The following is a 96,093-nucleotide window of genomic DNA, read 5'->3' as shown; positions in this document are numbered from 1 at the left end:
CCGAGTTGCTAAAGACTTAATCCATAAAATTCTAAACAGCACTATCGATTGAAATATTTGACTCAAATCCAAATTCTATGGTTTTTAATTGATTTTTTCGTTTGCTGTGGAATGTTAATCCTGTGCCAGCCGGCACTAATCTGCCAACTATTACGTTCTCTTTCAATCCACGTAACTCATCTTTTTTGCCCATGATAGCAGCTTCAGTCAACACACGAGTTGTTTCCTGGAATGATGCCGCAGAAATAAACGAATCTGTAGATAGCGATGCTTTCGTAATACCAAGCAACATAAATTCATAGGTCGCTGGCAATTTCTTCTCGGCGATCAACCGTTCGTTTTCAATGAGTAAATCAGCACGTTCGACTTGCTCACCCGGAATGAAAGATGAATCACCGGCACTCACTACCTGAACACGTCTGAGCATTTGGCGCACAATAACTTCAATATGCTTGTCATTAATCCTGACACCTTGCAGTCTATATACATCCTGCACCTCATCCGTGATATACCGTGCCAATGCTTCCACCCCTTGTAACCTTAAGATATCACGCGGATCTGCAGGGCCATCAACAATGATTTCTCCTTTATTAACAACTTGTCCATCATGAGCCATCACGTGTTTATCTTTCGGAATCAAGTATTCATGCGTAACGCCCTCAAGATCCGTAATAATTAAACGCTGTTTTCCTTTTGTATCTTTTCCAAAAGAAACTATTCCAGTTACTTCTGCCAGCATTCCCGCATCTTTTGGTGATCTTGCTTCAAACAGTTCTGCAACACGAGGCAAGCCACCTGTAATATCCCTTGTTTTAGAAGTCTCTTGCGGTATTCGAGCCAATACCTCCCCGACAGTTACTTGTTGACCATCTCTCACGGTAATAATACAGCCGATTTGGAAAGTAATGCTTACGGGTTGATTGCTACCAACCATTTTGATTTCATTGCCATCATCGTCAAGAAACTTAACTAGTGGTCGCAACCCTTTCGATTGAATAACGCCTCGACGTTTCGGGTCAATAACCACCAATGTAGATAAGCCAGTTACTTCATCAATTTGTTTAGCAACCGTGACACCTTCTTCTACATTCTCAAACCGCACTTTGCCGGCATATTCCGTGATAATTGGACGAGTATGCGGATCCCATGTTGTTAATACTTGACCTGCTTTAACAGCTTCGCCATTGCGAACTAACAGTGTCGCACCATAAGAAGCCTTATGTCTTTCACGCTCACGGCCATTCTCATCTTGTATAATGATCTCACCGCTTCGCGAAATGGCAATCAATTCATTCTGCGCATTAGTTACATAGCGCATCGTCGATGAGTAATGCACTGTTCCACTCGATTTACTTTCCACTTGACTTACCACTGCAGTCCTTGACGCAGCACCGCCAATATGGAAGGTACGCATTGTTAATTGTGTACCGGGTTCACCAATTGATTGTGCTGCTATTACTCCAACTGCTTCTCCGACATTGACAGGCGTGCCACGCCCCAAATCCCTACCATAGCATTTTGCACATAACCCATAGCGGGTTTCACATGTCAATGGTGTGCGCACTTTCACTTCATCAATGCCAAGTGTTTCTATTAATTCAACAGCATCCTCGTCAAGTAATACACCTGCAGAAAAAACTATTTCTTGATTTTCTGGATTTATCACATCACTTGCTACAACTCGGCCCAGTATTCTTTCTCTTAAAGCTTCAATAATCTCGCCGCCTTCAACCAGCGCCTTCATGACCACCCCATTACCCGTGTCACAGTCTTCCTCTGTTACAACCAGATCTTGGGTAACATCGACCAACCGTCTTGTCAAATAACCAGAATTTGCGGTCTTAAGCGCAGTATCCGCCAGACCCTTACGTGCACCATGGGTCGAAATAAAATACTGCAAAACATTTAAACCTTCCCGGAAATTAGCAGTGATCGGTGTTTCGATGATGGAACCATCTGGTTTGGCCATCAATCCACGCATACCTGATAATTGACGTATCTGCGCCGCAGAACCACGCGCTCCGGAATCCGCCATCATGTAAATCGAATTAAATGATTCTTGCGTCAGTTGTTTTTGATCTTCTCCGAGTTGTACCTTACCACTCGCCTGATCAATTACCGGCTCTACACCCAGTTGATTCATCATGGCCTTGGCAACCTGGTCACCCGCACGACCCCAAATATCAACAACTTTATTATAGCGTTCGCCCTGCGTCACCAGTCCCGAAGTGTATTGCCCTTCAATTTCTTTAACTTCTTTCTCTGCGGCTGCAATTATCTCTCCCTTCTGGGTCGGAACTAACATATCATCCGCGCAAATAGAAATACCAGCCCTTGTTGCATAGCTAAAACCTGCATACATCAATTTATCCGCAAAAATGACTGTTTCGCGTAATCCGCAACGCCTAAAACTGGCATTAATAAGTTTTGAAATTTCTTTCTTTTTAAGCGTTTTATTGAGCAGCAAGAATGGCAATCCCGGAGGAAAAATCTCAAACAATAATGTCCGGCCTACGGTTGTTTCATAGCGAGTAATTTTTTCATAGCGCTCACCATCGGCTTTCGTATCATATTCTTTGATCCTGACCGTAATCTTAGCATTCAATTCTACGTTCCTACTTTCATAGGCTCTTGATACTTCACTGAAATTCTGAAAAAGCATGCCCTCACCGCGCGCACCCACTTTCTCACGTGTCAAGTAATACAGCCCCAATACAATATCTTGCGACGGCACAATAATCGGTTCGCCATTCGCTGGAGATAACACGTTATTTGTCGACATCATTAACGTGCGACATTCCATTTGCGCTTCCAACGAAAGCGGCACATGCACAGCCATCTGATCACCATCGAAATCCGCATTAAAAGCAGCGCACACTAATGGATGCAATTGAATTGCTTTGCCTTCAACCAGAACGGGCTCAAAAGCTTGAATACCCAACCGGTGTAGAGTTGGCGCTCTATTCAGCATGACCGGATGTTCACGGATAACATCCTCAAGTATATCCCATACCACCGGACTCTCATTTTCAACCTCACGTTTCGCCGCTTTTATGGTGCTTGCGATTCCCATTATCTCGAGTTTATTGAAGATAAATGGCTTGAATAACTCCAGCGCCATTTTCTTGGGTAATCCACATTGGTGAAGTTTTAACTGAGGTCCTACCACGATAACTGAACGCCCAGAATAATCGACACGCTTACCAAGCAGGTTTTGACGAAAACGACCGCCTTTTCCTTTGATCATATCCGCCAAAGACTTAAGCGCGCGTTTATTGGCTCCGGTCATCGCTTTACCGCGACGGCCGTTATCCAGTAACGAATCAACAGCTTCTTGCAGCATACGTTTTTCGTTGCGAACAATAATTTCTGGAGCTTTTAATTCAAGTAGCCGTTTCAATCGATTATTCCGATTAATTACACGTCTATATAAATCGTTCAGGTCCGAAGTTGCAAATCGCCCACCATCCAAAGGAACTAAAGGACGAAGATCTGGCGGTAATACAGGCAAAACCGTCAATATCATCCATTGCGGTTTAATTCCGGACTTATTAAAAGCTTCAAGTAATTTCAAGCGTTTTGAGATTTTCTTTATCTTTGTTTCAGAGCCTGTTGATTCCATTTCACGTCGAAGATTCTCTATCTCGACTGTTATATCGAGATTACCTAGTAAATCACGAATCCCTTCCGCACCCATGCTGGCGCTGAAATCATCACCGTATTCTTCGGTTTTAATCAAGTAATCTTCTTCAGTAAGCAACTGACATCGTGTCAAAGGTGTCAGACCAGGATCTGTAACTACATACGCTTCAAAATAGAGAACTCTCTCGATGTCGCGGAGCGTCATATCCAATACCATCCCCAAACGAGATGGCAATGATTTCAAAAACCAGATATGCGATACGGGCGACGCCAATTCGATATGCCCCATTCGCTCACGCCGCACCTTCGATAAAGTCACTTCAACACCGCACTTCTCGCAAATCACCCCACGATGCTTCAGACGTTTATATTTCCCACACAAGCATTCATAGTCCTTAACCGGCCCAAAAATCTTGGCGCAAAACAATCCATCTCTTTCCGGTTTAAAAGTACGATAATTGATCGTTTCCGGTTTCTTTACTTCTCCATATGACCAGGAACGAATTTTCTCTGGAGAGGCAAGCCCGATTTTGATGGCATCAAACTCTTCTTTATAGGTAACTTGTTTAAATAAATCTAGCAGTGCTTTCATTCGTCACTCCTGTAAAAATCAGGGGGCTATCAACTCATAATCAAAAAACATGAACAACTGATTAACGCTTTAATTATTTTTTATTAATTTTCAAATAATCAATGTTGCTCAAGATCGATATCCATTCCCAGCGAACGTATTTCTTTTACCAATACATTAAATGATTCTGGCATTCCGGCATCAATTTTATGATCACCTTTCACAATACTTTCATAAACTTTAGTACGACCTGTGACATCATCCGATTTCACTGTCAGCATTTCCTGTAGCGTATAAGCGGCGCCATACGCCTCCAGTGCCCAAACCTCCATCTCACCAAAGCGCTGACCGCCAAATTGAGCTTTACCACCCAGCGGTTGTTGAGTCACCAGACTATAAGGACCCGTCGATCGCGCATGCATCTTATCATCCACCAGATGATGTAATTTCAAGACATGCATATACCCAACCGTCACCGGTCGGTCAAAAGCTTCTCCTGTCCGACCATCATATAGCGTAACTTGCCCCGACTTGGGTAGTCCCGCGAGTTCCAGCATATTTTTGATCTCATCCTCAGTTGCTCCATCAAATACAGGTGTAGCAAATGGAACGCCGTCAATTAAATTGCTTGCTAATGACAGAACTTCGCCATTTGACAATGTTGATAATTCTTCTTTTTTACCGCTTGTATTATAAATTTTATCCAAAAATCCCTTTATTTCATCTGCATTTTGTTGCGATTTAAGCATTCCGTCGATTTTCTTCCCTAATCCTTTGGCTGCCCATCCCAGGTGCACTTCAAGAATTTGACCGACATTCATCCTAGAAGGAACACCCAATGGATTTAATACCACATCAACGGGAGTTCCATCAGCCATATAAGGCATATCTTCCAATGGTACAATTTTGGATATCACCCCTTTATTTCCATGCCGTCCGGCCATTTTGTCGCCCGGCTGTAATCGCCGTTTGACAGCAATGTAAATCTTGACCATTTTTTGCACACCAGGGGCAAGCTCATCGCCTTGAGTAAGCTTTTTCTTCTTTTCTTCAAAAGCAGCATCAAATGCTTTTCGTTTTTGCGCCATGCTCTCACGCACTTGTTCAAGCTGTATGCTCGCATCTTCATCAGCCAATCGGATATCAAACCAATAATGGGGATCCAAACTCTTTAAGTATTCGGTTGAGATTTCTTTTCCTTTGCCCAGCTTATTCGGTCCGCCTGTTGCAATCTTTCCGATTAACAAACGTTCAAGCCGCGCAAACGCATCCTCTTCTACAATACGCATCTGATCGGCCAAGTCTTTTTTGTAGCGAACCAACTCATCGTCGATAATCTTTTGAGCACGTTTATCACGTTCGATACCTTCTCTGGTAAATACCTGCACATCGATCACGGTTCCCGAAATCCCGGATGGAACTCGCAATGAAGTATCTTTCACATCAGATGCTTTCTCACCAAAAATTGCGCGTAATAATTTTTCCTCGGGGGTTAGTTGTGTCTCCCCTTTCGGTGTCACTTTACCGACTAAGACATCGCCCGCTTCCACCTCTGCTCCGATATATACAATACCCGACTCGTCAAGTCGACCCAGTTGATGCTCAGATAAGTTTGGTATGTCAGCGGTTATCTCTTCTGTTCCCAGTTTAGTATCTCGACTTACAACCGATAATTCTTCGATATGTATCGAAGTAAAACGATCTTCCGCAACAACTCTTTCCGAGATCAGGATTGAATCTTCGAAGTTATACCCATTCCATGGCATGAACGCCACGAGCATGTTTTGCCCTAAAGCCAGCTCACCCATGTCGGTAGAAGCTCCATCAGCAATTACATCGTCCTTGCTGATGTTGTCCCCTACTTTAACCAATGGACGCTGATTAATATTGGTATTTTGATTGGAACGTGTGTATTTAATCAGGTTATAAATATCCACGCCAACTTCGCCAACCCGAGTTTCCGCATCATGTACACGCACTACAATCCGGCTAGCATCGACATAATCGACAACCCCACCCCGCTTAGCCCTTACGGTAGTACCAGAATGAACCGCCACTACTCGCTCAATACCGGTGCCGACAAGCGGTTTCTCAGGACGTAAACATGGCACGGCTTGGCGTTGCATGTTGGATCCCATTAAAGCGCGGTTTGCATCATCATGCTCCAGGAAAGGTATCAATGAGGCGGCAACAGAAACAATTTGCGCCGGTGCTACGTCGACATATTCAATTCGATCTGGAGAGGAAAGCGTAAACTCATTCTTCTGTCGGCAAGAAACCATTTCGCTAATCAGTTTATTGTCATGATCCAGCTCAGCATTAGCCTGTGCAATCATATAATTACCTTCCTCAATTGCAGAAAGATAATCAATCTCTTGGGTTACCCTGCCATTTTTCACCTTGCTGTACGGAGTCTCTATAAATCCATACTCATTCGTACGCGCGTATAGAGCCAGTGAATTTATTAAACCGATATTCGGACCTTCCGGTGTTTCAATAGGACACACACGGCCATAATGCGTCGGATGCACATCTCGCACTTCAAAACCGGCTCTCTCTCTTGTCAGACCTCCCGGTCCGAGTGCCGAAATACGTCGCTTATGAGTCACTTCCGATAGCGGATTCGTTTGATCCATAAACTGCGATAATTGACTCGATCCAAAAAATTCTCGTGCGGCAGCAGATACCGGTTTAGCATTAATCAGATCGTGTGGCATCAGATTCTCCGATTCCGCCTGGCTCAAGCGCTCTTTTACGGCACGTTCCACCCTTACCAAGCCTGCTCTAAATTGATTTTCTGCCAACTCTCCCACCGAACGCACCCGTCGATTGCCGAGATGATCTATATCGTCAATTTCCCCTCGCCCATTCCGAAGCTCAACTAGAATTTTTATAACCGCAATAATATCTGCATTAGAGAGCGTCTGCTCTCCTGTAAGCTCAGCCCTGCCAACTCTACGATTAAATTTCATCCTACCCACAACGGATAAATCGTATCGCTCCGGAGAATAGAACAATCCAAAAAATAATGCTTTTACCGCTTCCTCAGTAGGAGGCTCCCCTGGCCGCATCATGCGATAGATAGCAACCTGAGCGTTCATTTCATCGGTTGTTTCATCTATTTTTAACGTTTGGGAAATATATGCGCCGTGATTCAAGTCATTCACATACAATGTGTTGATTTTTTTAATACCGGCACTCCTGAACTTAACCAAAGTTTCTTCAGTAATTTCATCATTGGCTAAAGCAATAATTTCTCCGGTTTCCTTATCGATAATATTCTGCGCGAGAATTCTTCCCAACAAAAATTCTTCAGGAACATCCAACTGGTCAATCTTAGCTTCCTGCATTTCACGAATATGTTTTGCAGTAATGCGTTTATCCTTCTGAGCTATTAATTTTTTACTCTTGGTGAAGATATCAAAACTTGCCACTTCTCCGCGTAAACGTTCCGGAACTAGTTCAAACTGTATATTTTTATCGGTAAAATGAAAAACATCAAAAATAAAAAATTCTTGCAGTATCTGTTCCGCAGAACAGCCGATAGCCTTTAATAAGGTTGTTACCGGCATTTTCCGACGGCGATCTATTCTAAAATATAGACAATCCTTGGGATCAAATTCGAAATCAAGCCAGGACCCTCGGTAAGGGATAATTCTCGCAGAAAATAAAAGCTTTCCAGAAGAGTGAGTTTTACCACGGTCATGTTCAAAAAATACACCTGGTGAACGATGTAACTGTGAGACTATCACCCGCTCGGTACCATTAATGACAAACGAGCCCGTTTCAGTCATCAGCGGAATCTCGCCCATATAAACTTCTTGTTCCTTGACTTCCTTGACAGTCGGCTTGGATATTTCCTTATCCATAATTGTCAGCCTTACCCGGGCACGTAACGGAGATGCATAAGTCAATCCGCGTTGTTGACACTCCTTAACATCAAAAACCGGTGTTCCCAGCTCATAGCTAATAAAATCCAGACGCGCATTCTTGGTGTGACTTTCAATTGGAAAAATAGAATTAAATGCCGCTTGCAGTCCATGATTCAGGCGTTTATTAGGTTGCACATACTCTTGTAAAAATGCAGCATAAGATTCGAGCTGGGTAGCGAGAAGAAATGGAATCGGTAAGACGCTTGCTCGTTTGGCAAAACTTTTACGAATACGTTTTTTCTCTGTGAACGAATAGCTCATGAATTATCTCCGGGAAAAGAAGATAGTGGTTCGAGGGGTTAAGGCTAAATAATTTTCAATTATTTAAAGGCCCACATCTACATATCAACTCAATTTATAAAAATACCAAAGGCTGGTGGCTTGAATTGCGCACCAGCCCGATCAAACGATATTTTTTTATTTAATTTCGCAGGTTGCTCCAGCTTCTACCAATTGCTTCTGAATACTGGTCGCTTCATCCTTAGATACGCCTTCTTTGAGAGGTTTTGGCGCACCATCAACCAAATCCTTAGCTTCTTTTAGGCCTAATCCGGTTACAGCTCTCACGACCTTGATCACATTCACTTTACTTTCACCTGCAGCCGATAGAATTACTGTAAACTCGGTTTGTTCGGCAGCAGCGGGGGCGCCACTCGCTCCAGCAGCCGGTGCAGCAACAGCAACAGCCGCCGCTGCCGCTGATACTCCAAACTTCTCTTCCATCTCTTTAATCAATTGCGACAGTTCCAGTACTGACATATTTGCAATTGCATCTAAAATTTCATCTTTTGTTACTGCCATTATTTCTCTCCTGGTTATTTTTTAAACTATGTTTGATCCGATCAAATGAAATTCGTACACTACTTGCTATCACGTACCATAGCCAAACCACGTACAAATCTTGCAGGTACCTCATTAAGCGTTTGAACAAATTTGGCGACAGGTGCTTGCATTGTTCCCAATAACTTAGAAAGCAACTCCTCACGACTAGGCAACGAAGCGAGTGCAGCAATCTCACCAATCGACATGACATGCTCACCAAGCGCACCTATCTTAATCACAAATTTTTCGTTATTTCTCGAAAATTCATGCAGCACTTTTGCAGCAGCTACTGGATCAGCACTAATGCCATACACCAAAGGACCTACCATATGCTTCGCCAATCCTGCATAAGGTGTTTCAGCAACAGCGCGACGCACCAGTGAATTTTTGACAACTCGGAAATAAACTCCAGATTCACGAGTCTTCGCTCTCAACTGCGTCATTTGACCAACTTCTATCCCTCGATACTCAGCAATAATAATCGCTTTAGCATTTGCAACTTGCGCACTTACTTCCGCTACTATTGCCTTTTTCTCTTCAAGATTAAGACTCAAGGTTCACTCTCCATCAGTAAAAATAGCACTAAAAAGATAAAAGAAATATATCTTCAAAGCACTACAAACTGGCGACCTTAAACCAGGAAAAAATCCTGTTCTGGGTACACCATCTGCGCTGGGTACTCACCGATTAGAAAAATACAGCAATTCATACTCATTACTTCTAATCGCTAAGTTTTTAAGTAATTACATTGTGCAAGTAAGAAGCATCTAACCGCTTATTTACTCGAAAATTACCCCAGTGGTCTTTGATAATCCACATACATACCAACTGTTATGCTGTGGCCCAAAGTTCTATTGCTACACAATATTTGTTTGATCTACTCGCACACCAATACCCATAGTGCTTGATATAGATACTTTCCTTAGATAAATACCTTTTGACGAAGCCGGCTTAGCCTTGTTCAGTGCATCAATCAGAGCCAATAAGTTTTGCTTTAACGCATCAATTTCAAACGAAGCGCGACCGATCGTACAATGGATAATGCCTGTTTTATCAGCTCTAAACTGTACCTGACCGGCCTTTGCATTTTTTACGGCGCCAGCGATATCCGTCGTCACTGTACCAACTTTCGGATTTGGCATTAGGCTGCGCGGTCCCAAAATTTGCCCCAGTTGACCTACTACTCTCATGGCATCTGGACTCGCGATTGCGACATCAAAATTTATTACTCCCGATTTTATCTCAGCAGCTAGATCTTCAAATCCAACTATATCCGCGCCAGCCTCCTGCGCTTCCTTAGCCTTGTCACCCTGCGCAAATACTGCGACTCGCACGGTCTTTCCTGTGCCAGCAGGCAAAACAACCGATCCACGCACTGCTTGGTCAGATTTTTTAGCATCAATACCTAAATTAACCGCCACATCAATCGATTCATTAAACTTAGCAGTTGCCGACTCCTTTACAAGCCTCAATGCTTCTTCGATCAGATAGGCTTTATTACGATCAACTTTCCCGATAAGGGTTCTATAGCGTTTTGATGAACGTGCCATTTTATATGCCCTCTACTTCAATGCCCATGCTTCTCGCACTGCCGGCAATAGTACGAACTGCCGCATCCATATTAGCTGCTGTCAAATCAGGCATCTTCGTTTTTGCTATTTCTTCCGCCTGACTGCGAGTCAACTTTCCAACTTTATCCAAGTGAGGTTTTGAACTGCCTTTTCCCACCCCCGCCGCCTTCTTGATTAAGACTGTAGCAGGTGTCGTTTTCATTACAAATGTAAAACTCTTATCAGCGTAGGCTGTAATTATCACTGGCACTGGTAGCCCCGGCTCCATCTTCTGCGTAGCTGCGTTAAAAGCTTTGCAGAATTCCATAATATTCAATTGCCGTTGACCTAATGCGGGGCCAATCGGTGGGCTCGGGTTTGCCTTACCTGCCGGAACTTGTAATTTAATATAACCAATTATTTTTTTTGCCACAGAAATCTCCTTGCTGGGTCCAAACGAATGGCTATCCATTCTCCCCGTTTATAAATTTAAAACTTAAGAAAGTTTGAAAACCCTCAAAGTCCTAAAAAAAATTAAGTCTTTTCTACTTGATTAAAATCTAACTCTACTGGAGTCGGCCGACCAAAAATTGAAACAGATACTCGTAGTTTACTCTTATCGTAATTGACATCTTCCACATTACCGTGAAAATCTGTGAACGGCCCATCCTTTACACGCACCGCCTCACCAATTTCAAACAGAATCTTCGGTTTGGGCTTTTCCACCCCTTCTTGGATTTGATGCAGGATACTATCAACTTCCTTTTGACTGATCGGCGTCGGCTTCATCGCTGAGCCACCAACAAATCCTGTCACTTTTTCTGTGTTCTTCACCAGATGCCACGTATCATCTGACATTTCCATTTCAACCAACACATAACCGGGAAAAAATTTTCGTTCAGTAATATTCTTCTGACCGCTTTTCATCTCGATGACCTCTTCCACCGGTACCAAAATTTGACCAAATTTATCCTGCATCCCTGCTCGGTCAATTCGATCTTTTAATGCGCGTTGTACACTTTTCTCATACCCCGAATAAGCGTGAACCACATACCATTTCTTACTCATTCTTTCCTCTGAGAGAACACATCAAGTGTCTTGATTCATCATAAGTTTCACGAGAGACATTAATGCAGCGTCTATAAGCCATAAAAATAAAGCCATTGCAATAACAAACGCAAAAACCACACCAGATGTTTGAAGTGTCTCTTTCCGGTTTGGCCAAACTACCTTCTTTGTTTCTTCAATTGATTCTTTACAAAACACGAAAAAATCTTGCCCCTGAGTTGTAAACCGTGCTGTGATTGCAGCGAGAATCAACCCTATTAGAATGGACAAAACACGGATAACCATGGCGCTTTCATTCAGGTAAATGAAACCTGCAATGCCCATCACGATAAAAGTGACTACAAGCACGAGCTTTAACTTATTCATCACAACAATTTAACCCTCTGGATTTATTTTTATTGATCTCATGCATCACCAGCAAAAGCTTCGTGATTTTGCTTGTAAAAATGCTCCATGACAAATGTGGCAGGCCAGGAGGGCATCGAACCCCCAACCTTCGGTTTTGGAGACCGACGCTCTGCCAATTGAGCTACTGGCCTATACCTCTGAACTCTTTTTCTATCACTAACGAAGAATTAACAAAACAATTATTGTTCCAAACAAAATATTTTCACAGAATCATTCAATAATTTTTGCGACGACGCCGGCCCCAACAGTCCTGCCGCCTTCTCGTATTGCAAACCGCAACCCTTCTTCCATCGCAATTGGTGCTATTAAATTCACTGTCACCGATACATTATCTCCAGGCATCACCATCTCTGTGCCCGCCGGTAATTCAATCGCCCCCGTCACGTCTGTTGTTCTAAAATAAAACTGTGGACGGTAACCTGGAAAAAATGGCGTATGTCTTCCGCCTTCTTCCTTACTCAATACATAAATCTCGGCCGTGAATTTTGTGTGAGGGGATATGCTACCCGGCTTTGCCAGCACCTGCCCACGCTCAACTTCTTCCCGCTTCGTTCCACGCAGCAATACCCCAACATTGTCTCCGGCTTGGCCTTGATCCAACAACTTGCGAAACATTTCCACGCCCGTACATACTGTCTTCAGCGTCGGTTTTAATCCAACGATCTCTATCTCTTCGCCTACTTTGATAATCCCTCTCTCCACCCTACCGGTCACAACGGTTCCGCGACCCGATATCGAGAAAACATCTTCCACCGGCATAATGAACGCACCATCAATTGCTCGCTCAGGTTGTGGTATATAACTATCCAACGCTTCCGCTAACTTCAGGATGGATGGTTCGCCAATTTCACTTTGGTCACCTTCCAATGCTTTTAAAGCCGACCCTATAATGATCGGCGTGTCATCACCAGGAAATTCGTATTTAGATAGCAATTCGCGGATTTCCATTTCCACCAACTCGATCAATTCCTTATCATCAACCATATCCGCTTTGTTCATATACACAATGATGTAAGGTACGCCTACTTGGCGGGCCAACAGAATATGCTCACGCGTTTGGGGCATCGGTCCGTCCGCTGCAGAAACGACCAGAATCGCTCCATCCATCTGCGCTGCTCCCGTTATCATATTCTTCACATAATCCGCATGACCAGGACAGTCAACATGCGCATAATGGCGATTGGCGGTTTCATATTCCACGTGCGCTGTATTGATAGTAATGCCTCGAGCCCTTTCCTCCGGCGCCGAATCAATTTGATCATAACTCTTCGCCTCGCCGCCAAACTTCTTCGTCAATATCGTCGTTATCGCCGCCGTCAGCGTCGTCTTCCCGTGATCCACATGCCCTATCGTTCCCACATTCACGTGTAGCTTCGACCGCTCAAATTTACTCTTTGCCATTATGTTTCCCCTTTGCGCGCTTAAACCATATCAATCCATCATACAACCTATGGAGCCCATGGCCAGAATTGAACTGGCGACCTCTCCCTTACCAAGGGAGTGCTCTACCACTGAGCTACATGGGCAAGCATTTACAATCACAACCATTTGATATACAACATCAACTGGAGCGGGTGAAGGGAATCGAACCCTCGTCGTAAGCTTGGAAGGCTTCTGCTCTACCATTGAGCTACACCCGCACTTATAACTTATACACAACATGCGAGAATAATTAGACTCCCCAACAAAAAAACCGAGCCGCAATCATTCTTAGCACTTTCATAACCTGGTGGAGGGGGAAGGATTCGAACCTTCGAAGGCAGAGCCGTCAGATTTACAGTCTGATCCCTTTGACCGCTCGGGAACCCCTCCAAAAGAAATCGGCAATTATGAATAGATTGTAGCCATAAGTCAATTAAGTTCTACTCAGATTCACAAAAATCGGTCCGCTAAAAAAGCATTCATTTTATTATATAGCCTTTAGGAAAACATAATAACAATTGGATGATTACATCGATTTACAACATTTCTTAGGCTAAACGAATTCTAGGATCAACAAATGTATATGAAATATCAGTCAATATTAAACCGACAATATAAAGAATCGATCCTAAAAAAACCATCGATCGAACTACCGCGAAATCTTGCGAATTAATCGCATCAATTGTATAACTCCCAAGACCGGGAATACCAAAGAACGATTCAACCAGCAAGCTACCTAAAAACAATAAAGGAATTACCACTACAGCGCCCGTTAGAATCGGAATTAACGCGTTTCTTAATACATGCCTGAATAAAACAAAGCGCTCAGATAATCCTTTAGCTCTGGCTGTACGAACATATTCCTTATTCATTTCTTCCAGAAAAATTGTTCGATACCAGCGAATGTGCGAGCCTGCACTACTGATGATTCCAATTACTACCGGTAGAAGTAAAAATTTAATTGCATCCAGCCCGTCTCCAAATCCTGATATCGGCACCCAATGCCATACTTTGCTGACTATAAACTGCCCAACGATGATATAAAACAGACTGGAAATTGACATCAATGCCACACACAAAACCACTCCCCAGAAATCGATATTCGTTGCACGAAAAAAAACCATCAATAACGCAAAAGAAATATAAACAAATAATCCAAGAATGAATACCGGCAGAGCGATGGCCAGACTTGGCATCATTCGCGACTTGATCTCATTTGCAATGTCTCTTCCATCGTCCGCTCTTCCAAAATCCAGAACAAACATTGCCAGTGATTTTTCAAAAAAAATTGTCTGGGTTAGTCTCCCCATCCCTGCTTCATCACGATTAAACAATAACGGCTTATCATAGCCTCGCTCGCTTTTCCATTTTTCGATTGCTTCGGGAGTCACATATTTAATTCCCAATTGCATCCGTGCCATATCATCAGGCGTATTGACAACAAAAAAAAGAGCAAATGTAAGCAGATTGACACCAATCAGAATCGGAATAGCGTATACAATGCGGCGAATGATGTATATAAACACTGTTAAAGCAAGTTAATTAACAATTATGATGGAAACGTACGAACACCAATACTGTGCTCACGACGCCGAAGCGCTACCATCGCTGGAACAAGCCCCACAACGATTATCGCGACAACAAGGATAATTGGCCACAATACTGGATCATTCCATTCGCGTTGTTTCTGCGCTCTTTGAACTGCGTCAATTTTAAAATACTTATAATTATTATTCGAAAGCCTGTTGGGCTTAACATTCTGATACCATGAATGATATAAGCCATAATCTTTGGGGTGATATCCCCATAACCAAGGAGAATCATAGCGTAATATCTCAATCATCCGATCTATTATTTGCTGCCGATGGGTCCCATTCTCCAAATTTTTCATTTGCTCAAACAAAAGATCATATTCCGGATTACTGTAGTTGGCTGCGTTTTCACCGCTATTCACCACTTTACTCTGAGGTCCATACAATAAAAACAAGAAATTCTCGGGATCCGGATAGTCGGCATTCCATCCCCATTCAAAAATCTGTGCATTTCCTTTGCGGATCTTATCTTGAAAGCGATTGTAATCAGTGCTTCGAATAATCAATTGAATATTCAATTTCTGGAATTGCTTACGCATCCAATCGAGCTTTGATCGGTCTTCAGAGCTTCTGGCAGTTACATCAAAATACAAAATTAGCGGTGCACCGGTTTTTTGGTCGATACCATTTGGGTAACCGGCTTCTGCAAGCAATTTTTTCGCAACTTCGATTGATTTACGCCGCGGTTGATCCTTTATCCAGTTATAAACTATCGTATTTATTCCTTCTTTTCCCTCACGATACCCGGCAATTCCGGGTGATATGGGACTATGCGCGGGTATACCGCGCCCATTCGCAAAAATCGAAATAAATTCCTCATAATCAACCGCAAGAGAAATCGCTTGTCGAAGCTTCCTCGCACTCTCACGTCCCTCTTTATTTCTACCTCCAACTACCGGATCCAGCATATTGAAACCCACATAGTATGTCGATACCGCAACAGCCGTTTCAAGTCTAATTCCTTGTTCCGCCATTGCATCGGTAACCGTCGCTTCCCCCTGACTAACCAATTGCACAGCTTGATCAAAACTATCAGAACCGATACCGCTCACATCATAATACCCTTGTAAGAATTTATTCCATCTAGGAATGCTTTCCCTCTCCCGAGTAAAAACAATTTTTTCGATAAATGGCAACTTCTCACCAGCATCCACTAATAAACCATTCTCTTCGTCTTCTGGCATACCTTCCGCCGGGAAATATTCATCACGAAAATTTGGATTTTTTTCTAACATCATCCTTAGGTTGGGATTATTCTCAGTGAGCATATAAGGCCCGGTTCCGATTGGATACCAATCCAGCGTTATATTTCTTTGAATCAAACCACTCTGCGAAAAAAATTGATCGGCTTCCCAAGGAATTGGTGCAAAAAATGGCATCGCCAGCCAATAGATGAATTGTGGGTATTTGCCTTTTATTTTTACGCGATAGGTATACTTATCAACCACCAGCACACCCTCCAATTGATGATTTCTTAGATCAAGAAATGTATCTTTCAAGGGATAATTCTGAATTACTTGCTTTAACTCAGTCGCATATTCCCTCAGTCCCACAATATAATCCGCCATCAATTCATAGATAGGCGAATGCAATTTCGGGTGAGCCAGTCGCTTAATCTGATAGATATAATCTTCAGCGATCAACTCCCGCGTACTGGTTTGAGAAAAATCAGATAGCGTAAATATCGATGCCAATGCTTCCTGACTTAAACTGTGATAAAGAAAATCCCCATTCAGACTCCTCACAAAGGCGGGATGTGGTTGATAATAAATCCCCGGCTTAATAGAAATTTCATAAATACTGTAAGCAATATTGGCCACGGGTGTATCCGCTGATAGTAGATTACCCGCTTCATCATAGAATGATACGGTCGGCATCTCGACCGCTGTTGCAGGAATCAGCTCAAAGGGCCTTTTTAGATAATGATACTGTAAGGGTGGCTCATAAATCTGCGCAGTAAACTGAATTTCATTGGAACTATACGATTGCACTGGATCGAGATGTTTGGGTCGTTCCGTAAAAACGGTATAAAGAATGTTTTTTCCGGCATCATCCGCTGTATAAGGGTTATTCCAATTTTGCTCGCTACAAGCGATCAAAAAAAATAATACAATCACTATGCAGATTGAAATTAACGACTTTGTCATTGTTAAACGCTTAAAATTGAAAATTTTTTTCAGTGGTTTTGAATTTAAGATCCATAGCGTATCTATTTGACGGAATTCCCCCATACCCACCCTTACGCTATAATTTATCAACTTAATCCATTTTACAAGGAAAACTCATGGGATTTCTCGCTAATAAACGTGTTCTCATCACCGGATTGCTTAGCAACCGTTCTATCGCTTACGGCATTGCTAAAGCCATGAAACGTGAAGGCGCATCGCTCGCTTTCACATACCAGGGTGAAGAAGTTCGTGACAGAGTCGGGAAATTAGCGGCTGAATTTGACAGTGACTTATTATTTCCATGTAACGTCGCGAGCGATTCAGAAATTTCTCTCTGTTTTGAAAACCTTGGGAAACATTGGGATAGTCTTGATTGTATTATCCACTCGATCGCATTTGCACCACGGGAAGCTCTAACCGGGGATTTTCTCGAAAGCATCAATCGAGAGGCTTTTAAAATCGCTCATGACATCAGCGCTTACAGCTTCTCCGCACTTGCCAAAGCTGCTTTGCCTTTGATGCAAGGCCGGAATGGTTCGTTATTAACATTGAGTTACTTAGGTGCCGTCCGTGTTATGCCGAACTATAACGTCATGGGTTTGGCCAAAGCGAGTCTGGAAGCAAACGTACGTTTCATGGCTTCCAGCTTGGGATCCAAGGGAATACGGGTCAATGCGATTTCCGCAGGTCCCATAAAAACCCTTGCGGCAGCCGGTATTGGAAACTTCGGTAAATTGTTGGGTTACACGGAAAGGGTTTCGCCTTTACGCCGCAATGTAACCATCGATGAAGTTGGAAATGTCGCTGCTTTCTTGTGCAGTGATTTAGCGAGCGGCATTACGGGTGAAATCACTTACGTTGATGCAGGTTTTAATACGGTTGCCTTCAACCTTCTTGACGAATAATCCATACAATACAAAGCAAAGCAAGAAACTAAAAGTTATCTTGCTTGATTTTCACGTCGTGCCGCCTCCTGATTGCTGTTAGATAAGATGCCATCTCTTCTTGCGCAATCATCTGCTGAAGCTGTTTAGTGAAGTTCTCGAATTTATCTTTTTCCACCGAATCGGGGGCAACGATTTTGCTAATCCGTATCAAATTAAATCCACCTTTTGGATCAGTCGCCCCTGTATAAACAGGAAAATCTTTTGTTTCCGTTCTGGAAATCACTCGCATCGTTTCAACATCTAATCCGCGCGATTGCATGTATGAGACTAGCTGCGGCTCGCTCCACACAACATCATTCAGATCTTCTCCGTGCTGTAAACGCGCAAGCGTGGCTTGACCTTCATCAATCGCTTTTTTCTCTGCCATTTGTTTTTTGAGTTTCTCAACGATCAGATCTTTAACTACCGAGAGCGATTGCTTCGCCGCAGGTTTATATTCAACTATCCGAGCAGACACAAAAGTATCCGGCTGAACTTCAATCGCTTCGGTATTGCGATGATTTGAAATACTATCTTCTGAAAATACGGCTGACAATAATTTCTCATTCGAAAGAATTGCCGGTTGCGCTGAATTTCTTGTAATCCAATCGCTTTGCTGGACAGTCAACTCAAATCTCTCCGCCGCTGTTTGCAGATTCTCACCTTGCTCATACACCACATTACTGAAATCTTCTGCGATCTCTCCAAAATTGTTACTCACTATTTCCAGCTTCAATTTCTTTTCTATCTGTTCTCTAACATCATCAAGACTAGAGCGAACTTCTGGCTTGATATCAGTCAATTTAATCACGTGAAAGCCAAAATCGGTTTCCACAAGATCGCTGATTTCGTTCAATTGCATTGAAAAGATTTTGTCTTCAAACGACTTAACCATTACGCCGCGGCCAAAATATCCAAGATCTCCGCCTTGAGCCGCAGAACCGGGATCATCCGAATATTCTTTCGCTATTTCTCCGAATTGATCAGCATCCTGCTTGACCCGTTCTAAAATTTTTTCGGCTTTTGCTCTTGCTACTTGCTTTTCATCTTCAGATGCGTCTGCGGCCACATTGATCAAGATATGACTGGCCTTCCGTTCTTCTGGCTGAATATAGTCATCCTTATGCTCCTGAAAGTAATTATTAACTGCATCATCGCTAACAGTTTCATTTTTGGCGACTGCTTCCAGCGACAAAACCAAATATTCGATTTTTGCACGCTCCGGTAAGACGAAATCAGCCTGGTGCTGCTCATAGTAATTATCAACATCCGAATCTTCCGGGGTCATTTCCGATAAAAACTGTTCAGGTGAAATTGCTGATTGACTTATTTCACGTTGCACTTCGCTTAAGTAGCGTACTTTTTCGACAACCGCTTTGGGTATAAATACATTTTCGCTATAACCGTCCAATAGATGCTGCAACAACAATTCTTGGCGGACACGCGATTCAAAGATTGCCGGCGTTAACCCTTGAGCACGCAGCAAGTCTTCATATTGTTGCTTAGAAAATTTATTATCTCTCTGGAAAGCCGGGATTTCCCGGATTGTTTTGACAAGTTGGGAATCAAGCACCGTAAATCCGTTATCCATCGCTTCACGATGTAATAACCGTTGCTGGATCAGCCTTTCCAATACTGAATTTCTAACTTCAAAAGTATCGAGCATCGCGCTATCAAAATTTGCGCCAAGCATCGCTCTCATCCTTTCATGGTGATCACGTAATGCTTGTTCATACTCACGACGAGAAATTTCCTCACCTTCTACAATTGCTACAAAACCTTCACTTCCGTCTCGGTAAGACTCCACTCCCCAAAACAAAAAAGGCAATACAGCCAAACCTAATATAACTTGCACCACCCGCTTTTTACGGTTAACTAAGTCAAACACAATTAAAACCTGTGAGTGTGAGAAAGACGAAACAAGAAATTAACAACCCGGAAAAAAAGATTTGGCGGAGTGGACGGGACTCGAACCCGCGACCCCCGGCGTGACAGGCCGGTATTCTAACCAACTGAACTACCACTCCTCAAACCAGCAATTTGGCTGGTGGGTGCTGACGGGATCGAACCGCCGACATTCGCCTTGTAAGGGCGACGCTCTACCAGCTGAGCTAAGCACCCGGTCAGAAAGTCCGCTAGTTTACTGCATCTTTAAGCGCTTTGCCAGCACTGAATTTAGGAACTTTTGCAGCTTTAATTTTTATAGCAGCACCAGTGCGTGGATTACGACCTGTACGAGCGGCCCTAGTACCTACTTTAAAGGTCCCAAATCCGACCAGTGTGACGCTCTCATTTTTTTTGAGTGCCCCCTTTATTGCAGTTAATGCTCCATCCAATGCACTGCCTGCAGAGGCTTTGGAAATTTTAGCCGATTTCGCGATAGCTTCAATGAGTTCGGATTTGTTCATATAATTCCCCTTCTAAGTTAATGGTAATTAAATCACAAGCAAGTACTGCAGTCGCTCTTATATCAAGCCGTTCACGCCCGGTCAAGCAAATTGAGGTTTTCCGTATATGTTTTACCGGTTCAGGCAACAATAAAAAAAACAACCATTTATTCACAAAAACATTAAAAACCAATTAGAACATATAATTATCAAAGAAACTCAGAGAAACGCCTTAAATAAGCGGAATTTTCCTCAATTAATAAACTTCCGATTTTTGTTCTCGATTGAGCAACACTTCCACAGCAGTACGAGCCGAAAAACGGCCTTGCAAAATACCACATACTGCATCGGTGATCGGCATTTCAATATTCAATTGATTACCAAGTTCCAATACTGACTTTGCTGTATGCACTCCCTCAGCAACATGCCCCAATTCATTCAGAATATCATGCAGCGTTCTCCCTGACGCAAGCAACAACCCTACTTGTCGGTTTCGAGACAAATCGCCTGTGCTTGTAAGTATCAAGTCACCAACGCCCGCAAGTCCCATGAAGGTTTCCGTCTTCCCTCCAAGGCCCAGTCCTAACCGGGTCATTTCCATCAACCCTCGTGTAATTAATGCCGCTCGCGCATTATGCCCAAATCCAATACCATCAGAAATCCCAACAGCTATTGTAATAACATTCTTAACTGCACCACCGGTTTCAACACCAACAACATCTGGACTCGTGTAAATACGTAATCTTGAGCTGTGCAATTCGGTCGCCACTCTGTTGGAAAAACTGCTATCGCTCGAGGCCAGAGTCAACGCGGTAGGAAGCCCCCGCGCCACTTCTTCAGCAAAACTTGGACCGGACAATACACCGCAATTAAGCCCTAGCGCGGTTTCTTCACCCACTATCTGATGCGGTAAATAGCAAGTCTCCGACTCAAAACCTTTGCATCCCCAAATAATCGGTATATTGACATTATTCGCTGCAACAGCCCGCAAAGTCTCGCGCAAACCTGCAACTGGCACAACGATTATTGCAAGATCCGCACAATCCAATGCCTCGCTAAGCTCTGATGTTATTTTTAGAGTTTCAGGTAATGGATATCCGGGAAAAAATCTTAGATTAATTCGCTGTGCATTCATTTCGAATGCATGATCAGGATCTTTAGTCCACATACAAATGGAATGACGGTCGGACAAACTGATTGCGAGTGCAGATCCCCACGCACCCGCACCCAATACCGCTATCCTCATGAACCCCAAACCTGAGTGACTTTTACGTAACCTACTTGACCATCTTTATGACGCACCTTCACCCACCCCGGCACATCGGATTCCAACCACTCCATAACGATGTTTTCTTCCGCCTGAAATAGTAATTCAGAATTTGCATCCGCCGATCGATGAACATCCGCCAGTGGAACTGTAACAATGACATAACGCTGCTCATTCAAAAATTTTTTTTCAATCCAAGCAAGACTTCCGCTACTGTCACGAACTTTGACCCAGCCCTCGACATCAACAATCACTTCAACTGGAAGGTAGCGGTCCGCCACATAGAGCTTATCGGCCTTCAGAGAAGGCGCATCATACATTACGACAGATTTATCCGAGATCGAAAAAAACGCCATTTCAGCTTCCGCTGCAACCGGCAAGAATAGCAAACTACTAAACAACCATAGTGTTATGTTATTTCTCATTTGAAACAAACTTTACTGACTTTTTTGTTAGAGAATTTAAAAATACCGCACTAATTGGCGCTTGCTTTTGCTTCCGCTCTCTTCTGCTGATAGATTGCTTCAAAATTGACAGGATTTAAGATAACGGGCGGGAAACCGGCACGCGTCACAATATCCGACACCACCTCACGTAGATAAGGAAAAAGTATGTTCGGACATCCAATCCCCAACACGGGATCTATTTCGTCATTCGGAATATTGCGAATCCTAAAAATCCCCGATTGCTGCGCTTCAACCAAGAACATGATCTTATCTTTTATTTTAGCGGTCACCGTCACCGTCAATAGGACTTCATAGAGCCCTACATCAATTCCTTGATTCTTGGTGCCCAGCTGCAAATTAATTTCCGGAGTCTCTCTTTCCAAAAAAATATTCGGTGCATTGGGGATCTCTAAAGACAGATCCTTTACATAGATTTTTTCTATAACAAAAACTGGTTGCTGTTGTTCACTCATCTCTAAAATATCCCCAATTCAGAAAAATTAATACAATGATACACCTAGTTTATCAATACGGACCTATTTTCAGATTGCCAGCAACTCCGCCAACTCACCTTCCCGGTCAAGTTGCGCCAGATCGTCATAGCCGCCAACATGAATATCACCGATATAGATCTGCGGCACTGTCCGGCGACCGGTTTTATTCATCATCTCTTCACGTTGAGCCGGTTCAAGATCGATACGAATTTTCTCAATAACTTGCACTCCTCTTGAATGCAACAAGCTTTCCGCCATCTTGCAATAAGGGCAAAACCCTGTTGTATACATAATTACCTTGGGCATCGGCTTCCTACCTTTTAACCATTGGAAGCCCTGCACGCTTCCAAGCATCAATACCACCCATCAAATTGACAATCTGGGTAAAGCCATTCTTCTTTAGAACAAGACTCGGGTTATTAGACCTAACTCCACCAGGATAAACAACAACAATAGGTTTATCTTTATACTTTTCCAATTCGATCCAGCGATCAGCCATCTTTTGCGAAGGCACATGTTTTGCATTCGGTATATGACCTGCCACGTACTCACTATCATCCCTCACATCCAACACCAAGGCATCTTTATAATTGATCAGCCGCACAGCTTCACGCGTATCAATTTCTTTGATTCCACCTTGTGTAAACATCGGTATAATCAATAATATGGCACTAACAACCGCAGCAATTACAAAAAATAAATTTTCCAACCTTAACAGGAAATGGTCTTGAAATATTGATAATTCCATATCGTTCGATTTAATTCATTAAATTGATGATTTTAACAGAAACATGACCAATTCGTAGCTCCCTCTTTATCCACTACTTGTAAGGCATCACTGTTAATATCATTTTTCTGATAACCCGGTACTAAAATTGGCACTGGTTTTTTAATTACTTACAATTGAGAATGCAATTAATCAATAGTGACCGTTAAAAATCTTTGTTCCTGCAAAAGAATCTGTCGGATACTGTGTTTACGATCGAAAATATAATAAAATAACGCCGTTTATTAATCTCCTGATAGTCACATACCCCCTATTATCAATATGAAAAAAATTGTTCTCCTGAGGCATGGAGAAAGCACCTGGAATAAAGAAAACCGTTTCACTGGTTGGACAGATGTCGATTTAACATCAAAAGGTATAAAAGAAGCTCAAGAAGCCGGACGGCTTTTGCGTGAGCAGGGTTTTATTTTCGATATTGCTTATACATCCGTTCTTAAACGCGCCATTCGTACTCTATGGATTGTGTTGGATGAGATGGATCAAATGTGGACTCCGATACAACACACTTGGCGATTGAATGAACGCCATTATGGAGCCCTGCAAGGCCTGAATAAAGCCGAGACTGCAGCAAAATATGGTGATGAGCAGGTCTTGATTTGGCGAAGAAGTTATGATGTAAGACCACCTGCTTTAAGTGTCGATGATGAACGTTACGCCGGCAATGATCCAAGATATAAAGATTTAGCTCAAAATGACATTCCATTAACAGAGTGTCTCAGCGATACGGTGGCACGATTTTTACCTTACTGGAATTCTATTATCGCGCCACAAGTTCAGTCTGGAAAAAGTATTATTATTGCAGCTCATGGAAATTCTTTAAGAGCATTGGTGAAATATCTAGATAATATATCCGACGAAGAAATTCTTAATTGCAATATTCCAACGGGGATTCCGTTGGTTTATGAACTGGATGACGATCTGAAACCGATTCAAAACTATTACCTTGGAAACTTGGCAGCTGTTAACGAAGCAATGCAAATTGTTGCTAATCAGGGTAGATCAGCTTCCCAATGACGAATGGAAATTTTGTACCCGCTTTTAATAATAATTTCTCTTCGATAATAAATTCGGATCGTTTATTTAGCGTTCAGCCCCAACAATTCCTACCATTTCTTTTAGTATTCGCATTATTTTATCCAGCACCAATTTTTCCGGATAATCATGAAAACCTGAAGCTGCTGCGAGAACGCATTCAAGCATTACAAAAAGAATTAAACAATAAAGAAGCAATTAGGCAAGGAACATCCGGTGCATTGCAGGAAACTGAACGCGCTATCGGCAACATTACTCATAAATTAAACAAGTTACTCGAAGAAGATCGGCAAGCTACAGAAAACTACAAACAACTACAATCGCAATATAAGCTTATCAAAAATGATATTGACTCCGAACACCATCAATTGGAGAAGCTGCTCTATCAGCAATATATTAGCGGACATCAAGCTTATCTTAAACTAGCTCTTTATCAGCAAAACCCTCATCAACTTGCACGAAATTTATATTATTACAGCCGAATCTCACAGGCACGCTCAGAAATCATAAATAATCTTCAAATCAATCAAGAAAAAATTGAAACTCTAATACAGATTAGCCGTCAAAAGAAAGACGAAATTACAGCCATCCAAACAGAATATTTCAATCAACGAAAAAAACTTGAGCAAGAAAAAAACAAACATCAAGTCTTACTTGCGCAATTATCGAATCAAATTTCAAAGCAACAGCAGGAAATCAATAAACTTAGTGATGATGAGAAACGTCTCAGCCGTTTAGTTAAAGAAATTAATAAACTAATTACTCAGGAACAATCTGGAAAAACATTAACAAATAGTAAATTGCCTGATGCCTCAACCACTAACAATGTACTTTTCGCAACACTTAAAGGTAAATTAAATTTACCGGTACGAGGAACGATTGTGAATACATTCGGCAGTCAACGCACAAACAAGCATTTAACGTGGAAAGGATTATTTATCCGATCACCCGATGGAAGTGAAGTTAAAGCTATCTCTAAAGGTAAAGTTGTTTTCGCTGACTGGTTGAGAGGGTTCGGTCATTTGATTATTCTGGACCACGAGAATGGGTACATGAGTCTTTATGGCAATAATGCAACACTCCAAAAAAGAATCGGTGATACGATTCGCGGCGGAGATACAATCGCAACCGTTGGAAATAGCGGTGGTAATTCGGATTCAGGCCTATACTTTGAACTTCGTCACAAAGGCAAACCGTTTGACCCCTTGACGTGGATAAAAATAGAATAAGCATAATGTTTTTTTACATAATTTTGATCAGTGCGGAGATAGCATAATGAGTAACATAATCAAAAAAACTGGTTTAATTCTGATCGGCGTAATCGCTGGAATGATGCTAAGTTTGAATTTTTCCGCTATCGCCAAGAAAGACAATATCGACGCGATTCATCCGCTGCCAATCGAAGAACTGCGAACATTCGCTCAAGTATTCGGACGCATTAAGAGCGACTACGTGGAAACTGTCGAAGATAAAAAACTGATCACCGAGGCCATTAACGGCATGCTAGTCGGACTTGATCCTCACTCATCTTATCTCGATAAAGATGAGTACAAAGAACTGCAAATCGGTACACAAGGTGAATTTGGTGGTTTGGGTATCCAAGTCACAATGGAAGATGGGATAGTCAAGGTGATCTCACCTATTGAAGATACCCCGGCTTTTCGTGCCGGTATTAAAACAGGAGATCTAATCGTAAAGCTGGACGATACTGTCGTGAAAGGCATGTCGCTCAATGAAGCAATAAAACTGATGCGAGGCAAACCCAATACATCCATCAAAATCACGATTGTTCGTGAGGGCGAACCAGACCCGTTGGTTTTTAATCTGGTTAGAGACATTATCAAGATACAGAGCGTCAAATCAAAAATGATTGAACCCGGATATGCATATATCCGCATTACACAGTTTCAGGAACAAACCGGTGAAAATCTGGCTTCGACCATTAAAACACTTTTTGCTGAAAACAATGGCACTATGAAAGGATTGATACTCGATCTTCGTAATGATCCGGGTGGATTATTGAATGGTGCCGTGGCCGTCTCGGCAGCTTTCCTTCCGGAAAATGCGCTCGTTGTTTATACTGAAGGACGAAGTGCTGATGCAAAAATGAAATTACACGCAAATCCGGAGTACTACTTGCGAGGCCCTGATGAAGATTACTTAAAAGGGCTGCCCGAGGAAGTAAAAACAGTGCCAATGATTACGCTGGTAAATGGCGGATCCGCTTCGGCCTCGGAAATCGTCGCTGGTGCCCTGCAAGATCACAAAAGATCCATTGTTATGGGTTCGCAAACATTTGGCAAAGGATCTGTTCAAACCATACTACCACTTGGAAACAACACCGCAATCAAACTGACAACAGCAAGATACTTTACGCCTAACGGTCAGTCCATTCAGGCTCAAGGCATTACTCCCGATATTCTTGATGAAACGGGAAATAACGATGATCAGCGCCTTCGTGAAGCGGATTTAAATCGCCATCTCTCCAATGGCAAGAAAACAGAGAAAAAATCAATCTCCAAAACTGAAAAAACAGAACTGAAACCGGTTGATGAGAAAAAAGAGAAAAAGAAAAAAGAAAAGAAAAATAAAGCACCTATCGAATTTGGTTCTGAGGATGATCTCTTGCTGAAACAAGCCATGAATTATTTTAAAGGCATTGTTACTCTTCCAGAAAAAAAGAGTGATGACAAAACAAATAGCCAATCTAATGGATCGTGAATGATCATCAGCTTCTTCGTTATAGTCGCCATATCCTGCTTCCTCAAATTGATATCGAGGGGCAGGAAAAACTTTGTCAATCACGTGTCTTAATCATTGGTGCTGGTGGCTTAGGCTCACCGGCACTCATGTATCTCGCTGCCAGTGGTGTCGGTAATTTAATTATTTGTGATGGTGATCAGGTAGATTTAACCAACCTGCAGCGGCAGATCATTCATGAAAGTCACTCGATTGGTTTAGCAAAAGCGCTATCGGCAAAACAAACACTCCTAAAAATCAATCCGGAAATTAACGTCACTGCTATTCAGGAAAAAGTCGATGCAACAAAATTATTGCAATTAACCGCAAACGCCGATGTGGTTCTTGATGCATCCGATAACTTCATCACACGTTATTTCATCAATCAAGCATGCATAATCCATAAAAAACCTTTGGTTTCTGGAGCCGTTATACGTTTTGAGGGCCAAGTAAGCGTTTTTGATTTAAACCGATCCAGTAGTCCTTGCTATCACTGCTTATACCCAATAGATGGCGCGCAAGAAGACATGCCTTGTGCGATTTTGGGAGTATTTTCTCCAATTGCAGGAATCATCGGTTGCGTTCAAGCTGCAGAAACACTGAAAATTTTATTAAATATTGGAGAGAGCCTTAACGGGCGATTGCTGTTACTGGACGGTCTGACAATGAATTGGCGCTCCGTGAAAGTATACAAAGACCCGGGTTGCCCGGTATGTCATACGTCACCGCCCACAACTGCTTCACTATAAAGTATCCGTCCGAATCATTTCAGCCTCTGCTCGGCGGCAGCAAAATCGAGCGTTGAGTTTCCCAATTCGCTAAAGGATTGTGACTAAATTCGCTTTTAACAAATTGGTACCAGCGACCAATAACGAAACACATGAGCAAATTAGCATAAGCCGCCGCATCAATATGCGTACTTATTTTCTGCTCACTGATAGCAAATCGCAACGCTTGCTTTAGAGTTGCTTCCAAGCGATCATGCAACTGGTTAATTCGTATTTGCAAATGCTCATTTTCATTGACCAATACATCATTAATCAAGATGCGTGTCATCCCAGGATTCTTCTGAGAAAAACCCAATAGCAACAATAATAAATTTTCTATTTGCTTAACACCGGAACTATCTTCATGCTGTATTTTGTTAATCAAAATAAATAATGTTTTTTCTATAAATTCGATTAACGCCTCATACATTTTCGACTTACTCGGAAAACAGCGGCAAACTGAAGATTCCGATATCTCTAATCGCATCGCCAATGCGGCAATTGTAATCTTCATTCTTTGGGGGTGCTCCAGCATGGCTGCCAGAGCCTGCAAAATCTGATCTTTTCGTTCAGATGACTTTTCTGAATGATTGGGACGCTTCAAATGATTAACCATATAAATAAAGAACGTCAGTAAATTATAAAGCTAATGTAGCACACAATAACCCTGTGTAAATCTGGACCTTTGCGCACTAATCAAGATAAAATTAACATTTTTTGGATCAATGTTCATGCATATATGGCGAAAGACATCGTCGCGTGTTAAGACGCCGATCGCGCTGACAATTGGTAATTTCGATGGTGTTCACAGGGGACATCAAGCAATGCTCAAGCGTTTACATGAAGCTGCCAAGAAGCTTGGACTACCAGCCTGCGTAATGACCTTTGAACCCCACCCCCGCGAGTTTTTTTCTCCCGATCAAGCACCAACCCGATTAACGAGCATTCGGGAAAAATTAGAATATCTGATCCAAGCAAACGTCGACCGTGTATACATCTGTAGCTTCGATTACGAGTTCGCTAAAATTGCCCCGGAACATTTTGTATCACGAATTCTCAACGAAGAACTTAGCGTACGCTGGTTACTTGTTGGTGATGATTTTCGCTTTGGCGCACGCCGGGCCGGCGATATAACCATGCTGCAAACTCTTTCAGCAGCAAACGGTTATTCAGTCGAGATAATGCCAAGCATATCCGTTAATGATAAACGCGTTTCAAGCACTGTAATCCGTCAGGCATTGATTAATGGCGATTTGACAACAGCTCATAATTTTTTGGGCAGACCTTTCAGCATGAGCGGGCGGGTTATTGATGGCGATAAATTAGGTAAGAAAATCGGTTTCCCAACTGCCAATATCCAATTAAAACATAACCGCCCCGTACTTTCTGGTATCTTCGTTGTTTCAGTCCGAGGCGCCATTTCATCGTCACCCATGACACCACTGCCCGGCGTTGCCAGTCTCGGTGTACGGCCAACCACTCATCAAAATGGCAACTATGTTTTGGAAGTGCATTTGTTCGACTTTAATCAGGAAATATACGGACAACGACTGCAGGTTGATTTCTTGCACAAGTTGCGTGACGAGGAAAAATTCTCCGATATCAATGCGCTTGTTCGGCAAATCGAAAAAGACATCGCGCAAACAAAAAATTATTTTATGACGATACCGAACGCTCACAATTCAAGTAGCATCTACATTGCTCACTAACCCTTTCAACCGAATTTCATGACCGATTACAAGAACACACTGAATTTACTCGATACCCCATTTCCGATGCGAGGCAATCTCGCCAGTCGAGAACCCATGATGCTGAAAGCTTGGCAAGAAAAAAATCTATACCAAAAAATCCGTATCGCATGCAAAGGACGTCCAAAATTCATTTTACATGACGGCCCTCCTTATGCGAACGGTGACATTCATATCGGCCATGCTGTTAATAAAATTCTAAAAGACATCATTATCAAAAGTAAAACACTGGCGGGATACGATGCACCCTATATCCCCGGATGGGATTGTCACGGATTACCGATAGAGCATCAGATTGAAAAGAAACATGGTAAGAATCTACCGGCCGATAAAGTCCGGGAACTATGCCGCGCCTTCGCCATACAACAAGTTGAGCGTCAGAAAGCTGACTTTATACGATTGGGCGTATTAGGAGATTGGGAGAATCCCTATCTTACGATGAACTTCAAAACAGAAGCCGGTATTATCCGTGCCCTTGGAAAAATTTATCAGAACGGCTTTCTGTATCAAGGACAAAAACCGGTCAATTGGTGTATTGATTGCGGCTCGGCACTGGCAGAGGCGGAAGTCGAATATGAAAATAAAACTTCACCGGCCATAGATGTTGGTTTTACCGTACAACCCGAATTCCACGAATTGCTCAATAATGCATTTGGAATCAGCATCCCGGCAGAAACTCAAACCTTTGTCGTCATTTGGACCACTACGCCCTGGACTCTTCCTGCGAACCAAGCAGTCTGTGTTCATCCAGAGTTCGATTATGCATTAGTACAAACATCGCGTGGCTTGCTGATACTCGCCAGCGAACTACTCCAAGCTTGCCTGGAACGTTACGAACTGACCGGTGTAACATTGGCGGCTTGCAAAGGCCAAGCCTTAGAACATTTACCCCTGCAACACCCATTTGAAGCGCGCACTGTAAAAATAATCTGCGGCAAACATGTTACATTGGATGCCGGTACCGGACTTGTGCATACAGCACCTGCGCATGGCTTAGACGATTATTTTGCCGGTCAACAGTATGGCTTACCGAGTGAAAGCCCGGTCGATGGCAGCGGCAAATTTATTGCCAGCACGCCTTTAGTTGGTGGTCTCCCCGTATGGAAAGCAAACGATATCGTCATAGATGCTATCAATTCCAACGACCATTTATTTTGTAATAAAAAAATTGAGCATAGCTATCCCCATTGCTGGCGCCACAAAACCCCCATTATTTTTCGTGCAACGCCGCAATGGTTTATTGGTATGAACCTTCACAATCGATCTGATTTGTCGGAACGCAAAAAAAGCTTGCGCGAGTTGGCAATGCAAGCAGTCGACAACACCGATTTCTATCCCGGTTGGGGAAGATCCCGTTTGGAAGCGATGATCAAGAACCGCCCGGATTGGTGTATTTCGCGGCAGCGGAATTGGGGGGTTCCAATGACGTTCTTTATTCATAAAGAAACCCACGCACCCCACCCACGCTCCCATGAATTGTTGGAACAAGTTGCACAAAGGGTCGAACAGCAAGGTATAGAAGCTTGGTTCTCATTGGATGCTGCGGAGCTGCTCGGTGCAGAAGCCAAGGATTTCATGAAATCAACCGATACCCTGGATGTCTGGTTCGACTCCGGCACTACGCACGATACGGTCGTTAAGACAAGCGAACAGCTTAATTTTCCTGCCGATCTCTATCTGGAAGGCTCCGATCAGCATCGCGGCTGGTTCCAATCTTCATTGTTAACCAGTTGTTCGATTAATAGTTGTGCTCCCTACCATGCATTGCTCACGCACGGATTCGTAGTGGACGGACAAGGCCATAAAATGAGTAAGTCAAAGGGAAATGTCATTGCGCCTCAAAAAGTAATGGATACTTCCGGTGCTGATATTCTGCGATTATGGGTTGCCTCAACGGACTACTCCGGTGAGCTCTCGATTTCAGAAGAGATTTTGAAACGAGTGGTTGAGAGCTACCGGCGTATACGCAATACGCTTCGCTTCTTACTCGCCAACTTGGCGGATTTCGACCCGAAAACCGACCAAGTCGACATCGCCGATTGCCTGGAAATCGACCGCTATATGGTATCGTTTACCGAAACGTTCCAGAAAGAACTGATCCAGGCTTATGAGCGTTATGAGTTTCATCAGGTTGTTTATCAACTACATAACTTCTGCTCGGAAGATTTGGGCGGTTTTTATTTGGATATTCTTAAAGACCGTCTTTACACATCAGCAACCAAAGGTCTCCCACGCCGTTCTGCACAAACCGCGCTGCACCATATCGCACACAGTTTGGTGCGACTATTTGCACCGATCTTGAGCTTCACATCCGAGGAAGTTTGGGAATATCTGTCTAAAGATAACAGCGATAGCGTTTTACTGCATCAGTGGCATAATTTTCCGGAACAATCGTCCACGGAAATATTGCAACAACGCTGGGCAAAAATACGGGCATTACGTTCGCAAGTTTTAAAAAAACTGGAAGAATCTCGTACGCACGGAGCAATCGGCTCATCGCTAGCCGCGACAGTGGAAATTCGCACCAATAGCGAAGATTTTCTCCTGCTTAATGCCTTGGAGGATGATTTACGTTTCGTATTGATCGTCTCGGAAGTCAATCTGATCCAAGTCAATGATCCACTACAGGAGGGTATTGAGATAACATCCAGCATTCATAAAAAATGCGAGCGCTGCTGGCACTATCGCCAGGATGTGGGACAACATGTAGAGCATCCCACTTTGTGTTCACGATGTATCACCAATCTATATAGTACCGGTGAGAAACGCCATTTTGCGTAATACCAGTTACTAACTCTTAGAATTATTTCCTATGAAGCTATATATCAGTTTAAGTATCGCAGCACTTGTTTTAATTCTGGATCTCGCCAGTAAATATTGGGTTGAATCCACATTAGAATTTGGACAAACAATCCCGATCACCAGTTTTTTCAATTTGATATTGACCTACAATCCAGGTGCCGCCTTCAGCTTCCTGAGCGACCAATCAGGATGGCAGCGCTGGTTCCTAAGCGGTATCGCCGGAATCGCTATTCTTCTGATCATACTTTTTCTCAACAAATACAAACACGAACAGTTATTCTGCCTATCATTAAGCTTAGTGCTTGGAGGAGCCTCAGGAAACTTATACGATCGCATCACACTGGGGCATGTTGTCGATTTTCTGGATTTCTACATTGGCAGTTATCACTGGCCAGCTTTTAATATTGCCGACTCCGCTATTTTTGTCGGTGCCGCCCTTATGATTTATGAAAGCTTTCGTAATAAAAAAGAACAGGAAAGTCCTACAGAAAAACCTGAATAACGTTGATCAATCCGAACACAGCATTCGAAACTTCACTTCTTCGATTTCTTTTCCTTGGCAATCGGGCTTTGTAAAGTGTAACCATGTTCTTTCATTTTATACCCGCCATAAGCCCCCGCACCGGCAACCGCTAAGGTCCAGCAGCCTGATAACAGCGGCAGTATCATCACAAAAACAATTACGCTTACTATCCGTTTTCTTTTCATCCCGGTTCCCATTAAAAAATTAAGAAAGTGCTGAATAATGTACCGAGTAAGAAGCGATACAACACAAGCAATACACAAAAAATTAGACGTATCAAAGTGATAAGCTAATTCTTAAACCTAGTTAACACAGCAGATCGCAAAAACAATAAGAATGACAAGGCCGCTTTCACCCGCCCTTGCGCCGATGCAATTACATTCCACCCGGCTAAAATACGTTGAAACCTTTGTACGGTTACTACGCGGCACGGTAATTGCGTTAAAAATTTGCGAAAAATGCTCATTTACCCCGTGTAAACTCCGCTTTTTCGCAAATTTTTGCCTTATTCTCGTACCGCTCATGACACCGTGCAAAGGTCTTACGTTATAAATATTTTCAGTGACAGCGTGGCATACTCAGATTCTGAGTGACGTTTGAAAAGATGCACACACTCATGATCCATGTGTTTTCCGCTCAGATGATTTCAACGTTCACCATTGCCGCCATCAACCGCAAAGGAATCAAGCGTCGACACAGTTGCGTTTCGCTTTAATTCTCTGGCGCAACTCTTGGAGCAAATACAGGCTCTGCTCAAGCAACACCCCATTATCCGGCCCTTCGCAAAATCATCAAGGAGGAGAAGCGATAAAACCGCGATATCGAAACACGCTCCTTCCTCGTTCCGCTGTTATTTAGTTGATTTCTTATTCTCTTCTTTAGTAACCGGGTTCTGCAAGGTATAACCTTCTTCTTTCATTTTATAGCCGCCGTAGGCACCTGCGCCTGCTGCCGCTACCGTCCAGCACCCTGATAATAATGGCACTACCACAGCAAAAATACCTGCGATTAACAATCGTTTGATTTTCATGATTATCTCCTTACAGTAATATTAATAATCTTACCCGTTTTTTTATGACTGTAAATCATCACATAAAATTACGAACAATCAAAATATCAAGAAGGTCTAGGCGGTACCCTTATCCATTCTCCCGAACATTTTTTAACATACGGGTAATAGCCTTCCGGATTTCGGCAGTAATACCAATAGGCTTGCTTCTGAACCGGTGCCGGAGCAGGCCTGAAATTATCATTGCGCTGTATGAAAGTCGGTGTCCTTGGTGCTGTAACCAGTGGACCTGAAATTACCGGGGAGGCGACAAGTAATGCAGGATAACCGCCCAACGGGTAGTAAGGCTCAAAATATCGATACGGACCAAAACCCGCGTAGTTGCTATACCCCCCTACACCGCGCCAACCACTATAAAAACCGAAACCAGGAAAAGGCACACCAAATCCGTAATAACCAAATGGCGCAAATGGACTATAGTAACTAAATGGTCCAAATCCCAAACCCAATCCTAATCCCAAACCGAGTCCCAAGCCAAACCCATCATGATGGTGATGATGGTGACCGTGCCCATCATGGCCATGATGCCCAACAGTTTGATCAACATGCCCATTATTAACAGCTATTCCATCAGAAGATGAGTTTTGATCAACACTGCTATCTTGAGCAGATTGCTCAGTGATAGATGCAACATCCCCTGATTCAGGGGCTTCAGAAGTTGATGTCACTTCACCAGTTTCAACTGATTCATTCGCTGCTGCAGCATCTGTTACCGGATCAGCCATCTCTTTCCCAAGCGGCTCTTGAGAGATCTCATCGTGAACCGATGTCGAACCGTCATTCTGAACTGAATCACTTTCTAGAGAAAAATCACTCTGTTGATCAATTACATCAGCCTGTTCTAATCCATCCGATTGACCCGGATCATCGGCCACTCCGAAGTCATCCGGCTGGCCCAAATCATTATCCTGGTAAAAAACATCGCCTTGATCATAACCACCTTGATCAGGATAGTCAGAACTCCCTCCGTCATCGTAACTATCAGCACCGTTAAAGTCGGATTCATAGCCACCATAATCGCTTCCGAAGTCCCCACCATAATCGCCCCCGAAGTCTCCACCATCGAATCCGCCGCCATCAAAGCCCCCATCGTCACCTTCTGCAATTGCTGTATCTGTCAAAAATAACCCACAGAGCGCAATGGCCAGACATGCCAACCTGAACTTTTTCATGTCAACCTCAGTAATAGTAATCACAACTCACAATAACCTAAGTTTAGATTGAGTAACATTATTGCCACACATTTAACTATCAATAAAAAACCACTTCGCCTTCAAATTATCTTAGAAAAAAAACTCTGAACAAATACTGAATAAAATATCGCGATTGATTTGATAGAATAGAGCGGAACATTTGTTTTGCAGTTTTAAATCTGCATTTTTCCAACATTCATCGCGTTAGCATTTAATGCCAAGCACGTTTCTGAATCATTCAAAATCTCATAATATTTTGTTCTCATACTTGAATTTTGACTGGTTAACTGACTGATCAATTTAGCAAACTGTTTCTTTATATTCATTTCTGAACAGCATCTCTTTTGTGCGCATTGAAATCAAGTAGCCTAACAAGATAGCCCATTGATTTCCTGATATTATCCCAAATTTATTATTAAAAAAGCAGATGAGATTTCCTTCAATTAAATAATTTGCCTCAGCTTTTCTAACTAAGGCCTTAGAACAAAAACAATGCTGAACTGATGATTAAGCAGTACATGGAAATATAATAGTTATTATGATTCTTAATTGAATTAAGGAGAGAAATCCTAAATGTGTGGAATTATTGGCGCAATTGCAAAAGCAAATGTGGTGCCGGTCCTATTGGAAGGATTGCAGCGTCTCGAATATCGCGGCTACGATTCCGCAGGTCTTGTATTCACTGATTACGGACTAAAAAGATTACGCACCGCAGGCCGCGTACATCAGCTTTGTAAGCTAGTGGAACAAGAAAATGCTCAAGGATTTGCTGGTATCGCTCATACGCGATGGGCCACGCACGGAAAACCTTCCGAGCAGAATGCGCACCCTCATTTTTCGGGAGGCGAATCGCGCATAGCGGTTGTGCACAATGGAATCATAGAAAATCATGAAAGCATTCGCACGTTCCTTAAAAATCATGGCTACCAGTTTTCGTCGGAAACTGATTCCGAAGTCATTGCACACCTCATTGCTTTTAAACTGAAGGAAATCCCTGATTTTTTCAAAGCTGTCTGTTTAGCCGTTGCGGAACTACAAGGAGCGTACGCCATTGCAGTTATGGAAGAAGCGCATCCCGAGCGAATCATCGTCGCCCGTCATGGCGCACCGTTAATTTTGGGGATAGGTAAAGACGGTAACTACGTCGCATCGGATGTCTCTGCATTACTGCAAGTGACACGCGATGTAATCTACCTTGAAGAAGGTGATATCGCGGAGCTTAGCAATCATAGTTTCCATATTGTCAATTGTCTGCATGATCAATTAGGCGAACCGGTCAATCGCATCATCCATGAATCGCATCTGTCCAACGAAGAGATCGGATTAGGGTCATACGCACACTACATGCAAAAGGAAATATTCGAGCAACCAAGCGCAGTCGCCAACACGTTGGAAATGATATCGAATACCCAATCCATCACACCCAATTTATTTGGCAGCGAAGCAGGAAAAATTTTTCTCAATACCAAACAAATTCTGATATTAGCGTGTGGAACCAGCTATCACGCCGGCTTAGTCGCTCGATACTGGCTCGAAAAGGTCGCCGGCATACCATGCAATGTCGAAATCGCCAGTGAGTACCGTTACCGGAATCCCGTATCCGATCCAGCAACTTTAGTGGTTGCCATTTCACAATCCGGTGAAACAGCTGACACATTGGCGGCAATGAATTACGCCAAGAAACTTGGTCATACTTATAGTCTCGCGATTTGTAATGTTCCGGAGAGCGCATTGATACGGCAAGCCGATTTGCGTTTTCTCACCCGCGCCGGCCCGGAAATCGGCGTTGCTTCAACAAAAGCATTCACTACGCAGCTAGCCTCGCTACTGCTGCTGACCATCACATTGGCCAAAATGCGTCATAGACTTCCAGCACATGATGAGCGCCAATTGATATTGACGTTGCGTCATTTACCCAATGCTTTAAAGCAGGCATTAAAAGTCGAACCGCTCGTCAAGAACTGGGCGCAAAATTTTGCACAAAAACGCCATGCATTATTTCTTGGCCGCGGCGTGCACTATCCGATCGCGATGGAAGGTGCGCTCAAACTAAAAGAGATTTCCTATATTCATGCAGAAGCTTACGCAGCCGGTGAGCTCAAACATGGACCGTTAGCGCTGATTGACGATGAAATGCCGGTTGTCGCAATTGCCCCAAGTAACCAGCTATTGGATAAACTTAAATCCAATTTGCAAGAAGTACAAGCTCGCGGCGGTGAGCTTTACGTATTCGCGGATGCAGATTCGCAAATTACACCTAGCGAGCATCTCCACGTGATTCGTTTAACCGAGTATGCCGGGCTACTAAGCCCGATTCTGCATACTATCCCGCTGCAATTATTGGCATATCACGTCGCCCTCGTAAAAGGCACGGATGTCGACAAACCCAGGAATTTGGCCAAAGCGGTGACAGTTGAGTAAGAAATTGCTTTAAACATTCGAGTCACTGTTCAAATGTTCAATCACCAGTACTCACAATTACAAAATCTGCCCCCTTGGTTTCAGATAGTTCAGGCCATATCCTTTCCCGGAAACGAGAAAATCGTTAATTGCCAGTTCAATCGATAGTTTCTATTTGAATATTAAGTGTTAATAAATTATCCGACTACTATTGAGCTATTCAAAATTTTATCTCAGCAAACAATCATGAATCATCGCGTTCTTGAGTGACAACGGATCTATTTCATGGCGCGTGCGAGTTTTACTGTCATCCACAGCAATTTCTGAATATAATCCAAAGCTGATGCAGCTTACGGCAGACACTATATTCCATAAAAATTAGGAGTAACAGAAGGGTCTCGTGTAAAGATAATCCAAAATCAAGTAATGCTGAGAACTGGGAAATAGTCTTAGGCAAATGTTATCGCTGCCATAGCTCTAATTTCTTGTTCTTGTCATACCACCTCAACAAATTCTAGTTAAAAGGGGAATCAACGTGAAACAATCATTTGTGTCGTCAGATCAACGGTTTCTATCTTTTATTTCAGCTTTGTTTCTCTTCTTCGGCGTATCTTCATGCACACTCATTCCGGAAACAGACCCTGATCGTGGCGCAACCACTGTTCAACAAGATCCGTTTGGAGACAGCTATACGACCATCAAATATCTCGATCAAGGCTGGGATATTTCAGACAGTTTATGGTTTTATACCACGACACAGGGATCCAATCTAATGCCGTATGATTTCTTCATGGTATTGGAAAAACCGGGAGAATCAACGCTGTTCCGCTCCAACGAGAACATGAATGCCTTCCGCTATTTGCCGCAAAAAGCCACATCCTACAATCCTGACGCATTACCGGTTGGCTGGGTCAAAGACGACTATAAGGGCCGGGAATACATTGGTCTCACGTGCGCAGCGTGCCATACCGGTCAGGTAAACTATAACGGTGTCGGTATCCGTATCGATGGCGGACCGGCCAGCGCGGATATGGAAGAAATTATGATCAGTCTCTCCAAAGCGCTCCAATACGTTCGCAAAAATGAGGAGGCCAAAAACCACTTTGTCAAGAATGTCCTCGCACGCGGTAATTATAAATCCGAAACAGAAGTTCTCGGTGATCTCGCAAAATACGAACAACGCTTAACCGACTACACCATTATTAACCGCAGTCCGACACCTTACGGCTATGCCCGACTGGATGCATTCGGACGTATCTACAATCGGGTTCTTGAACATCTCATCAACGAAAGAGAACTCAGAGACTTGTTGCACGACCGCAGAATCATGCGCGACAAAGGCATGAGTGATGAAGAGCTCGACCAAATCATGGCCGATATGGATAGAATTCCTACCGGTGATCAACGCGACCGAATGGTGGAACGTTTAACTCAGAGCTTGACAAAATGGCAATTGGGAAGACTGCGGAAAGCCATCTATAACCCTGCCAATGCACCCGTCAGCTATCCATTTCTATGGGATATTCCGCAACACGACTATGTCCAATGGAACGGTTTGGCGGCCAATGCCGGACTAGGCCCGGTAGGACGAAATACCGGTGAAGTAATCGGTGTATTCGGTACATTGGATTGGAACGAAGAAAAGGGAATGTCGATCTCCACCCTGATCGGCGGACAAAACACCAGTACCAAAATCAGTTTCGATTCTTCCGTAAATGTCCACAACCTGCACAGGATTGAATCGCATCTGTGGAAGCTGCAATCACCCCAATGGCCGGAAGATATTCTTGGCTCCATTGATCAGCAGCGCGCACTGCGTGGTCAATCTTTGTTCATTGAATATTGCGCGGGCTGCCATGCCAAAATCGTCCGCGACGACCCGGATCGCCGAGTCATCGCCAGCATGTCCAAAGTCAGTGATGTCGGCACGGATCCTATCATGGCCGAAAACAGTTTCAGCCGTACCGGTTATTCCGGCATACTGCGTAATCAGTATGTCAATGTAGGGGTCGGCAGTATTCTATTGGATCAAAAAGCGCCGGCTGCTGCTTTGCTGACCAAAGCAACACTGAATGTAGTCGCTACCCCGGACCCTGATAAACTTTTCTTCCAACGCTGGGGAGACTGGATCACTGATATCGCCCGGGCATTCTTCCACAATGAAATAAAACCATCGATCAAGCACGGTAATTACGATCCGGACACCACCGTAAAACCGTTGGCGTCATTGAATGCCTATAAGGCACGATCGTTAAACGGCATTTGGGCAACAGCCCCATATCTTCATAACGGCTCCGTGCCAACTTTGTATGATCTGCTGTTACCGAAAAAAAGTGAAGGTGATCCGGAAGATGGAGAATATCGGCCCGATCAATTTGAAGTAGGTTCAAGAGAATTCGATCCGGTCAAAGTAGGTCTCAAAAGTAGCGGATACGAAGGTTTTACTTTTGATACCAGTTTAAAAGGCAATAGTAATGCAGGACATGAATATACCACTGGTAAAACAGCGCAGTTAAACGGAAAAATTCTAAAACCGCTCACCAAGGAAGAACGGTTGGATTTGCTGGAATATCTGAAGACTCTATAATTGGAATTTAAACAATTACATTAAATAACAAGGGGTTATTAAATGAATACAAATTATCTTGAACGGTATGACGCAACCTCCGATACAGAAAAATTTCCGTTGGTGCGCCGATGGATAGATACCGAACCCTTACCTTTCTTCAAAGAATTGCGCGAAAAACGCCCCATTCTGGTAACGCCTGATTGCACGCTGGTAACCCGATTTGACGATGTCCGGGAGATTTTGAAAATGTACAAGGTCTTTACCGTTAAACCCTATGTTCCAAAAATGGATAATTATTTGATGGCGCATGATGACGATGCGTTGCATACGCGGGAAAAATCATTGATGCAATTTATGCTCAACCGCGATGATTTACCGAAAGTACGCAACATGGTGGCGGATATCGCTCGAGGAATTCTTACCAAAGCCAATGGCCAGATCGAAGTCGTAAACAGCTTTTGCCGCATGGTTCCAGCCACACTGGTACAAGACTACTTCGGCCTAACGGGCGCTGACCGGAAAGATCTGATCGAATGGTCCTACTGGAATCAATACGATACATTTCACAATCATCCGTTTGACTTGGTACCTCCGGAATTGTCACAGCGGATCATTGATCGCCATAACGAAACTTCCAAGAAACTAGGCGAGTACATCACCATGTTGATTGCAAAGCGCTTGCTTGCAGTTAAAGCGGAGAAATTGACTTTCTCGACCATCATCAGATTACGGGATGATATTGTAACCAGAATGTTACGAACCAGTTTTGCCAAGGAATTGGATTTTGACATCAAGCGTCTGGGTGTCAATGCGGGTGGTTTATTAATCGGCGCGATTGAAACCACTTCACAAGCGGTTGCTCAAGTATTGCAATATTTATTCCAACACCCGCAATGGCTGGAAGCCGCAAAAACAGCCGCGAAAAAAGAAGATCCTTCAGAGTTTGACGGAATCGTTTGGGAAGCTCTACGATTCTCGCCGATAACCCCATATTTATTCCGTACGACTGCAAGCGACTATACTGCGGCTAAAGGAACAAATCATGAAACAGTTCTGCGTACCGGAACTTATGTATTGCCCGTAACATTATCAGCAATGTTCGATGAGCGGGCATTTGAATCTCCGGATGAATTTATCCCTCAACGCAATTGGTATAACTATTTCCACTTTGGATTCGGAAACCACGAATGTCTGGGACGTTATGTCGGAATGGTGATGATTCCGGAAATGGCACGCCAAGTATTGTTACAAAATAATATCGAAGCGAAAGGGAATATTGATTATAAAGCCGGACCGTTCCCTGAAGCGTATCAATTAGCCTGGACTACACAATAGCATCGTTTCAGGAGCAGGGATTTCAATAATAAGAATGATTGGAACTGCTACTTTTTGGGATCAAATTAACAACGAAGAGGACAAAAAATTTCAGTGTTCTATAGAAAAAATTGCATGCAATTTAAACTATCGAACACTGATTGCTTTTTCTAACAATTAATAATTGGATTTTTCTTCGGTCGAACGAGCTTTCCCACCACCTTCTTGATCGCCTGCAGGGATTTGATGAAATGGCTGGATAGTTTTGCCATATGCATCCGGATCAGGAGACTCGGGAGCTGTTGGTTTACCACCACACGCAACCAAAACCAAAGCTGCTGATACTACCAATAAATGTATAATTTTCATTTAAAACCTTCTGTTTGTACGTTAATGATTAATTTTTTGTTACGACGATAAGAAGAGTACCGGGTAAGACAATTGGAAACTTTGATCTTAATCAACTTAACTCAACCTCCACTTTGCATACCGCCGTCACCCCTCGCACCTTCTCATGAAGAGTGTATTCAGTGGCTCAGATCAAAATACATTTTCATCAATCGTTAAACGATTTCATTGATCCGGCACTCCGTGACAAGGAAATCAGTCATTGCTTTTTTCGTAGCGCTTCGATCAAGGATATGATCGAGTCATTTAATGTGCCGCATACCGAAGTTGAACGGATTCTGGTCAATGGGCATGCTGTTAATTTTGATTATCTTGTGCAAGACTCCGATCACATTCAAGTTTATCCAACGCTTGAGACGAACTCGCCAGCTTCGCAGTTACGACTTCGTGCGGAAATACCCTGTCCGCTCCTTTTTGTGGTCGATACCAATCTCGGCAGATTGGCGCGGTATCTACGATTATTAGGTTTTGATTGCCTCTATCGTAATGATTATGAAGACAATACCATCGCTGAAATATCTCACGACCAACAACGGATGCTGTTGACCCGGGATCGCGCACTCTTGCAACGTAAGATTATTACATTCGGTTATTTTGTAAGAGCAGACATCCCCAAAATACAAATCCACGAAGTTCTAAAACGATTTGATTTATATTCCATGGTTATGCCTCTGACGCGCTGCGTCCATTGCAACGGTCATTTAGAGAAAATTGCCAAACAACAAATTGAGCACCGCTTGCAACCGCTCACGAAAAAATACCATGACGAATTCTTGGTTTGCCGGAACTGCAAACAGATTTATTGGCAAGGAAGCCACCATTCCCGAATAGAAACTCTAATCAATGAATTAACTAACCCGAATACAATGTATAGAAAAATCTAATCATCAATACAAATTATTTGCTCGATATGCTGGAACATCGAGTTGGCTGAAAAACCAAACCAATGATCGGAATCATTGTGACGCGCACCGATCACCACACCCATGGCATTCTGATCGGGGTAAAGTAACATCGTGATCGAACGGGCCTGATGGTGTTGGCAATCAAACTCGTACCGCGTTTTTATTGCACGAAAACCACCCTCTTGCTTTTCTTCATAACTGGATAATACCCAGATTTTCCGGAAAACACCGTCTCTGAGTATCGTTTCCGGATCAAAATAATGCGTTTCATTGTATTTTGTCGCAATATCCACTTTGATCCACTTGGCTTGCACCGGAATGGCCATCCATAATAGTACTAACATCAATAAGCATTTTTTCATCTTTAACGACTATAATCCGGTTGTTTTAACTGATTCATCGACCTGGCTCCCCCCGTGTGAGAAGTAATTCGGATGCGCTTCGCATCTTTCTGCAACAATGCCAGAATAGTTATTCATTTTGCCATTAAATAATTTTAACTGCAGGCGTTTTTCCACTATTCTTAACATTCATTCGAATTGATCAAGCCAGAGATTCGATGTGGAATATTCTTACGAATTATCAGGGCAGTAGATTTGTTATGAATTTGAAAATTTCTGAAATAAAAATTTTTTTATGGAAAATGTCGCACTGATTTAGCTTGCGATACCATTCTCGTTAATTCATTAATTCTCAAAATTACTGGTAACTAAAAATCATGAATAGTCTTAATCTGGAGTTGAATATGATGGAGGAATTTAATCAGGCCTGGATAATGTTGAAACTTGGCGGAATTATTATCATCCCGCTGGTTTTATTGGGAGTGATCGCAGTCGCGATCATGCTTGAGAAAGCATTTATTTATTGGCGCTATGCCCGACTTTCTGGCGATTTGCTCAATCTGGTGGAAACATATGGCTTCAAATGGAACGATCTGGAAAAAATTCTTTCCGGATTGGATAGCCGCCACTATTACAAACGGTTCTTTGAAGTCGTCATTTCCAATCGCCATCAACCCGCTTGGTGGACGGAATCACGCGCCGCCGATGAAGCGCAAATTATTGAAGAATCACTTGCGCGTCGGCTCTGGGCTCTGGAAACCATCGTCACAGCCGCACCGCTGCTGGGTCTGGTAGGAACCGTGATCGGTATGATGCGCGCATTCCAGGTGATCGGCAATGAAGGTCTGGTCAATCCGACCGCGGTTACCGGCGGCGTTGCGGAAGCACTGATTGCAACCGTCGTCGGACTGGCCATTGCACTGGTAGCATTGTTCGGCTTCAATTATTTTTCCCGCTTGCAGTCGCTGACAATGGACGAAATGGAGCGATTAGGCACTCGGCTGATCGACAATATCCGTCTGGATCAACAGGACAATCTCGATGAAACTACGTAAAAACCGGTCGGTCCAGAAAGGCAAAATCGAGATCATCCCGATGATCGACGTAATGTTTTTCTTGCTGGCAACCTTCATGCTGGCTTCCTTATCGATGCAAAAATTGGATTCATTGCAAGTCGACCTGCCCGAAGGGCAAGCAGAAAAATTAAGCGCGGAAAAACCCGTCACGTTGACATTAACCAAAGACAGCAAAATCTACATTAATCAGACGGTTGTCACGCTTGATACGCTGGCTAATACACTTAAACCACTGCTTGAGGACTCCAAGCAAAAGTTAATCGTGTCTGCGGATAATGAGGCCCCGCAAGGAATGGTGGTACAAGCCATGCTACGTGCCCGTGCAGCTGGAGCTCAGCATTTTTTAATCGCAGTCAAACATAAATAGTATAAATAGATGGCAAGCTCACGAACGAGAGAAGTTCGCCTATGGTGGCCTTTGCCGCTGGCTGCGCTCATCTGGCTGTTGATCGTTTGGGCTTTGGGATTTTTTCTATCGATGCCGGAAGTGGAAATCGAAACACCGCCTCCTATCGAGGCAAGCTTCATCGATTTACACGAAGATGAAAATGCCGTCAGCTCGATACCTTCTTCCGCACCTACCCCACCGCCGTCGCAACCGGAAAAACCGAAAATTGCAGAGGAACCTAAACCAACAACGAAAACGTCACCGCGCCCCGCGCCAGCACCTACATCGCGACCGCAAACCAAGCCCAAGGCAGTGGCGCAACCCAGCAAACCCAAGACTCCCACACCCGTAAAAGAAGTTGCAAAAACCAAGGCTCCAACCCAACCGCCTGCCGATGCACCGACCGATTTATCCGAATATATTAAATCCCGCCAGCAAGCATCAGGGATTTTCGACAACCCGGAAACAGCCGCCGCAAGTAGCTCCGCAAAACAGCCATCCGCCGACGAAGTCCGCATGGCCAATATCCGGCGCAACTTGCAAAACCCCGGCACCAGCGGAATATTTCAGATTATGCGCATCGGTCCGCGTACCGCCGAATTTTCGTTCCGCGCCTGGACAACAGGACAAAGCAATCCGCGTTTGCAAATGATCCAGGTCACCGCAGGCCCGGAAGGCGATATCGAGCGCGCCATCATCCGCCGCATGATTCAATTGATCCGGGAATATTACAAAGAAGATTTCAATTGGGAATCGCACCGTTTGCATCGCGTGGTTGTGCTATCGGCACGGGAAAAAGATAGCGCGGCATTGGAAGACTTTCTGATACGAGAGTTTTTCATCAACCCGCCACGCTAGCCGTCTAATTATTCGATACCCGGAATCTCGAATTCGGATTGATCGATTGCTAGGCCAGCGCGGGTAATCAACGCTTCACCGATTTCTGAAACCGGGATATCCCGGCATTCGTAATTGGCGATCAACCGTCCGCTCTTTTCCACCGCGACCCCGTCTTTCGGCCCCCAGCCCTTGCCAATCGCGGTGTAGACAATGTAATGGTAAGGACCATTGATAAACCGTAGATATCCACCACCGCCACCGGAAAACATCAAAGTTCGGGCTCGTACGAATTGTGCGTTGGGTGTTGATTGCGGTACCGCCGGCAGATTTAATTCAATATTGCCTTTTTGTCCGAATCGATATTGTAAATAGCCGTTACTTACAGAAAAATCTTTCGAAGCGCAAACCGAAACCGTTTTCTTACTCAGCGAACAGGAAAAAATAACCTGTTCCTGTTGTTTGCAGAGTGTTTCCGCCGCATCGGCGGGTGTAACGATCAAACCGAACAATCCGCCGAGATATGCGATTGCTTTCACGTCAACAATGCGTAATATTTCTTGAAATGACTGATCCGGTCATCCAGGCCCAACGTTCCACCATTCACTTTCTTGGTAATTTTTGTCACGACATCATCGCTCGCGCCTTGATCGGCCAATTCGTTGAGTGCCCGGGTGTTCCAAAACCATGCGGCGGACAGCAGCGGATATTCGGTTTTGACCGAATCCGGATTCGCAACGACATCATCGCCGATCGCTCCAGCAAACGCACTGTAATTGTCTTTACCGGTCAATTGGATATAACCCCGGCCACGGTATTGATAGCCCTCCTTGCTGGCCTCGTCGCCGTTACCCATGCGGTTGGCGTATACCCGTGACGCGATCTTTTCCGGTTGGCGCGCGTAACTATCCGCTAGATCATCGGGAAAATATTTGGGAAACACCTTCCTCAACCCATCGGCGGAATAATTCAGATTTTCCTCCAAGACCTTGAATTCCATGCTTTCATGCGCGCATTGCGCGAGAAAGTGCGCCAGGCGCAAAGATGAATCAATGCCGAATTTGGCGGCACAATCGGGAATTTGAGCCAGTACGACATCGGGAACAGATGATTTCAGCTTGTCTACGGATAACATTTCACTCCCCCAAATTGTCTGCGGTCGAATAAACGTTCAACGTACAATGAACGCGGTTAGTTTCAGCATTATAATCACAATTTTATAATCACAGTTTCTTATGCCTGCAATCAAACCGCTGCCCGAGTTATTGATCAATCAAATCGCCGCTGGCGAAGTGGTCGAACGCCCTGCGTCGGCGCTCAAGGAGATTCTGGAAAACAGCATCGACGCCGGCGCTGGAAAAATCGCCGTCCATCTGCAGCAAGGCGGCGTCAAACAAATTCGCGTCGCGGATAACGGTGCAGGTATCTCCAAAGATGAATTATTACTGGCATTGACACGGCATAGCACCAGCAAAATCAGCACATTGGAAGATTTGCACAAAATTACCAGCTTGGGTTTTCGCGGCGAAGCATTAGCGAGCATCGCCGCCGTAGCCAGACTAACGCTCACCAGTCAGCAGCAGGATCAAGCACATGCCTGGCAAATCCACGCCGAAGGCTCCACCGCTTCCCAGCCCGCTCCGGCTGCCTTGACGCAAGGCACCATTGTAGACGTCAACGATCTGTACTTTAACATCCCGGCCCGTCGCAAATTCCTGAAATCAGAAACCACCGAATTTGCGCATTGCGACGAAACCTTCAAACGCACCGCGCTTTCGCAATCCGGCATTGAATTCGTACTGCAGCACAATGGCAAAGTGCGCCGCCATTTGCGCGCCACCAGCATGCCGCAACGGATCGCGGCAATTCTTGGCGATGAATTCAGCCAAGCGGCTGCATTGGTTGACGAAGAATCCGCCGGCATGCGTCTGACCGGCATGGTCGCGCTACCGGCTTACGCGCGATCTTCTCGCGACATGCAGTATTTTTTCGTCAACAACCGTTTCGTCAGTGACAAGTTGATTTCACATGCTCTGCGCGAAGCCTATCGCGATGTACTGCATCTGGAACGGCACCCGGCGTTCGCGCTGTTCCTTGATATCGATCCGGAGAATGTTGATGTCAACGTGCACCCGAGCAAAACCGAAGTTCGCTTCCGCGAAGCGCGCGCGCTGCATCAATTCATATTTCATGCGATCCATAAAGTACTGGCGGCGCCGTCAAGAGAACCACAAACCCGTGAAACCACGCCCATTTCCCGGTCATTTTCCACCTATTCAAACAATCATCCGGCACGGCCGGGCCAAGCGTCGCAGCCAGCCAGCTTCTACGGCACTTTATTCGGCACCGAGCCGCGCGCTTCCGTGCCGTTCGCCAATCCAGCCACCGTAGCGCAAATTTCAACTGCGGACCATCACCACACAACTGAGAAAGGACAGGACAATTACCCGCTCGGTTTCGCCCTGGGGCAACTCCACGGCATCTATATCCTGGCGCAAAATACGCACGGATTGGTCGTCGTCGATATGCACGCCGCGCACGAACGCATTCTATACGAACAACTGAAACAAGCACTCGACCGGCATGAAATCGCGACACAACCGTTGTTGATCCCGTCCGTGTTTCATGCCAGTAATTTGGAAGTCGCCGTGGTGGAAGAAAACCACGATACGTTGGCGCAGTTGGGATTCGATATCGCCGTTCTGTCACCCGCCACGCTGACCGTACGCGCAGTACCGGCCGCCTTAAAAGAAACCGATGTCATTCAGCTCGCCCGCGACCTGTTGCAAGAGATTCGTGAATACGGCGCCAGCCAGATTCTTACCGCCAGGCGCAATGAGATTCTCGCCACCATGGCGTGTCACGGCGCAGTGCGCGCCAACCGCAAGCTGACGCTCGAAGAAATGAATGCGCTACTACGCGACATGGAAAGAACCGAACGCGCCGATCAATGTAACCATGGGCGGCCAACTTGGTTTGAAACCAGCCTGGCCGAGCTGGATAAATTGTTCATGCGCGGAAAATAGCGACTTGACCGTAACGGCACTCACTTATCATGCATGACTTCTATAGGAATATGCACGATTCCAAAAATTCTCAGCGGTACGGTCAACGGAATTTTACAAAAATTATCCGCTAGATATTGCCAATTTTCCGGAGATGCGCTAAAAACCCAGGCCGGCATTGGAAATTAATCAACGATCAAACAAACGTTGACTGATCGCTGTACCGGATTCTTCGATTCACACGCGAAAAATGAGAAAGGATTAAGACGATGAATGAGGATAAAACACCCGGCAATATTCAATCGGCGACCGCGCAGCCCGATCAATCCAACGATCGAGGCCTGCTCGATTCCATGAACATACGACCGCTCGAAACGATCCGCAGACAATGGTGCTGGATTCTCGCATACACACTCAATTTTGCATATTTTATCGTCGCTTTGGTACGCACCAATTTGGATTCTGAATCATTCACGCTTCCAATTCTGCCGGGCATCATCTTTACTTGTATCATTTTTGTGCAAATTTTCGCCGACCCCATCGCCCGTCTCCCGGCTGAAGGAATGACGCCTGAAGAGCAGGAAGCATTGGAAAAGCAACGCTCGCACCAACGCTATAAATGGATGATATTTGCGTATAGCTTCATGCTGCTGTCACTGCTTTTAACGTTCTATCCCTTCATCAATGAATTCAACAACAAACCAACGAAAACACTGCGCGATCAACCAATTGCCGTGTTGATCGGTTGTTCGCTCGATAGTCAAGCAGGTTACTTAAGCTGCTTCAAGGAGAAATCCGATACCGGAAAAGAAATATCCATCGCGCCTGAAAAAATCGTCGGAACCTGGGTTATCAACATCGGTGGCTATATCAATCAATGCAAAGAGGAAATCGAAGTCGATAAGACCGGAAAAGAAATCAGAAAAGCAACTGCCTGCGCGGTCAGCGACGGCTTGATGATTCCGCTTCACTTCATCATCCTGGCATTGATGGGCGGCAGCATTAGCCTGACTCGCCGCTTGCCGGAATTGCAAAAACAAGTGAGCGATGAACACATTGCCACGAAACATCAATCGCATCTGACGCAATACGAATTCCGCGAGCACTTGATTTTTCAGATCGTGCAATTCATCTCCGCGCCTTTTCTGGCGATTCTTGCTTATTATCTAATCGAACCAAGCAATCTGACCAACTCGGTAGCATTGGCATTTACCGCCGGATTCGCTTCGGAAACCATTCTGCTGATGGTACGCTCGGTCGCCAACAAGATTACCCCGGGAAGTACGGATGGACCGCAATACGGCGCAATTGCCGGCGTAGTGACATTCAAAAACTTCACCCCGCAAAAAACCGAAGTTTTCATATCCGAATCCCCACAGATAAACACGATAGCCGACGATCAAGGTTTCTTCATGCTCAGCAACGTCCCGGTCGGCGAACATAGCATCAGCATCAAATACACAACCCAGGCTGACGGCAAAACTGTCGAGCAAATCAAAAAAGACACGGTAAGAATCGAACGGTCGCAAGCGATTGTTAAGAAGAATGTGGTGATTGAGGAAAAGTAAATATTCATGACTTGGAAAAGCACATGTTATTGCTAACAGCTATAGTTTCTAACACCTCACCCATACAACTGCCGCTTCAATCCGCAGCGGTCGAGAATGGTTGCACTGATTTCCTCGATGGAGATACGCGTGGTATCCAGATACGGGATATTGAACCGGTTAAACAGCGCTTCTTGCCATTGGATTTCCCATTGACACTGTGTTAGCGAAGCGTACTCGCTATCCGGGCGGCGTTGCTGACGGATGAAATGCAGTTGCGCCGGGGTAAGCGTCAAACCGAATAGTTTGTGTTTGACCGCTTCGATCGCTTTGGGCAGTTGCTGCACTGCCATATCGTCCGGCGTCAGCGGGTAGTTGGCGGCGGCAATGCCGTATTGCAGGCCCAGATACAGGCAGGTCGGCGTTTTGCCGGAGCGCGATACGCCGATCAGGATGATATCGGCTTCCACAAAATGCTTCGGATTGACGCCGTCGTCATGCGCCAGCACATAATTAATCGCATCGATCCGCTTGAAATACGACGGATGATGTTGCAAACCATGCGAACGTCCGGCTTTACGCGCCGATGATTGGTGCAGTTCTTCTTCGACCGGATGCGTGAAAGTTTCAAAAAAATCATAGATACGGCAATTGGCTTGTTTGATAATTGCCAGAATCTCCGGTTGCTGCAGCGTGCTGAATACCAGCGGCCGCCAGCCGTCATGCTCCGCAGCGCGGTTAATCCAGGCAGCAACATCGGTGGCTTTGCGTTCGCAATCCAGAAACGGTACGCTGACGGTTTCCCATTCGACGCCGTCAAATTGTGTCAACAGGCTGTGCCCGAGCGTTTCCGCAGTGATGCCGGTACGGTCGGATAAATAGAAAACGGTGCGTTTTTGCTTGCTCACGACCGGTGCAAACGGGCGATGTGCAACCAAGTTTCGATCACCGAATCGGGGTTCAGCGATAGGCTACTGATGTCTTGCTCATAGAGCCAGGCAGCGAAATCCGGGTAATCGGACGGCCCTTGCCCACATATACCGATGTATTTACCTTGCTTGTGGCACGCGTCAATCGCCATTGCCAGCAGCTTTTTCACTGCCGGATTGCGCTCATCAAATAGTTTCGACACCAGCTCGGAGTCACGATCGAGACCGAGTGTGAGTTGCGTCATGTCGTTCGAGCCGATCGAGAAACCGTCAAAATACTCCAAGAATTCCTCTGCCAGCAGAGCATTCGATGGGATTTCGCACATCATGATCACCTTCAAGCCATTATCGCCGCGTTTCAATCCTTGCGACGCCAGCAACTCCGTCACTTGTTTGGCTTCTTCCAGTGTACGGCAAAACGGAATCATGACTTCGACATTGGTTAAACCCATCTCGTCGCGCACGTTGCATAACGCCCGGCATTCGAGTTCAAAACAGTCACGAAAATCAGGCGACACATACCGCGAAGTACCGCGAAAACCGATCATCGGATTTTCTTCGTGCGGTTCATAGCGATCACCCGCCAGCAAATTGGCGTATTCGTTCGATTTAAAATCGGAAGTGCGTACAATCACCGGGTGCGGATAAAACGCCGCTGCCAGCGTGGCGATGCCTTCGGTCAATTTATCCACATAAAAATCGACAGGACCTGCGTATCCGGCAATGCGCTCACCGATTGTTTGTTTCAAATCGTCCGATAACCGTTCGAATTCGAGCAATGCTTTAGGATGAATGCCGATCATGTTATTGATGATAAATTCCAGCCGTGCCAGACCCACGCCTTGGTTGGGCATATGCGCAAAAGAAAAAGCGTGCGACGGATTACCGACATTCATCATGATTTTAATCGGTAAATCCGGTAATTGGCCGGTATCCACCATGGTATGCTCGAATGGCAACAGGCCACCGTAAACCAAACCGGTGTCGCCATCGGCGCAGGAAACCGTGACCGGTGTGCCGTCTTTGATCGACGTTGTGGCATTCCCGCAGCCGACCACCGCCGGGATACCCATTTCGCGCGCGATGATGGCTGCGTGGCAGGTCCGCCCGCCACGGTTAGTGACGATCGCGGATGCGCGTTTCATGATCGGCTCCCAATCCGGATCGGTCATATCGGTCACTAGTACATCACCCGGTTGTATCAGTTGCATTTGATCGGCTCCGGCGATCAGTCGGGCGATGCCTTGACCGATTTTACTGCCGATCGCGCGCCCCTCTGTCAGAACGCTGCCGCTGCCGGTCAATTTGAATCGTTCCAGCACCGGCGCAGCACGACTTTCGACTGTTTCCGGACGCGCTTGCACGATGTACAGCTGCCCGTCCTGACCATCCAGCGCCCATTCGATATCCATCGGACGGCCATAATGTTGCTCAATAATCACCGCCTGGTGCGCCAATGCTTCGATTTGCGCGTCAGACAACGAAAAGCGATTGCGCCTCGCGGACTCAACTTCGCGCGTCAACGTATAGGCATCGCTGCCTCTCTGTTGATCGGCATACACCATTTCGATCGCTTTACTACCCAGTCGCCGCGATAAAATCGCAGGCTTTCCGGCGGCAAGCCCGCGTTTATAGACATAAAACTCATCCGGATTGACAGTGCCTTGTACGATGGTTTCACCTAATCCATACGCCGCCGTAATGAAAATCGCCTCGCGGAAACCGGATTCGGTATCGAGCGTAAACATCACCCCGCTGGCGCCAAGATCGCTACGCACCATTTTTTGAATGCCGGCAGATAATAAAACCTTGTCATGCGAAAAGTTCTGGTGCACGCGATAGGCTATGGCGCGGTCGTTATACAGCGAAGCGAACACCGTTTTGACCGCTGCCAGAATGTGCGGCAAACCGTGCACATTCAGCAATGTCTCCTGTTGCCCGGCAAATGAAGCATCGGGCAAATCCTCAGCGGTCGCGGACGAACGCACCGCAAACGAAATGTCACCGCTGCCGCTGCTGCTGGCAGCCAATCTTTCGTAAGCTTGCGCGATCGCAGCCTGAATAGTATCGGGCATGACCGCATTAAGCACCCAGCCACGAATCGTTTTTCCGGCGGCCGTCAATGCATTAATATCACTGACATCCAGTCCGGCCAACAAATCATTGATACGTTCCACCAAGCCGTTTGTTTGCAAAAACTCCCGGTAAGCCAAGGCTGTCGTGGCAAAGCCGTTCGGCACGTTGACCCCTGCATGCGACAAACGGCTAATCATTTCGCCCAATGAAGCATTCTTACCGCCGACGGAACTGACATCCTGCATATTCAACTGATCAAACCAAGCGATATATTGATTCATTGCAACACCTCTATATCATTCTAATTGAGTAACTACCAGAGAAATCAAGTACTAATCGTCGGATTGCACGTCAGTTCCACTTTTCAGCAATGGACAATGACCGGTAATAGCATGGCGGCACGACAAATCTTCCAAACAGTCATTCGCTTGCCTTAAATATTCCAAGAAAGTTTTTGCCACAATCGATAACTGCTTACCCGCAGGGTATGCAAAATACCAGTGCCGCTTCAGTGGAAAACCTTCGACATCCAATTCCGCCAGTTGCCCCGTCGAACCATCCAATGCCAACGTATGCCGCGATAGCACCGCAATCCCCAAGCGTCCGACTATCGCCTGTTTGATCGCCTCATTGCTGCCCAATTCCATGCGAACCTTGAGTTTCTTGTTACGCTCCGTAAAAAGGCTCTCAGTTGCCATGCGCGTTCCCGAACCAGGTTCACGCATAATGAAGAACTCGTCACATAACCGATCGATACTGATATTCTTTTGATTAACCAGCGGGTGATCCGCAGATGCCAGCACCACCAATGGATTATCTAAAAAAACCTCCGCCACGGCATCCATAGTATCCGGCACCTGCCCCATAATATAAAGATCATCCCGATTGTCGGCCAAACGCTCTAAAACACGTTCACGATTGGTGACTTGTAAAGAAACATCGATGCCAGGATATTGCTGGCAAAACATACCTAATAATCGTGGAATAAAATATTTAGCCGTCGTGACCGCTACCAGCCGCAATTTCCCGGATTTAAGACCTTTCATATCCGACACGATCATTTCAAAACGAGAGAAATGCTCGAAAATTCCCTGGCATGTTTGATATAGTTCTTTTCCCGCCTCTGTCAGATAAATCTTTTTACCCACCTGCTCAAAAAGCGGCAAACCAATATCATCGGTCAATTTCTTGATTTGCATCGACACCGTCGGTTGCGTCAAAAATAATTCTTCAGCCGCGCGAGTAAAACTATTTAAACGTGCAATCGCTTCAAAAACTTCTAGCTGCCGGATGGTGCTGTGGCGCATGGCATCCTCCTTTTCATGCATCAATAGACTAATATCTATCAAAACAATAGAAACAATTTATTGTTATTTATGATTAAAAAATTTTACACTATGCTCAACTTAAAAAGTTGAAACTCCATGGCTTAAACCTGTTTTCCTATGGTCTTAGTGCGGGACTATATAGTACAAGCGATTGTTTGGATTCCTATCAATTATTACAAGAAGAAAATTGTTATGAATTCTTTTTTCCGTCATTAACAAACAAAAAATTGCCGCATCAATTAAATGCGCGCTTGATAAGAACGTGCGATCGACAGGTAATAGGAAGTTATATCGGAAACTTTTTCTACACGCAAGCAACGAACAAGTCGAAAAAACGATGCACCCTAATTTTGGAATTCACGTATTTTAATTATAAAACGTGAGTTGAATCTGAATAGATACAGCAACGTCAGCTATTATTTATAAAGGAGATCCAACATGAACCGGGAATTCAATGACTTAAAAAATGCAGCAAATATATCGGTGAATTTGGATGCTGAATATCATCAATCGATTAGAAGAATCAAATTGCAGTTACGCTGGTTGCTTAGAAAAACACTCAAGCTCAATCGTCCGGTGTCAATGGTTAAGCAAGGCAAAGAATTTCATTTGGAATAGAGAAACCGAGCAATACGTTGCTCTGTAATGTGTATTAATTCAAACCCAATCTGACAATTACCCGATTTAACGATGTACCTGTTAGGTCAAATTCAGTTACTTTATCGTCCTATATCTCCTTTGCGTCAATTAAGGTTCACATTGAGGTACACTCACAGCACATCTTGCGCCGGAATGCTACTTGATAGAGCTCCTGCAAGATGGTTTTGTGGAAACGCTCGCAAATACCGTTGGTCTGAGGATGATTGACTTTCGTTTTGGAATGCTCAATGTCATTTAGCGCCAGATAGCTGGTAATCGTGATTCTCCGGCTTGCCGCAATATTCGGTGCCACGGTCGGTCAGGATACGGATGACGCTCATACCTTGCTCAGCGAAGAACGGCAGTACCCGGTTATTGAGTAAATCAGCCGCTGCAATCGGTGTTTTGGTAGTATATCGCTTGGCGGCTGCCCATTTCGAAATTCTGCTGGTAAATACATCCCACACCCTTGATGGTGCCGACAATAGCGATAGAAAGTATCGCAGGAAAAACCCATCACCTTACAGGCGCGAGATACATTGCCACAAGCTCGGCTGCCAGATTAAGCAGACCAATCTTGTGTTTGATAACGTTCTGTTGAAAACTACTCATGGAGTCGCTCCTTTGCGCTTGCGCGCCTGGTTGATAAAGATTCACACCTTTATCAAACCCGGTAATCCCACCCTTTGGCAAGATTTTATTGTCAGATCAAGTCTGAATTCCTACAGCCAAATACCTTCAAGCTAATGTGTATACCGATAATACGATTACATTTCTGCCGCAACAATTTGGTTCTTACCATTGCTCTTTGCGCGATACAAAGCTTCGTCGGCACGTTTAAATAAATTTTCCTGCAATTCACCGGATTGATATTGAGCTACACCGGCACTAAATGTAATCAGCAATCGATTGTTCCCGTGCAGAAAAAATTTCTTGGTTAAATAACGTTTAATCCTCGCAATTGTTGATATCGCTTCTTTAAGCGCGGTATTCGGAAGCAAAATTGCAAACTCCTCGCCACCATATCGTGATATCACATCTTCTCGCCGCAATGTTTCTTTGACTGCTTCTACCAGATATATCAGCGCATCATCCCCAACTTGATGCCCGTGAGTATCGTTCAACTGCTTGAAATTATCGATATCAAGCAGAGCAAAACAAAGAAGCCCTTGAGTGTGACTCAAATAAGTCACTTCACGCCGAAAGGCATTATCGAATCCGCGCCGGTTCAACGCACCTGTGAGATGATCCTCCTGCACCTGGTCACTCATTTCTTGCAACTGCGCTTCAAGCTGAGTGATCTGACTCTGTGCCGCATTTACTTCAGTTTGTACAACTAATAAATCATTACGATGACTCAGTACACTCTTTTGTACTTTCTGAGTTTCCTGCACAATCTCCGCAAGTAACTTATTGAGCCCCTTAATATCGTTAGTTTGCTTGATCTTCTCTGAATAATACCCCAACTTATCGTGATAACCACCTGTTGCATCAGACAATTCTTCAAGATTGGAAATCAAAGAAGTAACCATTTTTCGCATAGTTTCCCTGGTTTCACCCAGGTTTTGCTTGATATAAAGCTGTCTCTCAATAATCTTTTCCAGCAAAGATTCTACTTGTGATATCACCTGTATATCCAGCGATTTGGACATCACTTTCTTAAACTTAGCCAGTTGTGATTTAATCCACCGGTCTTCGGAAAGCAGATCTCCTGTACTATCCATCAGCAGATTCAATAACTTGAGCAATCCTTGCTGTATCTCACCATTCTTGTTTTCACAAGCTTCGCACTTGCCACAAAATTTCTGGAAGATCTCGATAAATTGCTCCATCCCCAGTTTACTCTGTATCCCTTTAACCTGACGAGCCAATAACCTCGCTTCATCAGCTAAATCTTTGTCACTGATTTGACTGGCAATAATGCGCTCAAGTACTTGTGCCATTAATTCGAGAAGCTGATCGACATAGCCGCTGATATCATATTCCTTAGCTAAAATATCCTTCTCAGAACTAGTTTCCAGTGATACTGTGTCAACAACTTTTCCAGATAACGGAACTTCTTCAATCCCCCTCTCTTGTTCATTCGAATTTGCTGGCATCTTCCATGACTGGACTAACGCGACTAAATTGCCATGTAAAAGCTCCTGATTATTTGAAAATTCGTTAAGTACTTTCTCTATAGATTCTCTCTTCTCAGCAGTATGGGAAACATCTTTCGAATTGTTGATCTCTTTAACAAGTTGCCCAATAATTTCTGCCCAGCCTACAGTAGCTTTATTTTTTGTCCCAGCCGATGGCATCGTGTTATCCGTATGCAAATCATCAGTCGATAAAAATTTCAGTAATGCAGCTTTAAATTTCAACCAACTTTTCTCGGTGATAGCTTGTTCCAGATTATTTGCACAATTCAATAGTGAGGTTGTATGACGCGGAAATTCTTTGGTTAACTCGGCTAACATTTTTGCTGTTGATACCGAAATTTGATGATCTGGATTTCCCGCAATCTGCTCGTATAATTTGTGATAACTATCCGGTGTCGGCGGAATTTTAAGTATGGCCAACTGCTTCAATGTCTCGCGAGCGATGACTGAGGGATTTGCATTCATGTTTTGACTCATACAACTCTCATAGAAGCTAAACATTTAATTGCCAGATGATAGAACATAACGGCGCAAATCAATTGAACGAATATCAGTTAATAACGCCGTTATTTTTCGGAAAGAATTCTTCTAGAGAAGAAAATAACAGTAAGGTTTATACCTGTTACCAAGAACCATCTCTTCATTAAGTACAAGTAATTTATCTACTTGAGCCCGAATCAGACCCTAACTGCTACGAAGATTCTTCTCTAGGAATTATGGACGTGTTATACGGAACAATGCGAAACTCTCTTAATACTTGAGGGCCACTAAGGATCAAAAATTCAAGAGTTAATTACTGAGTAAATAGAAGGTATTATCAGAGATTACAGAAGGTAAGCTCAAATGTAACATCACCTTCATAAACTCTGCTTTTTTGTCCGGACTGAGTTGGAATGAAACGAATATTTAAGGCATATTTATTTGCACTGATTTCCGGCACGCACTGTAACTGATCGCTCAGGTTAATTCTCAACATATGCGCAGAATATTCCGATCCAGTTTGCTGAAAAACTCCTTGGTTCGCAATAACTTTCAGAGTTCTGCCACTCTTCCTCAGAAGGTGTAACACAATTCCAAATGCATTCCGAATGGGTTGGAATGGCGTCAACCATTCGCTAAAATCTTGATGTCGTAGCGAAGGATCCAAGTTGAGCCAATAATGATACGATGGCAAGTCAAAAACGCAGCAGCCACCGGGTATTCCTATTCGCTGTTTGATTGCCATTAGCCATTCATTCTCACGCAGATGTTCACCGACCTTACCCGGAAAAACCAACATTTCACGGAACGTTGTCTTTATATCAGCAAGTACGCTATCCAGCACTTCCTCTGAAACCTCCGGACTTTTTCTCAGCATTTCCAGGATCTGCTTTTGCCGTTCTAATTCTTGCAATAGATCCGATTTGATATCAGCACGACTTGTAATATCAAGTACTTCGAATAAAGCAACCAGTGAAGCATGATGCTCCGTAGCAGTATTCTTGCTAGAAAAGAAATCTATTTTATTAAATAGATCCTCAAGCTTAAGCAGAGTACGGATACGCTCGTTAAGCGGGTGTTCGTAACAAATCACAATAACAATACATCCACAGAAAAAAATTTTTAGATCCTACTTGAACTTCGGATACGATTATTTCATATAAAAAATTATTTTCCCAAATAATTTCTCAGCAAGTAGCACCAAAAATTAATTAATTATTATTTTCAGTCATATACTTATTGTGCATACGAGTAATCTGCATTTTTAAGTAAGCAATATCCTGATTGTTGAAAATGATATCATCCGCCCTCTGTAAACGATCCTCCCTTGTGATCTGAGTGGCCATAACCGCCCTGACAAATTGTTCAGAAAGCTGACTTCGCATCATAGTGCGTAAAATCTGTTGTTGTTCCTCACAATCGATGACTAGAACACGATCTATCAGATCATCATAATCCTTTAATTCTAATAGCAATGGAACAACAACGACGACGTAAGGAGATCGAGCTTTTTTCACGAGCCGTACTACTTCGTTTAGAATAAGAGGATGAAGAATTTTTTCAAGCTCTTCCTTTGAATCAGAATTTGAGAAAACCAAGTTACGCATTTTTTCTCTATCCAGCGAACCATTGCCAGCAAGAAAAGTATCCCCAAATGTTTTTCTTATTTGATCGATAGCCTGACCACCAGGCTGAGTTAACTGTCTGGCTATTACATCTGTATCAATGACATTAATACCTAAATCAGAGAAAAATTGACTCGCACTTGACTTCCCGCAACCAATGCCTCCAGTTAAACCGACAACAAAAGTCATAGGTTAAAACAAACCAAGATAGCTATCGGTTAGCTCTTCACCCCAGAACAAGGCTATCAAAGCACCACCAACCAGATAGGGGCCAAAAGGTATGGGAATATTCTTGTTTTGCTTAGCCGCAATAATCAACCCAATACCAACAAACGCCCCTACAAGGGAAGAAAAAACGATCACCAATGGGAGCATACCCCATCCTAGCCATGCACCAATCGCGGACAATAATTTAAAATCACCATACCCCATCCCTTCCTTACCCGTTAATAGCTTAAAACACCAATAGACTAGCCACAGTGACAAATAACCTGCAGCCGCTCCGATAATTGAAGATTGAGTGTCCGTAAAAACATTGTTCAAATTGATCAATAGTCCTAACCATAATAACGGTAAGGTAATATCATCCGGTAGCAATTGTGTGTTCAGATCGATAACAGCAAGCACAATAAGTGCCCAGACAAATATTAATACTCCACCGGTCACTAAAGTGTAACCAAAATGCCAGGCAACGGCCGCACTCAATAAAGCCGTTACAGCTTCCACGATGGGATAGCGCAACGGGATCTGCGCGTGACATTGAGCGCACCGTCCCCGTAACGCTAGATAACTGATAATCGGAATATTTTCCCATACAGATATTTTATGTCCGCATTCGGGACATGTTGATCGCGGGAAAATAAGATTAAACGTTGATTGTTTTTCAAACGCTTCACCTCGCAATTCAGCGCATTGCTCGGACCAGCTCCTGCGCATCATTTCTGGCAAGCGAAATATTACAACATTCAGGAAACTTCCAACCATCAATCCGAGTATTGAAATCATAGCGATAAATAACCCGGGATCCTCCTGCAACATCGATAAGTATGGTATTGTCATAGGAAAATAAATTTAATCAGACTATTATCGATTTGATTTAACTAACAGCCATGCCCATCTTAAAGATGGGTAAATACATGGCAACGACCATACCGCCAATCAATGTTCCCAGCACAACCATAATCATGGGCTCCATCAAACTTGAGAGGGCATCAACCGCATCATCCACCTCCGCTTCGTAAAAGTCGGCGATTTTTCCCAACATCGAATCCAGAGATCCCGCTTCCTCGCCAATAGCAACCATCTGAATCACCATACTTGGAAACACATTAGTACCAGCCATCGAGGCCATTAAGCTATTTCCAGTACTGACTTCTAATTGAATATTCTTCGTTGCTTCATAATAAATAAAATTTCCAGCCGCACCCGCAACTGAATCCAACGAATCAACTAATGGAACACCAGCTGCGGACATTGTTGAAAGTGTACGCGACCAGCGTGCGATGGTCGCTTTACGAATAACTTCTCCAAAAATTGGCAGTTTTAGCATTAGACGATCCATAACACGTTGCATCGGAACCGACCTCTTCCATGCGTACAGGAATCCATAAACCCCGCCACCAACAACACCCAAAATGGCCCACCAATAATCCACAAAGAAATCCGAAATTGTCATGACTAAAAGTGTTGGAGCTGGCAACTCGGCGCCAAAACCTTCAAACAAATCTTTAAATGCCGGAATTACAAAAATCATTATCACTGCAGTAATGACAAAAGCTACCACAATGATAGAAATCGGGTAAAAAAGTGCGGATTTAATTTTTCCCTTGATAGCCTGAATTTTTTCTTTATAGGTCGCTAACCGATCTAAAATACCATCAAGTATACCGGCAGCTTCTCCTGCCCCAACAAGGTTACAATAGAGCGCATCAAAGTAAAGCGGATATTTCCGGAATGCATCCGCTAAGTTACTACCTGTTTCCACATCTGTCTTTATATCGATCAATAATTTACTTACCGCACGATTGGTATGACCTCTAGCAACGATATCAAAAGCTTGTAGTAATGGCACACCGGACTTCATCATGGTCGCTAACTGACGTGTAAAAAGCGTAATATCCTTATCAGTAATAGTACCGCCGGATTGCGTTCTCTTTATTTTTGTAACCTTTATGCCTTGTCGACGTAATGTCGCGGTCACAACAACCGTTCCTGCAGCACGCATCTCGCCTTTTAACAGTTTCCCCGTTTTGTCTTTACCTTCCCAGGAATAATTAATTTCTTTTAATTTCTTTTCTGATCGTGCAATTAGGGTCGCCATAAATATACTCCTTAAAACTCGGGAATCCATAAAATCAACTTAATCAAAAAAACAGGCAAAAACTCAAGTTCCACTTTAGCTCGAAAAAACTGCTAGTGCCTATTCGAAGTTGTCCCGGGTTAACGGCACAGTTTAAAGTCTTACTGAGAAAAAATTTGAAAAGAAAATATCTTGGATTCTCACTCGATCAAATCCGTTAATTTTTTTGCAATACAGCTTTTATGCCATCATTTACGATTGGATATAAAAATTTAACGCGTAATTCTTTTTTGATCCGAAGATTATTAAGAAGTCTTGATTCGTTCATAAAAGATAGCATAGCGGGAGAAATCTGCTGTTGCGCTTGATTACGAGAGATACGGGGAGGGTGGGGCAATCCAAAACGATCAGCAACCAGGTCAAAATATTGACCCATTTTAAGCTGTGAATCATCACTCGCATGATAGATTCTATGGGGTTTCGCATGATGAATAGCAGCACAAATAATCTGAGCAAGGTCATCCGCATGAATATGATTCGTATAACTGTCTTCAGAATCAATAAGTGCCGGATGACCTTCGCGCAAACGATTCAGCGGCAATCTGTTCTCCGCATAAATACCAGGCACACGCAAAATTGATACATGAATATGATTTCGTCGCCCCCAACGGCGTATTTGTTTCTCAGCATCGACTCTGCGGATCGCGCGTTCATTCACAGGACACACTGGGTATGTCTCATCGATTAAGGCTCCTTGACAGTCACCATATACCCCGCTGGTACTGATATAGATAAGCCGTTGTGGTAAAATCCCGCCATGATCATTCATGGGTCTACTAAGAACCGACAGCAAATGCGCCGTTCTCTGGTCATGCAACCCTTTACCAGCCGGTGGAGCCAGATGCAAAATTATTTGTGCTATTCCGGCAAGTTTTTTTAGAGTCTGTATAAAATCGAGATCTCCATATATCGGGATAATGCCATGTGATCGCAAGCGGTCGATACTGTTCGAACTTCGACACAAGCCAAGTACCCGGTATTTATTTTTTAATAGCGGTACTGTCCTAAGCGCAATATCACCGCAACCCACAATTAATAGCATTTTTTTCATATAAACTAATTTTCTTTTTTATAACCAGAATTTATTTAGCACTCAATGTCCCATCAAATCATCATTCAACCAAGCGGACGTATGTTAACTGCAGAGCCTGGTGAAACTATTCTGGAAGCAGCCTTACGTGAGGGGGTAGCATTGCCTTATGGTTGCCGGAATGGATCTTGCGGAGTTTGTAAGGGAAAGATCATTCAAGGCAAAGTCGACTATGGACATCATAGCGATGAAGCTTTGACAATGGATGAAAAGAAATCGGGCAATGCCTTATTTTGCTGCGCAGTTCCATTATCAGACTTAATCATTGAGTGCCATGAAATCGATGCTACTAAAGGCATTCAAATTAAGACACTGCCGTGCCGTGTACAGAAACTCGACCTTGTCGCTCCAGATGTAATGGTTATTTCTCTCAAACTTCCCGCCAATCAACGATTGCAATTTTTAGCGGGACAATACATCGACATCTTGCTCAAAGATGGTAAACGTCGAAGCTTTTCTCTAGCCAATCCACCTCATGACGACGAGTTATTACAATTACACGCGCGCAATTATCCGGGTGGAGTCTTCACCGAATACGTTTTCAATCACATGAAAACAAAGGATATCCTTCGATTCACCGGTCCACTTGGATCATTCTTCCTTCGCGAAGCTCCTGATGATAAAGCAACCTCGATCATCTTCTTAGCCAGCGGTACGGGGTTTGCACCAATCAAAAGCATTCTTGAACATGTTTTTTACCAAGAAAATAAACGAAACCACAAGCGAAAAATGTTCCTTTATTGGGGTGCACGTACCAAAGCCGATTTATATTTAGCTGATCTAGCGGACAGTTGGCAACAACACGAAAACTTTTCGTTTGTTCCGGTATTATCGGAACCGCTGCCTACCGACAACTGGAACGGAAGAACCGGTTTAGTGCACGAAGCGGTTTTACAAGACTTCGAGACTTTGGAAAAACATCAAGTATACGCTTGCGGTGTGCCTGCGATGGTTAAAGCTGCTTATCATGATTTCACTAGCTATCGCAACTTACCCAAAGATGCTTTCTTCTCTGATGTTTTCACACCATCAACCAGCAATCCTTCCGTTATACAGAACGAACCCTCAAAGAATACAACCTAATTCAGATGCTTAAGGGTTAATTCGAGTCCTTCGTTATAATGACTCATAGCCAGCTCATGCTTACCTAATTTTTCATTTAATTGAGCTAATGCAAAATGCGCTTCATACCCCGCTTCAACAGATAAGCTGGCTTCTAAGTAATTCTGTGCTTTCCCCCACAGCTCACAATGCATACATAATTTACCCAACGTCAATAATAGTTGTGCATTGTTTGGTTGAGATCTCAACCAGACCTCGGCGCATTCAATTTGTCTGCTAACGTGATAATCCAGACATTCCGAATAAAGCGCTATCAGTTCGTTATCCCATGTCATGGGAACATTTTGCTCAATAATTTGATGAGCCGTGGTGCAGCTTCCTAATGAAATATAAGCACGAACCGCCGCGGCGGATATCTTGCTATCCATTTTTTCAATAGGAGAAATATTTTGCCAATACTGGTTTAATGACTGTAAATCGGTAACCCTGCTTTTGATATTTTCAATTTGCGCATCATGCTTTATTTTTTTCACCATTACTTTATTGGTTGAAGCACGTTTTGCGAGAATTTCGGCTAATTCAATCACAGCATCCCAATTACCCGCTTGCCTCCGCGCCTCCAGTTCCAATTGCAAAATAGCCGTTGATTGCAATCCTCCTTCAGAATACAAAGAGTGCAAGGCGTTTAAAGCATCCTGAAAACGCCCCTCATCCAACAAAAATTCTGTTTTGGCAGCAAGACATAGTGATTTTTCATCAGGTGCCGCCGCCAGTGCTGCTTGAATATATTGATCACGTTCCGTTGTTGCCCCAAGCACTTGTGCTGACCGGGCAGCGATAACGGCGCTCAGTGCCTTGGCTATCGATGTATCCGCCAACTTCGACGCAACTGCAGCATTCTTTTGCGCTTTAACAAAATCACCCTCGAAATAGGCTTTTAACCCCGAAAGCAACATTTCATCCGTTTTTTTATGCCGATGTCGTTCGCTATATTGAAACACCCCGAGAATTAATCGAACAAGAATGTAAAACACAAAAAAGGCTACGATAGCGCCAACGACGAAGTGATCAAGCGATAATTCAATTTGATAAGGCGGCATTTCCAGCAAAGCCCGCCCTGTCAAATCCTTAGCGGCCAAGGTAACAGCTACAGCGGCAGCAAAAAGCGCCAATAGCCAGAGTATCAGTTTCATATATTCTCCTCATTGCAGTAGAGTCGATCATTGTTAATGTTGAACTGCAGATTGCAAATCATATAAATAATCAGAAACACGTACAAACGATTTATCCCGATATTATGATTCGCATCCCTATTATTTTGAATGTTTCTTTCCATGCCATTTTATGCAGTGCTATTTTCCAGTCGGTTGAAAATATGCTTGGATACTTTCCAGCACCCCCGCATCGCCTGGTGACGGCGCTTTAACAACTTTTTCCAATCCCATTTTTCTTGCTGCCTGCGCAATGCGTTCATGCGTTGTAATTATCGGTGTTACTTTCAGCAATTGTTGGCCAAGCTCCCCTATTATGTCAAATAAATTATGAAGTCCTTCGCTGCTTGTAACAATGACCGCATGAAGCCGGCCTTGCGACCAATCGGATATCAATGATGCAGTATCAATCTCTGGTTTCTTGCGGATATAACATTCGGCATATTCAACAATTGCACCACGTTGTTTGAGTGTATCTCCCAACAACTGCCGGCCGCCAAAGCCCCGAAATATGACGACGCGCTTGCCCGTCATATCATCAAACTCGGCACACTCAAGCAATGCTTCGCTATCAAACTTATCTTTCGGAATCAATACTTCACTAACACCGTATTGTATTAAAGTATCTGCAGTACCTTTACCGACAGCTGCTATTTTCATATGGGCAGGTAATGCACATCGACCGGTTATGACGGGCATCGCTTTATTAACCGCATTGGGACTCACGAATATGGCCCAATCAAATTCGCTCAACCGATCGATTACTCCAAATAATAGAGACAAATCAGCAAGATCCACTATTTCCAATGTTGGAAACACTATCGGATTGCCGCCTAAAGAACGAATGCTTGCCGCGAGAACGGTTGATTGATGTATTGGACGAGTCACCAATATATTCAGACCGGCAAGTTGTTTATTTGCTGAAAATGTCATTACCAGCCATTCGCAGGTACTAGGGTCGCCAAAATTTCACCGGCACCGTCTGCAATCAATTTCTGAGCCAACTGCTGTCCCATCGCAACGCCAGTTTCCGGTTTGCCCGTCAACGCGCTAGCAACCATACGTTTACCATCCGGTTGCGCAACAAAACCGCGCAATTGAAGTGAATCCCCGATAATTTCGGCAAAAGCACCCAAAGGCACCTGACAACTGCCTCCCAGTACGCGGCTCATGGAACGCTCAGCCTCGACACAATAAGCAGTTTCCTGATGATGGAGCGGTTGCAGTAACTCAACTAGGTCGGTGCGATCCGCTCGGCACTCGATTCCCAGCGCACCTTGCCCAACCGCCGGCAAGCTTTGTTCAGGATGCAGCAATGCCGTAATACGATCGGAAAGTTCAAGACGTTTCAAACCAGCTGCTGCTAATATAATTGCCGCATATTGTTCTTCATCCAGTTTGCGTAACCTGGTCTGCACGTTACCGCGTAATGGTTGCACCTGAAGATGTGGAAAACGAGCTCGCAATTGGCTTTCACGCCGCAAACTCGAAGTTCCAACCACGCTGCCCTGCGGCAATACATCTAAAGAAGCGTAGCGATTTGAAACGAATGCATCGCGCGGGTCTTCCCGTTTGGTAATAGCAGCCAGCTGAAACCCCTCAGGCACATTCATGGGCATGTCTTTCATGGAATGAACCGCAATATCCGCACGACCGTCTTCCAAAGCCTGCTCAAGTTCCTTGATAAATAAACCTTTCCCACCGATTTTTGACAGCGATTGATCCAAAATCTGATCGCCGCGCGTTGTCATACCAAGTATGCTGATTTCAGTTTGCGGGTATAATTCGTTTAAACGTCTCTGGATATATTTGGCTTGCCACATTGCAAGCAAACTTTCTCGGGAAGCAATAACGATTTTCTGAGATATTAATAGTGAATTGGGCATTACGATATAAGATGAAAAAAATTCAAGAAATTCCTAATGTAAGTAATTTTAGCATGGCTGGCGCTTACTTGGTTTGTCGCAAGTGTACGCCGGGGTCATTTTTAATCGTGGATGTGCGGTGAAATGAAAGCCGCTGATCCAGAAAAAAATAGTATTAGTGATGATGCTGTAGACGACAAAGATCTGCCGTTGCGCGAAGATATTCGTTTTCTTGGTCGCATGCTGGGCGATACACTGCGCGAACAAGAAGGCGATGATGCGTTTGAATTAGTCGAGAATATTCGTCAAACCGCGATTCGTTTTCACCGCGATGAGGATCCTACTGCACGTCAACAATTGGAAGTGCTGCTACGGCGCTTGAGCGATGATGATTCGTTACCCGTTGTTCGCGCATTCAGTTATTTCTCATTGCTTTCCAATATCGCTGAGGATGTTCATCATAATCGGCGTCGCCGCGCGCATTTGCGTGCAGGATCACCGCTGCAGGAAGGCAGCTTGACACTGGCGCTTGAACGTGTGCTGACCAGCAACAACAATGACCCCGCTATCCTTTTCGATTTTTTTAAGAAAGCGGTTGTTTCGCCAGTTTTAACAGCACATCCGACGGAAGTGCAGCGACGAAGTATATTGGATTGCCAGCTCACCATTGAGCGATTGTTAAGGGAGCGGACACAAACGGAGCTGACGCCCAACGAAGTGCGGCATAATGAAGAAAATTTACGAGCAACCATTGAAATTCTGTGGCAGACGCGCATGCTGCGGCCAAGTCGACTATCGGTTAACGACGAGATCGAAAATGGCTTGGCTTTTTACAGTTATACATTCTTGACCGAAATCCCCTATATTTACGCAAAAATTGAGGATTTTCTCGAACACCGCCTGAATCAAAGTGATATTCCTGCGGTTAGCTCGTTCTTACGCATCGGCAGTTGGATTGGCGGCGATCGCGACGGCAACCCTTTTGTTACACATGATGTCATGTTGCGAGCCGTTGAGCGCCAGTCATCGGTCGCATTGGATTATTACATTGATGCGGCACAAAAAATTGGCCGTTCGATGAGTTTGACCGAACGACTGGTCAAAGTCAGCGATGGTGTTAAGAAATTAGTAGCCACCGCACCTGATATTCCCAATCGATCCGATGAGCCCTATCGTCGGATTTTTCTCAGTATCGGCGCACGGCTGGTTGCAACCGCTCAACAATTCGGGCATCAAATATTGCAATCCAACTCGGCAAAAAAGAGGGAGCCTTATTCCGACTGCGCGGAATTTCTGCAAGATCTCGATACCATCATTGCTTCATTGAAACAGCACAAATCCGCCTGGATTGCTCGCGGAGCATTACGCAATTTGCGACGTGCCGCCGATGTGTTCGGATTTCATTTAACGCCGCTGGACATGCGGCAACACAGCAAAATTCACGAGCAAGTAGTCAGCGAATTATTCGAACATCACACAGGCAACAGCGGCTATGCGCAGCTTGATGAAAAACAACGCATCGAATGGTTGCTGAACGAGATCAGCCAACCACGGCCGATACTATCATCATATGGCGGCTTTTCCGAACTGGCGCAATCGGAATTGCACATTTTGCATTGTGCAACCGACATTCATCGCCGATTCGGTCGTGCTGCCCTGCCAAATTACATTATTTCCATGACAACCAGCATCATCAATGTTTTGGAAGTCGCTTATCTGCTACAGCAAGTCGGTCTATTACAAAGCGGTGAAACCCCGCAATTGCACCTAAACATCATCCCATTGTTCGAAACGATCTCAGATTTACGAATCTGCGGCGAAATTATGGATCGATTATTCTCAATACCATGCTATCGCAAGCTGCTGGTTTCGCGTGGCAATGTTCAAGAAGTCATGCTGGGTTACTCGGATAGCAACAAAGACGGAGGTTTTATCACCTCGAATTGGGAAATCTATAAAGCGGAAATCGAACTTACAAAAATCTTTGCCAAGCACCAGGTTAAATTGCGGCTATTCCACGGGCGAGGCGGCACTGTGGGCCGCGGCGGCGGACCGAGTTACCAAAGCATCTTGGCGCAACCGCCCGGTAGTGTAAACGGCCAAATACGGGTAACCGAACAAGGTGAGGTTATCAGTAGCAAATATGCGGAACCAGAAATCGGACGGCGCAATCTGGAAACTTTGGTTGCAGCAACGATGGAAGCAACTTTACTCAGTCATGATTCGCTCGGCGCAAATTCGGATCGCTATTATCCTGTCATGGAAAAATTAGCGTCTGCATCCTTTGCGGCTTATCGGAATCTTGTCTATGAAACACCGGGATTTAAACAATTCTTTCTGGAATCGACGCCAATCCGGGAAATGGCGGGATTGCATATCGGCAGCAGACCGCCTTCCCGAAAAAATTCCGATGCGATCGAGGATCTGCGCGCGATTCCTTGGGTATTCAGTTGGAGCTTAAGCCGAATGATGTTGCCAGGTTGGTATGGCTTTGGTCATGCCGTTGAGGATTTTGTAACGCAATCCAGCGAAACCGATCATAGCGGGCTGGCGCTTTTACAGGAAATGTACCGACAGTGGCCATTCATGCGATCCCTATTGTCGAATATGGATATGGTGCTTGCAAAAACCGACATGGGCATTGCTTCACGCTATGCCGAATTAGTCGAAGATGTTACAGTGCGGCAACAGATTTTTAAACGGATCCAAGAAGAGCGCGGCAGAAGTCAAAAATGGCTGTTCGCGATAACCGGTCATATAGAATTACTGCAAGACAATCCGACACTGTCGCGCAGTATCCGCAATAGGACGCCTTATATCGACCCGCTCAATCATTTACAAGTGGAATTACTGCGCCGTTTCCGGTCCGGAGAGGATAGCGAAGAAGTCAAACGCTCCATTCATCTCACGATCAATGGCGTTACAGCCGGCCTTCGCAATAGTGGTTAAAATATGTCATCAAGGTATTAAAAATACTAGCGCTTATTGAACGCGCCTTAGGAGATATTAGTGCAAATCAAGCAATTCCTCTTAGCCGTATTGATTAGTTTCTTCTCGTCATGGGTATTGGCTTCGCTACCGATCCAATACTGGGAAACATCAAATGGCGCACGGGTATATTTCGTAGAGAATCATGATCTGCCGATTCTGGATATCAGTATCGAATTCGCTGCGGGTAGTAGCTTGGATACACCCGATAAATCAGGACGCGCCGGTCTCGTACAACATTTACTAAGCCTGGGAGCCGATGGATTGTCGGAAGATCAGATCGCCACTGCGCTTGCAGATGTCGGCGCTCAGTTAAAAAGCCAATTTGATCGAGATCGCGCAGGTGTTTCTTTACGGACACTGAGCAGCGATAAAGAGCGGAAACAAGCGTTGGATATATTTGCGCGCATTGTCCAATATCCTGCATTTCCTAAAGATATCATCTCTCGCGAAAAAACGAGAATCATTGCCGGAATCAAAGAATCGAGCACCAAGCCGGACTATATCGGTGATCGCGAATTGATGAAAATGCTTTATGGAAAGCATCCGTACGGATTGAATGAAATGGGCGAGATCGAAACGCTCAGTCGCTTGCAACGTGAAGATTTGGTCGCATTTTATCGTTCCTACTATGTCTCAAAAAATGCGGCGATCGCGATGATCGGAGATATAACACGACAAGAAGCGGCTGCAATCGCGGAGCGGTTAACCGAAAACTTGTCCTCTCAAGAAGCGGAAACGACGATTCCCGCAGTGGCAATACCGCCATCCGGCGTTAAGAGAATCCCGCATCCAGCGGCTCAGAGCCATATTCAACTGGCTTATCCGGGGTTGCGCCGGAACGATCCCGATTATTTCCCGCTCTTGGTTGGAAATCATATTTTGGGTGGCGGAGGGTTTGTTTCCCGTCTGATGGAGGAAGTTCGGCAGCAACGCGGACTGGCCTATAGCGTTTACAGTTTCTTTTCTCCCTACAAAGAACAGGGACCTTTTTTAGTGGGCTTGCAAACCAAGAAAGAACAATCGGAAGATGCATTCGCATTAACGAAGCAAGTATTAAAGGATTTTATCGTCAATGGTCCGACGGAAGAGGAATTAGTCGCTGCAAAACAAAATATCATCGGCGGCTTTCCGCTACGCATCGACAGTAATAGCAAAATTTTAGGATTTCTGTCGGTAATCGGCTTTTATCAATTGCCGCTTACGTTCTTAAACGATTATCTCGTAGCGGTTGAAGCGGTAACTGTCGAACAAATCCGGCAAGCCTTTCAACGCAGGATTCAACCCGATGGCATGGTCGCTGTTATCGTCGGTGCGATGGAATAAATAATAAGGACATGGTGCAAATCCGGGGGAAAATCCGCATCATCGGCGGTCAGTGGCGCAGCCGGTTGCTGACTTTCCCGGAACACCCCGACCTGAGACCCACTGCCAATCGGATTCGTGAAACCGTATTTAATTGGCTTGGACAAGACTTAAGCGGCCTGACTTGTCTGGATCTGTTTGCCGGCAGCGGTGCATTGGGTTTTGAAGCCGCATCCCGAGGCGCCGCATCGGTTGTCATGGTCGATGTAGATGCCAGAAACATTCATGCGTTGCGTGAAAATAAAGAAAAATTGCAAGCCGACCCTGTTGAACTGGTGATGATGGATGCGTTTAAGTTTTTAAATTCGGATAACCGAACATTTGATGTTATTTTTCTCGACCCACCTTATCGCTCTGAATTATTCAATCAAATAATGCCTTTACTGCCGCAGCATCTCAAGCACAATGGGTTTGTCTATGCCGAAACCAACCGCGATTGGATGACGGATCAACAATGGCGTACTTATCGCAGCGCAAAGGCGGGCACGGTCCGATATCAACTGATGGAGTATATGAATCATGGATAAAGCCATTTACCCCGGAACATTTGATCCGATAACACGCGGTCATGAAGATCTCGTCCGCCGGGCGGCACGGTTGTTTGACCAAGTCGTGGTAGCGGTAGCGGTTAGCAGCAGCAAAAAACCCTTCTTTACGCTTGAAGAACGAGTGGCGATGGCGCAACAAGTGCTATCAGACTGTGCTAATGTTAAAATCATGGCTTTTTCCGGTTTGTTGATGAATTTTCTGCGACAACAAGATGCACGGATTATTCTGCGCGGCTTGCGCGCCGCTTCAGACTTTGAATACGAATTTCAAATGGCGGGCATGAACCGCAGCATGTATCCGGATGTTGAAACGTTATTTATGACACCGTCCGAGCAATACATGTTTATTTCCGCAACGATTGTTCGTGAAATCGCCTCTCTTGGCGGCAATGCCGATGCATTTGTACATCCACTGGTTGCGCAAAAACTCCGTGAAAAAATAATTCCATCTTTTTAAGAACAATCATGGCATTAATCATTACTGACGAATGCATCAACTGCGATGTCTGCGAGCCTGAATGCCCGAATGGAGCTATCTCGCAAGGTGAAGAAATTTACCAAATCAACCCGAACCTATGCACCGAATGCGTCGGACACTATGACGTGCCGCAATGCGTGGAAGTATGTCCGGTGGATTGTATCGTGACGAATCCTGAGAAAATTGAAAGCAAAGAACAACTTCACGCAAAATACCTCGGACTGGTTTCCGGCAAATCCTCAGAAAATAAAGCGGATTAGCATCACCTTCCTCCTCACTTTTTGAAATCCGATGATTTTCACCGTTTAATCCTCGGCTGCATTCCGCATCACTTGAAGTAACCTAATGCAGGCAAATAATCCTGCCTCACGGGTTAATTGCCCCTTATACATACGCCGGATCAAACTATGTTTATTGCGTCGGCACAACTTCTGTCGAGCTCACTGAAGCGTTGATTAAAATGCATTTAGCCTAACTCAAATGGACCCACAAACAATCGCTGCAAACGTTCGTTCAATTTTTTCTTTACCCGATGCGGTTATGCGCATCAATGAGTTAATTGACTCGGGCGATGCAACCAATTCCGAACTGGAGCGCGTAATTTCCAGTGACCCCGCATTGACGGCAAAATTACTCAAGTTTGCCAACAGCTCTTATTTTGGATTTTCCGGAAAAATAGAAACCGTTATAAAAGCCATTTCCATCATCGGCCATAAAGAATTGCATAACCTGGTCATCGCCACCTCCGTGACTTCCACCTTCAAAGGCATTTCTTCCGATTTGGTAGACATGGATACCTTCTGGAATCATAGTATTACCTGTGGTGTAACAGCACGACTACTATCTTCCAGCGTCGCTGGCCGGGAACGATTCTTTATTGCCGGTTTATTGCATGCCGTTGGACGATTGGTTCTTTTTAATCAATATCCGAAAGAATCCGCTGCCGTGCTGAATTACATGAGTCAGGGTGAAGATGCGGTCGCTGCGGCTGAACGTAAGATTTTCGGCTTTACTCAGGCGCAATTGGGTGCGGAGCTTCTGAAACAATGGAAGCTACCATCTAATATCTGGAAAATAGTCGAATGCCAATGCAATTCCACGAAAGACAAAGAATTTCAATACGATGCAAAAACACTGTGCGCCGCAATCTATGTCGCGATGTCGATCAACCCTTGCACCAATCAACCCGTCAATCTTGACAAAGCGATATCCGATCGGGTTTTCGCATTATGGAATGATCTGGGACTAACAGCCGAAATTGTTGAATCGCTCATAACTGTCGCCAAATTGCAGGTCACCGAAATACTGAATGTCATACGGTAGATACAACATTCAGAAAAGATAGGAAACACTGGAGAGTTTATGAAGGAAGTTTATCTTGGCAGATTACCAATCCTTGACTGTAAGCAAAAATTGGTTGCTTATGAACTTTTATTTCGCTCCAATCAAGACAATACCGTCACCGTATCCGATAACTCCGCCGCTTCCGCCAATGTCATCATTGATACCTACGGTCAGTTAGGCATCGAAAACGTCATTGGAAAGCGGCGCGGCTTTATCAAAGTCGATACAGAGATGCTCATGCATGACGCCATTTGCATGCTCCCAAAGAAACATGTCGTCTTCGAAATCTTAAGAAACATAGAAATCACCGACGAGCTGATCGATCGCTGTACCTTCCTGAAACAAAAAGGATATCAACTGGCGCTTTCGAATATCGTCGAAATCGACAACCGGCTGGATCGGCTCATGCCGTTGATCAATGTTGTGAAGATCAACGTTGCCGCGTTGAGTCACGAAAAACTGATCGGACTGATAAAAACATTGAGACGTTGGCCGGTACTATTATTAGCGGAAAAAGTAGAAAACCAGGAAATCGCCAAACAGTGTGTCGCTTTAAATTTTCAGATGCTGCAAGGTTTTTATTTTGCACAACCGGAAATCATTTCAGGAAAGCGCGTCGACCCCTCCAAGCTATCGCTGTTAAAACTGCTGCTGCTGGTTGTCAGAGATAGCGAAGTCAGCGACATTGAAAATGAACTCAAGTACCAACCCGGCCTAAGTTACAACTTATTGCGCATGGTTAATTCCGCTGCGAGCGGTTTGCCCAGCACAATCAATTCGATCAAGCGCGCGATCATGATCATCGGCCGGAAACAATTACAGCGTTGGGTGCAAATATTGCTCTACGCCGCTAAACAACGGGATGGCAGCACATCGGATGCGCTCATGCAAGTAGCCGCGGTCAGGGGCAAATTGCTTGAATCCATCGCCAAGGTTGATCGTCCCCACGATAAGAATCACCAAGACCGGGCTTTCATGGTCGGCATTTTGTCGCTGCTCGACACCTTACTCGGAATGGAAATGTCCGAGCTGGTCGGAACGCTCAGCATCCAGAAAGACATGAGCGAAGCGTTGATTTCCCGGCGCGGGTACTTAGGCCGCCAGTTAGCGTTGATCGAAGCCTACGAGAAAGGGGAAATTGAAATTGTTACCACGATGTTGGCAGATTTCGGTTTTCTCAGCCTGAGCGAATTCACCGCCATGGAACTGGAAGCCGCGGCTTGGGCAAACCGAATCAGCGACACGCTCAATCAATCCGCTAAAAATTAAACCTCGTTCATTCAAAGCTGCTCAATTTTTTATAGATTCGTTCCGTTGACGGCTGAATCATTCAGTCTCAATCGTTTAATCAGAATTCACAAACTTCCAAACATGTCATTTGACAATGACCAGCCATAAGAGGTATCGCGATGAATATTGTAGAGTTGCTTGCATTCGTAGTTAAAAACAACGCCTCGGATCTGCATTTATCCGCCGGTATGCCACCGATGATCCGGGTGCATGGCGATATCCGGCGCATCAACTTACCGGAAATGGATCACAAGGAAGTTCATGCAATGGTGTATGACATTATGAATGACGGTCAGCGCAAATTTTACGAAGAAAATCTTGAGTGCGACTTTTCTTTTGCCATCCCGAATCTGGCACGCTTCCGGGTCAATGCTTTCAATACGCAACGTGGCGCCGCAGCCGTCATGCGGACCATTCCTTCTAAAGTTTTAAGTCTGGAAGATTTAAAAGCACCGAAAATATTCGCTGAAATTGCCAAGCAACCACGCGGCGTGGTATTGGTCACCGGCCCAACCGGTTCGGGTAAGTCAACCACCTTGGCGGCCATGATCAATGACATCAACGAAAATGAATACGGTCACATCTTGACGTTGGAAGACCCGATTGAATTTGTGCACGAAGGTAAAAAATGTCTGATTAACCAACGTGAAATTGGCCGGGATACGCACAGTTTCTCCAATGCTTTGCGCTCCGCGCTACGGGAAGACCCGGATATCATCCTGGTCGGTGAAATGCGCGATCTGGAAACCATTCGTCTGGCCATGACTGCCGCCGAAACCGGTCACTTAGTATTCGGCACGCTGCATACCAGCTCCGCCGCAAAAACCATCGATCGTATCATCGACGTATTCCCGGCTGAGGAAAAAGAAATGATCCGGGCGATGCTATCGGAATCGTTGCGCGCGGTAATTTCACAAGCGTTGCTCAAAACCAAGGATGGCAAAGGCCGGATCGCGGCGCATGAAATCATGATCGGCACCCCGGCAATCCGCAACTTGATCCGTGAAGGCAAAGTTCCGCAAATGTATTCAGCGATTCAAACCGGACAGAATGCCGGGATGCAAACGCTGGATCAGAATTTGACTGACCTGGTAAAACGTAATCTTATTTCCGTCGCTGACGCCCGAGCACAAGCCGTTAATAAAGACAACTTCAGAATCTAATATTCAGGCTATCCGCCAAACCAGGAATTAAGGAGCTCACAATGGAGAAAGAACAAGCCGCCAAATTCATGTCGGATTTACTGCGCTTAATGCTCAGCAAAAAAGCTTCCGACTTGTTCATCACCACCGGCTTTCCACCGGCGATGAAAATCGACGGAAAAATGACGCCGGTCTCGCAACAATCGCTATCGCTGCAGCATACCGAAATGCTCGCCAAGTCGATCATGAACGACAAGCAAGCAGCGGAGTTCGACGCCACCAAAGAATGCAACTTTGCGATTAATCCAACCGGCATCGGACGTTTTCGGGTGAATGCGTTTGTACAGCAACAGCGCGTCGGCATGGTATTACGGACCATTACCACCAAGATCCCCGACTTCGACGACTTGGGTTTGCCGCAAGTCCTCAAGGAAGTTGTGATGAGCAAACGCGGCCTGGTGATTTTTGTCGGCGGCACCGGCTCGGGCAAATCGACCTCGATGGCGGCATTGATCGGGCATCGCAATAAAAACAGCTACGGCCATATCATCACCATCGAGGATCCGGTGGAATATGTGCATGAACATATCAACTGCGTCATCACACAGCGCGAAGTCGGCGTCGATACCGAATCATGGGAAGCGGCGCTGAAAAATACCCTGCGGCAAGCGCCGGACGTCATCCTGATCGGCGAGATCCGCGACCGCGAAACCATGGAACATGCGATTGCCTTTGCCGAAACCGGTCACTTGTGCATGGGCACATTGCACGCTAACAGCGCCAATCAAGCGCTCGACCGGATCATCAACTTCTTCCCGGAAGAACGCCGCCCGCAATTGCTGATGGATCTGTCGCTCAATTTACGCGCCATCGTAGCGCAACGTTTAATTCCACTGAAAGACGCCAAAGGACGCGCCGCCGCCATTGAAGTCCTACTCAACTCGCCGCTGATCGCAGACTTGATCTTCAAAGGCCACGTGCACGAAATCAAGGACATCATGCGCAAATCCAAGGAATTGGGCATGCAAACCTTCGACATGGCGTTATTCGAACTGTACGAAGCCGGAAAAATCAGCTATGAAGATGCGCTGCGCAACGCTGATTCGGTAAATGAACTCCGTCTAAAAATCAAATTGGAAGGTAGCGAAGCCCACTCGCAAGATCTCCATTCCAGCATCGCGCATTTGGAAATTACGTAAGCAAAATTTCGTGTGTTGTTGCTTCGCACAGCGCGCTATTGAAAAAATACTAAGGAGATTCAGCTAGTAATTCCCTGCACCAGTCGGGCATGACATCATGCCCGAATACAACCTGCCCATTGCGAATCACAGCCAATTGCTGGAACGGATTATCCGCGCGGGAATTGTCCAAAATATACACTTGATCGCATAGTGAAAATGTTTTTTTGATCAATTTAAGCGTCCTTGGAATTCGGTTGAAGACTTTGTCATACGGAACATTGTGACCGCCTTCGCTCACTCTTTGTACGATACGCGCCTGATTGAGCGCCGGATCACCAAGATGAATGAACACCAGAACAATTTCAAAACCAAGCGATTTGGCCTGTGCAACGAAGTCGATTTTCGACGGATGCGAGAATACCGTTTCAAAGCAAAAACTGCGGCCATGCCGCAGCAGCTGCAAGCGCATTTGTTCCGCTAGTTTGGCAGCTTGATAGCTATGCGCTTCGGGCGCTTGCGGGTAAAGCAGTTTAGCGATGATATCCGCATTCACGAACGACAAACTGCGCGGTGCGAGCCGGGTGCGATAAAAGGTGCTTTTACCCGCACCATTGCCCCCGGCCAACAACCAGAGTTGTTTCTTCCTGCTCAATGTTGTCAATCATCAATTACGATAAACTCGCCACCCTGAAATTTCCCCGTTTGAATCCGGCCATCCGGGTGAATTTTTTCCAGGTAACCGGGGTGCGCTAAGGAAACCTGATACTTGAGCATGCTATTAGTCACTGTTTCCGGCAAAACGCCGCTGGCACGATCATCTTCCAGTGAGTGAAATAATTCTGTTGCTTCAACCGGCTCACTGACAATAGGCTCAACGATAATTTTCGCCAACCCCGCGGAAATTGCCAGAAAATCGTCCGGATTCAGCATATGGTCAACATTACGCCCCATTTCCGCCCAGTATTCGATTTGCTCGGCGGTACTGCGATGAAACCGCCCTGCGGTCAATGCTGCGGCTTGCATTAATTCATCCTGCAAACGTATCGGAGAGGCTGCTTTTGCCATGATTTAATTCCAAAAAAGAACTGGGGTAGAAATTGTAGCATATTGCTACAATTTCTACCCCACTGAAAATACTCGAATAAATTTATGCAAGTATGCCAAAGTCTTACAGGTTATTTATTCACAGTACAGCGATTCTCGATATCGGCCACTATGGCATCGGCGTAGCTAAGATCTGATTTCACGATGGCGCCAAAATAGGGATGCCGGTAGAGATCGGTAAAATCGCGCATGAGATCGCACCAATCTTCCAGTACAACGAACTCGTTGCTCCTGAGATGGTACGAGCTGATGCGCGGTTCAAGGAATGCCAATGCCCATTGATTGACGCGCTCAATATCCGCGGAACTGAAATCCTGTGTGTCGTTACGCTTTGCGCGAGCTATCAGGTGCGCAAGTTCTTGATCCGATGCAACGGCCAGATGCGCTTGACTCACCAATCCCGCGAGGGATAGCTGATGCGCAATCTGAATCGCCTCGCGGTTTTGTTGCAGTTCGAATACCACCAGCACCATACCTGCTACCACGGCGAGGTTGGTGATAATGGTGATCAGCCGTTCAAATTTCATCGGTGCTCTTGATTGTTATTCTGCAATCAGTTTTTTGGAATTTTTTGCCAGCAGCTCTTATAGTTCGCTGTATCATGGAATAGCTTTCATTGTGCCATTATTATCTCTGGTTATTTTAGACTGCTGCTGATCTGGCGTAATCGCATTATCAGGACAGGGACGTCGTCCTTAATGATGCTCCATAGCGTATCATTATCAATTCCGAGATAACCGTGAATAAGCCGGTTGCGCGTTGCTATCACCTGCCGCCAAGCCACTGCGCTATGTTTTTCTTGAATTTCAACTGGTATATGCGTTGCGGCTTCTCCGATGAGCTCGAGGTTTCGCACGGTGGCGTCGTAATTCAAACCCGAAGCTACAAACGCTGTTTGATCCAACCCTTCCGTATAAACCAGCACCTTCTCAGCAAAACTGATCATATCCCCTAGATAAAACCGCCATTCGCGTTCAGACATCAATCGCTTCTCTTTCAATAAAGGGCTTTAATTCCGGGCGCAATGCTTTCTCAGTGACCAAATCGACCGGACGCCCTAATTGATCTTCCAGCAAAAATTGCACGCCAAAATACTTCTTGGATGTCGCCGGTCCGTCAAAAGCGATCACAATATCGATATCGCTATTTTCTTTCGCCTCATCGCGCGCAGTAGAGCCAAATAAAGCCAAGCGTGTTACGCCGAAACGCTCGATCAAATCAGGCTTGAGTGTGCGTAAAGTGTCGAGAACTTGCTGTCGGTTCATCATGTTCTGTTTCCAGAGTTAGCATTATCGAAATGCCACTATGCTACCGCATCGTTAACAAAATTTGCGAAATAACAGCATACTTAAGCAAGCAAAATTCAAGGAGTGAATCATGCGTTATGCAATCGTTGTAGAAAAAGCAGGAAATAATTATTCGGCTTATGTGCCGGATTTACCGGGATGCGTTACAACCGGATCGACCATTGAAGAAACGGAACGGGATATTCGCGAAGCCATTGGGCTGCATATCGAAGGAATGATGGAAGATGGTTTACCCATACCGCAACCAACCAGCATCGTTCAATACATTGAGGTTCCCGCATGACGCGATTTTATCGCGTCATGCGGAGGAACACCCTAATGGGTTTCCGCCTTACGGGTTACAGCTTACAAACAATAGAATCAACAGCGTTGATACAGTTTTGTTTATAGCTCTCTTGTACTTGAACACGCTGAGAGCCAACGGTTAATTTTCCACTGGGTTGAGCGTAAAAAGGGCATCCTCTAGCAAAAGCAACGACACCAGTAGTTTGAAAATCACGGATATCAACTATTCCTTTTTCAACACTGTGAAATGTAAAAATATCAGGATTGGAGTGAATTAAATTAGATACATCTTGCTCAATGGATCGCAATACTGCTGCATACGCAGATGCAGATCCCATATATTGAGTTATTCGATTTTTAGCTACTAGATGTACTTTTGGTAGCAAACGATTTGCAGAATGCAATTTAGTAGCAAAAGCATACTTAGAATAGATATCTGAGGGTAATTTCAGTCCATACACTAGAGAGAATGCATTCTGAATTGCTCTTCGAGAAGAATCATCAGCCATAACTGGTATTATGAGGCGGTTTGCAGAAGAAATAGCGATTTGTGTATAAATAGAAAAACTGGGATTAGCATCAAAGAAAACTACATCATATTCACCTTCTACTTGATCAAGTGCGTCTTTAAGCCAATCAATAATTTCAATCCATGTATCAGTACCAGGAATTTGGGTATTAGCTAAGGTATTTATTGCATTAGCTTGTAACTCCAATAGTGGATCCCCAGCAAGCAGGTCTATATTCTCAGGAATATTTCTATTGTAATCAACAGGTCTAGTAAAAAAATCGCGGATTGAGAATGTCGGCGAAGTAAATGGAGCAGGAAGTCTTAATTGAAAGTACCCACCAATGCTGCAACGAGGTGTTAAGCCTTGTCTTTCTAGTAAAGTGCGACTGCCATCGTTGTCTAGCCCACCTAATAATAGCTCGGATAGATTAGCTTGGGGACATACATCAATTGCGAGTATCCGTTTGTCGGGATTTTTGTCTGCATATCGACAGATTGTCTGAAATGCTAAGCTGGTTTTTCCCGTACCACCCTTGTTATTCCAAAATACATAACTCAACATAAGTTTTTCCTCTAGCAATAGTCATTTTCAGACATATTAGTGTCTTAAAATGACCATGTCAAGTTCATATTTGACTTTCTGTAAAAAAACAGAATCAATAATAAAAAAGTAATGCTAAAAGGCAAAGAACTTAATAATAATATAGCTCAAGACTAGACCCCGAATCGAAAATGTTGTGAATGAATCAAGTTCACGTCGCGAATTTTCTCTCAATCCACCCTTTCATTCCCCCAAGTGCCTCTGACAACCGCTCCGGTTGGGTTCCTCCCGCTTGCGCCAAGTCCGGCCGTTTGCCGCCGAATTGCTGGGCAACGAAGTTAACCAGTTCGTCGATGTTGACTTGTCGTTTTAACAGCCCCATCACGCAAACATTAACCTGCCTTTAGGCTCCGGGATCACCCTGCCCAGTTCCCGAGCGGTTTCTATCCACTGTTCGATGACGGTTTTTACATTGGCAACGGCTAGTTCGTAGGTTTCCCCATCTGCCATGCAACCGGGTAATTCCGGAACTTCGGCGATGAAAGCTTGATCGTTTTCGCTCCAGTAAATAATTAATTCGTATTTAATCAATGTCGTATTCTCCCATACGATACTTCGTCAATAGCATTCTAACCTGTTTGACTTGATACGGTTTCGCTTTACTGTGTTTCGGTTGCAAATTAATAATTTCTTCAATGTCTTCGCGAGTAAAAATGTGATGACTTCCTTTTAGTCGCTCAGCGAATCCTAATCGGATCAATAATTGGCAAAGTTCGGAAAATGCGATGTCGGCATCAGCACTGCCCGTCAGAATTTTCATTCTGAGTTTTGAATACTTTCCCATTTTAATTATCCAAATTCAGCTAACTATTACAACGAATCGCGATGCGGAGCCAGGTACTAAACCGGGATTATTGCGATGAGTCAAAGGTGATTGTGACTACTGCACGACTTTCGTTTCAACCCACCCTTTCACACCTTGAAGCGCCTCAGGCAATTGCTCCGGCTGCGTACCCCCTGCCTGTGCCATATCCGGCCGTCCGCCGCCTTTGCCGCCGACTTGCTGGGCGACGAAGTTGACCAGTTCGCCGGCTTTGACTTTGTTGGTGAGGTCGGCACTGACGCCGGCGATTAGGGTGACTTTACCGTCGGTCACGGTACTGAGCACAATCGCGCAGGATTTGAGTGTGTCTTTGAGTTGATCGAGCGTTTCGCGTAGCGTTTTGGCGTCGGCGTTTTCCAGGTTGGCAGCGAGTACTTTGACGCCGTTGACGTCTTGCGCTTGCGATGCCAGGTCGGCGCCTTGTGAGCTGGCCATTTTGGTTTTCAGGCGTGCCAGTTCTTTTTCGGTTTGCCGCACGTTGTCGATGATCTGGGCGATTTTTTGCGTGACTTCCTGCGGGTTGGCTTTGAGTGTGTGCGCGATTTCGAGCAATTGCGCTTCGCGTTGCTGCACGTAATCGATCGCGCCTTTACCGGTCACCGCCTCGACACGGCGGATACCGGCGGCGACGCCCGATTCGGCGACGATTTTAAACAGGCCGATTTGGCCGACTTGCGGTACATGCGTGCCGCCGCATAATTCAGTGGAGAATTCGCCCATGCCGATGACGCGCACCACGTCTGTGTATTTTTCGCCGAATAGCGCCATCGCGCCGCGTTTGATCGCATCGTCGTATTTCATCGACGCGGCTTCGACTACGCAGTTGTTACGGATTTGTTCGTTGACCAGGCGTTCGGTTTCGCGGATTTCATCGGCGCTCATCGACGCGTTGTGCGAGAAATCGAAGCGCAGCCGGTTGGGGTCGACCAGCGAACCTTTCTGCGTGACATGCGTGCCGAGCACTTTGCGCAACGCCGCGTGCAGCAAATGCGTGGCGGAGTGGTTGTTGGCGGTACTGACGCGGGTTTGCGGATTAACCCGAGCTTGCACGCTGTCGCGGATGACCAAGCGGCCGCTGCGCAGCAGGCCTTTGTGGCCGAACACGCCAGCCTGGATTTTTTGCGTATCGGCAACTTCAAAAGTGCCGTTGGCAGCGAGCAGTTCGCCGCAATCGCCAACCTGACCGCCCGATTCGGCGTAGAACGGCGTTTGATCGAGTACCACCACGGCTTCGTCACCGGCTTCAACGAAATCGACCGCGCTGCCTTGTTTATAAATCGCCAGTATTTGCCCTTCGTGCTGCAACGTGTCGTACCCGTAAAACGTGGTTTGATCGCCTTGATAGTCGAGCCCTTCCTGCATCGAGAATTTGTTCGCGGCGCGCGCTTGTTCGCGCTGGCGCGCCATGGCTTGCTCAAAACCGGCTTGATCGACGGTGATGCCGCGCTCGCGGGCGATGTCAGCGGTCAGGTCGATGGGGAATCCAAAGGTATCGTACAAGCGGAACGCGGTTTCACCGTCCAGCATTTTAATATTTTGGCTGAGTGCGGCTTCCAGAATTTGCATGCCGTTTTCCAAGGTCTCGGCGAAGCGTTCTTCTTCTTGCAGCAACACCGCCGTGACGCGCGTTTTGGCGGCAGTCAATTCGGGATACGCTTGCCCCATCACTTGACTTAGGTCTTCCACGAGTTGATGAAAGAATGGTTGTTTCTGTCCAAGCTTGTAACCATGCCGGATGGCGCGGCGGATAATGCGGCGCAATACATAACCGCGACCTTCACTGCCGGGAATAACGCCGTCGGTGATCAGGAACGCACAGGCGCGGATATGGTCGGCGATGACTTTGAGCGAGTTGTCGGCAAGGTTTTGGGTGTGGGTCACGCGCGCCGCGGCTTTGATCAGGCTTTGAAACAGGTCGATATCGTAATTGCTGTGCACGTGCTGCATCACTGCGGAAATGCGTTCCAATCCCATGCCGGTATCGACCGACGGTTTCGGCAGCGGGTGCAATGTACCGTTGCTATCGCGGTTGTACTGCATGAACACCAGATTCCAGATTTCGATGTAACGATCACCGTCGGCATCGGCGGAACCCGGCGGGCCACCGGCAATATCCGGGCCGTGGTCGTAAAAAATCTCGGAACAAGGACCGCACGGGCCGGTATCGCCCATTTGCCAAAAATTGTCCATGGTCGCAATGCGTACCACGCGGGATGGTTCGACGCCGACTTCGTTCAGCCAGATGTCCGCAGCTTCGTCGTCTTCGGAATACACGGTGACCCACAGTTTGTCACGCGGGATTTTGAGCGTGTTGGTCAGGAAATCCCAGGCAAACAAGATCGCGTTGCGTTTGAAATAATCGCCGAAACTGAAATTGCCCAGCATTTCAAAAAAAGTATGGTGCCGCGCGGTGTAGCCGACATTTTCCAAATCGTTGTGTTTACCGCCGGCGCGCACGCAACGCTGCGAGCTGACGGCGCGTACGTAAGGGCGTTTGTCTTGTCCGAGGAATACGTCTTTGAATTGCACCATGCCGGCGTTGGTGAATAATAAGGTTGGATCGTTGCCGGGCACGAGCGGACTCGATGCGACAACGGTATGACCGTGCGATTCAAAGAATTCGAGAAATTTTTGGCGGATTTCGCTGCTTTTCATAGTTTTTGTATTTGTTCGTATCGTTCAAGTTCGGTAACGGTCAAGCCAACCGCTTCGCCTTTGACAATCGCCAGGCTTTTCACGACTGCGCGGATGGTAATTTCTTCGTTCATATTGGGTAAATCGGCTTCGGTTAAAACCGTAATCTCACCACTCCTGTCTTCCAGCACATAGGCTTTGAAGTTGATCAGCGGCAAACGCGTGGGACTTTTGGGAATGCCGCGCAATAGCACTTCCTTGCCGTCAAAATTGACCGGTGCGGAAATGATTGCATTGATCGGGGTTACCGTGTCGGCTTTGACCGGCATGCCAGCCATCGTCCACACCAGCATCAACAGGATAGGTACAAGGCGGAATCTCATGAATTTTCCTCGCCCGCTTGCGTCAGTACTCGTTGAATCGTTTCCATGGAGAAACCTCTATTCATCATGAATCGTATGTGCTTCGCACGTTCTTCCCGAGTCGCAGGCGGCTGATCGAATTTTTTCCGCCAAATATGCAGTGCCGTTTCCAGTTCGGTTTCTTTAAGACCTGGGAGAATATTGCCAATCAAATGGTCGTCGACACCCTTGGATTTCAATTCATGCACGATGCGCTGACTGCCAAACCGGGAGCGGCGATGCCGCGCCACTTGCTCCGCCATGCGTTCATCGCTCAGATAACCCTGCTGCTGCAGCTTATCCAAAACGGTCAACAATTCTTCTCTAGCACAAAGATTTTGATGGCGGGATAATTTTTGCTCCAATTCCCGGCGTGAGTGCTCACGTTGCGCTAAATAACGCAAAGCCCGCACTTCGATAGGGGAGCGAGTATCCATCCGGGTTATTTCTCTTTATCGATTTTGTCTTTCCCGGCTTTGTCTTTAATCGGCTTGCCGTGATCGGGAATACCGACAATCGCACGGATTTTTTGCTCGATTTCTTGCGCCATGTCTTTGCGTTCTTTCAAATATTCGCGCACATTATCTTTGCCTTGACCGATTTTTTCACCTTTATAGGCGTACCAGGCGCCGGATTTATCGATCAATTTATGCAGCACACCCAATTCGATAATTTCGCTCTCGCGCGAAATGCCCTCGCCGTAGAGAATATCAAAATCCGCTTGTTTGAATGGCGGCGCCACTTTGTTTTTAACCACTTTGACGCGGGTTTCATTGCCAATGGTTTCTTCGCCGTTCTTGATCGAACCGGTGCGGCGAATATCCAGACGCACTGACGCATAAAATTTCAGCGCATTGCCGCCGGTCGTGGTTTCGGGGTTACCGAACATCACACCGATTTTCATACGGATTTGATTGATGAAGATGACCATGGTATTGCTGCGCTTGATGTTGGCAGTTAGTTTGCGCAACGCTTGTGACATCAGTCGCGCTTGCAAGCCCATTTGCGGATCGCCCATATCGCCTTCGATTTCGGCGCGTGGCGTCAATGCAGCCACTGAATCGATCACAATGATATCGATCGAACCGGAGCGCACCAGCATGTCGGCGATTTCCAATGCCTGCTCGCCGTTATCCGGTTGCGAAATCAACAATTCTTTAACATTCACCCCGATTTTCTGTGCATATTGCGGATCCAGTGCATGTTCCGCGTCGATAAACGCCGCAGTACCGCCCAATTTCTGCATCTCCGCGATGACTTGCAAGGTCAGCGTGGTTTTACCGGAAGATTCCGGGCCGTAGATTTCGATAATCCGGCCGCGCGGTAACCCCCCGACGCCTAACGCAATATCCAGCCCGAGCGAGCCGGTGGAAACGACTTGGATGTCGTAGGCGACATCATTTGCGCCAAGCCGCATGATGGAGCCTTTACCGAATTGTTTCTCGATTTGTGCCAATGCTGCATCTAATGCCTTGCTTCTATTTTCATCCATGCTGAATCGAATCCTATATGAAGAATCTGGAAATTATCGCATAACCGTATCCGGTCCATCTAACTTGTTTCATATCATTGTTTAGGCGGAAAAAAGAATAACATAGTAAAAAACTCGAGAATCAAACGCACGTGCGTTATAATTGCGCGAAATTACGCAGCACCGGATGGTAATCGGCGCTGATCCATTTTTCAGCAATCATTGGTAACAGGGAGAACAATCATTCGCGTCATTTTGTTAGGAGGCCCGGGCGCCGGAAAAGGCACGCAGGCCAATTATATTAAGGAACATTTCGATGTACCGCAAATTTCCACCGGCGATATGCTGCGTGCAGCAGTCAAAGCGGGAACCGAGCTCGGCTTGATGGCAAAAAAAATTATGGATGCTGGCGGATTGGTTTCGGACGATATTATTATCAATCTGGTTAAGGAGCGTATTGCGCAGCCTGATTGCGCAAAAGGTTTTTTATTCGATGGTTTCCCCCGCACAATTCCGCAAGCGGACGCGATGAAATCGGCTGGCGTGCAAATTGATTTTGTGGTCGAAATAGACGTTTCGGATGCCGAGATCGTCAAACGGATGTCCGGCCGTCGCGTTCACCCGGCTTCAGGCCGCACGTACCATGTGGATTTTAATCCACCGAAAAGTAATAATGTGGATGACGTAACGGGTGAACCGCTGATTCAGCGGGATGATGATAAAGAAGAGACTGTCAGAAAGCGGCTTGAAGTGTATCATCAACAAACAAAGCCGCTGGTTGATTACTATTCCACATGGTCGAAAAATGGGGAAACCGGTGCTCCTCACTATATAAAGATTGCGGGTATCGGCACAGTTGAACATATCCGTGATCAGATTCTCTCAGCGTTAAAATAAGCTTAATTAACTGATTTATCTTAATATCAAAGATTAGAAACTCAGATTGCGACAAATCGCAGTCTGGGTTTTTGTTCGTGCAAATTTATAGAAATATGGGTTTATGATTTTGATTTGACCATTCAGGAGAAAATTATGGCAACAAAGAATGCATTTTATGCACAATCCGGTGGCGTTACTGCGGTCATTAACGCGTCTGCCGCAGGCGTATTGGAAACAGCGCGCCAGCATACCGATAAAATCGGCACCGTTTACGCGGGCCGCAACGGTATCATCGGCGCATTGACAGAAGATCTGATCGATACCAGTGCCGATTCAGCCGCTGCAATCGCCGGTTTGCGATATACCCCGTCCGGCGCATTCGGCTCGTGCCGCTACAAACTGAAAAGCTTGGAGCAAAACCGGCGCGAATACGAACGCTTGATCGAAGTATTCAAAGCGCATGATATCGGCTATTTCTTTTATAATGGCGGCGGCGATTCCGCGGATACCTGCTTAAAGGTTTCGCAATTATCCGGCACCCTGGGCTATCCGATTCAGGCTATTCACGTACCTAAGACCGTCGATAACGACTTGCCGATCACCGATTGCTGTCCCGGTTTTGGCTCGGTCGCTAAGTATATTGCGGTCTCCACCCGTGAAGCGAGCTTTGATGTGGCGAGCATGTCCAAAACATCCACGAAAGTGTTTGTTCTGGAAGTGATGGGGCGTCATGCCGGTTGGATCGCGGCCGCAGGCGGCTTGGCGTCCAGCCCGGATTGCGAAATTCCAATCGTGATTTTATTTCCGGAAATCACATTTAACAAAGCAAAATTCCTTGCGAAAGTTGATCACTATGTCAAAGAATATGGCTATTGCTCGGTTGTGGTTTCAGAAGGTGTAAAAGGCGCGGATGGTAACTTCCTATCCGACCAAGGACTGCGTGATGCATTCGGACACGCGCAGTTAGGCGGCGTAGCCCCCGTCGTCGCCAATATCATTAAAGATGGATTGGGGTTGAAATATCACTGGGGTGTCGCGGATTATCTGCAACGTGCTGCACGACATATTGCATCCAAAGCCGATGTCGAACAAGCGTACGCAATGGGTAAAGCTGCGGTTGAATATGCTATTGCCGGGCATAATTCGGTAATGCCTACGATCGTCAGGGAATCCAACGTACCTTATAAATGGTCGGTCGGAATGGCGCAGCTTTCGAATGTTGCAAATGTCGAAAAAATGATGCCGGCTGAATTTATCAGTGAAGATGGCTTCGGCATCAGTCAATCCTGCCGTGAATATTTAGCGCCATTGATCGAAGGCGAGGATTATCCGCCTTACAAAAATGGCTTGCCGGATTATGTGCGGTTAAAAAACGTGGCTGTTCCAAAGAAATTGGGTGAATTCAAAATTTAACAAGCAATAAAACGATCATTGTTTCGGTGTTGTAAGGAAGTCAAACACGATGAATTCAATTACCTAACAATCTAAATTTCATAAATATTTGATGCATTCAATGAACAAGAACAGATAAAATACAACCTGATTTTATCTTCGAACAAATGTTTAATCATGTGAAATCAATGAGGCCAAGATTTCACATATCGTTTTTATGGTCTGACTTTAATTGGAGCTCTCTATGGCTAGTGGTTTAGTTATCGCAATTATTAGCGCGATTGTAGCCCTCGTATTCAGTGGTATATGGATCAAGGGTATTTTTGATCAATCTACAGGCAGTCAGCGGATGCAAGAAATTGCAAAAGCAATTCAAGAAGGTGCTTCCGCGTATCTTAAGCGTCAATATATGACGATCGGGATGGTCGGTGCTGTTCTATTTTTCGCGCTCTGGTTAGCACTGGGTTGGGATACGGCTGTTGGTTTCGCATTAGGTGCAATCCTCTCCGGTGCCGCAGGCTTCCTGGGAATGACCGTATCGGTTCAGTCGAATGTGCGTACTGCTCAGGCAGCAAGCGTCGGATTGAACGAAGCACTGGCGATTGCTTTCCGGGGTGGCGCGGTAACAGGTATGCTGGTTGTCGGGTTAGGTCTGCTAGGCGTGGCCGGATACTGTGCCATGTTATTCAGTAGTGGATCGGATGCCGAACAAGCAGTTAGCGACATTATCAAACCGCTGATCGGCTTTGCATTCGGCGGATCGCTGATCTCCATCTTCGCTCGTTTGGGTGGCGGTATTTTCACCAAAGGCGCGGACGTCGGTGCGGATCTGGTCGGTAAAGTAGAAGCCGGCATTCCGGAAGACGATCCTCGTAACCCAGCGGTAATTGCAGATAATGTCGGTGATAATGTCGGTGATTGCGCCGGTATGGCCGCCGACTTGTTCGAAACCTATGCTGTGACCATCATCGCAACCATGATTCTGGGCGCATTGTTATTTACGGCAAACGCTGTTGACGCCGTGATTTATCCATTGATGTTAGGCGCAGTATCTATCGTTGCCTCGATTATCGGTTGCTACTACGTCAAAATGCGCGAAGGCGGTAAGATCATGAATGCGCTCTACCGCGGCTTGGCAGTTGCCGGCGGTATTGCATTATTAGCATATCTTCCCGTAACCGTTTGGTTCATGAGCGGCATGTCGCTGGATCTCGACGGCACCGAAGTAGCGGGCGGCATGCTGGTCATGCGCGTTTTTCTGGCGGCTGCGCTTGGATTGGTACTAACCGGATTGATGGTTGTCATCACTGAATATTACACATCAACCGATTTTCCGCCGGTTCAACACGTTGCCGAAGCATCTACAACGGGACATGCAACCAATATCATCGCAGGTCTCGGTGTTTCAATGCGCGCAACCGCAGCACCGGTGCTGGCAGTTTGTATCACCATTTTATTGGCGTACGCACTGGCCGGTTTGTACGGAATTGCTATTGCAGCCACCTCGATGCTATCGATGACCGGTATCATCGTCGCATTGGATGCATATGGTCCGATTACCGATAACGCCGGTGGTATCGCTGAAATGTCGGAGATGCCCGATTCGGTTCGCGCCATCACCGATCCACTGGATGCCGTTGGTAACACCACCAAAGCGGTAACCAAAGGTTATGCAATCGGCTCCGCCGGCCTAGCGGCACTGGTACTATTCGCTGACTACACACATGCATTGGAACATGCCGGTTTTGAGTTATCATTCGACCTGTCGAATCACATGGTTATTATCGGCCTCTTTATCGGCGGTATGATTCCGTATCTTTTCGGAGCGATGTCGATGGAAGCGGTGGGACGTGCCGCAGGTTCCGTTGTGATCGAAGTACGCCGTCAGTTTAAAGAAATTCCGGGAATCATGGAGGGTACGGCTAAACCGGATTATTCCCGTGCAGTGGATATGCTCACTAAAGCGGCCATTAAGGAAATGATGGTTCCTTCATTGCTGCCGGTATTGATTCCGCTGCTGGTCGGCGTGATCCTCGGACCGCAAGCATTGGGCGGTGTATTAATGGGTTCAATCGTAACCGGTTTGTTCGTTGCAATTTCGATGACAACCGGTGGCGGTGCTTGGGATAATGCTAAAAAGCATATCGAAGACGGGCATTTCGGCGGTAAAGGTAGCGAAGCCCACAAGGCATCGGTAACAGGCGATACCGTGGGGGATCCTTACAAAGACACCGCGGGCCCGGCAATCAATCCATTGATTAAAATCATCAATATTGTGGCATTGCTGATTATTCCGTTGCTATGATCTGATTTTTAAGGCGGTAATAAAAAAAGCACATCAGATTTCTGATGTGCTTTTTCTTTTTGACAAGCGCTGCTTACTACACAACAATTGCAACAATTCTTAATTTCCGAGTATCCGACCCGTACGTATATTTAAGCTGGCTACCAACAATAAGTAACTGATGCGCCACCAATGATGACTGTTATGCAAGTACGTGTTGCAGTCTGTGGACTTGGCGTTCCACCACCTGACGCTCCTCCCGGATTGAGCGATGCAAGTGTCGGTTGATCTGTATGCTGGATCATACTGATTGTCTGAACCGCTGCTGTCGTGGTTGTAAGCGGACGAGCAGCCGTTTGGTCACTGCCATTCACGTTCGCTCCTTTCAATTGATGAACTTTACCAGTCTTGTCGATGCACAGCATCACAACGACATCATCGATACCGGCTTCACTTTTTAACGCGTTTAAGGCAGTCGCTGGAATAGGTTTAGGCATTTCAAAACTCCTTTATCAATAATTTAAAGTAAGACGTACAAAGAATGTACGAGTCGGAATGAAACGGGAAGAGGTATTCATCTCATTAAACTGGAAGTTATAGCTGCGATAGTAGAACTGCTCATCGCTCAGATTTCGTCCTTCAAAACTCAGGATTCCTCTCCGATTGGGTAATCGGTAACCGAATGCCGCATCCAACAGCACAAAATCGCTATTACCTTCTGTCAGTTGAGGATCGGCATCCGGCAAGCGTTTTAGACTCTGTTGCAAGTAAGTTGTACTGACTTTGCCGAAGAAACCATTTGGATGAAAATAGTTAATCGTCACCGGTGCGCTGAGTGAGTGGATTTCGTAAGGTTTATTGGGATCGTTGACGAAGACTGCTGCACGATCATACTGTTCATACTGGAATTCTCCATTGATCGCCCAATGCGCATTCGGCAGCCAGTACAAATACGAACGGTACAGTCTTTCCTGTTGCTGCTCACTGGCAAACTGTCTGAAATTACTATTGAGATAAGGAACCTTCAAATCCCGGTCCGATACTTCCATGCCGCCGTATAAATTCTTACTGAAAGCAGCATCCAATCCTGCTCCCATGCGCCTTGATCGCGTGCCGTTCAAATCATCGAACATCTGATTAAATCCGGCCACTTGTGTCGGTTCCAACGTCTGATTCGCAATCAACGCGGATTTCACCGACTCGAACCAAGCTAACCGTAATCGAAGCGCCGACGTGAGATCCCACTGCAATCCAAACTTCGGATTCACGGCATCAAAATGTTGATCGACACCATCTCTAAAAGCATCATAGCTCACGCCTAAAGTTGCATTGATATTTGCAAAGAAATTCAGGTTCGAGTAAATATAAGCATTCTCGCGTTCCCGAGTAAAATTTATTTTACTCGAGGCCGAAGAACATGGAATGCCACTACATAGATGCCTGGCATCAATTTGATAAGCGCCTGCTCCGGTAACCAGATTAACAAATTTATCGCGATGCAGATATTGTCCTTCCAGTTGATAGCCTTGGTCTTTCAAACTACTCCGGGTCGTTAAGAAAGCAGGATCAAATGGAAAAACTTGATTCTCGCGGCGGTCATAATAAATACCGGAAATCAGAAAATCCTGTTTTGAAGAAAGTGAATAATGTATTCCGCCACGAGCGGTATCCTGATCCAGGTGCCTTCGATTCCACGAATGAAACGACGGATTAAAATCAAGCAGTAAATCGCCATGTTCGGAATTACGCCGGCGAAACTCGGCCTGAACATTCAATTTCGGTGTTAATGCATACTGCACGAAAGCATTATAGATATTATGATTCTGATCATTATTGGAACGAAATCCATCGGACTGAAAGTGATACTGCCCGAGACTGACCGAAGCCCGGTCGTAAACCGCTGAGAGTGTCGCTTCATTTCCAAAAGTACTGTTACTACCGGCAACCCCGGATGCGACCAATTGTGGCTTATTGCGCTCCATTAACGGTGCAAACTCGTTAAACCCCGCTCTGGTCGGACCGGTATTGTTAATGATATTGAGATCCACCACAGCCAAATGCGGTTGCACCGGATTCACGTTAATAGGTTGCAGCAACTGCGCTTGCAATAATTCACTGACGCGCGCCACTTCATGCCGCGAGATATTCGCATACGCATCCGACAAGAAACGATGCGAGGAGTGATTCGCCGGATCAATACTCAGCGATCGGGCTGTTTCCACCAGCGCGCGCTTCTCAAATCCCAAATTATCATAGATCCGCGCCAGGCTCGAACCGCGCGCCGCTTCATCCTGATCCAGCATAAACTTCGACCGGTATACGGCACGGTTGTTATTAAGCTCGATAGATTTCTGCAAGTCCATCAAAGCTTCGACCGGTCTGTTCTGGGTTTGCTTTTGAATGGCATCATAAAACCAGGGGGTCGGATCTTGCGAGTCTTTTTCTTTGGCCAAATCAAACTGTGTGCTGGCAAGCGGATAACGCCTCTCCTCAAAATAGGCTTTACCCAGGTAGCTGCGAATTAAGGAATTGGCAGGATCCAAACTGGCCGCTATTTCCAGTTCAAGACGACCGGCCTCGATTTCACCTTCGCGAATCAGTGCCAACCCCATCCCCAGCCTGGGCATCGGATCCGCTTGATCCAATGCAATCGCTCCCGAAAATTCAGCCTTGGCCTGTTGTATCCGTACTTGCAACAATTGCGCAAAACCCAAGACTGTTTTTACCCGAGCGAAACCGGGGTTCAAACTGACCGCACGCTGCGCGGCATCCAATGCACGATCCAAGTCACCATGCGACATTTGCAGCTTGGCCAACCTCGCCCAAGCCAATGCATTGTCCGGGTCGATTGCAATGGCTTGCCGAGTACTTTTCAGCGCTTCCTCAATTTTAAAATGCGCTTGCTGCACATAAGAAAGCGCCAGTTTTGCAGCCGGAGAATCCTTATTCAAGGAGACAGCATGCGTGGCAAGCTCCAATGCGTGTTCTTTTTTATTTTGAACAACTGCAATCATCGCCAATAATGCAAAAGCATCGCTATTATTAGGTTGTGCGTCGCGTATGTGGCCAATTTCCGTTTCGGCTTCGTCGGCCTGGCCGAGCGCCAATAACAATCCGGCCTGATACAAACGAAGATTCACTGTGAAGTCCCGCGCCGGGATGTTTTCGAGCATTGACAGCGCTTCGAACGTCTTGCCTTGCTGATATCGCTCTACCGATTGCCGTAACTCCGGATGCAATGCCAACTCATTCGTCAACAGGGTCAGTTGATAATTGATAACCACTGGATAATATAACGCCCACTGCACCGCATCGGTCGGATTAATGGTGGTCACACGTTGCGGAGCGGTATTGCGTGTAGCAATAGCGGCTTGGTGATCATTCAGAACCAAGCTTCCTTGCTCATTGCTGACGGTTACTTTTCCTTCGTAAATCACCAGTCGCGTACTATCTCCGTCCACACCGACAAAAAATTCGGTACCGTCGACCCCCGCATTGACAAACGGTGTTCTGACTTTAAACGGTTTTGGCGTGCGCGTAATGATATGAATGGCCCCGGATAACAATTCCAGGAGCGAACTGGCTTTTCCCTGGTTTTGCGGTTTTGAAAAAGCCATGCTCGTTTTCTGATCCAATCTCAGCACGCTCGCGTTACTTAGCAAAAAAGCCGCGCGGCTATGCGTACGGGCACGAACGCTGTCGCCCGGGCAGATAGCGGTATGCAGCGTCATCGCTTGCCAAGTTGTACTGGAAGCGCGACGCAATTCGATAATCCCTTGAATTGAAATGATCTCGGCCACAACCGGTTCACAAGGTCCTCCAGCATAAGATTTACCGGAACCTATCAGCAACAGTACCGGCAAGCAGGCAACAACCAATAAGCACGCCAAAAAACTCCGACAACTTAAATAAGATTGAAATCTCTGGCATGTTCTCATTATTGTTATTCTTCCAGATCTGAAGTACGTTGCGATGCGTGACCTTCGGTCCAAAGAAAAGTGCTTTCACAAACCTTTCTTCAGGCAGGATCCGAATTATACGAGAGAAATAACCTTGGCACTAGCTTGGACATTTAATCTTTTGATAATAATCAAACTAACTCGAATCTTAGGCGGAACCGCATCAGCTGCTTGTGACAAAATTCACACAACACGCTTTAACGAAAAATCAGCGGCATCATTTGTTGCTGATGCGCACGGTCGGATCCCATGAATCGATTGGAACAGCCGATCGGTATTGCTGACAAGCAGTCAAGAAAAAACGGGCAGGGCCGTCTTCGGGCATCACATCAAGAATTTCATTAAAACCTTTGCTGGCCTCATCCCAATGCTGGCGCCGATATGCATTTAAGGTACGATCGAAGGTTTCGCATAACCATAATTGCCGTTCGCTGGCTGAATCTCGATGCGTAATCAACTCAAACAGATTCACCGGCGTGGATTTTCCGGTTAAGAGAAAATCACCGAGGGGGCGGATCAGAAATTCATCCAGCCCCGTGATCACTTCGCAGGACACCAGAATACGGGTACCTAAATATTTGTTGACACCCTGGATGCGGTTAGTCGTATTGACGATATCGCCGATCGCACGGTATTCGTAATGATGAAGCGCACCGATATTCCCTAGTAGCATCTCACCGAAATGCAATCCTATCCGCGTCGGCAAAGGTTGATACGTGCTGACTTGATTAAAGTGATCAATGGCCGCTGCAATATCCAAACAAGCATAGCAAGCGTCTTTTCTCAGATCGGTTTTCGATGAGGTCTTTGACCAGATTGCCAGCATCGCGTCTCCAACCACATCGGAAACAATACCGTGATGCCGCCTGACGGGTTCAAACAAAGCCGCATAATAATCATTCATCAGCTGCGCCAATTGCTGCGGTTCAAGCTTCTCCGCGAGCGCTGTATACTTCTCCGCATCGGTCGCCAGACAAGCGCCATAAACCAACTGATTGGAAAATGCCATGGCGCCGGCATTTTTAACGATATCGTTGACGACCCGCTCCGGTAAAAAATAACCGAATGCTTCCTTAAGTTGCTGACGATCCAACTTGGCTTCGTAATATCTGAGCAGCACTGCGCCAAAGAATGCCGCTGGAATTTGTAAACAAAG

Annotated in this window: 86 protein-coding genes, 6 tRNA genes and 1 pseudogene; 32 read left to right on the top strand and 61 right to left on the bottom strand. The window is 45.3% G+C overall.

Features of this window, described 5'->3' with window-relative positions; genetic code table 11:
* Nucleotides 1–31: 31 nt before the first annotated feature.
* The 15 genes from rpoC to KF839_RS10610 form a co-directional block, all read right to left on the bottom strand.
* A complete protein-coding gene (gene rpoC / locus KF839_RS10680; protein WP_292917826.1) occupies nt 32–4,234 on the bottom strand; it encodes a DNA-directed RNA polymerase subunit beta' in 4,203 nt (1,400 codons plus the stop codon).
* A gap of 98 nt (nt 4,235–4,332) precedes the next feature.
* Nucleotides 4,333–8,406 carry a DNA-directed RNA polymerase subunit beta gene (gene rpoB / locus KF839_RS10675; RefSeq protein ID WP_292917825.1) on the bottom strand — a complete coding sequence of 1,358 codons (4,074 nt, stop codon included), beginning with the start codon at nt 8,404–8,406 and terminating at the stop codon, nt 4,333–4,335.
* Nucleotides 8,407–8,562: 156 nt separating this feature from the next.
* Nucleotides 8,563–8,946 carry a 50S ribosomal protein L7/L12 gene (rplL, locus tag KF839_RS10670; protein ID WP_292917824.1) on the bottom strand — a complete coding sequence of 128 codons (384 nt, stop codon included), beginning with the start codon at nt 8,944–8,946 and terminating at the stop codon, nt 8,563–8,565.
* Between the two features lie 59 nt (nt 8,947–9,005).
* Complete coding sequence (gene rplJ, locus KF839_RS10665) at nt 9,006–9,521, bottom strand: 50S ribosomal protein L10 (protein WP_292917823.1); 516 nt, start codon at nt 9,519–9,521, stop codon at nt 9,006–9,008.
* Between the two features lie 303 nt (nt 9,522–9,824).
* The gene (rplA, locus tag KF839_RS10660) at nt 9,825–10,517 is read right to left on the bottom strand and encodes a 50S ribosomal protein L1 (RefSeq protein ID WP_292917822.1); all 693 of its coding nucleotides are present in this window, start codon (nt 10,515–10,517) and stop codon (nt 9,825–9,827) included.
* A gap of 1 nt (nt 10,518) precedes the next feature.
* Entirely contained in the window at nt 10,519–10,950 is a 432-nt protein-coding gene (gene rplK, locus KF839_RS10655; protein ID WP_292917821.1) for a 50S ribosomal protein L11, read from the bottom strand.
* 101 nt (nt 10,951–11,051) lie between these two features.
* Nucleotides 11,052–11,585: a transcription termination/antitermination protein NusG gene (gene nusG, locus KF839_RS10650; RefSeq protein ID WP_292917820.1), complete on the bottom strand. Its 534-nt coding sequence runs from the start codon at nt 11,583–11,585 to the stop codon at nt 11,052–11,054.
* A gap of 21 nt (nt 11,586–11,606) precedes the next feature.
* A complete protein-coding gene (gene secE / locus KF839_RS10645; protein WP_292917829.1) occupies nt 11,607–11,951 on the bottom strand; it encodes a preprotein translocase subunit SecE in 345 nt (114 codons plus the stop codon).
* 97 nt (nt 11,952–12,048) lie between these two features.
* Nucleotides 12,049–12,124, bottom strand: a tRNA-Trp gene (locus KF839_RS10640).
* A 79-nt stretch (nt 12,125–12,203) separates the two neighbouring features.
* Nucleotides 12,204–13,394 (bottom strand): elongation factor Tu, encoded by a 1,191-nt coding sequence (gene tuf, locus KF839_RS10635; protein ID WP_292917819.1) that lies wholly within the window; start codon nt 13,392–13,394, stop codon nt 12,204–12,206.
* A 50-nt stretch (nt 13,395–13,444) separates the two neighbouring features.
* Nucleotides 13,445–13,519: transfer RNA gene (locus KF839_RS10630), tRNA-Thr, on the bottom strand.
* A gap of 40 nt (nt 13,520–13,559) precedes the next feature.
* Nucleotides 13,560–13,633: transfer RNA gene (locus KF839_RS10625), tRNA-Gly, on the bottom strand.
* Nucleotides 13,634–13,720: 87 nt separating this feature from the next.
* Nucleotides 13,721–13,805: transfer RNA gene (locus KF839_RS10620), tRNA-Tyr, on the bottom strand.
* A 158-nt stretch (nt 13,806–13,963) separates the two neighbouring features.
* Nucleotides 13,964–14,941: an ABC transporter permease gene (locus tag KF839_RS10615; RefSeq protein ID WP_292917818.1), complete on the bottom strand. Its 978-nt coding sequence runs from the start codon at nt 14,939–14,941 to the stop codon at nt 13,964–13,966.
* A gap of 23 nt (nt 14,942–14,964) precedes the next feature.
* Nucleotides 14,965–17,154: an ABC transporter substrate-binding protein gene (locus KF839_RS10610; RefSeq protein WP_292917817.1), complete on the bottom strand. Its 2,190-nt coding sequence runs from the start codon at nt 17,152–17,154 to the stop codon at nt 14,965–14,967.
* A 137-nt stretch (nt 17,155–17,291) separates the two neighbouring features.
* Between KF839_RS10610 and fabI the strand changes: the two genes are divergently transcribed.
* The gene (gene fabI, locus KF839_RS10605) at nt 17,292–18,080 is read left to right on the top strand and encodes an enoyl-ACP reductase FabI (RefSeq protein ID WP_292917816.1); all 789 of its coding nucleotides are present in this window, start codon (nt 17,292–17,294) and stop codon (nt 18,078–18,080) included.
* 28 nt (nt 18,081–18,108) lie between these two features.
* On the opposite strand, the gene KF839_RS10600 is transcribed toward fabI, so the two are convergent.
* The 9 genes from KF839_RS10600 to KF839_RS10560 all read right to left on the bottom strand — a co-directional run bounded on the left by KF839_RS10600 (nt 18,109) and on the right by KF839_RS10560 (nt 23,443).
* Complete coding sequence (locus tag KF839_RS10600; RefSeq protein WP_292917815.1) at nt 18,109–19,989, bottom strand: SurA N-terminal domain-containing protein; 1,881 nt, start codon at nt 19,987–19,989, stop codon at nt 18,109–18,111.
* A 62-nt stretch (nt 19,990–20,051) separates the two neighbouring features.
* Nucleotides 20,052–20,128 (bottom strand) — tRNA-Asp (locus tag KF839_RS10595).
* A gap of 18 nt (nt 20,129–20,146) precedes the next feature.
* A tRNA-Val gene (locus tag KF839_RS10590) sits at nt 20,147–20,222 on the bottom strand.
* Nucleotides 20,223–20,236: 14 nt separating this feature from the next.
* Nucleotides 20,237–20,509 carry an HU family DNA-binding protein gene (locus tag KF839_RS10585; protein ID WP_013648000.1) on the bottom strand — a complete coding sequence of 91 codons (273 nt, stop codon included), beginning with the start codon at nt 20,507–20,509 and terminating at the stop codon, nt 20,237–20,239.
* A 235-nt stretch (nt 20,510–20,744) separates the two neighbouring features.
* Nucleotides 20,745–21,734, bottom strand: a complete 990-nt coding sequence (locus KF839_RS10580; RefSeq protein ID WP_292917814.1) for an NAD(P)H-dependent glycerol-3-phosphate dehydrogenase — start codon at nt 21,732–21,734, stop codon at nt 20,745–20,747.
* The gene (locus tag KF839_RS10575; RefSeq protein WP_292917813.1) at nt 21,731–22,180 is read right to left on the bottom strand and encodes an SH3 domain-containing protein; all 450 of its coding nucleotides are present in this window, start codon (nt 22,178–22,180) and stop codon (nt 21,731–21,733) included. The genes KF839_RS10580 and KF839_RS10575 overlap by 4 nt, the downstream gene beginning before the upstream one ends.
* 50 nt (nt 22,181–22,230) lie before the next feature.
* Nucleotides 22,231–22,674, bottom strand: coding sequence for a protein-export chaperone SecB (gene secB / locus KF839_RS10570; RefSeq protein WP_292917812.1), 444 nt, complete (start codon nt 22,672–22,674; stop codon nt 22,231–22,233).
* 69 nt (nt 22,675–22,743) lie between these two features.
* Nucleotides 22,744–23,001 (bottom strand): glutaredoxin 3, encoded by a 258-nt coding sequence (gene grxC / locus KF839_RS10565; RefSeq protein WP_292917811.1) that lies wholly within the window; start codon nt 22,999–23,001, stop codon nt 22,744–22,746.
* Between the two features lie 7 nt (nt 23,002–23,008).
* Nucleotides 23,009–23,443 (bottom strand): rhodanese-like domain-containing protein, encoded by a 435-nt coding sequence (locus KF839_RS10560; protein WP_292917810.1) that lies wholly within the window; start codon nt 23,441–23,443, stop codon nt 23,009–23,011.
* A 300-nt stretch (nt 23,444–23,743) separates the two neighbouring features.
* Here KF839_RS10560 and gpmA point away from each other — a divergent pair, with 300 nt between their 5' ends.
* The 4 genes from gpmA to KF839_RS10540 are packed head-to-tail and all read left to right on the top strand — an operon-like array spanning nt 23,744 to nt 28,002.
* Nucleotides 23,744–24,496 (top strand): 2,3-diphosphoglycerate-dependent phosphoglycerate mutase, encoded by a 753-nt coding sequence (gene gpmA / locus KF839_RS10555; protein WP_292917809.1) that lies wholly within the window; start codon nt 23,744–23,746, stop codon nt 24,494–24,496.
* On the top strand, nt 24,493–25,743 hold the full coding sequence (locus KF839_RS10550; RefSeq protein ID WP_292917808.1) for a murein hydrolase activator EnvC family protein: 1,251 nt from the start codon (nt 24,493–24,495) through the stop codon (nt 25,741–25,743). The genes gpmA and KF839_RS10550 overlap by 4 nt, the downstream gene beginning before the upstream one ends.
* 46 nt (nt 25,744–25,789) lie before the next feature.
* Entirely contained in the window at nt 25,790–27,235 is a 1,446-nt protein-coding gene (locus tag KF839_RS10545) for a S41 family peptidase (protein ID WP_292917807.1), read from the top strand.
* The gene (locus tag KF839_RS10540) at nt 27,232–28,002 is read left to right on the top strand and encodes a HesA/MoeB/ThiF family protein (RefSeq protein WP_292917806.1); all 771 of its coding nucleotides are present in this window, start codon (nt 27,232–27,234) and stop codon (nt 28,000–28,002) included. The genes KF839_RS10545 and KF839_RS10540 overlap by 4 nt, the downstream gene beginning before the upstream one ends.
* Nucleotides 28,003–28,021: 19 nt before the next feature.
* Here KF839_RS10540 and slmA read toward each other — a convergent pair whose 3' ends face one another.
* Nucleotides 28,022–28,636, bottom strand: coding sequence for a nucleoid occlusion factor SlmA (slmA, locus tag KF839_RS10535; protein ID WP_292917805.1), 615 nt, complete (start codon nt 28,634–28,636; stop codon nt 28,022–28,024).
* A gap of 115 nt (nt 28,637–28,751) precedes the next feature.
* Between slmA and KF839_RS10530 the strand changes: the two genes are divergently transcribed.
* From KF839_RS10530 to lspA, 3 genes are read left to right on the top strand one after another with little or no spacing between them, the layout of a single operon-like run.
* Nucleotides 28,752–29,729, top strand: coding sequence for a bifunctional riboflavin kinase/FAD synthetase (locus KF839_RS10530; protein ID WP_292917804.1), 978 nt, complete (start codon nt 28,752–28,754; stop codon nt 29,727–29,729).
* 18 nt (nt 29,730–29,747) lie between these two features.
* Nucleotides 29,748–32,549 (top strand): isoleucine--tRNA ligase, encoded by a 2,802-nt coding sequence (gene ileS, locus KF839_RS10525; RefSeq protein WP_292917803.1) that lies wholly within the window; start codon nt 29,748–29,750, stop codon nt 32,547–32,549.
* Nucleotides 32,550–32,580: 31 nt separating this feature from the next.
* Complete coding sequence (gene lspA / locus KF839_RS10520) at nt 32,581–33,072, top strand: signal peptidase II (protein ID WP_292917802.1); 492 nt, start codon at nt 32,581–32,583, stop codon at nt 33,070–33,072.
* A 32-nt stretch (nt 33,073–33,104) separates the two neighbouring features.
* Here lspA and KF839_RS10515 read toward each other — a convergent pair whose 3' ends face one another.
* The 3 genes from KF839_RS10515 to KF839_RS10505 form a co-directional block, all read right to left on the bottom strand.
* A complete protein-coding gene (locus KF839_RS10515; protein WP_292917801.1) occupies nt 33,105–33,278 on the bottom strand; it encodes a hypothetical protein in 174 nt (57 codons plus the stop codon).
* A gap of 665 nt (nt 33,279–33,943) precedes the next feature.
* On the bottom strand, nt 33,944–34,123 hold the full coding sequence (locus KF839_RS10510; protein WP_292917800.1) for a hypothetical protein: 180 nt from the start codon (nt 34,121–34,123) through the stop codon (nt 33,944–33,946).
* Nucleotides 34,124–34,209: 86 nt separating this feature from the next.
* Nucleotides 34,210–35,358, bottom strand: coding sequence for a hypothetical protein (locus KF839_RS10505; protein ID WP_292917799.1), 1,149 nt, complete (start codon nt 35,356–35,358; stop codon nt 34,210–34,212).
* Between the two features lie 570 nt (nt 35,359–35,928).
* Here KF839_RS10505 and glmS point away from each other — a divergent pair.
* The 3 genes from glmS to KF839_RS10490 all read left to right on the top strand — a co-directional run bounded on the left by glmS (nt 35,929) and on the right by KF839_RS10490 (nt 41,659).
* Nucleotides 35,929–37,776 carry a glutamine--fructose-6-phosphate transaminase (isomerizing) gene (gene glmS, locus KF839_RS10500; RefSeq protein WP_292917798.1) on the top strand — a complete coding sequence of 616 codons (1,848 nt, stop codon included), beginning with the start codon at nt 35,929–35,931 and terminating at the stop codon, nt 37,774–37,776.
* 514 nt (nt 37,777–38,290) lie between these two features.
* Nucleotides 38,291–40,342 carry a di-heme-cytochrome C peroxidase gene (locus KF839_RS10495; RefSeq protein ID WP_292917797.1) on the top strand — a complete coding sequence of 684 codons (2,052 nt, stop codon included), beginning with the start codon at nt 38,291–38,293 and terminating at the stop codon, nt 40,340–40,342.
* A 42-nt stretch (nt 40,343–40,384) separates the two neighbouring features.
* On the top strand, nt 40,385–41,659 hold the full coding sequence (locus KF839_RS10490; RefSeq protein WP_292917796.1) for a cytochrome P450: 1,275 nt from the start codon (nt 40,385–40,387) through the stop codon (nt 41,657–41,659).
* 156 nt (nt 41,660–41,815) lie between these two features.
* Here KF839_RS10490 and KF839_RS10485 read toward each other — a convergent pair whose 3' ends face one another.
* Nucleotides 41,816–42,007 carry a hypothetical protein gene (locus tag KF839_RS10485; RefSeq protein ID WP_292917795.1) on the bottom strand — a complete coding sequence of 64 codons (192 nt, stop codon included), beginning with the start codon at nt 42,005–42,007 and terminating at the stop codon, nt 41,816–41,818.
* A 161-nt stretch (nt 42,008–42,168) separates the two neighbouring features.
* Between KF839_RS10485 and KF839_RS10480 the strand changes: the two genes are divergently transcribed.
* A complete protein-coding gene (locus KF839_RS10480; protein WP_292917794.1) occupies nt 42,169–42,930 on the top strand; it encodes a Mut7-C RNAse domain-containing protein in 762 nt (253 codons plus the stop codon).
* On the opposite strand, the gene KF839_RS10475 is transcribed toward KF839_RS10480, so the two are convergent.
* Nucleotides 42,927–43,295 carry a surface-adhesin E family protein gene (locus KF839_RS10475; protein ID WP_292917793.1) on the bottom strand — a complete coding sequence of 123 codons (369 nt, stop codon included), beginning with the start codon at nt 43,293–43,295 and terminating at the stop codon, nt 42,927–42,929. The two genes, KF839_RS10480 and KF839_RS10475, sit on opposite strands and share 4 nt — an antisense overlap.
* 374 nt (nt 43,296–43,669) lie before the next feature.
* Here KF839_RS10475 and KF839_RS10470 point away from each other — a divergent pair, with 374 nt between their 5' ends.
* Genes KF839_RS10470 through KF839_RS10460 form a run of 3 tightly spaced genes read left to right on the top strand, consistent with a single transcriptional unit; the run spans nt 43,670 to nt 45,614 of the window.
* Complete coding sequence (locus KF839_RS10470) at nt 43,670–44,347, top strand: MotA/TolQ/ExbB proton channel family protein (RefSeq protein ID WP_292917792.1); 678 nt, start codon at nt 43,670–43,672, stop codon at nt 44,345–44,347.
* Complete coding sequence (locus tag KF839_RS10465; protein WP_292917791.1) at nt 44,334–44,735, top strand: ExbD/TolR family protein; 402 nt, start codon at nt 44,334–44,336, stop codon at nt 44,733–44,735. Before KF839_RS10470 ends, KF839_RS10465 begins: the two co-directional genes overlap by 14 nt.
* A 9-nt stretch (nt 44,736–44,744) precedes the next feature.
* Entirely contained in the window at nt 44,745–45,614 is an 870-nt protein-coding gene (locus KF839_RS10460; protein WP_292917790.1) for a hypothetical protein, read from the top strand.
* 8 nt (nt 45,615–45,622) lie between these two features.
* Here KF839_RS10460 and KF839_RS10455 read toward each other — a convergent pair whose 3' ends face one another.
* Both KF839_RS10455 and KF839_RS10450 read right to left on the bottom strand, forming a co-directional pair.
* Complete coding sequence (locus KF839_RS10455; RefSeq protein ID WP_292917789.1) at nt 45,623–46,132, bottom strand: hypothetical protein; 510 nt, start codon at nt 46,130–46,132, stop codon at nt 45,623–45,625.
* Nucleotides 46,129–46,728, bottom strand: a complete 600-nt coding sequence (locus tag KF839_RS10450) for a glycoside hydrolase family 19 protein (protein ID WP_292917788.1) — start codon at nt 46,726–46,728, stop codon at nt 46,129–46,131. Before KF839_RS10450 ends, KF839_RS10455 begins: the two co-directional genes overlap by 4 nt.
* 100 nt (nt 46,729–46,828) lie before the next feature.
* On the opposite strand from KF839_RS10450, the gene mutL reads away from it, so the two are divergent.
* Both mutL and KF839_RS10440 read left to right on the top strand, forming a co-directional pair.
* Nucleotides 46,829–48,619 carry a DNA mismatch repair endonuclease MutL gene (mutL, locus tag KF839_RS10445; RefSeq protein ID WP_292917787.1) on the top strand — a complete coding sequence of 597 codons (1,791 nt, stop codon included), beginning with the start codon at nt 46,829–46,831 and terminating at the stop codon, nt 48,617–48,619.
* 248 nt (nt 48,620–48,867) lie between these two features.
* Nucleotides 48,868–50,166, top strand: coding sequence for a hypothetical protein (locus KF839_RS10440; protein ID WP_292917786.1), 1,299 nt, complete (start codon nt 48,868–48,870; stop codon nt 50,164–50,166).
* Between the two features lie 56 nt (nt 50,167–50,222).
* Here KF839_RS10440 and ppsR read toward each other — a convergent pair whose 3' ends face one another.
* From ppsR to KF839_RS10425, 3 genes are read right to left on the bottom strand one after another with little or no spacing between them, the layout of a single operon-like run.
* A complete protein-coding gene (ppsR, locus tag KF839_RS10435; RefSeq protein WP_323802064.1) occupies nt 50,223–51,083 on the bottom strand; it encodes a posphoenolpyruvate synthetase regulatory kinase/phosphorylase PpsR in 861 nt (286 codons plus the stop codon).
* On the bottom strand, nt 51,050–53,431 hold the full coding sequence (ppsA, locus tag KF839_RS10430) for a phosphoenolpyruvate synthase (protein WP_292917785.1): 2,382 nt from the start codon (nt 53,429–53,431) through the stop codon (nt 51,050–51,052). The genes ppsR and ppsA overlap by 34 nt, the downstream gene beginning before the upstream one ends.
* Before the next feature lie 51 nt (nt 53,432–53,482).
* Complete coding sequence (locus KF839_RS10425) at nt 53,483–54,457, bottom strand: LysR family transcriptional regulator (protein WP_292917784.1); 975 nt, start codon at nt 54,455–54,457, stop codon at nt 53,483–53,485.
* A 459-nt stretch (nt 54,458–54,916) separates the two neighbouring features.
* Between KF839_RS10425 and KF839_RS10420 the strand changes: the two genes are divergently transcribed.
* Nucleotides 54,917–55,096 (top strand): hypothetical protein, encoded by a 180-nt coding sequence (locus KF839_RS10420; RefSeq protein ID WP_292917783.1) that lies wholly within the window; start codon nt 54,917–54,919, stop codon nt 55,094–55,096.
* Nucleotides 55,097–55,256: 160 nt separating this feature from the next.
* Here KF839_RS10420 and KF839_RS10415 read toward each other — a convergent pair.
* The 7 genes and pseudogenes from KF839_RS10415 to KF839_RS10385 all read right to left on the bottom strand — a co-directional run.
* Nucleotides 55,257–55,600 (bottom strand): annotated as a pseudogene (locus KF839_RS10415) (transposase family protein); the annotation flags it as partial.
* 284 nt (nt 55,601–55,884) lie between these two features.
* Nucleotides 55,885–57,735, bottom strand: a complete 1,851-nt coding sequence (locus tag KF839_RS10410) for a GGDEF domain-containing protein (protein WP_292917782.1) — start codon at nt 57,733–57,735, stop codon at nt 55,885–55,887.
* Nucleotides 57,736–58,075: 340 nt separating this feature from the next.
* Entirely contained in the window at nt 58,076–58,831 is a 756-nt protein-coding gene (gene zapD / locus KF839_RS10405; protein WP_292917781.1) for a cell division protein ZapD, read from the bottom strand.
* 118 nt (nt 58,832–58,949) lie between these two features.
* The gene (gene coaE / locus KF839_RS10400; RefSeq protein WP_292917780.1) at nt 58,950–59,552 is read right to left on the bottom strand and encodes a dephospho-CoA kinase; all 603 of its coding nucleotides are present in this window, start codon (nt 59,550–59,552) and stop codon (nt 58,950–58,952) included.
* 3 nt (nt 59,553–59,555) lie between these two features.
* Nucleotides 59,556–60,422 carry a prepilin peptidase gene (locus KF839_RS10395; RefSeq protein ID WP_292917779.1) on the bottom strand — a complete coding sequence of 289 codons (867 nt, stop codon included), beginning with the start codon at nt 60,420–60,422 and terminating at the stop codon, nt 59,556–59,558.
* A gap of 37 nt (nt 60,423–60,459) precedes the next feature.
* On the bottom strand, nt 60,460–61,683 hold the full coding sequence (locus tag KF839_RS10390) for a type II secretion system F family protein (RefSeq protein WP_292917778.1): 1,224 nt from the start codon (nt 61,681–61,683) through the stop codon (nt 60,460–60,462).
* A 196-nt stretch (nt 61,684–61,879) separates the two neighbouring features.
* Nucleotides 61,880–62,773: an SDR family oxidoreductase gene (locus KF839_RS10385; RefSeq protein WP_292917777.1), complete on the bottom strand. Its 894-nt coding sequence runs from the start codon at nt 62,771–62,773 to the stop codon at nt 61,880–61,882.
* 45 nt (nt 62,774–62,818) lie between these two features.
* Between KF839_RS10385 and KF839_RS10380 the strand changes: the two genes are divergently transcribed.
* Complete coding sequence (locus KF839_RS10380) at nt 62,819–63,895, top strand: CDP-6-deoxy-delta-3,4-glucoseen reductase (RefSeq protein WP_292917776.1); 1,077 nt, start codon at nt 62,819–62,821, stop codon at nt 63,893–63,895.
* On the opposite strand, the gene KF839_RS10375 is transcribed toward KF839_RS10380, so the two are convergent.
* The 3 genes from KF839_RS10375 to hemC form a co-directional block, all read right to left on the bottom strand.
* Entirely contained in the window at nt 63,892–65,067 is a 1,176-nt protein-coding gene (locus tag KF839_RS10375) for a heme biosynthesis HemY N-terminal domain-containing protein (protein WP_292917775.1), read from the bottom strand. The two genes, KF839_RS10380 and KF839_RS10375, sit on opposite strands and share 4 nt — an antisense overlap.
* Nucleotides 65,068–65,226: 159 nt before the next feature.
* Nucleotides 65,227–66,018, bottom strand: a complete 792-nt coding sequence (locus KF839_RS10370; RefSeq protein ID WP_292917774.1) for a uroporphyrinogen-III synthase — start codon at nt 66,016–66,018, stop codon at nt 65,227–65,229.
* The gene (gene hemC, locus KF839_RS10365) at nt 66,018–66,971 is read right to left on the bottom strand and encodes a hydroxymethylbilane synthase (protein ID WP_292917773.1); all 954 of its coding nucleotides are present in this window, start codon (nt 66,969–66,971) and stop codon (nt 66,018–66,020) included. The genes KF839_RS10370 and hemC overlap by 1 nt, the downstream gene beginning before the upstream one ends.
* Nucleotides 66,972–67,094: 123 nt before the next feature.
* Between hemC and ppc the strand changes: the two genes are divergently transcribed.
* The 9 genes from ppc to KF839_RS10320 all read left to right on the top strand — a co-directional run bounded on the left by ppc (nt 67,095) and on the right by KF839_RS10320 (nt 77,304).
* Nucleotides 67,095–69,899: a phosphoenolpyruvate carboxylase gene (gene ppc / locus KF839_RS10360; protein ID WP_292917772.1), complete on the top strand. Its 2,805-nt coding sequence runs from the start codon at nt 67,095–67,097 to the stop codon at nt 69,897–69,899.
* Nucleotides 69,900–69,959: 60 nt separating this feature from the next.
* A complete protein-coding gene (locus KF839_RS10355; RefSeq protein ID WP_292917771.1) occupies nt 69,960–71,264 on the top strand; it encodes a M16 family metallopeptidase in 1,305 nt (434 codons plus the stop codon).
* Nucleotides 71,265–71,275: 11 nt separating this feature from the next.
* Complete coding sequence (rsmD, locus tag KF839_RS10350) at nt 71,276–71,830, top strand: 16S rRNA (guanine(966)-N(2))-methyltransferase RsmD (RefSeq protein WP_292917770.1); 555 nt, start codon at nt 71,276–71,278, stop codon at nt 71,828–71,830.
* Nucleotides 71,823–72,308, top strand: coding sequence for a pantetheine-phosphate adenylyltransferase (gene coaD, locus KF839_RS10345; RefSeq protein WP_292917769.1), 486 nt, complete (start codon nt 71,823–71,825; stop codon nt 72,306–72,308). The genes rsmD and coaD overlap by 8 nt, the downstream gene beginning before the upstream one ends.
* 8 nt (nt 72,309–72,316) lie before the next feature.
* A complete protein-coding gene (locus KF839_RS10340) occupies nt 72,317–72,589 on the top strand; it encodes a YfhL family 4Fe-4S dicluster ferredoxin (RefSeq protein ID WP_292917768.1) in 273 nt (90 codons plus the stop codon).
* A 220-nt stretch (nt 72,590–72,809) separates the two neighbouring features.
* Entirely contained in the window at nt 72,810–73,652 is an 843-nt protein-coding gene (locus KF839_RS10335; RefSeq protein ID WP_292917767.1) for an HDOD domain-containing protein, read from the top strand.
* A gap of 39 nt (nt 73,653–73,691) precedes the next feature.
* A complete protein-coding gene (locus KF839_RS10330; RefSeq protein WP_292917766.1) occupies nt 73,692–74,942 on the top strand; it encodes an EAL and HDOD domain-containing protein in 1,251 nt (416 codons plus the stop codon).
* Nucleotides 74,943–75,082: 140 nt separating this feature from the next.
* Nucleotides 75,083–76,126, top strand: coding sequence for a type IV pilus twitching motility protein PilT (locus KF839_RS10325; RefSeq protein ID WP_292917765.1), 1,044 nt, complete (start codon nt 75,083–75,085; stop codon nt 76,124–76,126).
* Between the two features lie 41 nt (nt 76,127–76,167).
* On the top strand, nt 76,168–77,304 hold the full coding sequence (locus KF839_RS10320; protein WP_292917764.1) for a PilT/PilU family type 4a pilus ATPase: 1,137 nt from the start codon (nt 76,168–76,170) through the stop codon (nt 77,302–77,304).
* Between the two features lie 49 nt (nt 77,305–77,353).
* Here KF839_RS10320 and KF839_RS10315 read toward each other — a convergent pair whose 3' ends face one another.
* The 5 genes from KF839_RS10315 to KF839_RS10295 form a co-directional block, all read right to left on the bottom strand.
* Nucleotides 77,354–77,938, bottom strand: coding sequence for an ATPase (locus KF839_RS10315; RefSeq protein ID WP_292917763.1), 585 nt, complete (start codon nt 77,936–77,938; stop codon nt 77,354–77,356).
* A gap of 5 nt (nt 77,939–77,943) precedes the next feature.
* Entirely contained in the window at nt 77,944–78,351 is a 408-nt protein-coding gene (locus KF839_RS10310) for a TA system antitoxin ParD family protein (RefSeq protein ID WP_292917762.1), read from the bottom strand.
* Between the two features lie 110 nt (nt 78,352–78,461).
* Nucleotides 78,462–78,917, bottom strand: a complete 456-nt coding sequence (locus KF839_RS10305; protein ID WP_292917761.1) for a hypothetical protein — start codon at nt 78,915–78,917, stop codon at nt 78,462–78,464.
* A 110-nt stretch (nt 78,918–79,027) separates the two neighbouring features.
* A complete protein-coding gene (locus tag KF839_RS10300) occupies nt 79,028–79,372 on the bottom strand; it encodes a HepT-like ribonuclease domain-containing protein (protein WP_292917760.1) in 345 nt (114 codons plus the stop codon).
* Nucleotides 79,365–79,658 (bottom strand): nucleotidyltransferase family protein, encoded by a 294-nt coding sequence (locus KF839_RS10295; protein ID WP_292917759.1) that lies wholly within the window; start codon nt 79,656–79,658, stop codon nt 79,365–79,367. Before KF839_RS10295 ends, KF839_RS10300 begins: the two co-directional genes overlap by 8 nt.
* Before the next feature lie 109 nt (nt 79,659–79,767).
* Here KF839_RS10295 and KF839_RS10290 point away from each other — a divergent pair, with 109 nt between their 5' ends.
* A complete protein-coding gene (locus KF839_RS10290) occupies nt 79,768–79,980 on the top strand; it encodes a type II toxin-antitoxin system HicB family antitoxin (protein ID WP_292917758.1) in 213 nt (70 codons plus the stop codon).
* A 55-nt stretch (nt 79,981–80,035) separates the two neighbouring features.
* Here the strand turns inward: KF839_RS10290 and KF839_RS10285 are convergent, their stop codons facing one another.
* The 8 genes from KF839_RS10285 to recA all read right to left on the bottom strand — a co-directional run bounded on the left by KF839_RS10285 (nt 80,036) and on the right by recA (nt 86,444).
* Nucleotides 80,036–81,055, bottom strand: coding sequence for a ParA family protein (locus tag KF839_RS10285; RefSeq protein WP_292917757.1), 1,020 nt, complete (start codon nt 81,053–81,055; stop codon nt 80,036–80,038).
* Between the two features lie 190 nt (nt 81,056–81,245).
* Nucleotides 81,246–81,416 carry a hypothetical protein gene (locus KF839_RS10280; RefSeq protein WP_292917756.1) on the bottom strand — a complete coding sequence of 57 codons (171 nt, stop codon included), beginning with the start codon at nt 81,414–81,416 and terminating at the stop codon, nt 81,246–81,248.
* Nucleotides 81,416–81,625: a type II toxin-antitoxin system HicB family antitoxin gene (locus tag KF839_RS10275; RefSeq protein WP_292917755.1), complete on the bottom strand. Its 210-nt coding sequence runs from the start codon at nt 81,623–81,625 to the stop codon at nt 81,416–81,418. The genes KF839_RS10280 and KF839_RS10275 overlap by 1 nt, the downstream gene beginning before the upstream one ends.
* Nucleotides 81,618–81,878, bottom strand: coding sequence for a type II toxin-antitoxin system HicA family toxin (locus KF839_RS10270; protein WP_292917754.1), 261 nt, complete (start codon nt 81,876–81,878; stop codon nt 81,618–81,620). The genes KF839_RS10275 and KF839_RS10270 overlap by 8 nt, the downstream gene beginning before the upstream one ends.
* A gap of 96 nt (nt 81,879–81,974) precedes the next feature.
* The gene (gene alaS / locus KF839_RS10265; RefSeq protein ID WP_292917753.1) at nt 81,975–84,572 is read right to left on the bottom strand and encodes an alanine--tRNA ligase; all 2,598 of its coding nucleotides are present in this window, start codon (nt 84,570–84,572) and stop codon (nt 81,975–81,977) included.
* Nucleotides 84,569–84,934, bottom strand: coding sequence for a hypothetical protein (locus KF839_RS10260; RefSeq protein ID WP_292917752.1), 366 nt, complete (start codon nt 84,932–84,934; stop codon nt 84,569–84,571). Before KF839_RS10260 ends, alaS begins: the two co-directional genes overlap by 4 nt.
* The gene (recX, locus tag KF839_RS10255; RefSeq protein ID WP_292917751.1) at nt 84,931–85,389 is read right to left on the bottom strand and encodes a recombination regulator RecX; all 459 of its coding nucleotides are present in this window, start codon (nt 85,387–85,389) and stop codon (nt 84,931–84,933) included. The genes KF839_RS10260 and recX overlap by 4 nt, the downstream gene beginning before the upstream one ends.
* A 5-nt stretch (nt 85,390–85,394) precedes the next feature.
* The gene (gene recA, locus KF839_RS10250; protein ID WP_292917750.1) at nt 85,395–86,444 is read right to left on the bottom strand and encodes a recombinase RecA; all 1,050 of its coding nucleotides are present in this window, start codon (nt 86,442–86,444) and stop codon (nt 85,395–85,397) included.
* 222 nt (nt 86,445–86,666) lie between these two features.
* Between recA and adk the strand changes: the two genes are divergently transcribed.
* The 3 genes from adk (at nt 86,667) to KF839_RS10235 (ending at nt 90,999) form a co-directional block, all read left to right on the top strand.
* Entirely contained in the window at nt 86,667–87,320 is a 654-nt protein-coding gene (gene adk / locus KF839_RS10245; protein WP_292917827.1) for an adenylate kinase, read from the top strand.
* A gap of 135 nt (nt 87,321–87,455) precedes the next feature.
* Nucleotides 87,456–88,715, top strand: coding sequence for a 6-phosphofructokinase (locus KF839_RS10240; protein ID WP_292917749.1), 1,260 nt, complete (start codon nt 87,456–87,458; stop codon nt 88,713–88,715).
* 223 nt (nt 88,716–88,938) lie between these two features.
* A complete protein-coding gene (locus KF839_RS10235) occupies nt 88,939–90,999 on the top strand; it encodes a sodium-translocating pyrophosphatase (RefSeq protein ID WP_292917748.1) in 2,061 nt (686 codons plus the stop codon).
* Between the two features lie 140 nt (nt 91,000–91,139).
* Here KF839_RS10235 and KF839_RS10230 read toward each other — a convergent pair whose 3' ends face one another.
* The 3 genes from KF839_RS10230 to KF839_RS10220 all read right to left on the bottom strand — a co-directional run.
* Entirely contained in the window at nt 91,140–91,475 is a 336-nt protein-coding gene (locus KF839_RS10230; protein ID WP_292917747.1) for a hypothetical protein, read from the bottom strand.
* Between the two features lie 15 nt (nt 91,476–91,490).
* The gene (locus tag KF839_RS10225) at nt 91,491–94,622 is read right to left on the bottom strand and encodes a tetratricopeptide repeat protein (RefSeq protein ID WP_416362363.1); all 3,132 of its coding nucleotides are present in this window, start codon (nt 94,620–94,622) and stop codon (nt 91,491–91,493) included.
* A gap of 532 nt (nt 94,623–95,154) precedes the next feature.
* Nucleotides 95,155–96,093: adenylate/guanylate cyclase domain-containing protein (locus tag KF839_RS10220; RefSeq protein WP_292917745.1), on the bottom strand; the 939-nt coding region annotated here is incomplete at its 5' end.

The sequence above is a fragment of the Nitrosomonas sp. genome (genome assembly GCF_019635155.1).
In the GTDB taxonomy this organism is placed as follows: domain Bacteria; phylum Pseudomonadota; class Gammaproteobacteria; order Burkholderiales; family Nitrosomonadaceae; genus Nitrosomonas.
The sequence above is the reverse complement of the archived record's forward strand: the minus strand, read 5'-3'. Positions and strand labels throughout refer to the sequence as shown.

What these genes read in the sequence shown, in the direction of transcription:
- rpoC (WP_292917826.1), bottom strand. Translation starts at nt 4,234, where the DNA reads ATGAAAGCACTGCTAGATTTATTTAAACAAGTTACCTATAAAGAAGAG.
- rpoB (WP_292917825.1), bottom strand. Translation starts at nt 8,406, where the DNA reads ATGAGCTATTCGTTCACAGAGAAAAAACGTATTCGTAAAAGTTTTGCC.
- rplL (WP_292917824.1), bottom strand. Translation starts at nt 8,946, where the DNA reads ATGGCAGTAACAAAAGATGAAATTTTAGATGCAATTGCAAATATGTCA.
- rplA (WP_292917822.1), bottom strand. Translation starts at nt 10,517, where the DNA reads ATGGCACGTTCATCAAAACGCTATAGAACCCTTATCGGGAAAGTTGAT.
- nusG (WP_292917820.1), bottom strand. Translation starts at nt 11,585, where the DNA reads ATGAGTAAGAAATGGTATGTGGTTCACGCTTATTCGGGGTATGAGAAA.
- secE (WP_292917829.1), bottom strand. Translation starts at nt 11,951, where the DNA reads ATGAATAAGTTAAAGCTCGTGCTTGTAGTCACTTTTATCGTGATGGGC.
- tuf (WP_292917819.1), bottom strand. Translation starts at nt 13,394, where the DNA reads ATGGCAAAGAGTAAATTTGAGCGGTCGAAGCTACACGTGAATGTGGGA.
- KF839_RS10610 (WP_292917817.1), bottom strand. Translation starts at nt 17,154, where the DNA reads ATGACAAAGTCGTTAATTTCAATCTGCATAGTGATTGTATTATTTTTT.
- fabI (WP_292917816.1), top strand. Translation starts at nt 17,292, where the DNA reads ATGGGATTTCTCGCTAATAAACGTGTTCTCATCACCGGATTGCTTAGC.
- KF839_RS10585 (WP_013648000.1), bottom strand. Translation starts at nt 20,509, where the DNA reads ATGAACAAATCCGAACTCATTGAAGCTATCGCGAAATCGGCTAAAATT.
- KF839_RS10580 (WP_292917814.1), bottom strand. Translation starts at nt 21,734, where the DNA reads ATGAGGATAGCGGTATTGGGTGCGGGTGCGTGGGGATCTGCACTCGCA.
- KF839_RS10575 (WP_292917813.1), bottom strand. Translation starts at nt 22,180, where the DNA reads ATGAGAAATAACATAACACTATGGTTGTTTAGTAGTTTGCTATTCTTG.
- secB (WP_292917812.1), bottom strand. Translation starts at nt 22,674, where the DNA reads ATGAGTGAACAACAGCAACCAGTTTTTGTTATAGAAAAAATCTATGTA.
- grxC (WP_292917811.1), bottom strand. Translation starts at nt 23,001, where the DNA reads ATGCCCAAGGTAATTATGTATACAACAGGGTTTTGCCCTTATTGCAAG.
- KF839_RS10560 (WP_292917810.1), bottom strand. Translation starts at nt 23,443, where the DNA reads ATGGAATTATCAATATTTCAAGACCATTTCCTGTTAAGGTTGGAAAAT.
- gpmA (WP_292917809.1), top strand. Translation starts at nt 23,744, where the DNA reads ATGAAAAAAATTGTTCTCCTGAGGCATGGAGAAAGCACCTGGAATAAA.
- KF839_RS10550 (WP_292917808.1), top strand. Translation starts at nt 24,493, where the DNA reads ATGACGAATGGAAATTTTGTACCCGCTTTTAATAATAATTTCTCTTCG.
- KF839_RS10545 (WP_292917807.1), top strand. Translation starts at nt 25,790, where the DNA reads ATGAGTAACATAATCAAAAAAACTGGTTTAATTCTGATCGGCGTAATC.
- slmA (WP_292917805.1), bottom strand. Translation starts at nt 28,636, where the DNA reads ATGGTTAATCATTTGAAGCGTCCCAATCATTCAGAAAAGTCATCTGAA.
- KF839_RS10530 (WP_292917804.1), top strand. Translation starts at nt 28,752, where the DNA reads ATGCATATATGGCGAAAGACATCGTCGCGTGTTAAGACGCCGATCGCG.
- ileS (WP_292917803.1), top strand. Translation starts at nt 29,748, where the DNA reads ATGACCGATTACAAGAACACACTGAATTTACTCGATACCCCATTTCCG.
- lspA (WP_292917802.1), top strand. Translation starts at nt 32,581, where the DNA reads ATGAAGCTATATATCAGTTTAAGTATCGCAGCACTTGTTTTAATTCTG.
- KF839_RS10515 (WP_292917801.1), bottom strand. Translation starts at nt 33,278, where the DNA reads ATGAAAAGAAAACGGATAGTAAGCGTAATTGTTTTTGTGATGATACTG.
- KF839_RS10510 (WP_292917800.1), bottom strand. Translation starts at nt 34,123, where the DNA reads ATGAAAATCAAACGATTGTTAATCGCAGGTATTTTTGCTGTGGTAGTG.
- glmS (WP_292917798.1), top strand. Translation starts at nt 35,929, where the DNA reads ATGTGTGGAATTATTGGCGCAATTGCAAAAGCAAATGTGGTGCCGGTC.
- KF839_RS10490 (WP_292917796.1), top strand. Translation starts at nt 40,385, where the DNA reads ATGAATACAAATTATCTTGAACGGTATGACGCAACCTCCGATACAGAA.
- KF839_RS10485 (WP_292917795.1), bottom strand. Translation starts at nt 42,007, where the DNA reads ATGAAAATTATACATTTATTGGTAGTATCAGCAGCTTTGGTTTTGGTT.
- KF839_RS10475 (WP_292917793.1), bottom strand. Translation starts at nt 43,295, where the DNA reads ATGTTAGTACTATTATGGATGGCCATTCCGGTGCAAGCCAAGTGGATC.
- KF839_RS10470 (WP_292917792.1), top strand. Translation starts at nt 43,670, where the DNA reads ATGAATAGTCTTAATCTGGAGTTGAATATGATGGAGGAATTTAATCAG.
- KF839_RS10465 (WP_292917791.1), top strand. Translation starts at nt 44,334, where the DNA reads ATGAAACTACGTAAAAACCGGTCGGTCCAGAAAGGCAAAATCGAGATC.
- KF839_RS10460 (WP_292917790.1), top strand. Translation starts at nt 44,745, where the DNA reads ATGGCAAGCTCACGAACGAGAGAAGTTCGCCTATGGTGGCCTTTGCCG.
- KF839_RS10450 (WP_292917788.1), bottom strand. Translation starts at nt 46,728, where the DNA reads ATGTTATCCGTAGACAAGCTGAAATCATCTGTTCCCGATGTCGTACTG.
- mutL (WP_292917787.1), top strand. Translation starts at nt 46,829, where the DNA reads ATGCCTGCAATCAAACCGCTGCCCGAGTTATTGATCAATCAAATCGCC.
- KF839_RS10440 (WP_292917786.1), top strand. Translation starts at nt 48,868, where the DNA reads ATGAATGAGGATAAAACACCCGGCAATATTCAATCGGCGACCGCGCAG.
- ppsA (WP_292917785.1), bottom strand. Translation starts at nt 53,431, where the DNA reads ATGAATCAATATATCGCTTGGTTTGATCAGTTGAATATGCAGGATGTC.
- KF839_RS10425 (WP_292917784.1), bottom strand. Translation starts at nt 54,457, where the DNA reads ATGCGCCACAGCACCATCCGGCAGCTAGAAGTTTTTGAAGCGATTGCA.
- KF839_RS10420 (WP_292917783.1), top strand. Translation starts at nt 54,917, where the DNA reads ATGAACCGGGAATTCAATGACTTAAAAAATGCAGCAAATATATCGGTG.
- KF839_RS10410 (WP_292917782.1), bottom strand. Translation starts at nt 57,735, where the DNA reads ATGAGTCAAAACATGAATGCAAATCCCTCAGTCATCGCTCGCGAGACA.
- coaE (WP_292917780.1), bottom strand. Translation starts at nt 59,552, where the DNA reads ATGACTTTTGTTGTCGGTTTAACTGGAGGCATTGGTTGCGGGAAGTCA.
- KF839_RS10395 (WP_292917779.1), bottom strand. Translation starts at nt 60,422, where the DNA reads ATGACAATACCATACTTATCGATGTTGCAGGAGGATCCCGGGTTATTT.
- KF839_RS10390 (WP_292917778.1), bottom strand. Translation starts at nt 61,683, where the DNA reads ATGGCGACCCTAATTGCACGATCAGAAAAGAAATTAAAAGAAATTAAT.
- KF839_RS10385 (WP_292917777.1), bottom strand. Translation starts at nt 62,773, where the DNA reads ATGAAAAAAATGCTATTAATTGTGGGTTGCGGTGATATTGCGCTTAGG.
- KF839_RS10380 (WP_292917776.1), top strand. Translation starts at nt 62,819, where the DNA reads ATGTCCCATCAAATCATCATTCAACCAAGCGGACGTATGTTAACTGCA.
- KF839_RS10375 (WP_292917775.1), bottom strand. Translation starts at nt 65,067, where the DNA reads ATGAAACTGATACTCTGGCTATTGGCGCTTTTTGCTGCCGCTGTAGCT.
- KF839_RS10370 (WP_292917774.1), bottom strand. Translation starts at nt 66,018, where the DNA reads ATGACATTTTCAGCAAATAAACAACTTGCCGGTCTGAATATATTGGTG.
- hemC (WP_292917773.1), bottom strand. Translation starts at nt 66,971, where the DNA reads ATGCCCAATTCACTATTAATATCTCAGAAAATCGTTATTGCTTCCCGA.
- ppc (WP_292917772.1), top strand. Translation starts at nt 67,095, where the DNA reads ATGAAAGCCGCTGATCCAGAAAAAAATAGTATTAGTGATGATGCTGTA.
- rsmD (WP_292917770.1), top strand. Translation starts at nt 71,276, where the DNA reads ATGGTGCAAATCCGGGGGAAAATCCGCATCATCGGCGGTCAGTGGCGC.
- coaD (WP_292917769.1), top strand. Translation starts at nt 71,823, where the DNA reads ATGGATAAAGCCATTTACCCCGGAACATTTGATCCGATAACACGCGGT.
- KF839_RS10340 (WP_292917768.1), top strand. Translation starts at nt 72,317, where the DNA reads ATGGCATTAATCATTACTGACGAATGCATCAACTGCGATGTCTGCGAG.
- KF839_RS10335 (WP_292917767.1), top strand. Translation starts at nt 72,810, where the DNA reads ATGGACCCACAAACAATCGCTGCAAACGTTCGTTCAATTTTTTCTTTA.
- KF839_RS10330 (WP_292917766.1), top strand. Translation starts at nt 73,692, where the DNA reads ATGAAGGAAGTTTATCTTGGCAGATTACCAATCCTTGACTGTAAGCAA.
- KF839_RS10325 (WP_292917765.1), top strand. Translation starts at nt 75,083, where the DNA reads ATGAATATTGTAGAGTTGCTTGCATTCGTAGTTAAAAACAACGCCTCG.
- KF839_RS10320 (WP_292917764.1), top strand. Translation starts at nt 76,168, where the DNA reads ATGGAGAAAGAACAAGCCGCCAAATTCATGTCGGATTTACTGCGCTTA.
- KF839_RS10310 (WP_292917762.1), bottom strand. Translation starts at nt 78,351, where the DNA reads ATGGCAAAAGCAGCCTCTCCGATACGTTTGCAGGATGAATTAATGCAA.
- KF839_RS10305 (WP_292917761.1), bottom strand. Translation starts at nt 78,917, where the DNA reads ATGAAATTTGAACGGCTGATCACCATTATCACCAACCTCGCCGTGGTA.
- KF839_RS10300 (WP_292917760.1), bottom strand. Translation starts at nt 79,372, where the DNA reads ATGTCTGAACGCGAATGGCGGTTTTATCTAGGGGATATGATCAGTTTT.
- KF839_RS10295 (WP_292917759.1), bottom strand. Translation starts at nt 79,658, where the DNA reads ATGATGAACCGACAGCAAGTTCTCGACACTTTACGCACACTCAAGCCT.
- KF839_RS10290 (WP_292917758.1), top strand. Translation starts at nt 79,768, where the DNA reads ATGCGTTATGCAATCGTTGTAGAAAAAGCAGGAAATAATTATTCGGCT.
- KF839_RS10285 (WP_292917757.1), bottom strand. Translation starts at nt 81,055, where the DNA reads ATGTTGAGTTATGTATTTTGGAATAACAAGGGTGGTACGGGAAAAACC.
- KF839_RS10280 (WP_292917756.1), bottom strand. Translation starts at nt 81,416, where the DNA reads ATGGGGCTGTTAAAACGACAAGTCAACATCGACGAACTGGTTAACTTC.
- KF839_RS10270 (WP_292917754.1), bottom strand. Translation starts at nt 81,878, where the DNA reads ATGGGAAAGTATTCAAAACTCAGAATGAAAATTCTGACGGGCAGTGCT.
- alaS (WP_292917753.1), bottom strand. Translation starts at nt 84,572, where the DNA reads ATGAAAAGCAGCGAAATCCGCCAAAAATTTCTCGAATTCTTTGAATCG.
- KF839_RS10260 (WP_292917752.1), bottom strand. Translation starts at nt 84,934, where the DNA reads ATGAGATTCCGCCTTGTACCTATCCTGTTGATGCTGGTGTGGACGATG.
- recX (WP_292917751.1), bottom strand. Translation starts at nt 85,389, where the DNA reads ATGGATACTCGCTCCCCTATCGAAGTGCGGGCTTTGCGTTATTTAGCG.
- recA (WP_292917750.1), bottom strand. Translation starts at nt 86,444, where the DNA reads ATGGATGAAAATAGAAGCAAGGCATTAGATGCAGCATTGGCACAAATC.
- KF839_RS10240 (WP_292917749.1), top strand. Translation starts at nt 87,456, where the DNA reads ATGGCAACAAAGAATGCATTTTATGCACAATCCGGTGGCGTTACTGCG.
- KF839_RS10235 (WP_292917748.1), top strand. Translation starts at nt 88,939, where the DNA reads ATGGCTAGTGGTTTAGTTATCGCAATTATTAGCGCGATTGTAGCCCTC.
- KF839_RS10230 (WP_292917747.1), bottom strand. Translation starts at nt 91,475, where the DNA reads ATGCCTAAACCTATTCCAGCGACTGCCTTAAACGCGTTAAAAAGTGAA.